Annotated in this window: 95 protein-coding genes, 2 tRNA genes and 2 pseudogenes (2 of these 99 only partly in view); 51 read left to right on the forward strand and 48 right to left on the reverse strand. The window is 62.6% G+C overall.

The genetic code is table 11. From position 1 onward, the window contains the following. The 5 genes from KW824_RS16155 to yqhD all read right to left on the reverse strand — a co-directional run. Positions 1 to 36, reverse strand: partial view of an L-cystine transporter gene (locus KW824_RS16155; RefSeq protein WP_218410315.1) — the 5' portion only. It extends 1,365 nt beyond the left edge of the window; only the first 36 of its 1,401 coding nucleotides appear in the window; the start codon lies at positions 34 to 36; its stop codon lies off the left edge, out of view. 156 nt (positions 37 to 192) lie between these two features. Continuing rightward, positions 193 to 1,485, reverse strand: a complete 1,293-nt coding sequence (locus tag KW824_RS16160) for a serine dehydratase subunit alpha family protein (RefSeq protein WP_218410316.1) — start codon at positions 1,483 to 1,485, stop codon at positions 193 to 195. Positions 1,486 to 1,795: 310 nt separating this feature from the next. After that, positions 1,796 to 3,280 carry a Re/Si-specific NAD(P)(+) transhydrogenase subunit beta gene (pntB, locus tag KW824_RS16165; RefSeq protein WP_139437938.1) on the reverse strand — a complete coding sequence of 495 codons (1,485 nt, stop codon included), beginning with the start codon at positions 3,278 to 3,280 and terminating at the stop codon, positions 1,796 to 1,798. An 11-nt stretch (positions 3,281 to 3,291) separates the two neighbouring features. Beyond that, positions 3,292 to 4,818 (reverse strand): Re/Si-specific NAD(P)(+) transhydrogenase subunit alpha, encoded by a 1,527-nt coding sequence (gene pntA, locus KW824_RS16170; protein WP_042650586.1) that lies wholly within the window; start codon positions 4,816 to 4,818, stop codon positions 3,292 to 3,294. Between the two features lie 506 nt (positions 4,819 to 5,324). Continuing rightward, entirely contained in the window at positions 5,325 to 6,488 is a 1,164-nt protein-coding gene (gene yqhD, locus KW824_RS16175; protein WP_182787260.1) for an alcohol dehydrogenase, read from the reverse strand. A 143-nt stretch (positions 6,489 to 6,631) separates the two neighbouring features. On the opposite strand from yqhD, the gene KW824_RS16180 reads away from it, so the two are divergent. Continuing rightward, positions 6,632 to 7,534, forward strand: a complete 903-nt coding sequence (locus tag KW824_RS16180; RefSeq protein ID WP_005324436.1) for an AraC family transcriptional regulator — start codon at positions 6,632 to 6,634, stop codon at positions 7,532 to 7,534. A gap of 16 nt (positions 7,535 to 7,550) precedes the next feature. Further along, positions 7,551 to 8,063, forward strand: a complete 513-nt coding sequence (locus tag KW824_RS16185) for a lipocalin family protein (RefSeq protein ID WP_171269341.1) — start codon at positions 7,551 to 7,553, stop codon at positions 8,061 to 8,063. A gap of 54 nt (positions 8,064 to 8,117) precedes the next feature. Here the strand turns inward: KW824_RS16185 and KW824_RS16190 are convergent, their stop codons facing one another. Continuing rightward, the gene (locus tag KW824_RS16190; RefSeq protein ID WP_218410317.1) at positions 8,118 to 10,007 is read right to left on the reverse strand and encodes a methyl-accepting chemotaxis protein; all 1,890 of its coding nucleotides are present in this window, start codon (positions 10,005 to 10,007) and stop codon (positions 8,118 to 8,120) included. Between the two features lie 232 nt (positions 10,008 to 10,239). Between KW824_RS16190 and KW824_RS16195 the strand changes: the two genes are divergently transcribed. Further along, on the forward strand, positions 10,240 to 10,758 hold the full coding sequence (locus tag KW824_RS16195; RefSeq protein WP_043133743.1) for a class IV adenylate cyclase: 519 nt from the start codon (positions 10,240 to 10,242) through the stop codon (positions 10,756 to 10,758). 56 nt (positions 10,759 to 10,814) lie between these two features. On the opposite strand, the gene KW824_RS16200 is transcribed toward KW824_RS16195, so the two are convergent. Together KW824_RS16200 and KW824_RS16205 are read right to left on the reverse strand one after the other, a co-directional pair. Then, positions 10,815 to 12,185: a phosphatidylserine decarboxylase family protein gene (locus KW824_RS16200; RefSeq protein ID WP_043128641.1), complete on the reverse strand. Its 1,371-nt coding sequence runs from the start codon at positions 12,183 to 12,185 to the stop codon at positions 10,815 to 10,817. A gap of 306 nt (positions 12,186 to 12,491) precedes the next feature. After that, a tRNA-Trp gene (locus KW824_RS16205) sits at positions 12,492 to 12,568 on the reverse strand. 202 nt (positions 12,569 to 12,770) lie between these two features. Here KW824_RS16205 and KW824_RS16210 point away from each other — a divergent pair. The 4 genes from KW824_RS16210 (at position 12,771) to KW824_RS16225 (ending at position 15,682) form a co-directional block, all read left to right on the forward strand. Then, the gene (locus tag KW824_RS16210) at positions 12,771 to 13,355 is read left to right on the forward strand and encodes a hypothetical protein (protein WP_043128643.1); all 585 of its coding nucleotides are present in this window, start codon (positions 12,771 to 12,773) and stop codon (positions 13,353 to 13,355) included. A gap of 232 nt (positions 13,356 to 13,587) precedes the next feature. Then, the gene (gene pyrB / locus KW824_RS16215; RefSeq protein ID WP_043128645.1) at positions 13,588 to 14,508 is read left to right on the forward strand and encodes an aspartate carbamoyltransferase; all 921 of its coding nucleotides are present in this window, start codon (positions 13,588 to 13,590) and stop codon (positions 14,506 to 14,508) included. Positions 14,509 to 14,525: 17 nt separating this feature from the next. Then, positions 14,526 to 14,990, forward strand: a complete 465-nt coding sequence (gene pyrI / locus KW824_RS16220; RefSeq protein ID WP_005324452.1) for an aspartate carbamoyltransferase regulatory subunit — start codon at positions 14,526 to 14,528, stop codon at positions 14,988 to 14,990. 200 nt (positions 14,991 to 15,190) lie between these two features. Then, the gene (locus KW824_RS16225) at positions 15,191 to 15,682 is read left to right on the forward strand and encodes an arginine repressor (protein ID WP_005324454.1); all 492 of its coding nucleotides are present in this window, start codon (positions 15,191 to 15,193) and stop codon (positions 15,680 to 15,682) included. A gap of 114 nt (positions 15,683 to 15,796) precedes the next feature. Here the strand turns inward: KW824_RS16225 and KW824_RS16230 are convergent, their stop codons facing one another. From KW824_RS16230 to arcA, 4 genes are all read right to left on the reverse strand, one after another. After that, positions 15,797 to 17,203 carry a YfcC family protein gene (locus tag KW824_RS16230; protein ID WP_161507687.1) on the reverse strand — a complete coding sequence of 469 codons (1,407 nt, stop codon included), beginning with the start codon at positions 17,201 to 17,203 and terminating at the stop codon, positions 15,797 to 15,799. Between the two features lie 121 nt (positions 17,204 to 17,324). Further along, entirely contained in the window at positions 17,325 to 18,329 is a 1,005-nt protein-coding gene (argF, locus tag KW824_RS16235) for an ornithine carbamoyltransferase (protein WP_042650576.1), read from the reverse strand. Between the two features lie 70 nt (positions 18,330 to 18,399). Next, positions 18,400 to 19,326, reverse strand: a complete 927-nt coding sequence (gene arcC, locus KW824_RS16240; RefSeq protein ID WP_043128648.1) for a carbamate kinase — start codon at positions 19,324 to 19,326, stop codon at positions 18,400 to 18,402. 62 nt (positions 19,327 to 19,388) lie between these two features. Beyond that, on the reverse strand, positions 19,389 to 20,609 hold the full coding sequence (arcA, locus tag KW824_RS16245) for an arginine deiminase (RefSeq protein WP_041206570.1): 1,221 nt from the start codon (positions 20,607 to 20,609) through the stop codon (positions 19,389 to 19,391). Between the two features lie 748 nt (positions 20,610 to 21,357). Here arcA and KW824_RS16250 point away from each other — a divergent pair. Beyond that, positions 21,358 to 21,534 (forward strand): hypothetical protein, encoded by a 177-nt coding sequence (locus KW824_RS16250; RefSeq protein WP_005333052.1) that lies wholly within the window; start codon positions 21,358 to 21,360, stop codon positions 21,532 to 21,534. An 806-nt stretch (positions 21,535 to 22,340) separates the two neighbouring features. Here KW824_RS16250 and KW824_RS16255 read toward each other — a convergent pair. From KW824_RS16255 to KW824_RS16280, 6 genes are all read right to left on the reverse strand, one after another. Next, the gene (locus KW824_RS16255) at positions 22,341 to 24,074 is read right to left on the reverse strand and encodes a methyl-accepting chemotaxis protein (RefSeq protein WP_218410318.1); all 1,734 of its coding nucleotides are present in this window, start codon (positions 24,072 to 24,074) and stop codon (positions 22,341 to 22,343) included. Between the two features lie 58 nt (positions 24,075 to 24,132). After that, positions 24,133 to 25,143, reverse strand: a complete 1,011-nt coding sequence (gene mglC, locus KW824_RS16260) for a galactose/methyl galactoside ABC transporter permease MglC (protein WP_041206572.1) — start codon at positions 25,141 to 25,143, stop codon at positions 24,133 to 24,135. A 16-nt stretch (positions 25,144 to 25,159) separates the two neighbouring features. After that, positions 25,160 to 26,680: a galactose/methyl galactoside ABC transporter ATP-binding protein MglA gene (gene mglA, locus KW824_RS16265; protein WP_043128650.1), complete on the reverse strand. Its 1,521-nt coding sequence runs from the start codon at positions 26,678 to 26,680 to the stop codon at positions 25,160 to 25,162. Positions 26,681 to 26,733: 53 nt separating this feature from the next. After that, complete coding sequence (gene mglB, locus KW824_RS16270; RefSeq protein ID WP_041206574.1) at positions 26,734 to 27,720, reverse strand: galactose/glucose ABC transporter substrate-binding protein MglB; 987 nt, start codon at positions 27,718 to 27,720, stop codon at positions 26,734 to 26,736. Positions 27,721 to 27,941: 221 nt separating this feature from the next. Next, positions 27,942 to 30,983 carry a beta-galactosidase gene (locus KW824_RS16275; RefSeq protein WP_218410319.1) on the reverse strand — a complete coding sequence of 1,014 codons (3,042 nt, stop codon included), beginning with the start codon at positions 30,981 to 30,983 and terminating at the stop codon, positions 27,942 to 27,944. A gap of 577 nt (positions 30,984 to 31,560) precedes the next feature. Continuing rightward, positions 31,561 to 32,565, reverse strand: coding sequence for a substrate-binding domain-containing protein (locus KW824_RS16280; protein ID WP_005328123.1), 1,005 nt, complete (start codon positions 32,563 to 32,565; stop codon positions 31,561 to 31,563). Between the two features lie 217 nt (positions 32,566 to 32,782). On the opposite strand from KW824_RS16280, the gene galE reads away from it, so the two are divergent. The 6 genes from galE (at position 32,783) to bacA (ending at position 39,293) form a co-directional block, all read left to right on the forward strand. Beyond that, positions 32,783 to 33,796 (forward strand): UDP-glucose 4-epimerase GalE, encoded by a 1,014-nt coding sequence (gene galE / locus KW824_RS16285; RefSeq protein ID WP_218410320.1) that lies wholly within the window; start codon positions 32,783 to 32,785, stop codon positions 33,794 to 33,796. A gap of 51 nt (positions 33,797 to 33,847) precedes the next feature. Beyond that, entirely contained in the window at positions 33,848 to 34,894 is a 1,047-nt protein-coding gene (locus tag KW824_RS16290; RefSeq protein WP_218410321.1) for a UDP-glucose--hexose-1-phosphate uridylyltransferase, read from the forward strand. Beyond that, complete coding sequence (gene galK / locus KW824_RS16295) at positions 34,891 to 36,039, forward strand: galactokinase (RefSeq protein WP_218410322.1); 1,149 nt, start codon at positions 34,891 to 34,893, stop codon at positions 36,037 to 36,039. Before KW824_RS16290 ends, galK begins: the two co-directional genes overlap by 4 nt. A 48-nt stretch (positions 36,040 to 36,087) precedes the next feature. Then, positions 36,088 to 37,080: a galactose-1-epimerase gene (galM, locus tag KW824_RS16300; protein WP_218410323.1), complete on the forward strand. Its 993-nt coding sequence runs from the start codon at positions 36,088 to 36,090 to the stop codon at positions 37,078 to 37,080. A 132-nt stretch (positions 37,081 to 37,212) separates the two neighbouring features. After that, entirely contained in the window at positions 37,213 to 38,208 is a 996-nt protein-coding gene (locus KW824_RS16305) for an aldo/keto reductase (protein ID WP_218410324.1), read from the forward strand. Between the two features lie 269 nt (positions 38,209 to 38,477). Beyond that, positions 38,478 to 39,293: an undecaprenyl-diphosphate phosphatase gene (gene bacA, locus KW824_RS16310; RefSeq protein WP_218410325.1), complete on the forward strand. Its 816-nt coding sequence runs from the start codon at positions 38,478 to 38,480 to the stop codon at positions 39,291 to 39,293. Positions 39,294 to 39,356: 63 nt separating this feature from the next. Here the strand turns inward: bacA and KW824_RS16315 are convergent, their stop codons facing one another. From KW824_RS16315 to KW824_RS16325, 3 genes are all read right to left on the reverse strand, one after another. Next, positions 39,357 to 40,034: a ChrR family anti-sigma-E factor gene (locus KW824_RS16315; RefSeq protein ID WP_139751719.1), complete on the reverse strand. Its 678-nt coding sequence runs from the start codon at positions 40,032 to 40,034 to the stop codon at positions 39,357 to 39,359. Further along, positions 40,027 to 40,596, reverse strand: a complete 570-nt coding sequence (locus tag KW824_RS16320; RefSeq protein WP_218410326.1) for a sigma-70 family RNA polymerase sigma factor — start codon at positions 40,594 to 40,596, stop codon at positions 40,027 to 40,029. Before KW824_RS16320 ends, KW824_RS16315 begins: the two co-directional genes overlap by 8 nt. 124 nt (positions 40,597 to 40,720) lie before the next feature. Then, entirely contained in the window at positions 40,721 to 41,287 is a 567-nt protein-coding gene (locus KW824_RS16325) for an LON peptidase substrate-binding domain-containing protein (protein ID WP_218410327.1), read from the reverse strand. A gap of 314 nt (positions 41,288 to 41,601) precedes the next feature. Between KW824_RS16325 and argS the strand changes: the two genes are divergently transcribed. The 4 genes from argS (at position 41,602) to hslU (ending at position 46,308) form a co-directional block, all read left to right on the forward strand. Continuing rightward, positions 41,602 to 43,347, forward strand: coding sequence for an arginine--tRNA ligase (gene argS / locus KW824_RS16330; RefSeq protein WP_218410328.1), 1,746 nt, complete (start codon positions 41,602 to 41,604; stop codon positions 43,345 to 43,347). Between the two features lie 3 nt (positions 43,348 to 43,350). Then, a complete protein-coding gene (locus tag KW824_RS16335) occupies positions 43,351 to 44,190 on the forward strand; it encodes an SPOR domain-containing protein (protein WP_171269354.1) in 840 nt (279 codons plus the stop codon). A gap of 187 nt (positions 44,191 to 44,377) precedes the next feature. After that, entirely contained in the window at positions 44,378 to 44,911 is a 534-nt protein-coding gene (gene hslV / locus KW824_RS16340) for an ATP-dependent protease subunit HslV (RefSeq protein WP_025328697.1), read from the forward strand. Between the two features lie 68 nt (positions 44,912 to 44,979). Continuing rightward, complete coding sequence (gene hslU, locus KW824_RS16345; RefSeq protein ID WP_005328414.1) at positions 44,980 to 46,308, forward strand: HslU--HslV peptidase ATPase subunit; 1,329 nt, start codon at positions 44,980 to 44,982, stop codon at positions 46,306 to 46,308. A gap of 59 nt (positions 46,309 to 46,367) precedes the next feature. Here the strand turns inward: hslU and KW824_RS16350 are convergent, their stop codons facing one another. Continuing rightward, entirely contained in the window at positions 46,368 to 47,756 is a 1,389-nt protein-coding gene (locus KW824_RS16350) for an MFS transporter (protein ID WP_218410329.1), read from the reverse strand. Between the two features lie 186 nt (positions 47,757 to 47,942). Here KW824_RS16350 and KW824_RS16355 point away from each other — a divergent pair, with 186 nt between their 5' ends. From KW824_RS16355 to rraA, 12 genes are all read left to right on the forward strand, one after another. Beyond that, positions 47,943 to 48,863, forward strand: coding sequence for a LysR family transcriptional regulator (locus tag KW824_RS16355; protein WP_218410330.1), 921 nt, complete (start codon positions 47,943 to 47,945; stop codon positions 48,861 to 48,863). A gap of 131 nt (positions 48,864 to 48,994) precedes the next feature. Then, the gene (locus KW824_RS16360; RefSeq protein ID WP_042649178.1) at positions 48,995 to 49,627 is read left to right on the forward strand and encodes a TetR/AcrR family transcriptional regulator; all 633 of its coding nucleotides are present in this window, start codon (positions 48,995 to 48,997) and stop codon (positions 49,625 to 49,627) included. An 85-nt stretch (positions 49,628 to 49,712) separates the two neighbouring features. After that, complete coding sequence (gene hlyD, locus KW824_RS16365) at positions 49,713 to 50,681, forward strand: secretion protein HlyD (RefSeq protein WP_218410331.1); 969 nt, start codon at positions 49,713 to 49,715, stop codon at positions 50,679 to 50,681. After that, on the forward strand, positions 50,678 to 52,417 hold the full coding sequence (locus tag KW824_RS16370; protein WP_218410332.1) for an ATP-binding cassette domain-containing protein: 1,740 nt from the start codon (positions 50,678 to 50,680) through the stop codon (positions 52,415 to 52,417). Before hlyD ends, KW824_RS16370 begins: the two co-directional genes overlap by 4 nt. Further along, positions 52,414 to 53,523, forward strand: coding sequence for an ABC transporter permease (locus KW824_RS16375; protein WP_218410333.1), 1,110 nt, complete (start codon positions 52,414 to 52,416; stop codon positions 53,521 to 53,523). The genes KW824_RS16370 and KW824_RS16375 overlap by 4 nt, the downstream gene beginning before the upstream one ends. A gap of 2 nt (positions 53,524 to 53,525) precedes the next feature. Further along, on the forward strand, positions 53,526 to 54,614 hold the full coding sequence (locus tag KW824_RS16380) for an ABC transporter permease (protein WP_218410334.1): 1,089 nt from the start codon (positions 53,526 to 53,528) through the stop codon (positions 54,612 to 54,614). Between the two features lie 199 nt (positions 54,615 to 54,813). Next, a complete protein-coding gene (nirB, locus tag KW824_RS16385) occupies positions 54,814 to 57,360 on the forward strand; it encodes a nitrite reductase large subunit NirB (protein WP_218410335.1) in 2,547 nt (848 codons plus the stop codon). Positions 57,361 to 57,460: 100 nt separating this feature from the next. Next, positions 57,461 to 57,778 (forward strand): nitrite reductase small subunit NirD, encoded by a 318-nt coding sequence (nirD, locus tag KW824_RS16390; RefSeq protein WP_005328438.1) that lies wholly within the window; start codon positions 57,461 to 57,463, stop codon positions 57,776 to 57,778. A gap of 51 nt (positions 57,779 to 57,829) precedes the next feature. Continuing rightward, entirely contained in the window at positions 57,830 to 58,642 is an 813-nt protein-coding gene (nirC, locus tag KW824_RS16395) for a nitrite transporter NirC (protein ID WP_218410336.1), read from the forward strand. A gap of 12 nt (positions 58,643 to 58,654) precedes the next feature. Next, positions 58,655 to 60,061, forward strand: a complete 1,407-nt coding sequence (cysG, locus tag KW824_RS16400; RefSeq protein ID WP_218410337.1) for a siroheme synthase CysG — start codon at positions 58,655 to 58,657, stop codon at positions 60,059 to 60,061. 133 nt (positions 60,062 to 60,194) lie between these two features. After that, complete coding sequence (gene mgtE / locus KW824_RS16405; protein WP_043128677.1) at positions 60,195 to 61,619, forward strand: magnesium transporter; 1,425 nt, start codon at positions 60,195 to 60,197, stop codon at positions 61,617 to 61,619. 208 nt (positions 61,620 to 61,827) lie between these two features. Then, positions 61,828 to 62,313 carry a ribonuclease E activity regulator RraA gene (gene rraA / locus KW824_RS16410; RefSeq protein ID WP_005328442.1) on the forward strand — a complete coding sequence of 162 codons (486 nt, stop codon included), beginning with the start codon at positions 61,828 to 61,830 and terminating at the stop codon, positions 62,311 to 62,313. Between the two features lie 271 nt (positions 62,314 to 62,584). Here rraA and KW824_RS16415 read toward each other — a convergent pair whose 3' ends face one another. The 3 genes from KW824_RS16415 to KW824_RS16425 form a co-directional block, all read right to left on the reverse strand. After that, positions 62,585 to 63,259 carry a 7-cyano-7-deazaguanine/7-aminomethyl-7-deazaguanine transporter gene (locus KW824_RS16415; protein ID WP_042649188.1) on the reverse strand — a complete coding sequence of 225 codons (675 nt, stop codon included), beginning with the start codon at positions 63,257 to 63,259 and terminating at the stop codon, positions 62,585 to 62,587. A gap of 93 nt (positions 63,260 to 63,352) precedes the next feature. After that, entirely contained in the window at positions 63,353 to 63,658 is a 306-nt protein-coding gene (locus KW824_RS16420) for a DUF3630 family protein (RefSeq protein WP_218410338.1), read from the reverse strand. A gap of 10 nt (positions 63,659 to 63,668) precedes the next feature. Continuing rightward, a complete protein-coding gene (locus KW824_RS16425; protein WP_182787228.1) occupies positions 63,669 to 65,096 on the reverse strand; it encodes a YdiU family protein in 1,428 nt (475 codons plus the stop codon). A gap of 104 nt (positions 65,097 to 65,200) precedes the next feature. Here KW824_RS16425 and KW824_RS16430 point away from each other — a divergent pair, with 104 nt between their 5' ends. After that, positions 65,201 to 65,503 carry a cytochrome c gene (locus tag KW824_RS16430; protein WP_182787226.1) on the forward strand — a complete coding sequence of 101 codons (303 nt, stop codon included), beginning with the start codon at positions 65,201 to 65,203 and terminating at the stop codon, positions 65,501 to 65,503. Positions 65,504 to 65,554: 51 nt separating this feature from the next. On the opposite strand, the pseudogene KW824_RS16435 reads toward KW824_RS16430, so the two are convergent. Beyond that, positions 65,555 to 65,689, reverse strand: a pseudogene (locus KW824_RS16435) (HRDC domain-containing protein); the annotation flags it as partial. Positions 65,690 to 65,694: 5 nt separating this feature from the next. Continuing rightward, positions 65,695 to 67,518: an ATP-dependent DNA helicase RecQ gene (gene recQ / locus KW824_RS16440; protein WP_218410340.1), complete on the reverse strand. Its 1,824-nt coding sequence runs from the start codon at positions 67,516 to 67,518 to the stop codon at positions 65,695 to 65,697. Between the two features lie 133 nt (positions 67,519 to 67,651). Between recQ and KW824_RS16445 the strand changes: the two genes are divergently transcribed. Both KW824_RS16445 and KW824_RS16450 read left to right on the forward strand, forming a co-directional pair. After that, positions 67,652 to 68,116, forward strand: coding sequence for a thioesterase family protein (locus KW824_RS16445; protein ID WP_182787219.1), 465 nt, complete (start codon positions 67,652 to 67,654; stop codon positions 68,114 to 68,116). 124 nt (positions 68,117 to 68,240) lie between these two features. Next, positions 68,241 to 68,768, forward strand: coding sequence for a hypothetical protein (locus tag KW824_RS16450; protein ID WP_043128692.1), 528 nt, complete (start codon positions 68,241 to 68,243; stop codon positions 68,766 to 68,768). 744 nt (positions 68,769 to 69,512) lie between these two features. Here KW824_RS16450 and KW824_RS16455 read toward each other — a convergent pair. The 10 genes from KW824_RS16455 to KW824_RS16500 form a co-directional block, all read right to left on the reverse strand. Then, entirely contained in the window at positions 69,513 to 72,491 is a 2,979-nt protein-coding gene (locus tag KW824_RS16455) for a hypothetical protein (protein ID WP_218410341.1), read from the reverse strand. Between the two features lie 669 nt (positions 72,492 to 73,160). Beyond that, positions 73,161 to 73,237, reverse strand: a tRNA-Pro gene (locus KW824_RS16460). A gap of 140 nt (positions 73,238 to 73,377) precedes the next feature. Further along, positions 73,378 to 74,103, reverse strand: a complete 726-nt coding sequence (locus KW824_RS16465; protein ID WP_218410342.1) for an MOSC domain-containing protein — start codon at positions 74,101 to 74,103, stop codon at positions 73,378 to 73,380. Between the two features lie 89 nt (positions 74,104 to 74,192). Then, positions 74,193 to 75,035, reverse strand: a complete 843-nt coding sequence (locus KW824_RS16470; protein WP_025328719.1) for an ABC transporter permease subunit — start codon at positions 75,033 to 75,035, stop codon at positions 74,193 to 74,195. Then, entirely contained in the window at positions 75,032 to 75,937 is a 906-nt protein-coding gene (locus KW824_RS16475; RefSeq protein ID WP_025328720.1) for an ABC transporter permease subunit, read from the reverse strand. Before KW824_RS16475 ends, KW824_RS16470 begins: the two co-directional genes overlap by 4 nt. Then, positions 75,934 to 77,088, reverse strand: a complete 1,155-nt coding sequence (gene potA, locus KW824_RS16480; RefSeq protein ID WP_005328474.1) for a polyamine ABC transporter ATP-binding protein — start codon at positions 77,086 to 77,088, stop codon at positions 75,934 to 75,936. The genes KW824_RS16475 and potA overlap by 4 nt, the downstream gene beginning before the upstream one ends. A gap of 76 nt (positions 77,089 to 77,164) precedes the next feature. Next, a complete protein-coding gene (locus KW824_RS16485; RefSeq protein ID WP_282101263.1) occupies positions 77,165 to 78,244 on the reverse strand; it encodes a polyamine ABC transporter substrate-binding protein in 1,080 nt (359 codons plus the stop codon). A 121-nt stretch (positions 78,245 to 78,365) separates the two neighbouring features. Further along, positions 78,366 to 79,463 carry an extracellular solute-binding protein gene (locus tag KW824_RS16490; protein WP_139438034.1) on the reverse strand — a complete coding sequence of 366 codons (1,098 nt, stop codon included), beginning with the start codon at positions 79,461 to 79,463 and terminating at the stop codon, positions 78,366 to 78,368. Positions 79,464 to 79,517: 54 nt separating this feature from the next. Continuing rightward, on the reverse strand, positions 79,518 to 80,879 hold the full coding sequence (locus tag KW824_RS16495) for an aspartate aminotransferase family protein (RefSeq protein ID WP_218410343.1): 1,362 nt from the start codon (positions 80,877 to 80,879) through the stop codon (positions 79,518 to 79,520). Between the two features lie 270 nt (positions 80,880 to 81,149). Then, positions 81,150 to 82,481 carry a glutamine synthetase family protein gene (locus KW824_RS16500; RefSeq protein ID WP_005328484.1) on the reverse strand — a complete coding sequence of 444 codons (1,332 nt, stop codon included), beginning with the start codon at positions 82,479 to 82,481 and terminating at the stop codon, positions 81,150 to 81,152. Positions 82,482 to 82,943: 462 nt separating this feature from the next. Between KW824_RS16500 and KW824_RS16505 the strand changes: the two genes are divergently transcribed. From KW824_RS16505 to malZ, 9 genes and pseudogenes are all read left to right on the forward strand, one after another. Further along, entirely contained in the window at positions 82,944 to 83,330 is a 387-nt protein-coding gene (locus tag KW824_RS16505; RefSeq protein ID WP_005328486.1) for a TraR/DksA C4-type zinc finger protein, read from the forward strand. Positions 83,331 to 83,517: 187 nt separating this feature from the next. After that, on the forward strand, positions 83,518 to 84,381 hold the full coding sequence (locus KW824_RS16510; RefSeq protein ID WP_218410344.1) for a hypothetical protein: 864 nt from the start codon (positions 83,518 to 83,520) through the stop codon (positions 84,379 to 84,381). A 287-nt stretch (positions 84,382 to 84,668) separates the two neighbouring features. Further along, a pseudogene (locus KW824_RS16515) lies at positions 84,669 to 85,115 on the forward strand (DUF962 domain-containing protein). Between the two features lie 20 nt (positions 85,116 to 85,135). Beyond that, positions 85,136 to 85,615 (forward strand): CreA family protein, encoded by a 480-nt coding sequence (locus KW824_RS16520; protein WP_218410345.1) that lies wholly within the window; start codon positions 85,136 to 85,138, stop codon positions 85,613 to 85,615. Positions 85,616 to 85,692: 77 nt separating this feature from the next. Next, positions 85,693 to 86,682 (forward strand): 2-hydroxyacid dehydrogenase, encoded by a 990-nt coding sequence (locus tag KW824_RS16525; protein WP_042649200.1) that lies wholly within the window; start codon positions 85,693 to 85,695, stop codon positions 86,680 to 86,682. A 281-nt stretch (positions 86,683 to 86,963) separates the two neighbouring features. After that, positions 86,964 to 88,325: a molecular chaperone gene (gene yegD, locus KW824_RS16530; protein ID WP_218410346.1), complete on the forward strand. Its 1,362-nt coding sequence runs from the start codon at positions 86,964 to 86,966 to the stop codon at positions 88,323 to 88,325. A 171-nt stretch (positions 88,326 to 88,496) separates the two neighbouring features. Next, positions 88,497 to 88,916 (forward strand): META domain-containing protein, encoded by a 420-nt coding sequence (locus KW824_RS16535; protein WP_218410347.1) that lies wholly within the window; start codon positions 88,497 to 88,499, stop codon positions 88,914 to 88,916. 69 nt (positions 88,917 to 88,985) lie between these two features. Beyond that, positions 88,986 to 89,834, forward strand: coding sequence for an HDOD domain-containing protein (locus KW824_RS16540; RefSeq protein ID WP_005325471.1), 849 nt, complete (start codon positions 88,986 to 88,988; stop codon positions 89,832 to 89,834). Positions 89,835 to 89,865: 31 nt separating this feature from the next. Continuing rightward, positions 89,866 to 91,695 (forward strand): maltodextrin glucosidase, encoded by a 1,830-nt coding sequence (gene malZ / locus KW824_RS16545; RefSeq protein ID WP_171269375.1) that lies wholly within the window; start codon positions 89,866 to 89,868, stop codon positions 91,693 to 91,695. A 64-nt stretch (positions 91,696 to 91,759) separates the two neighbouring features. On the opposite strand, the gene KW824_RS16550 is transcribed toward malZ, so the two are convergent. Continuing rightward, positions 91,760 to 92,293 carry an ATP--cob(I)alamin adenosyltransferase gene (locus tag KW824_RS16550; RefSeq protein ID WP_005325467.1) on the reverse strand — a complete coding sequence of 178 codons (534 nt, stop codon included), beginning with the start codon at positions 92,291 to 92,293 and terminating at the stop codon, positions 91,760 to 91,762. A gap of 85 nt (positions 92,294 to 92,378) precedes the next feature. After that, positions 92,379 to 93,515: a DUF5610 domain-containing protein gene (locus KW824_RS16555; protein ID WP_218410372.1), complete on the reverse strand. Its 1,137-nt coding sequence runs from the start codon at positions 93,513 to 93,515 to the stop codon at positions 92,379 to 92,381. 169 nt (positions 93,516 to 93,684) lie between these two features. Here KW824_RS16555 and trmA point away from each other — a divergent pair, with 169 nt between their 5' ends. The 4 genes from trmA (at position 93,685) to KW824_RS16575 (ending at position 97,321) form a co-directional block, all read left to right on the forward strand. Further along, positions 93,685 to 94,791: a tRNA (uridine(54)-C5)-methyltransferase TrmA gene (gene trmA, locus KW824_RS16560; RefSeq protein ID WP_218410348.1), complete on the forward strand. Its 1,107-nt coding sequence runs from the start codon at positions 93,685 to 93,687 to the stop codon at positions 94,789 to 94,791. 148 nt (positions 94,792 to 94,939) lie between these two features. After that, positions 94,940 to 95,650: a two-component system response regulator RstA gene (gene rstA, locus KW824_RS16565; RefSeq protein WP_218410373.1), complete on the forward strand. Its 711-nt coding sequence runs from the start codon at positions 94,940 to 94,942 to the stop codon at positions 95,648 to 95,650. A gap of 111 nt (positions 95,651 to 95,761) precedes the next feature. Beyond that, positions 95,762 to 97,087 (forward strand): two-component system sensor histidine kinase RstB, encoded by a 1,326-nt coding sequence (gene rstB / locus KW824_RS16570; RefSeq protein WP_218410349.1) that lies wholly within the window; start codon positions 95,762 to 95,764, stop codon positions 97,085 to 97,087. A 54-nt stretch (positions 97,088 to 97,141) separates the two neighbouring features. Further along, positions 97,142 to 97,321, forward strand: coding sequence for a hypothetical protein (locus KW824_RS16575; RefSeq protein ID WP_218410350.1), 180 nt, complete (start codon positions 97,142 to 97,144; stop codon positions 97,319 to 97,321). 66 nt (positions 97,322 to 97,387) lie between these two features. On the opposite strand, the gene KW824_RS16580 is transcribed toward KW824_RS16575, so the two are convergent. The 3 genes from KW824_RS16580 to rpmE all read right to left on the reverse strand — a co-directional run bounded on the left by KW824_RS16580 (position 97,388) and on the right by rpmE (position 100,599). Beyond that, on the reverse strand, positions 97,388 to 98,644 hold the full coding sequence (locus KW824_RS16580; RefSeq protein WP_043128735.1) for a malic enzyme-like NAD(P)-binding protein: 1,257 nt from the start codon (positions 98,642 to 98,644) through the stop codon (positions 97,388 to 97,390). A gap of 179 nt (positions 98,645 to 98,823) precedes the next feature. Further along, complete coding sequence (locus KW824_RS16585; RefSeq protein ID WP_005325436.1) at positions 98,824 to 100,257, reverse strand: DUF2867 domain-containing protein; 1,434 nt, start codon at positions 100,255 to 100,257, stop codon at positions 98,824 to 98,826. 126 nt (positions 100,258 to 100,383) lie between these two features. Then, positions 100,384 to 100,599 (reverse strand): 50S ribosomal protein L31, encoded by a 216-nt coding sequence (gene rpmE / locus KW824_RS16590; RefSeq protein WP_041206593.1) that lies wholly within the window; start codon positions 100,597 to 100,599, stop codon positions 100,384 to 100,386. A gap of 147 nt (positions 100,600 to 100,746) precedes the next feature. Here rpmE and priA point away from each other — a divergent pair, with 147 nt between their 5' ends. Further along, the gene (priA, locus tag KW824_RS16595) at positions 100,747 to 102,954 is read left to right on the forward strand and encodes a primosomal protein N' (RefSeq protein WP_218410351.1); all 2,208 of its coding nucleotides are present in this window, start codon (positions 100,747 to 100,749) and stop codon (positions 102,952 to 102,954) included. Between the two features lie 183 nt (positions 102,955 to 103,137). On the opposite strand, the gene ompA is transcribed toward priA, so the two are convergent. Then, positions 103,138 to 104,259 carry a porin OmpA gene (gene ompA / locus KW824_RS16600; RefSeq protein WP_041206594.1) on the reverse strand — a complete coding sequence of 374 codons (1,122 nt, stop codon included), beginning with the start codon at positions 104,257 to 104,259 and terminating at the stop codon, positions 103,138 to 103,140. Between the two features lie 491 nt (positions 104,260 to 104,750). On the opposite strand from ompA, the gene KW824_RS16605 reads away from it, so the two are divergent. Next, entirely contained in the window at positions 104,751 to 105,626 is an 876-nt protein-coding gene (locus KW824_RS16605; protein WP_218410352.1) for a DMT family transporter, read from the forward strand. Between the two features lie 38 nt (positions 105,627 to 105,664). On the opposite strand, the gene ilvA is transcribed toward KW824_RS16605, so the two are convergent. The 5 genes from ilvA to ilvG form a co-directional block, all read right to left on the reverse strand. Continuing rightward, a complete protein-coding gene (gene ilvA / locus KW824_RS16610; protein ID WP_218410353.1) occupies positions 105,665 to 107,203 on the reverse strand; it encodes a threonine ammonia-lyase, biosynthetic in 1,539 nt (512 codons plus the stop codon). Between the two features lie 104 nt (positions 107,204 to 107,307). Next, on the reverse strand, positions 107,308 to 109,149 hold the full coding sequence (ilvD, locus tag KW824_RS16615; RefSeq protein ID WP_042649842.1) for a dihydroxy-acid dehydratase: 1,842 nt from the start codon (positions 109,147 to 109,149) through the stop codon (positions 107,308 to 107,310). Positions 109,150 to 109,295: 146 nt separating this feature from the next. Next, positions 109,296 to 110,240 carry a branched-chain amino acid transaminase gene (locus KW824_RS16620; protein WP_218410354.1) on the reverse strand — a complete coding sequence of 315 codons (945 nt, stop codon included), beginning with the start codon at positions 110,238 to 110,240 and terminating at the stop codon, positions 109,296 to 109,298. A gap of 12 nt (positions 110,241 to 110,252) precedes the next feature. Further along, on the reverse strand, positions 110,253 to 110,531 hold the full coding sequence (gene ilvM, locus KW824_RS16625; RefSeq protein ID WP_043128746.1) for an acetolactate synthase 2 small subunit: 279 nt from the start codon (positions 110,529 to 110,531) through the stop codon (positions 110,253 to 110,255). Continuing rightward, positions 110,528 to 112,174, reverse strand: a complete 1,647-nt coding sequence (gene ilvG / locus KW824_RS16630; protein ID WP_218410355.1) for an acetolactate synthase 2 catalytic subunit — start codon at positions 112,172 to 112,174, stop codon at positions 110,528 to 110,530. Before ilvG ends, ilvM begins: the two co-directional genes overlap by 4 nt. A gap of 383 nt (positions 112,175 to 112,557) precedes the next feature. Here ilvG and KW824_RS16635 point away from each other — a divergent pair, with 383 nt between their 5' ends. From KW824_RS16635 to KW824_RS16645, 3 genes are all read left to right on the forward strand, one after another. Next, positions 112,558 to 114,075 (forward strand): YifB family Mg chelatase-like AAA ATPase, encoded by a 1,518-nt coding sequence (locus KW824_RS16635; protein WP_218410356.1) that lies wholly within the window; start codon positions 112,558 to 112,560, stop codon positions 114,073 to 114,075. Between the two features lie 132 nt (positions 114,076 to 114,207). Further along, positions 114,208 to 115,107 carry an acyltransferase gene (locus KW824_RS16640; protein WP_171269386.1) on the forward strand — a complete coding sequence of 300 codons (900 nt, stop codon included), beginning with the start codon at positions 114,208 to 114,210 and terminating at the stop codon, positions 115,105 to 115,107. 9 nt (positions 115,108 to 115,116) lie between these two features. Continuing rightward, on the forward strand, positions 115,117 to 115,343 hold the start of the coding sequence (locus tag KW824_RS16645; protein ID WP_171272889.1) for an acyltransferase. It continues 721 nt past the right edge of the window; the window shows 227 of its 948 coding nt (coding positions 1-227); its start codon is at positions 115,117 to 115,119; its stop codon lies off the right edge, out of view.

Consider the following 115,343-nt stretch of genomic DNA (forward strand, 5'->3'; position numbering starts at 1 on the left):
CAGGATGGCCAGATTACCGATAACGCTAAGAGTCATGATATTCCCCAAAAATAAACGGGCGAGGCCCGAGATGGATGGACGGGCGCACCCTGCGCCTCGCCCCGAAACCGGCCGCATCGTGGCGGCACGCCCCCCGTTCGGGGTGACGTCAATATCTGTAAAAACCGGGGGCGGCCAGTGCCGCCCCCCTCATCATCCGGCCTTGCCCTGTTGCTTGGCCCGCATGATGTTGATGATCTCTATGTCGGTATCCAGCATCCCCTGTTTCGAGAGACGGCCCAGGTTCGCTATGGTCTGGTCCACGTCATCGGAGACGATGCCCTCGCTCTGGGGCACGTGCAGGTTGTTGATGGCCATCAGCGACGACTTGACAGCCGCCGAGGTGGAAGTGGACACCTTCATGGAGCAGGCGCTGCCGGCACCGTCGCAGATGATGCCGGAGACGTCGCCAATCATGTTGTTGATGCAGTGGCTGATCTGCTCGAACTGGCCTCCCAGCAGCCAGGTGATGGCGGCCCCCGAGCCCATGGCGGCGGTGCTGGCAGCGCACAGGGCCGACAGCTTGTTCTGGTAGGCCTTGATGTAGATAGCCACCAGGTGGCTCATCACCAGTGCCCGGGCCAGCTGTTCGTCGTCGGCCTTGAGGAAGCGCGCGGCGGCCACCACCGGCATGGTGGCGGCTATGCCCTGGTTGCCCGAGCCCGAGTTGGACATGGCGGGCAGCATGGCACCGTCCATGCGCGCATCGGAGGCGGCGGAGGACAACCGCATGGCCAGGGTCATCAGATCGTCCGAGAGCAGCTTGCGCTCCACCTGTTCGGTGAGGATCTTGCCGATGCGCAGGCCATAGCCCTGCAGGCCCTCATCCGCCAGCGCCTGGTTCATGCTGGCCGCCTCGCGGATGAACGCGATCTCGGTCAGCGGCACCTCAAGGGCAAACGCCACGATCTCCCGCAGCGTCATGGCCGGCTTGTCGGATTTCGCGGGCTGGATCTGCACCCCGGGGGCACTGTCCTGCTCCATCAGCACCTCGCCATCCTTTTCCAGCAGTACGATGCGGGTGTGATCCGTGCAGATCACCACCCGGGCGCTGTGGCCGTCGGCCTCGGCCAGCACCTCGGCGTAGAGCACGTCCGGCACGTCTTTCACATCCACCTTGATGATGGGCAACAGCGCCTTGGCGGCATCCACCTGGGCCGGGGTGAGGGTCTTGAGCACCTCCAGACCCGCATCCGGGTTGCCCCCGGTGATGCCGACGGCGGCGGCGACCGGCAGGCCAATCATGCCGGTGCCGGGGACCCCGACCCCCATGCCGTTCTTGAACAGGTTGCCGCTGACCCAGACGCTGATACGGGTCGGATCCTGCCCCAGCAGCTTGCGGCAGTTGGCGGCAGCCAGCGCCACCGACATGGGTTCGGTGCAGCCCAGGGCCGGCACCACTTCACGCTTGAGCAGAGTAATAAAGTCGGTCCATTGTGCTTTCATCTGTGGTTTCTCTGGTTCACTGTGCCGCAGGCATCGTATAGGGGTATGGGTGCTATCTGGAGGGCCGCCCCGTCCATGTCACTTTATTTGATTCTAGTGGCACGAGCCTCAAATAAAATTGAGCCCCCTCGCCTTTTGCCGCCATTATGCCTTCCAGCGGGGGCAACGTCACCGGATTGCTGCCCTGCCGCTGGCAACGGGTCCCCCCATCCGGCCAAGGCCCTTTGTCATCAATGTCTTGCCCACCCCCGTGAAAAGCGGGCAATAAAAAAGGAGGCCGAAGCCTCCTCTTGTCTCATCCCATCGACGCTTAGAGCGCCTTGAGGATGGCCTCGACGCTGGCCTTGGCATCGCCAAACAGCATCTGGGTGTTCTCCTTGAAGAACAGCGGGTTCTGGACACCGGCGTAGCCAGTGTTCATGGAGCGCTTGAAGCCGATGACGTTCTGCGCCTTCCACACTTCCAGCACCGGCATGCCGGCGATGGGGCTGCCTGGATCTTCCATGGCGGCCGGGTTGACGGTGTCGTTCGCACCGATCACCAGCACCACGTCGGTGTCGCTGAAGTCCTCGTTGATCTCGTCCATTTCCAGCACGATGTCGTAGGGGACCTTGGCTTCCGCCAGCAGCACGTTCATGTGACCAGGCAGACGACCGGCCACCGGGTGGATACCGAAGCGCACCTTGACGCCGCGCTCGCGCAGCTTGTGGGTGATCTCGGCAACCGGGTACTGAGCCTGCGCCACCGCCATGCCGTAGCCCGGGGTGATGATGACGGAGCTGGCGTTCTTCAGCATGTCGGCCACGTCTTCGGCGTTGGTCTCGCGGTATTCGCCCATCTCCTGATCGGCCGTGGAGGCCACACCGTCGGAACCGAAGCCACCGGCGATGACGGAGATGAAGGAGCGGTTCATCGCTTTACACATGATGTAAGAGAGGATGGCACCGGAGGAACCCACCAAGGCACCCACCACGATCAGCAGGTCGTTGGAGAGCATGAAGCCCGCCGCCGCTGCCGCCCAACCGGAGTAGGAGTTCAGCATGGAGACCACCACCGGCATGTCGGCGCCACCGATGGAGGCGACCAGATGCCAACCGAAGGCGAAGGCGATCAGAGTCATCAGCAGCAGGGCGAAGGTGGAGCCACCGGCGTTGACGAAGTGGATCATCAGCGCGATGGAGACCACCACGGCCAGCAGGTTCAGCTTGTGGCGGTGCGGCAGCATCAGCGGCTTGGAAGAGATCAGGCCACGCAGCTTGCCGAACGCCACCACGGAACCGGTGAAGGTCACGGCACCGATGAAGACGCCCAGGAACACTTCCACCAGGTGGATGTTCAGCATGGCGCCGGACAGGTGCTCGACCTGGGCGACGCTGGCCGCCTGCTCAAACGCCGCCCGGGCCGCAGCCAGGGTCGCATCCAGGTTGGAGCCGACGGAGACGACGACCTCAGCCGGTGCGGAGGGGTGCAAGTCGATGAAGCTGTTGAAGCCCACCAGCACCGCCGCCATGCCCACGAAGCTGTGCAGCACGGCCACCAGCTCGGGCATCTCGGTCATCTCGACCTTGAGCGCCAGGCGCACGCCGATGGCGCCGCCGATGACCATGGCCAGGATGATCCAGTGCACACCACTGGTTTCCGGGTTGAACACGGTCGCGAGCAGGGCGATGGCCATCCCCGCGATACCGAACAGGTTGCCATGCTTGGCCGTTTCTTGCTTCGACAGTCCCGCGAGACTGAGGATGAAGAGCACGGCGGCAACGATATAGGATGCTGTTACCAGTCCTTGAGACACGTTAAACCCCCTTAATCCTTACGGAACATCTTCAGCATGCGCTGAGTGACGGTGAAGCCACCGAAGATGTTGATACTGGCAATCAGCACGGCGATAAAGGCCAATACGGTGACCAGGGTCGACCCTTGCCCAATCTGCAGCAGGGCACCGACCACGATAATGCCGGAGATGGCATTGGTGACCGACATCAGCGGCGTGTGCAGGGCGTGAGAGACGTTCCACACCACGTAGTAACCGACCACACAGGCCAGGATGAAGACGGTGAAGTGGGAGAGGAAGGCGGCAGGTGCCACCGCTGCTACCCAACCGAAGGCGGCGATGCCGAGGGCACCGAACACGAACTTCTTGTTGGAGGGCTTGGCTTCTTCCTTCTTCGCTGCCGGTTTGGCGGCGGCCGGCTTCTGCGGCGCGGCGGACACGGCGATGGCGGGGGGCGGGAAGGTGACTTCACCGGCCTGGATCACCGTCATGTTGCGCTGTACCACGTCTTCGAAGTCGATGGCAACGTTGCCGTCCTTCTCCTTGCACATCAGCTTCATCAGGTTGACCAGGTTGGTACCGTAGAGCTGGGAGGATTGGGCGGGCAGACGACCCGGCAGATCGGTGTAACCTATCACCTTGACACCGTTCGGAGTGACGAACAGCTCGGTCGGCTTGGTATATTCACAGTTTCCGCCGGTGGCGGCAGCCAGATCCACGATGACGGAACCCGGCTTCATGCTGTCGACCATCTCCTTGGTGATCAGCTTGGGCGCCGGACGACCGGGAATCAGGGCGGTGGTGATGATGATGTCCACTTCCTTGGCCTGCTGGGCAAACAGCTCCATCTCGGCCTTGATGAACTCATCGGACATGACCTTGGCATAACCGTCGCTGGAGGCGCCGTCTTCGCCGCCGAAGTCCAGCTTGAGGAATTCCCCACCCATGGACTCGATCTGCTCGGCAACTTCCAGACGGGTGTCGAATGCACGCACGATGGCACCGAGGGAACCGGCGGTCCCGATGGCAGCCAGACCGGCCACACCGGCACCGATCACCAAGACCTTGGCGGGCGGTACCTTGCCGGCGGCGGTGATCTGACCGGTGAAGAAGCGACCGAACTGGTGGGCGGCTTCGACCACGGCGCGATAACCACCGATGTTGGCCATGGAGGAGAGGGCGTCGAGGGACTGGGCACGGGAGATCCGCGGCACCATGTCCATCGCCATCACATTGATGTTGCGCTCGGACAGCTTCTTGACCAGCTCGGGGTTCTGGGCAGGCCAGATGAAGCTCACCAGAGTGGCACCATCCTTAATTTGTGCGATCTCGGCATCGGTAGGCGCGTTGACCTTGAAGATAAGGTCGGCTTGCCAGACGCTCGGCACCACGCTGGCACCGGCAGCCTCGAAGGCGGCATCATCGAAGCTGGCCAGCTGGCCGGCACCGGCCTCGATGGCGACCTCGAAGCCGAGCTTTTTCAGCTGCTCGACGGTGGCCGGGGTCGCTGCGACCCGGGTCTCACCGGCGAGACTCTCTCTCGGTATTCCAATCTGCATGACTATTCCCTGATGGTTAATAAACAATCATTGCCCAGTCTCTCATGTCTGAGCGGACAAGGCATGATCAAAGTGCAGGTCACGGGCCCTTTGTTATGAAAATCAGCAGGCTTTACCTCAACCTCCTGTCATGGTCAGGCCCCCGCTTTTCAGGCGCGAAGGTGATTAGTATCAAATTTTGGAGTTTTATTACAACCACGACCCCGAGCGGGCGGGTACAGAATTCAGCCCATCCCGGACCATGATTAAAAAAAACAAACCAAATTAGGGGCTTATACCAGCAAAATGCGCTGGAAAAAGTGATCCAACCAGTCAAAAAAAATGTTTTGCCGGGCCTCTACCTTAGCGTTTTTTGTTCTTATGAAATATGCCGTTGGCTCATCTGATGAGATGAAAGGGGAAAAAGTAACCGTTTTGTAACGACTCGGGGGCCGCGCCTCCGCCATCGGGCGAGGGCCGGCCCCCTGATTCAGCCCCGGACAAGGCCGGGACTGGCAGCTCGCCTCTTACCAGGCGGCTTCATAAATATGCCGGCTCTGCACCAGGTCGATGTCGCCGTGCTCTCCAAGCGCCGTCATGCCGTGCTCTTCGAGCTTGGCCAGCAGGGTGTCGATATTGGCGTCGGCCAGACCGTAGTCCCGCAGCCGGGTCTTGACCCCCATACGCTCGAAGAAGTCGCGGGTGGCGGCGATGGCGCCGTCGATGCGCTCCTCTTCGCTGCCGCTGCGCAGATCCCATACCCGCTCGGCGTATTGCAGCAGCTTGGCGTGTTTCTGCTCACGCTTGGCATCGAGCAGGGCGGGCAGCACCACTGCCAGGGTCTGGGCGTGGTCGAGGCCGTGCAGGGCGGTCAGCTCGTGGCCCAGCATGTGGGTGGCCCAGTCCTGGGGCACACCGGCCCCGATCAGGCCGTTCAGCGCCAGGGTGGCACTCCACATGATGTTGGCGCGCACGTCGTAATTTTCCGGCTCCACCAGCGCCTTGGGGCCCTCCTCGATCAGAGTCAGCAGCAGCCCTTCGGCGAAGCGATCCTGCACCTTGGCGTTGACCGGGTAGGTGAGGTACTGCTCCAGGGTGTGGATGAAGGCATCCACCACGCCGTTGGCGACCTGGCGGGCCGGCAGGGTGTAGGTGAGCACGGGATCCAGCACGGCGAAGCGCGGCATCACGAAGGGGGAGAAGAAGTGCTGCTTGTCCCCTGTGCTTCTGCGGGTGATGACGGCCCCCATGTTCATCTCGGAGCCGGTGGCCGGCAGGGTCAGCACGGCGCCCAGGGGAATGGCGGAGGCCACCTCGCCCCCCACGGTCTCGAGGATGTGCCAGGGCTCCCTGGCAAGGTCGTAGTGCGCGGCCGCCGCGATGAACTTGGTGCCATCGAGCACGGAGCCACCGCCGACGGCGAGCAGGAAGTCGACCCGCTCGGCACGGGCCAGCTCGACCGCCCCCATCAGGGTCTCGTAGGCCGGGTTCGGCTCGATGCCGCCGAATTCGAACAGGGTCATACCCGCCAGCTCATGGCGGATCTGCGCCAGCAGGCCGCTGCGCACCACGCTGCCGCCACCGTAGGTGATGAGGATGCGGGCGTCGGCCGGGATCTGGCCGCGCAGCTGGGCCACCTGGCCCTTGCCGAACAGCACCTTGGTCGGGGTATGTAGAGTGAAATTGTGCATCGATAGTACCTTCATGGATGAGAGGGCGGCGGCGCCGCAAAATGTTAATTGCATTTTTCTACAGACACCATCTACCATCAAGGCAACATTCTGCACATTACTTGCCTATTTCTACAAATAATCGGAATTCTCCCGGAGCATTCATGTCCAACCGTTACGCCGATCTCGCCGCCAGGCTGGCCCGTCACGTCACCACCCCAGGCATCACTCCCTCCCCGGTGGAGCAGGTGAACCTCATCTACACCACCGAGTACCACGGCCGCACCCCGGTACTCTATCAGCCGCGGATGATAGTGATATTGCAGGGCCACAAGGTGGGCTACCTGGCGGATCAGGTGTTTCGCTACGATCCCAGCCACTATCTGCTGATGACGCTGCCGCTGCCCTGCGAGTGCGAATGCTTCGCCTCCCCCGAGCAGCCCCTCATCGGTTTCTCCCTCGAGATCAACGTCGCCACCCTGCAGGAACTGTTGCTGGAGCTGGGAGATGCCCTGCCCGCTCCGGCCCCGCAGAAGAGCGGCGTCCACTCGGTACCCCTGTCGGAGGACATGTTCTGCGCCGCCGAGCGGTTGATCGCGCTGATGGACAATCCCTTGCACGCCAGGGTGCTGGGGCCGCAGACGGTGCGGGAGATGCTGTTCTACGCCCTGCATGAGGGCGGCGGACCGGCGCTGCAGGCGCTCGCCAATCGCCATAACCATGTGGGCCAGATAGCCCGGGTGCTGCGTATGATAGAGTCGCGCTACGCCGACAACCTCACCATGGAGGAGCTGGCCCGGGAGGTGAACATGAGCGTCTCCGCCTTCCACCACCACTTCAAGGCGGTCACCGCCACTTCGCCACTGCAATACATCAAGTCGTTTCGCCTGCACAAGGCGCGCATGATGATGCTGCACGACGGCGTCAAGGCGGGGGCGGCGGCGGCCAGAGTCGGTTACGAGAGCAACTCCCAGTTCAGTCGGGAGTACAAGCGCTTCTTCGGCAGCACGCCGACGGATCAGGCCTCCCGCTTCCGGGACGGTCAGCTGCGCATCATCGAAGGCTAAAAGAGAGGGATCACCCATGCGTTCACTGTTTTGTCTGCTCACTGCCCTGCTGCTGACGGCCTGTACCGGGATTGCCGATGGCATCCGCCCCGTCACCGGCTTCCAGCTCGATCGCTACCTCGGCACCTGGTACGAGATCGCGCGTCTCGACCACAGCTTCGAGCGGGGGCTGGAGCGGGTGAGCGCCACCTACAGCCGGCGTGACGATGGCGGCGTCAAGGTGCTCAACCGCGGCCTTCAGAGCGATGGCAGTTGGCGCGAAGCCGAGGGCAAGGCCTACTTCATCGACAAGCCGGACGAGGCACGGCTCAAGGTGAGCTTCTTCGGCCCCTTCTACGGCGGTTACAACGTCATCGACCTCGACCCCGATTACCAGCTCTCCCTGGTGACCAGCTACAACCATGACTATCTGTGGATCCTCTCCCGCTCCCCCAACCCGCCAAAGGAGAAGGTGGATGCGTTGATCGCCAAGGCCAAGGGGCTGGGTTTTGCCACCGACCGGCTGATCTGGGTCAAGCAGACCCCCTGACCCCACGAGAATGCAAAAGGGCAGCCCGCGGGCTGCCCTTTTTTGTCGGGAGGATCAGAGCCGGAAGCGGCCTATCTCCTGCTCCAGCCGCTCGGTCAGGGACTTGAGCTCGGCGGCCTGGGCAGCCTCCACCTTCGCCTGCTCTGCCAGCGTCTGGGAGACATGACGGATGTTCTCGGTGTTGCGGCTGATCTCGCCGGTGACCGAGGTCTGCTCCTCCGCCGCCGCCGCTATCTGGGTCGCCATGTCGCTGATGGCACCGATGGCCTCGTTGATCCGCGCCAGACTCTGGTTGGCAGCCTCCGCATCCTCCACGCTGGTACCCGCCAGCTGGCGACTGGTCTCCATGCCACCCACGGCGCGGCGGGTGGTCTGCTGCAGGGCCTCGATCATCTGCTGGATCTCGGCGGTAGAGTCGTGAGTACGACGCGACAGCACCCGCACCTCGTCCGCCACCACGGCAAAGCCGCGGCCCTGCTCACCGGCCCGGGCCGCCTCGATGGCGGCGTTCAGCGCCAGCAGATTGGTCTGCTCGGCGATGCCGCTGATGGTGGCCAGGATGCCGCTGATCTTATGGGCGTGTCCATCCAGCTCATGAATGGTCTGGCTTGCATCGGCCACCTCCCTTGCCAGGCCGCTGATGCTGCGCTGGCTCTGACCGACCTGGGACTGACCGGCGACGGCCAGCCTGACCGCATCGCCGGAGGTGGTGGCGGCAAACTCGGCGTTGCCGGCGATCTCCTGAGTGGCGGATGCCATCTCGGTCACCGCGGTCGCCACCATGACGATCTCGTCCTGCTGCTGGCGCACTCGCTGGCTGCGCTCCTCGGCCCCCGCCGCCTGGGTTCTGGACTGAGCCGCCAGTTCGACGGTGACGTCCCGCAACCGGCTGACGATACCGTGCAACCGGGCCACGAACAGGTTGAAGTTCTGGGCCAGCAGCCCCACCTCGTCCCTGCTTTGGGCCACGATCTGCACCGTGAGATCCCCCTCGCCGTGAGCGATGTCGGCCAGCGCCTTCGACACCCGGCCGAGATCGGCAAACAGGTAATTGAACATGGCGATGAGCAGGGCGCTGAACACCAGCAGCAGCACCAGAGTCAGCCCCACCAGCTGCCACAGCAGGCTGGCGAAGGGCGCCTCCAGCACATCCTTGTACATCACCATGGCGAGCAGCCAGTCGGTGCCTGGCACCCCCTGCACCGACAGCAGCACGTCGCGCCCCGCTATGGTGGCGCCGTGCAGCTCACCGTCCCGGCTCCAGCCCTCCAGGGTCGTCCCCGTGAGGCCGGGGGCCAGCTCGGCCACCTGCTTGAGGGCCAGCGCCTTCTGCGGGTGACCGACGATGAGGCCGGAGCGGTCGAGCAGCATGGCGTACCCCTCCCCTTGCACCTTCATGGCCAGCACCTCATCGATGAGGTCATCCAGGGAGAGATCCGCACCGGCCACCCCGATCACCTGACCCTGATGGCTCACCGGCTCGGCCAGGGTCACCACCATCTGCTGCATGGTCACGCTGACGTAGGGCGCGGTGACGATGAGCTTGCCCGCCTTGGTGGCATTCTGATACCAGGGACGCACCCGGGGATCGTAGTTGGCGGTGTTGAGGGAGGGATCGTGGCGAGTCATGGCCCCCTGCACCGAACCAAAATAGGTGAGGCCAAAGCCACCGGAGGTACGGGTCTGCAGCAGGTGTGGCACCAGGGTTGCCTCGGGATTGTCGGCAATCACTGCGGTCAGGGCATTGACCGCATGCCGACGATCTGCCAACCAGTTGCCGATGGCTACCGAGTGGGCGTGGCCGTAGTTGACCGCCTCGCTCTGGATGGCGCCAAGGGTGCGTGATTTGAGGGTGTGGAAGGCGACGATACCGAGCAGGGCTGCCATCAGCAGCACTACCCCCAGGCTGGCCGCGAGCAACTTGCCGCGCAACGAGAGAGTCATGACAACGAATCCTTGTGGTAGCAGGGGGTTGAAAATACCCCCATCTTGGTAGTAGGTATCGGCGGTATCCACGCTGGACTTTAGTGAATCTGATTAATTTCTCGTGCCTCGACAACGGGTTGTGCTGCAAGTCACGAAAATCACGAGATCCCCAACCGACATCGGCGGAGGCTATCCCAGGGTGACGCTTGTGATAGGTTGGGACTCTTTTTTGCCCCCAATGGAGACCCCCATGCCCCGAAATATCGAGATCAAGGCCAGGATCGAGCGGATCGATCTCCTTCATCCCAAGGCGACCGCCATCGCCGACCGTGGCCCCGTCGAGATAGCGCAGGATGACACCTTCTTTCGCTGCGACGCTGGCCGCCTCAAGCTGCGCACCCTCTCCCCCTGCAGCGGTGAGCTCATCTTCTACCGCCGTGCCGATCGGCAGGGGCCCAAGGAGAGTTTCTATCACCTGACCCCGACCAGCGAGCCGGACCGGCTGCGGGAGACCCTCAGTCTGGCCTGCGGTCAGATCGGCAGGGTGCGGAAGATGCGCACCCTTTTCCTGGTCGGCAGGACCCGGATCCACCTCGATCGGGTGAAGGGGCTGGGTCACTTCCTCGAGCTGGAGGTGGTGCTGGAGGAGGCCGAGCCGCTCGAGGCGGGAATGCGGGAGGCCCACGACATCATGGCACGCCTCGGGGTGGAGCCCTCCCAGCTGATCGAGGGCGCATACCTGGATCTGCTGCTCCGGCAGAGGGCCTGAATGCAAGGAGGCCGCCCAGAGGCGGCCTCTTCCTTTCTGCTACGGCACGGGGACTCCTATTTCACCCGCGCGATGGCGGTGTTGACCCTCAGGTTGGTGGCATCCAGCCCCGGCCGCTGGCCGTGGAAGTCAAATGCCAGCTCGACCCCGGGTCGAAACACCAGGCAGTGGGTGGAGCCGCCGAAGTGGAACATGCCGAGCGGATCCCCCTTCTTCACCCTGTCCCCCACCCTCACCGTGACGTCGCAACTCGACACCTCCGCCATCCCCACCGGCACCACGCACATCAGGCCGATTTTGGGGTTGTCGGCCTCGATGAAGATCAGCGCCCGGGTGGCTACCGAGGTGAGGAACGGCTGGGAATTGTTCGGTGCGCTGGGATCGGCGCCGTCACAGTCGAGGAAGCCCTCGAACTGGTTCTCCAGGTAGTAGGTGCCATTGACCACGCGCACCTTGCGAATGGTCCCGCTCACCGGGCTGTGCCAGCGGTGATAGCTCAAGGCGCTGAGAAAGGCCTGATACACAGTGCCGCCGTCGAACAGGGGGGCGCTCTCGTCAAAGTCGAGCATGTTGTTCAGCGAGTAGGGCTGGCCCTTGAGCCAGAAGCGATCGCTGAGACTCACATCCCCCGTCACCTGCAGCGGCGCCGACTCGCAGGCGCTGACGATGACGCCGTCGTCCTCCGGCGCCGACACCGGCCGCACGCCGGGGCGGAAGGTGCGGGTGAAGAAGTCATCCCAGCAGCCAAAACCCTGGTATTCGGCCGCCGGATCGCACTGGAAGATCTGCTCGAAACGAGCGGGCGTGGGGTCAGGCCCCTCCCCGAACGCCCCTCTGGCCACCTGCACCATCTCGGCCTTGGCCACCTCGCCGAGCCAGGGGACGATCAGGGTCTCCCTGTCCAGCCGACTGACCGGCTCGGTCAGCACATAGCGGGAGGACGGACTTTGCAGAAACTGCGCCCAGTAATCGAGGATCTTCTTGAACTGCTGGTTCACCAGGGCGTTGGCGAAGAAGTGATAGCCGGAGCGGGTCGCCATGGGCCAGTCGAGCAGGGCGTTGATGGGAAAGCCGATGAGGCCGGAGGGCTCGTGAGTGGGGATGTCCTGATAGGCCTCGGGGGCCGTGGTCATGATGCCGTTGAGCAAGGCCAGGAACTCGTCGAAGCTCTGTACCTCGATCTGGCCGAGCGGGGTCAGGTGCTCATGGCGCCAGGCCTCCCTGAACATGGCATTGGCCTGGGCGTGCAGCAGGGGATCGCCGTTGACCAGATCCCGCAACTCGGCGATGGGCGCGGCCAGCGGTCCCGATTGCTGCGTCACATAGTGTTTCAGTCGCGCTATCCAACGCCGGATGTGGGCCTGATCCTGTGGCACCCAGCCACCGGGGCGGGCTCTGTTCATGCGGGTTTCAACGGCCTTGTGCATCATGCCTCTCCTCACTCTCGCTTCGCGTTCCCCGTTGCCGGTCGGAACGCCCGGTTGCTTGCACGCGCGCCAGTGAGGCGCAGCTCATGTGGTGTAGCACAGGGCGCCAGACAGCACGATTGCCAGAAACAACAGGGCAAAAAGCGGCAATAGCGGCTAGCGAAGCGCAATCGGACCGAACCGTTGAGGCTCAAGGGATGTGCGGGAAGGCAGCTCAGCGAGGGCAGTCAGCCGCTGCCACCAGGATGGGTAAAGCGGATGACAGAAATGCGAAAGGCCAGCTCAATGAGCTGGCCTTTCTGAAAATGGCAGGGGCGGCAGGACTCGAACCCGCAACCATCGGTTTTGGAGACCGCTGTTCTACCAATTGGAACTACGCCCCTGCAACAAACGAGGCGAATTATACAAAGCCGGGATCAAAGGTAAAGGCTTTTTTTCTCACTTTCGATGCGATCGAACAATTCACGAGCAAATCACGGCGATTCCCGCAACCAGCCGGGGTAACTTGCTGTATTTGCAGTCCCGCCGGGGTAGGAATGGGGCATAAATGGGGGTAGGGTGAAACCAGCAACAGGGAGGTCGCTCATGCTCAATTACCGACTGCTTCAACAACTTGCGCCCCTCAACTTCCGGGATGAGCGCAAAACCGAGTCTCTGCCAGACTATCTCGAGCGGGTCTCCCCCCTGGTGCCCTTCATCCCCCAAAATGTGCTGACACAATGGATTTACCGCCATTGGCGCGGTTTTGAGTCCAACTGGAGCTTTATCGACCTCGCCCGCCACCAGTTCGAGTGCGAAGCCTGGGAGACGACCCAGGTCGTGAGCCAGATAGGCTCCCGCCACATGGAGGTGATCGAGCGTTGGGGCGAGATGCTGCGCAGCAACCGCTATGTGCGTCGTTCCTGGCTCGGTGAAGACATGCTGAGCCGGGGCACCTGGTCCGAGCCCATCATAGTGCTCGCCCCCGAGCCCGGTGCCTGCTACCCAGATGGCCAACCCCTGCCGCAGCCATATTGTCTACTGGAGGGGCACCACCGACTCGGTTATCTGCGCAGCATGGCCACGGATGAACTGCCGCTGCAGCCTGAGCACCAGGTCTGGATTTGTCGACCCGTTCGCGACACTCAAACGTTTTTACCGGCAAATCCTGCCTCTGAAATAAATTTTTGACAATTCAAAAACCAGCCCTATAATCTGTCCGGTTTTGAAAAAGGTCGGGACAGGACGATGCCGTTTTTGATGAAAAAAGCAGCCTTGCAGACGGGTGGAGCGCACCAGAGCGGCCCCGTTGTTTCCGGTTTCCGACCCACAGATCCCCAGTTGTTTTTAAAAAGAGCCCCTGTTTCAGGGGCTTTTTTTTGTGCCAGAAAAACCTTCATTGATGTCAAAGGGAATGCAGACGATGACCAATCCACTCTATAACAAACACGTCATCTCCATCTCGGACCTGACCCGGTCCGACATGGAACTGGTGGTCGCCACCGCTCAGCGGTTGAAGGCCGAACCCGACACCCGCCTGCTGAAAGACAAGCTGGTCGCCAGCTGCTTCTTCGAGGCCTCCACCCGCACCCGTCTCTCCTTCGAGACCGCGGTACAGCGCCTCGGCGGCAACATCATCGGCTTCGCCGACGGCGGCAACACCAGCGCCAAGAAGGGCGAGACCCTGGCCGACTCCATCAAGATCATCGGCTCCTATGCCGATGCCGTGGTGATGCGTCACCCGAAAGAGGGTGCCGCCCGTCTGGCCTCCGAGTTCTCCCGGGTGCCTGTCATCAACGGCGGTGACGGCTCCAACCAGCATCCGACCCAGACCCTGCTCGACTTGTTCTCCATCCACGAGACCCAAGGCAAGCTGGACGGTCTCAACGTGGCCTTCGTCGGTGACCTGAAATATGGCCGCACCGTCCACTCCCTGGCCCAGGCCCTGAGCCTGTTCAACTGCCGCTTCTTCTTCATCTCCCCGGAAGCCCTGGCGATGCCGGACTACATCTGCGAAGAGCTGGAGGAGAAGGGCATTCAGTTCAGCGTCCACGAGACCATGGAAGAGGTGATGCCGGAGCTGGACATCCTCTACATGACCCGGGTCCAGAAAGAGCGCTTCGACGAGACAGAGTACAAGCACATGGCCGCCAAGTTCGTGCTGGAGCTGGCGACTCTGGAAGGGGCCAAGCCCACCATGAAGATCCTGCATCCCCTGCCCCGGGTCGACGAGATCGAGGTCGCCGTCGACAAGACTCCCCACGCCTACTACTTCCAGCAGGCAGAAAACGGGGTCTATGCACGCCAGGCGCTGCTGGCACTGGTACTGAACGAAACCGTCTAAGGGAAAAGGGGAACATCATGTCCGAGAAGAACCAACTGCAAGTCGAAGCCATCCGTCACGGCTCCGTCATCGACCACGTCCCCGCCGGCCAGGGCATCAAGATCCTCAAGCTGTTCCAGCTGATCGAGACCCAGGAGCGGATCACCGTCGGCTTCAACCTGAAATCCGGCGCCCTGGGCAAGAAGGATCTCATCAAGATAGAGAACACCCGGCTGACCGAGCAGCAGGCCAACCAGCTGGCGCTGTTTGCCCCGACCGCGACCGTCAACATCATCGAAGACTTCGCCGTGGTGAAGAAGCACCAGCTGAAGCTGCCGGAGTTCATCGCCGGGGTCTTCCACTGCCCCAACTCCAACTGCATCTCCCACAACGAGCCGGTGGACAGCTACTTCCGGGTGCGCGAAGTGAAGGGCGCGGTGCGCATGAAGTGCAAATACTGCGAGAAATCCTTCACCCAGGACATCGTCAGCGAACGCTATTGATACTCTGTCGGGCCCTGCGGGGCCCATTTTTGACCCCTGTCACATCACTTATTCCCCCTTTGGTTATAATTTGCCATCTCGCAACGGCTAGACATCGCTCATCACCTACCGAAATGCTCGTCATCAGTGTTTTTCGCTATGAAAAACAAGCATGACAGACTGAGCGCCATAGCCATCTGTCATCGTCAAAGGAAGTCGCCATGGTCAAGACCCTCAGTCGCCCCCCGGAACAGGAGTCCGACCTGGCCCAGCTCGATGCCTGCCGCCAGATCATCGGCCAGCACTGCTACAGCACCCAGGAAGAGATCCGCCGCGAGCTGGCGGAGCGCGGCTTCGCCGACATCAGCCAGTCCACCATCTCCCGTCTGCTGCGCCGCCTCGGCGTCGCCAAGGCCCAGAATGCCAATGGCAAGAAGGTCTACACGCTAGTGGATGATCAGCTGGAACCCGCCGGCAGCACCCGCTCCGTGCACGACATGGTGCGCGCCGTGGTGCACAACCAGCAGATGGTGCTGGTGCACACCACCCCGGGAGCCGCCACCGTGGTAGCCCGCCTGCTGGATCGCCACGCCGATCCCGAGATCCTGGGGGCCGTGGCCGGCAACGATGTGGTGCTGATAGCCCCGCGCCACATCAGCCGCACCCGCCAGGCCCATGCCGCCGTGGTACGCACCCTGGAGCAGGCGCGCTAAGCCAGCCCCGCATGCAGCAAGGCGACCCCTGGGTCGCCTTTTTGTTGCCTGTCATCCTGTGGCCATAAAAAAACGGGAGCCTTCAGGCTCCCGTTGCGTCTTGCTTGTTATCCCTCAGGAGAGCATGGCCCCCAGGCTCAGGCAGGCCACGATCAGCACGGTCAGCAGACCGAGCAGAGGCGCCACCCACTTCAGCCAGCGCACATAGGGCACCTTGGCAATCGCCAGGCCACCCATGACCACGGCGGAGGTCGGGGTCACCAGGTTCACCAGACCGGAGGCGGACTGGTAAGCGGTCACCACCAGCTCGCGGCCCACGTTGGCGAAGTCGGCGAGCGGCGCCATGATCGGCATGGTCAGCACCGCCAGACCGGAGGAGGACGGCACCAGGAAGGAGAGCACCACCTCCAGCACGAACATCACGTTGATGAACACCACGGTGGAGAGGCCGGTCACTATGCCTTCCGCGCTGTTCAAGATGGTGTGGGTGATCATGCCGTTGTCCATCACCACCACGATACCGCGGGCGATACCTATGATGAGGGCCACGCCGAGCAGGTCACGGGCACCGTCGATGAAGTTGGAGGTCAGCTCCTCCTCGCTCATGCGGGAGATGAGGCCGACGATGATGGCGGCGGCCAGGAAGACGCCGGAGATCTGCGCCATCCACCAGCCGAGCACGGCCACCCCGTAGATCATCACGGCGAAGGCGGCGACGAAGATGCCCAGCACGATTTTGCGGGTCAGGGTGAACTCCAGCATCTGATCGCTCTTGTTGCCGAGGAAGTGGGCACGGTTCTCTTCCCACTTGTCGGCCACCAGGGACTTGCTCGGGTCGTTGCGCACCATTTTGGCGTAACGCATCACATAGGCCACGCACAGCAGCCAGCCGGCGACCAGCATGGCGACGCGCAGCCAGATGCCGTCGGTGAAGGAGATGCCGGCTGCGTTGGCGGCAATCACGGTGGCGAACGGGTTGATGGTAGAACCCAGAGTACCGATACCGGCACCCAGCAATACGGTCGCGGCGGCGACCACAGGGTCGAAGCGGGCGGCCATCATCACGGGCACCAGCAGGGTGTAGAAGGGCAGCGACTCTTCCGCCATGCCGTAGATGGTGCCCCCTGCGGCGAACAACGCCATCAGGATCGGGATCATCCACTCCTCGCGGCCACGCAGACGATCGGTGACGCGCTCGATACCGGCATCGATAGCACCTGTCTTGGTCACAATGCCAAGAAAACCACCGATGATCAGGATGAAGAGGGAGACGTCGATGGCACCTGCCTCATAGGTGTCGTGGTTGTAGAGGCCGTCGATGGGTGCCAGCAGCACGTCGACTATCCCCTGGGGATTGGCATCCACCAGCTTGTAGGTACCGGCCACCGGCACTTCCTTGCCGAGGGCTTCATTCATTACCATGTCGTATTTGCCGGCCGGCACTATCCAGCTCAGGGCGGCCACCAGGGCGATCAGCACAAACAATATGGTGTAGGCTGACGGGAACTTGAATTTGGTCATGGTCCAGCTTCCTTCTGTGGTGCGGTATCCATGTATCTGCGGGTCGTAGGGTTAGAGGTATTATGCCGCTGTCACATGGTCGAAAAGCCGGGGGTCACCCCCCGGCACCACTACTGCGACCTTAGTCGCCCAGCGTAGCAACCATCACTGCCTTGATGGTGTGCATCCGGTTTTCGGCCTCGTCGAATACTATGCTGTGCTCGGATTCGAACACGTCCTCGGTCACTTCCAGACCCTTCATGCCGTATTTGTCAGCCACTTCCTTGCCCATGGTGGTCTCGTCGTTGTGGAACGCCGGCAGGCAGTGCATGAACTTCACATCCGGGTTCTTGGTGGCGTTGATGACGTCCATGTTGATCTGATACGGGGTCATCAGTTTGACGCGCTGATCCCAGGCTTCTTTCGCTTCACCCATGGAAACCCAGACGTCGGTGTAGAGGAAGTCGGTACCCAACACCCCCTCCTTCACGTCTTCGGTCAGATGGATGCGCGCGCCGGTCTCTTCGGCGATTTGGCGGCACTTGGCGACCAGCTCCTCTTCCGGCCAGAAGGCTTTCGGCGCAACCAGGCGGATGTCCATGCCCATCTTGGCGGCACCGACCATCAGGGAGTTGCCCATGTTGTTGCGAGCATCACCCAGGTAGGCGAACTTGATTTGATCCAGGCGCTTGCCCTTGCCGTGCTCCAGCATGGTCATGAAGTCGGCCAGGATCTGGGTCGGGTGGAATTCGTTGGTCAGACCGTTCCAGACCGGTACACCGGCATGGGCGCCCAGCTCTTCGACGATCTCCTGACCGAAGCCACGGTACTCGATGCCGTCATACATGCGACCCAGCACACGAGCGGTGTCCTTCATGGACTCCTTGTGACCGATCTGGGAACCGCTTGGGCCGAGGTAGGAGACCTGGGCGCCCTGGTCGAAGGCCGCCACTTCAAAGGCGCAGCGGGTACGGGTGGAGGTCTTCTCGAAGATCAGGGCAATGTTCTTGCCGGTGAGGTGCTTGCGCTCATAGCCACCGTATTTGGCTTTTTTCAGGTCGATGGCCAGATCGATCATGTATTGGATTTCGCGCGGGGTGAAGTCCAGCAGTTTCAGGAAGTTACGGTTACGCAGATTAAAAGCCATGATGAGTTCTCTCTATATTTGTGTCAGACCAATTCGGGCAGTGTTGTTAACTACGCAGTGATTCAACGACTCAAGCATTCACGGTATGGGTGGCGACTATATTGGTGCCGGCTTCCCCCTTGAGGATGGCGAGGCCATCTTCCAGGGAACCTATGCCGACCATGCCGCCGGTTGCCTTGACGAATTCGCAGGACGCTTCGACCTTGGGCCCCATGGAGCCTGCGTCGAACTTGACCCCGGCCAGCTCGGCCGGGCTGGTGACCCGCAGCGGGTGCTGAGTCGGCTTGCCCCAATCCAGGTAGACGGCATCGGCATCGGTCAGGATCAGCAGGGCATCGGCCTTGATCTGCTTGGCCAGGTAGGCGGCAGACATGTCCTTGTCGATGACGGCTTCGATGCCGGTCAGGCAGTGGCCATCCCAGGTCACCGGAATGCCGCCACCACCGGTACAGATGATGAGGTGGCCCTGGGCGATCAGGGTTTCGATGGCGTCGCCTTCGACGATGCGCTGGGGCAGCGGGGACGGCACCACACGGCGGAAGAACTTGCCGTCTGCCTTGACGCTCCACTGCTTCTCGGCAGCCAGGGCGCGGGCTTCGGCTTCCTCATAGACGGGGCCGATGAACTTGGTCGGATTGGCAAACGCCGGATCCTTGGGGTCGACCTGCACCTGGGTCAGCAGCGCGGTGACGTTGCGGCTCGGCATCAGGTTCTTGAGCTCCTGGATCAGCATGTAGCCGATCATGCCCTGGGACTCGGCGCCCAGCACATCCAGGGGATAGGGGGAGACCTTGGTGTAGGCGCTGTTCTGCAGGGCCAGCAGGCCGACTTGCGGGCCGTTGCCGTGCACCAGCACCACGTTGTAATCCTCGGCGATCCGGGCGATGGTCTTGGCGGCGGTCGCTATGTTCTTGCGCTGGATGTCAGCTTCGAGGGGCTCGCCACGACGGAGCAGGGCATTGCCACCCAGGGCGACGACGACAGTTGGTTTTTTCATGAGTGTTACTCTCGAGTCTTGGTGTGTGTGGCGCCAGCCTCTGCCGGCGCCACGCCGTCTTGTCAGATGCCGTCACGTTCCATCGGGCAGCTCATGCAGCGGGCGCCGCCGCGGCCACGTCCCAGCTCTTCACCCGGGATGGGCAGCACTGTGATGCCGGCCTTGTCGTACTTCTCGTTGGTGTAGGTGTTGCGCTCGTAGCCCACCACCACGCCGGGGCGTACTGTCAGCACGTTGTTGGCGTCATTCCACTGCTCGCGCTCGGCCTCGAAGCTGTCACCACCTGTGGTGATGAGCTTGAGCTGATCCACACCCAGCGCCTTCTCGATGGCGGTGACGAAGTAGCCCTCTTCCTTGATGTTCATGCCGGTGGCGCCGCCCGGAGTCAGGCTCCAGCAGTTCACGTCCTTGCGGATGACTTCCGGATAGACGGAGAAGGTGTCTATGTCCATGTGGGTCATGACGGTGTCCAGGTGCATGCAGCTGCGGTGTTTCGGCAGTTGCATGGCGATGACCTGCTTGGCCTGACCGTGCTTGAACAGGCCGCGGGCCAGGTGCTCCACCCCTTGCGGCGTGGTGCGCTCGGACATGCCGATCAGCACAGCGCCACGGCCGATGACCAGGACGTCGCCCCCTTCGATGGTGGAGTTGTCGTAGTCGCGATCCTCGTCACCGAAGTACTTGATGAAGTCCTGGCCGGCAAACTGCGGGTGCCAGCGGTAGATGGCCTTCACATGGTTGGTCTCGCGGCGACGGGCGGCCTTGGCCATGGGGTTGATGGAGACGCCGCCATAGACCCAGCAGGAGGTGTCACGGGTGAAGAGGTGGTTGGGCAGCGGCTCTATGATGAAGTCGGTCGGGGCGTGCATGCCGACCACCATGTTGACACCGCTGTAGGGCATCTCTGAGTAGGTCAGGCCACCGGAGAGGATGCGGGCCAGCTCGCGGTGCGGCATGTCAGCCAGGAAGCAGCGCACATCATTGGCAAGGGAAGAACCGAGGCGATAATCGGACACCTGATGTTGCAGCAGCCAGGTTTTGGCTTCCGGTACATCCAGGGTCTCGGCCAGCAGGTTGGTCAGCAGGAAGACTTCGACATTCTGATCGCGCAGTACCTGAGCGAATTTGTCGTGCTCCTGACCGGCACGTTCAACGGACAGGACATCGTCGAACAGCAGATCCTGGCAGTTGGAAGGGGTCAGACGCTTCAGACTGAGGTTGGGGCGGTGCAGCATGACGCGGCGCAATTGGCCAACTTCAGAACCTACATAAAATTTGCTCATGATTATATTCCGTCTAGCAGTGGTCCCTGCGAGTGATTGAATAGATTCCTTCTATTCTGGCTCGTGGCTAAGGCGGGATATTCTTCATGTAGGGTAATCAGCTTGTGTTCTATCCTGCCCTTGCCTTTCGTGACAGAGGTTAGGACTAGCAATCAACGCAAACTTGGACATTGATCACATTCACTCGAGACTGAATAAAATCAGGAGTTAATTTATGATGGAGTTTACATAAATGACATTTACCCATTAATGCTGGCCGCATTATTTCGCAATAAAGACAGTATTTATTTCATCAAGATAGCGTTTTCATTCATGTGTGATATCTATAAATGGATATGAGAGATTAAAAATAACCAATAAAATCAAATGCATGCCTTTTTGTTATTTTTTGTTTGAATTTTATGCGTTCATCCATGCATTTATCCTCATAAATGTTCCCTTACCTAACCACATAAATAGTCATCTGCATCCCTTCGCCTGAATAATCCATCTCTTGTCCCAGATCATGGCATCGGCGCCAACCCGCACGGACAGCCCTCCGCATCAGGGTGCTCATCACATCTCCTTTATATGGATATGCATTCTGATCGCATCCTGACGATGCTTTTCTCACCAGGCCCATTGCATCCAGGTTTTAAAGTTTTTTCATTAGTTGAATTTATTGCGCCACCTTGCGCAGCTCCCCGGTTCGCCTTAACTCAGAAAGTGATCAGGATCACGCTGTTTTTCTATCACCAAGGAGATAACCATGAAGATCAAATCGCTGTTTCTGCTCGTCGCCCTGGTTCTACCCATGGTCCCGGCTCTGGTTCAGGCCCAGGGTGCTCCCGCCATGCCGCTGGTGGTGTGCCATGTTGACCAAGCCCCACAGATGCTGGTGCCCGCCTACCTGTGCCAATGGTATGGTGGTCAGCAACATCACTGATACTGCCCCCAGGGGGAGGATCCCTCCTCCTGGTTTGTCAGCGTCCCACGCCGGTATACCCCTCCCCCGATAGCCAGCTCCTGTTAGCCGCTTCCGGCCAGCAACCCCATGCAACCCTCCGTGTCCCCCCTCCCTCAACCCGACCCGGCACAGGCGCCTCCGACCTGGATGCTGCCGGCCCCGGCTCGCCTATCCGCGATCGACTCTGACCCTGGTGACTTTTCTGAACCTCAGTTAAACGAGCTGTGAGACATTCGCCATGACAGGTGTAAGCCAAGCGCCTCAAAAATTCTCGCCATAGTCGGAAGATAGGCGCAAAAAAACCGCACTTAAAAAGCACAAGATACTGATCCAGAACGAAATAATATCATTATCATTTCTCGAGAAACGAGTTTGGCAAAAACGTTTTTCAACATGCCGTTGTCGTCCCCCGGGAAATCCTTATAGTTACTCCTGCACGGACGCAATGAAGTCGGTCAGGAAGACTGGCTGCCAGGGTTGGGCAAATGGACTCACCACAGGATGTGGTAAAGGACACCTCCCAGGACGGAGAAAGTGCGACGGGAACGGATGACTCGTCAGGCCATGATGGCTAAAGGACACCCCAAAGGATTGGGAAGGGGAAACCTAAAGGAAGAGGTATAGTCAGGGATTGCAGGGAGCAACTTCGTTCAAGGATATGAGCGATAAGACTATCGGGGGCGACGCAAGTCGCCCCCATCTTTTTTGGGCGTTTTTCACGCTTTCCCGGTGCGCTGTCACCCTGACCACGGTGGCCAGGGTCCCCACCACCAGTCCAACCGACCTTATTCCAGCCGGAAGTGCCCCACTATCTCCCGCAGCCTGTCATAGGTGTGCTGCATCGAGGTCGAACTCTCCACCGTCCGCTCGCCATTGCCCTTGAGCTGGGTGATCACCTCGGCGATGGCGCTCATGTTGCGGTTGATCTCTTCGGCGACCGCACTCTGCTGCTCCGCCGCCGTGGCGATATGGCTGATGAGATCGTTGATCTCCACCACTTCCCCCGCCATCAGATCCAGCGACGCATTCACCTTGCTGGTGTTCTCTGCCGCATCCTGACAGCTCTGCCGGGTGTTGCCCATGGCCACCACCACTGTCTGGGTGCCCCGCTGCAACCGGGTCAGCATGGTCTGGATCTCTGCCGTGCTCTTCTGGGTACGGCCCGCCAGGGAGCGCACCTCGTCGGCCACCACCGCAAACCCGCGCCCCTGCTCACCGGCCCGGGCTGCCTCTATGGCGGCGTTGAGGGCCAGCAGGTTGGTCTGCTCGGCGATGCCGCCGATGACCCCCAGGATGGAACCTATCTGCTGCACATCCTGCTGCATGGCGGCGATGGAGTGGGCCGTGGTCTCCACCTCGGTCACCAGGGCGGTCACGCTGGCCATGGCCTGATCCACCACCCGGCGCGACTGGCTCGCAAGCTGCTGGCTCTGGCCGGTGAGCTGGGCCGTGCTGGCGGCACTCTCCGATACCGAGACCGCGGTGCGGCTCATCTCGTTGATGGCGGTGACCACCTGCTCGGTCTCCCGCACATGATCCGCCAACAGTCCCTGGGCGGAGCCCGTCTGACTGGCCAGCCCCTCGATGCCGCTGTTGAGCTGGCCGCTGGCTTCCCGTACTTCTCCCATCATCTCCTGCAGCCGCTCGATGAAGCGGTTGATGCCCGCCGAGATCTGGCCGAGATCGTCCGTGCTGGTCACCGTCAACCGGCGGGTCAGATCGCCGCTGCCGCGAGAGAGCTCCAGCACCAGATCCCGCAGGGAGAGGATGGGCCTATAGGCCACATTGAGCGCCAGCATCGCCAGCACCATCACCACTATCGCCACGCCGAACAGCGCCATGATGATCTGGCCGTTGAGGGACCGGGTCATGGACCGGATGTAATCGAGATCCACGTAACCGGTCAGGGTCCACTGACTGCCACGGATATCCAGCTTGTTGGGACGGCTCTCCGTCTCTCCCTGGGGCTTGCTGCTGTAGAGTACCTGGCCCTGACTGTCGCTCAGGGAGAAGTAACGCCCCTCCCCGCTCACCTTCGCCAGCAGCGCCTTGAACTCGCTCATGTCGAGGTAATAGAGATAGGCGGAATCGGCACCACGGGGCACCAGGATGGAGATCACCGGCTTGCCGTCCAGTTGCTCCAGCGGGCTGACGGTGATCTGGTTGTTGGCGGCGGGGATCAGCTTGCGCAGAGCCTCGACCCTGGCCTTGTCGTCGATGACCCCGTTCACGTCGAACGCCATGTCACCGATCAGCTTGACGATGTTGTGAAAACCGGTCTCCTGCAGCGCCTTCTTGACGCTGGTCACCCCGAGGTTGAGATTCGCCGCCAGCAGCACCTTCTGGTTGATGTCACCGGCCAGCTTCTCCTTGACCAGGGTGATCTGCTCGTTGATGTTCTGGGTCGCCTGGGTGCGGATGTAGCCACTGATGAAGTGATTGACGCTGAACCAGGCGGTGCCGATGGTGACCAGGATGGCGAGCAGGAGCAGAACGTTGATTTTGACTTTGAATGGCATGGGGTGGGTCCCTCCAAATAGAAAGGGCCGGAACATGACCGGCCCTTTCTGCCAATGCTTACTTCTTCTTGGCGTACTTCATTGAGTCCAGGGCAACCGCCAGAATGATGATGCCGCCCTTGATGATGAACTGCCAGTAGGGGCTGACCCCGATATAGGTCAAACCATAGTTGATCAGGGTAAAGATGAGTACCCCGGTGATGACACCGGCGACAGTCCCTACACCACCGGCAAAGGAGACACCGCCCACCACGCAGGCCGCGATGGCATCGAGTTCATACATGAAACCGAGGTTGTTGGTGGCGCTGCCGATCCGGCCTGCTTCCAGCATGCCGCCGAAGGCGTAGAAGACACCGGCCAGGGCGTAGATGATCACCAGATTGACCGCCACGTTGACGCCGGAGACCTTGGCAGCTTCCGGGTTGCCGCCGATGGCAAAGATGTTCTTGCCAAAGCGGGTCTTGTTCCACAGCACCCAGACGAAGACGCTGGCGATGGCCGCATAGAAGGTCAGGTACGAAAGCTTGAATCCTCCTATCCGGATAAAGCCCTGCGCGAAGCTGGAGAAGCGAGGGTCGAAGCCAGCCACCGGAGAGGCACCCACCGAATCAAAATAGAGGGAGTTGATGCCGTAGACGATGATCATGGTGCCCAGAGTGGTAATGAAGGGCGTCACGTTCAAGTAGGCCACGATCAGGCCGTTGACCAGACCGATCAGCGCACCCACCGCACACACCAGCAGGATCACCGCCGGAATGGGTACTTCACCCAGACTGGGGAACACCTTGTTGACGTTGGTCAGGGCCTGCAGCATGGTGGCCGCGATCAGCGCCGCCAGACCGACCTGACGACCGGCCGACAGATCCGTCCCCTGAGTGATGATGATCCCCGCCACCCCTAGGGCGATGATGACCCGCACCGAGGACTGAGTCAGGATGTTGCTGAGGTTGGTGAGGCTGAGGAAGGATGGCTCCTGGATCACGATAACCATGAGCAGCACCAGCAGCACCAGGTAGATGGCGTTTTCCTTGAGCGCCTGCATCAGATTGAAATTTTTAGCCGACTCCATAAATGTCTTCCTGTCTCTAGAGGTACAGAGATGCCAGGCGCAGTATCTCGCTCTGGTCAGTTTCTTTGGTATTGACGATCCCGGCGACCCGGCCATTGCTCATGACCATGATGCGGTCGGTGATCCCCAGCAGCTCGGGCATTTCGGACGAGATGATGATGATCCCTTTGTCCTTCTTCGCCAGCTCCAGGATGAGCTGGTAGATTTCGAACTTGGCGCCCACGTCTATGCCCCGGGTCGGCTCATCCAGCATCAGGATCTCCGGCTGGGTCAGCAGCCAGCGGCCTATGATCACCTTCTGCTGGTTGCCCCCGGAGAGGGAGCCAATCTGTGTCTGCTGGGTCGGTGTCTTGACGCGCATGGAGTCGATGACCCACTGGGTATCGCTCTTCATCTTGTTGTCGCTGAGCAGCCCCATGGATCCCTTGTAGTTGTCCATGTTGGCGATCAGGGAGTTGAAGGCGATGTCGAGACGGGAGTAGATCCCGGTGGAGCGGCGCTCTTCCGTCACCAGGGCGAAGCCGTTCTGGATCGCCTCATGGGCGTTGCGATTGGCGACTTCCTTGCCGTGCAGCTTGATGACACCGTCGCTGTGATCGCGGATACCGAACAGGGTCTCGACGATGTCGGTGCGCTTGGCCCCCACCAGACCGGCGATGCCGAGGATCTCCCCCTTGTGCAGGTTGAAGCTCACGTCCTTGATGGAAGGCTGATTCTTGGCCGTCAGGCGCTCGACTTCGAGGATCACCTCTTTCGGCTGGTTGGTTTTCTCCGGGAAGCGCTGGGTCAACTCACGACCGACCATCATGCCGATGATCTGATCCATGGTCATACCCTCGAGCGGCTGAGTCGCCACCCACTGGCCATCCCGCAATATGGTGATCTCGTCACAGAGCTGGAAGATCTCCTCCATCTTGTGGGAGATGTAGACGATGCCGCACCCCTTGTCCTTCAACTTGTTGATGATCTTGAAGAGGTGGTTGACCTCTTTCTCGGTCAGGGAGGAGGTGGGTTCGTCCATGATGACGATCTTGGCGTCATAGGAGAATGCCTTGGCGATCTCGATCATCTGCATCTGGGAGACGGAGAGGGTGCCGACCTTGACCCTTGGGTCTATGTCGATGTCCAGTTCGTCGAAGATGCGCTTGGTGTCGTCATACATTTTGCCGTGGTCGATGAACCAGCCCTTGGTGGGGTAGCGACCGAGCCACATGTTGTCCATCACGGTGCGTTGCAATACCAGGTTCAGCTCCTGGTGCACCATGGATACGCCATTTTCCAGCGCCTCTTTGGAAGAGGTGAAGTTGATCTCCTCGCCCTTGAAGAAGATCTTGCCCTGATCCTTCTCGTAGATGCCGAAGAGGCACTTGAGCAGCGTGGACTTCCCTGCGCCATTCTCGCCCATCAACGCATGCACAGAATGAGGACGGACCCGTAAATTGACATTATCGAGTGCCTTGACGCCAGGAAAGCTCTTACTGACGTCAATCATCTCCAACAGCCATTCTGATTGTTGCCGTGTTGTCATATCAGCCATCACATCTGGTTGAAAAAAGGGCAAGGGGATCTCCCTTGCCCTGAGGGGAGGAATTACTCGAATTGGGACAGGTTGTCTTTGTCTACGCCCACGTAGGCAACGCGCACGACCTTGTTGTCGATCTTCCAGTTGGTGCCTTCACCGGCCGGCTTGCCTTCAGCCAGATTCTTGGTCAGCTCGAAGGTCGCCTTGGCCTGGTTGGCCGCATCGTTCAGCACTGTACCCGCCATGGCACCGCTCTTGACCATGGCCAGGGCTTCCGGCAGGGCATCGACGCCGAACACCGGAATGGCAGTCTTGCCCTGGGCTTTCAGGGATTCAACAGCACCCATTGCCATACCATCGTTGTTGGCGATGACCACTTCGATCTTGTTGGCGTTGGGGCCGGAGATCCAGGCGTCCATCTTGTCTTTCGCCATGGCGGTATCCCACATACCGGTATCCATGTGCAGCTGTTCGGTCTTGACGCCGCCGTCATTCAGGGTCTTGACGACGTAGGTGGTACGGGCTTCCGCATCCGGGTGGCCCGGCTCGCCCTTGAGCAGCACGAACTGGATGACGCCATCCTTGTTCAGATCCCACTCCGGGTGTGCCTTCCAGTGCTTGGCGATCAGCTGGCCCTGGATGATCCCTGACTCCTTGGAGTCGGTACCCACGTAGTAGGCCTTGTCATAGCTGGCCAGATCGGCCGCGCTCGGTTCCTTGTTGTAGAACACCACGGGGATCTCGTCGGCACGGGCTTTCTCGATCACGACAGGGGCCGCAGCCGGGTCAACCAGGTTGATGGCCAGCGCCTTCACGCCCTTGGCCAGCAGCACGTCGATCTGGTCGTTCTGCTTGGACTGGTCATTCTGGGAGTCATTCATCAGCAGCTCCACACCGGGATTGGCTACCGCTTCCTTCTCGATGGCCTTGCGCACTACCGCCATGAAGTTGTCGTCATACTTGTAGACGGTGACACCGATACGGGTATCGGCCTGGGCTTGTGCTCCCGCCATCAGTCCCATCAGCAAGGTGGCAACTGTCGTGAGTTTTTTCATTGTTATGCTCCGATCTCTAATATCTGTATTTGTAGGGAATGCTGTACACCGTTTGAACTGGCGCCAGCCTAATGTAATCAGTTTGTTGTGTGACGGTCTGTGATCATGGCAACAAAATGAAAACGTTTACACTCTGTTACATAGAAGCAATATTGTTAAAAATTAAATAGTTATGTAAGTTAAGGCCTCCTTCGAAGCCTCACCATCCAAGACTAGTCCATCTAGCGAAAAATGCAGTTCCAGCTGTAACTTCCAGGCAACAACCAGAATTCAGGCCGCACGCTCTGGCTCCAGGAGTCATCGCCCCCTACACCCATGTGGAAACCATCCAGACAGAGGTGTACTCCCCCCTGGGCCACCAGATCGGTCTGATGACGGGCCTGGGCAAGCTGTTGCTGGCTGTAGTGGCTGACGCTGAAGTGGAACTTGCCCTCGATGCTCACCTCTGCGAGCCGCAGCTGACGGGTATCGCAACGCAATCCGTTGTCGGTCGGGAACACATAGGGGGTGTGCAGGGCCACAATCGGCAGCTGCCAGCGATGGAGGTCGGCGGCAAGCAGCCTGTCCGGGTAGTTCTCGTGGGGACCGCGCCCCAGCCAGCTCACTTCGTCGACCTCGCCGGCCAGCCAGAGCCTGGCGCCGATGCGGGGCAGCGACGGCATGTCGGCAGCGATCTCCACCTCGATGTGCAGCGTCATGACGCCATCGGCATCGAACCTGTGGTGCCAGCGGGTCAGTATCTTCAGCTCGTCGGCCACGAAGTAGCCATGAAGTACCGTGATGAGACCCTGAGCCGGGCTCGCCTCCAGGCCGAGGCAGCGGTGCTGCAGATCATTGAGCCCGGCCTCCTGCCAGCGGGCAATCCAGGCATTGGGATCCGCGTGATCCGCCTCGCTGGTGCCGATGTCGTTGTCAAGTGGCGCCCGGTAGAAGTGATCGGCGATGACGTCACGCAGCTGTTCACGGCCCTGCTTCTGCCAACTGCTGATACGGCCGCTGGCCTTGTCCAACCGCCACTCGCTGCCCGCAGCACGCACCAGCCAGTGGTCAGGCTGCTCGCTCAAGGGGGCGGGAGCCCGGGTAACGGGCATGGCCAGAGGAGTCGGCAGCATGCATTGCTGGCGCGCCACCTCGTGACCCGCCCCGACCCAGGCCGTGGCGGTGGGCTGCACTATGGCCAGATCCAGCCAGGCGAGGGCGCCCGCGGCAAAGCCGGGCAGCCGCTCCAGCAGGGTCAGCGTTGCCCGTCCCTGAGGCGCGAGCGCGAGCGGGCACTCGCCCTGGCTCAGCACCACTCCGTCCTCCAGCAGTTGCCAGCGCAGCACTTCGTTGTCCGTGGGGCGGAACAGATATTCGCTATGGACCTCCACCGTCAGCGGCTTCTGGCCTACCAAGGACAGCACGAAGGGTTGCTGGGCCCGCTTCGCCTCGAACAAGGCGGGATGCGGCGTGCGATCCGGGAACAGCAGGCCGTTGCAGCAGAACTGGCGATCGTTGGGAAGATCGCCGAAATCACCGCCATAGGCCCAGAAATGACGACCATTATCGGCCATCTTGTCTAGCCCCTGATCCACCCAATCCCACACGAAACCGCCTTGCAGACGGGGATGATCGCGAAACGCCTGCCAGTAGTGGGCGTAACCCCCCAGGCTGTTGCCCATGGCGTGGGCATATTCGCAGAGGATCAGCGGTCGGGTCTCTTCCGGCAGACCTATCCACTTGGCCAGCGCCCACTTGGGCACAGCCGGGAAAGGCTGATCCTGATGGGTGCGGGCATACATGGGGCAGATGATGTCGGTGGCCGGGGTATCGGCTCCACCCCCTTCGTACTGGACCGCGCGGCTCGGATCGGCCCGTTTGACCCACTGGTACATGGCGTCATGGGCCGGACCATAGCCGGATTCGTTGCCCAGCGACCAGATGATGATGCTGGGGTGATTGAAGTCACGCGCCACCATGCGGGTGACCCGCTCGAGGAAGGCGTTGCTCCAGGCGGGATCCTGTGCCAGCCGCCCCATGGGGGTCATGCCGTGGGTCTCCAGGTTCGCCTCGTCCACCACATAGAGGCCGAGCCGGTCACACAGTCGGTAGAACTCGGGATGATTGGGGTAGTGGGAGCAGCGCACCGCGTTGAAGTTGTGCTGCTTCATCAACCGCAGATCCTGCTCCATGGCGGCCGGGGTCACCACATGGCCCAAGGCGGGATCGTGTTCGTGGCGATTGGCGCCGCGAATGAGCAGCGGTTGGCCGTTGACCCTCAGCAAGCCGCCCTTGATCTCCACCGCCCGAAAACCCACGTCATGGGCCTCGCTCTCGATGGGCTCGTCCTGCTCGTCCAGCAGGGTCAGGGTCAGTCGATACAGATGCGGCGTCTCGGCGCTCCACTTGTGGGGAGCCGCGACCTCCAGCCACAGCTCGGCTCTGTCTGTGTAGGCACCCTTCTCGTCGATGGGGCCGGTACCGAGGGGCTGACGCAGGCGGGCAACCGGCTGCTCACCGAAATAGAGGTTCGCCTCCACCGCCAGCCCGGCGCCTTCATTGACCTGCAGCGCCACCTTGAGACGGGCATCCCGGTAGCAGGCGTCCAGCACCGGGGTCAGCCGCACGTCCAGCAGCCGGCGCTCGGGTTTGTGCAACAGACTGACGGAGCGGAAGATGCCGCTCATGCGCCACATGTCCTGATCCTCCAGATAGGAGCCATCGGACCAGCGCAGCACCAGCACGGCCAGCCGGTTGGTGCCTGCCTGCAGGAAGTCGCCGAGATCGAATTCGGCGGGCAGTCTGCTGTCCTGGGAGTAACCGACCCAGCGGCCGTTGCAGAACAGATGGAAGGCGCTGTCCACCCCGTCGAAGATGATGCGGGTCTGACCGCTGGCCAGCCAGTCGGCGGACAGTTCAAACTCGCGGGAATAACAGCCGGTGGGATTCTCTGCCGGCACCCGGGGCGGATCGCAGGGGAAGGGGTACTTGATGTTGGTATAGATGGGGCGATCAAACCCCTGCAGTTGCCAGTTGCCAGGTACCCTGATGAGGGTCGAGTCGGGCAGATCCTCGTTCAGCCACTTCTCGGGCACCAGCTCGGGGGCCCCGAAGAAGGATAAACGCCAGTCGCCGTCGAGCAGCATGCGGGACGGCGAAGGGAGCCCGGCACGGGCATCGGCCTCGCTGCGCCAGCTGAACAAGGGGGTATGGGCAGGCAGACGATTCACCGAGGTAATCGCCTGGGTCTGCCAGTCCTGACGGGCCACTATCTCCCTGAGCATTCTTCTCTCTCCCTGCATGAACGCCGATAACGCATGCAGTGTAGGGGAGTTTTGCCCGATGATCGGCGATCCCGCTCACACAGATGTAAACGATTACACCTGTTTTGTTAAGTAAAACAGAGTAAAAATTAGCTAAATGAGGGTAAAAGATCGCTCCGTAGGATAGTCAGGCTGAAACAGGATGATCCGGACGGGGGAACCGTGGAAAAAGAGAGAGATATCGAGTTTCGAGTGGCGACTTTTAGGGCGAGTCATCAGAGGCGGCTACTCAACTGCCTCCAATCCACCGTCAGAAGGCGGCAAGAAACATCACCTTCAGAGTCTGGGGAATGCCATCGGAAGGCGGTTGAGCAGAGACAGACGGGCGCCATCAAGCGGCAGTTGAACAGGGGCGTGGGCGTCTATCGGTGGCTCAGTCCCCACTCCACCGCCATGACAGAGGCAGAGGGCACACCCGATGGGTACGACCGAGTGGCGGTTGATTAGAGACTGGGGCGCTTCGCAGCAGCATGAGCCAGTAGACATGCCCCAACCGCCGTCACGCCACCGCCATGACGGCGGCAAGGAGACGCAACGATCAGAGCCTGACGGGCGCCACCGAGTGGCGGTTGATAAGGGTCGGGGTGTAGATCCGGCTCTGCACCGTCTCGCTCTCCCCTGCGGCGAGTTGCAACGCCAGCTTGGCGGCCTGGGCGGCCATCAGTTCGATGGGATAACGCATGGTGGAGAGCTTGGGCCTCAGGTATCTGGCATAGATGATGTCATCGAAGCCCACCACCGAGACCTCTTCAGGCACCTTGAGACCATTGTCTGCCAGTACCGAGATGGCGCCTGCCGCCATGGCATCGTTGTAGGCCACCACCGCCGTGATGGGCAACCCCTTGGCCAGCAGGTTGAGCATGGCGCGCTCACCGCCCTCTTCATTGGGCATGCCGCTCTCCACCAGCTCGGGATCGGCGCTCAGGCCCGCCTCGGCCAGGGCATCCTGATAACCCTGATGGCGCAGCATGGCATCCTCGATGGCATGATCCGAACTGAGGAAGGCGATGTGGCGATGCCCCAGTTCCAGCAGATGGCGGGTCGCGGTGGCGGCTCCCTGCCGGTTGTTGAGGGCGATGCAGCGGCCCCTCAGACCCGGAATGTCGCGGTTGATCAACACCATGCCAGGGGCCCGCAGGGCATAATCGATGAGCTCCTCGTCGCTGAGCGCCTTGCTGTGCACCACCAGCGCCTCGCAGCGCTTGCCGATCAGCAGATCGATGGCTTCCCGCTCCTGCTGGGCGCGGTGAAAACCATTTCCCATCAGCAGGTGCAGCCCCTGTTCCACCGCCACCCCGGCGACCCCCTTGACCAGAGCCCCGAAGAAGGGATCTGCCACGTCACCGACCACCACGCCCATGGTGTCGCAGGTCTGGCTGACCAGGGCCCGGGCGTTGGCGTTGGGGGTGTAGCCCAGTTCGGCCATGGCCTTCTGCACCACCTCGCGGGAGGCGGCACTGGCCTTGGGTGAGTTGTTCATCACCCGTGAAACCGTTGCCACCGATACGTTGGCCAAACGGGCGACATCCTTGATGGTGCTCATGCTGTTTTCACTTATTTCACGGTTCGATATGGCGCCATTATACCGAGCAATGTCACTGATAACAGGGGGGAAAGCCATGTCGATGCATTTATCGCCACGCAAGGACGTGTAAACGTTTCCATCTATTTGTTAACCGGTTCACAGTTTACCCGCCAGCCCCTCGGCTAGACTCCTGCTCAGGCTTTCCTTGCGTGAGGCACGAACGGTGGAGAAGAGGATGAGAGTACTGGTGACCGGCGGTTGCGGCTATATCGGCAGCCACACCTGTCTGGCCTTGCAGGCGGCAGGCATGGAACCCGTGGTGGTGGACAACCTCTGCAACAGCAAGGCCGCCGTGCTGACACGGGTCGCCGCCATCAGCGGGCAACTGCCCCACTTCTATCAGGGGGACATCCGTGACCCGGCACTGCTGGACAGCATCTTCGCCGAGCAGCAGATCGACGCCGTGATCCACTTCGCCGCCCTAAAAGCGGTCGGCGAATCGACCCGGATCCCCCTCGAATATTATGAGAACAACCTGAGTGGCACCCTGGTGCTGCTGCAGGCAATGAAGCGGGCCGGGGTTCACAACCTGGTGTTCAGCTCCTCGGCCACCGTCTACGGCGACCCGGCCAGCACCCCCATCCGGGAAGACTTCCCGCGCAGCGCCACCAACCCCTATGGCCGCTCCAAGCTGATCATCGAGGAGATCCTCGAGGATCTGCAGGCCGCCGAGCCCCACTGGAGCATGACCCTGCTGCGCTACTTCAACCCGGTCGGCGCCCACGAGTCCGGTACCCTGGGGGAAGATCCCCAGGGCATCCCCAACAATCTGATGCCCTATATCACCCAGGTGGCCATCGGCCGTCGCGACTGCCTCTCGGTCTTTGGAAACGATTACAACACTCCGGATGGCACCGGCGTGCGCGACTACATCCATGTGATGGATCTCGCCGAGGGGCACGTCAAGGCGCTGCACCACTGTGCGGGGCGAGGCGGCGTCCACCCCTACAACCTGGGCACCGGCCAGGGCCAGAGCGTGCTGCAGATGGTGGCCGCGTTCTCAGCCGCCTGCGGCAAGCCACTGCCTTATCGCATCGAGCCCAGGCGCCCGGGCGACATCGCCGAATGCTGGGCCGATCCCGCCAAGGCACAGCGCGAACTGGGCTGGCATGCCACCCGGGATCTCGCCGCCATGTGCGCCGACAGCTGGCGCTGGCAGTCCGCCAACCCGAACGGTTACGAGGAGTAGGCCTGCCGGCCTGCCCGTTACGATTTTCTCAACTCATTGACTGGAGTGATGATGTTCAACCCTGTTGATCACCCCCACCGCCGTTTCAACCCGCTGACCGGCCAGTATGTGCTGGTCTCCCCCCACAGGGCCAAGCGCCCCTGGCAGGGTCAGGTCGAAAAAATAAGCCAGGCGCCGAGCCAGTCCCACGATCCGGACTGCTTCCTCTGCGCCGGCAACAAGCGCGTCACCGGCGACCAGAACCCCGACTATCGGGACACCTTCGTCTTCACCAACGACTTCGCCGCCCTGATGCAGGACACCCCGGCCGCCGGCGATAAGCAGGATCCCCTGCTCAAGCTGGAGGCGGCCCGCGGCACCAGCCGGGTCATCTGCTTCTCGCCGGATCACGGCAAGACCCTGCCCGAGCTGCCCCTGCCCGCCATCGAGGCGGTGATCACCACCTGGATGAGCCAGGTCGCCGAGCTGTCAAGCCAGTGGGAATGGGTGCAAGTGTTCGAGAACAAGGGCGCCGTCATGGGCTGCTCCAACCCCCACCCCCACGGCCAGCTGTGGGGCAGCGACTTTTTGCCCAACGAGATAGCCCGCGAGGAGCAGCACCAGCGCGACTGGCTGGCCGAACACGGCCGCCCGCTGCTGCTGGACTACATGGAGCGGGAGCTGCAAGACCGCTCCCGCATCGTGGTGGAGACGGCACACTGGCTGGCAGTGGTGCCCTTCTGGGCGGCCTGGCCGTTCGAAACCTTGCTGCTGCCCAAGGCCCATGTGCCCTCAATGCTGGATCTCACCCGGGAGCAGCAAGAAGATCTGGCGGTGGCGCTCAAGGAGCTCACCAGCCGCTACGACAACCTGTTCGAGTGCAGCTTCCCCTACTCCATGGGCTGGCATTTCGCGCCGCCGAACTCGGACTGCCCCGAGGCTTGGCAGTTGCACGCCCACTTCTACCCGCCCCTGCTGCGCTCCGCCACGGTGCGCAAGTTCATGGTGGGCTTCGAGATGCTGGCCGAAACCCAGCGGGACCTGACGCCGGAACAAGCCGCGGAACGCCTGCGTTCCCTCTCCCCCGTTCATTACAAAGCCAATGAGGTGACCCCATGACCCCCAGCCAACGCGTCAGCGCCGTGTTTGCCGAGCAGTTTGAGCAACAACCCGACCTGCTGGTGCGCGCCCCCGGTCGCGTCAACCTCATCGGCGAGCATACCGACTACAACGACGGCTTCGTGCTGCCCTGTGCCATCGACTACGAGACCTGCGTCGCCATCGGCCGGCGCAGCGACAACCTGGTGCACGTGATCGCCGCCGACTACGGCAACCAGCGGGATCTGTTCAGCCTGGACAAGCCCATCACCCATCACCCGGACCAGCGCTGGAGCGACTACATCCGCGGTGTGATCAAGCATCTGCAGGCCCGTGGCCATGCCCTGCGCGGCCTCAACCTGGTGGTCTCCGGCAACGTGCCCCAGGGCACCGGCCTCTCCTCGTCCGCCTCCCTGGAGGTGGCCATCGGCCAGGCCTTCAAGGAAGCCCAGGGGCTTGCCATCAGCCAGGCCGAGATTGCCCTCAACGGCCAGCAGGCGGAGAACCAGTTCGTCGGCTGCAACTGCGGCATCATGGATCAGATGATCTCCGCCAGCGGCGAGCGGGATCACGCCCTGCTGCTGGACTGCCGCACTCTGGAGACCCGCCTCATCCCCATGCCCGCGGATCTGGCGGTGCTGATCGTCAACTCCAACGTGCGCCGCGGCCTGGTGGACAGCGAATACAACACCCGCCGCCAGCAGTGCGAGACCGCCGCCTGTCACTACGGGGTCAAGGCGCTGCGCGACCTGGATCTGGCCGCGCTGGAGGCGGGCAAGGCCGGACTGGACGAGGCCTGCTACCGCCGTGCCCGCCACGTGGTGGGGGAAAACGCCCGCACTCTGGCCGCCGCCGACGCCCTGGCGAGCGGCGATCTGGTACGCCTCGGCGAGCTGATGGGACAGTCTCATGCCGCCATGCGGGATGACTTCGAGATCACGGTGCCCCCTATCGACGGCCTGGTGGAGATCATCAAGGCCCAGATCGGCAGCGAAGGCGGCGTGCGGATGACCGGCGGCGGCTTCGGCGGCTGCGTGGTCGCCCTGCTGCGCCCGGAGCGGGTGGCCGAGGTGATCGCCGTGGTCGAGGCCCAGTACCCGGCCAGGTTTGGCCTCCAGGCGGACTGCTATGTCTGCCGCGCCAGCGCCGGGGCGGGTAGGCTCTAACGGGAAGCACATGAGTGACAGGTCACCGATCATCGAAACGGGCAAACCATGAAAACATTCGAACTGGAAAACGAGGAGGGGCTGCGCCTGCGCGGCCTCGAATTTGGCGCCACCCTCACCTCCCTCAGCCTGCCGGTAGCTGGCCAGCGCCGTGAAGTGCTGCTGGGCTGCGCCGACGAGGCTTATGCCGCCCAGCAGGTGTGGCTGGGGGCAGTAGCGGGTCGCTTTGCCAACCGCATCGGCGGCGCCGAGCTGGTGCGAGGGGACGAACGCTGGTCTCTCGAAGCCAATCAGCCCCCCCACTGCCTGCACGGCGGGCGCGACGGATTCCATCGCCAGCCCTGGCAGATCAAGGAGCAGGAGGCGGACAGGGTCAGACTGGCGCTGCTATCAAGAGCGGGAGATCAGGGCTTCCCCGGCAACTTGCGGGTGACCCTGGAGTACCGGCTGGAGCAGCACGATCTGGTGGTCGACTTCAAGGCCAGCACGGATGCACCGACCCCGGTCAGCCTCACCAGTCACGCCTACTTCAACCTCGATGGCCACCAGGCTGGCAGCGATGTACGCTCCGATATTCGTCACCATGTCATCAGCATCAATGCCGATCGCTTCCTGCCCACCGACCAGAGCGGTTTGCCGCTCGCCATCACGCCGGTGGAGGGCCCCTTCGATCTGCGCAATGAACGTCTTATCGGCAAGGATTGGCTGAGCCATCCCCAGCAACAACAGGCCAAGGGCTTTGACCACGCCTTTGTGCTGAACGGCCCCGAACAGGCGTGGGCGGCACGGGTGGTGTCCGGGGATGAACAACTGGTGATGGAGGTCCACACCAACCAGCCCTCCTTGCAGTTCTACACCGGCAACTGGCTGGCCAGCACGCCGGACCGCAGCGGCCGGCCATACCGGGATTACGACGGTTTCTGCCTGGAGGCGCAGCAACTGCCGGACAGCCCGAACCGGCCGGAGCTCGGCGACCCCTGGTTGCTGCCGGGCCAGCTATATCACCATCAGACCCGTTACCGTCTGATCCCCACAGACTAAGACCCCCTCCCGCCCCCCCTTCAAAAGGGGAGGTGCGATGATGCTCCTCCCCTTATGAAGGGGAGGAGTGGGGCTCTTCACCTCCGCTTGCTAACGACAGTCCACCGAGCCAACTCAGGAGCCTTGATAAACATGGATGATCACTACCTCGCCGCGCCGGATCGCTACCAGCGCCAAGCTTACAGAGCCGCCGGTCGCCACGGCCTGCGCCTGCCCGGCATCGGCCTCGGGCTCTGGCACAACTTTGGTGCAGGGAGCGATCCCGCCAGGGTGAAGGCCATGGTGCATCAGGCGTTCGATCTGGGGATCACCCACTTCGATCTCGCCAACAACTACGGGCCACCGCCAGGCTCCGCCGAAACCACCTTCGGCGGCGTGCTCAAGGGCAGTCTGGCCCCCTACAGAGATGAGCTAATCATCGCCAGCAAGGCGGGTTACGTGATGTGGGACGGCCCCTACGGCGACGGCGGCAGCGCCAAATACCTGTTTGCCAGCCTGCACCAGAGCCTGCGCCGGCTCGGGCTCGACTATGTGGACATCTTCTATCACCACAGACCGGATCCCCGCACCCCGCTGGAGGAGACCTGTCAGGCTCTGGCGCTCATGGTACGCCAGGGCAAGGCGCTCTATGTCGGCCTCTCCAACTACCCGGCCGAGCTTGCCGCCAGGGCGGCGACCCGGCTGGCCGAACTCGGCACCCCCTGCCTGGTCAATCAGCTCAAGTACTCCCTGTTTCAGCGCGACATCGAGGCCGAGACGCTGCCGGTCTGCCGCGAACAGGGGATGGGGGTGGTCGCCTTCTCGCCCCTGGCGGGGGGGTTGCTCAGCGATCGCTATCTGGAAGGGATCCCGGCGGATTCCCGCGCCGCCAGCACCAGCCCCTTCCTCCAGCCCGACCAGATCACCGCAGACAAGCTGGCCCGCATTCGCGCCCTGCACGCCCTGGCGCAGCAGAGGGGGCAGCCCCTGTCACAGCTGGCATTGCAGTGGGTGCTGCGCGATCCCGTGGTGAGCTGCGCCCTGATCGGCGCCAGCAGCCCGCAGCAGATAGTGAGCGCGGTCGAGGCACTGGCCCTGCCGCCACTGGACGAGGCGCTGCAGCAGCAGATCCTGGCGGTGCTGGCATGACGAATTGACCCGCCACGGGCGGCTGACTGGCCGTGGCGGTCATGTCAGAAGGTGACGGGGCGGCAACAACGTCCGAGGTAGTGCTACTAAAGCCGCTGCGCCCTGACCCTGCACCATGCGGAAAGTACCGGCCGCCAGACAAGGGCCGGAAACCGCACAGGAGCCCCCAATATTCTCTGGTTGCCCGCGTGATTTTCCGCCATCATTGGCCGCCCCGACCCTGATCGGGGCTGATTTTATCCGGACCCATCAACCAAGAGATCTGTACCATGACCGAATCCTACGCCCTGTTTGTGGCCTTCGTGCTGGGCATAGTGGAAGGCCTGACCGAGTTTCTGCCCGTTTCCTCCACCGGCCACATGATCATCGTCGGCCACCTGCTCGGTTTCGAAGGCCCCAAGGCCGCCACCTTCGAGGTGGTGATCCAGCTGGGATCCATCCTGGCGGTGGTGGTCATGTTCTGGCGCCGCCTGTTCGGCCTCATAGGCGTCCATTTTGGCCAGAAACCGGTACAGGGGCATGCCACCCTCTCCCTGATACACATCATCCTCGGCATGTTGCCCGCCGTGCTCATCGGCCTCGCCATTCACAGCTGGATCAAGGCCCATCTGTTTGGCCCGGAAACCGTGATGTATGCCCTGGTTGCCGGCGGTATCCTGCTGATCATCGCCGAGAAGTTCCGCCCCGCCGTCACCGCCGAGACCCTGGACGACATCAGCTACAAGCAGGCGTTCGGCGTCGGTCTGTTCCAGTGCCTGGCGCTCTGGCCCGGCTTCTCCCGCTCCGGCGCCACCATCAGCGGTGGCATGCTGATGGGCATCAGTCGCCATGCGGCGGCAGAGTTCTCCTTCATCATGGCGGTGCCCATGATGATCGCAGCCAGCGGGCTGGACCTCTACAAGAGCCGCGACTTCCTCTCCATGGCCGACTTCCCCATGTTTGCGGTGGGCTTCGTCACCGCCTTCGCGGTCGCCATGGTCGCCATCAAGACCTTCCTGGCGCTGATCCGTCGCCTCGACTTCATCCCGTTCGCCATCTACCGTTTCGTGGTGGCCTTCGCCGTCTACCTGGTATTTGTGGCCTGATCCCGAGGGATTGCCTCATGAAAAAAGGGACCTTTATGGTCCCTTTTTGCTGTCCGACATGGCTCAGTAGAGGCGATGGCTGATGCCGTTGAGCAGTCGCGACAGGCCCTTGGTGAACTGCACCGGCGCATCCTGCACCGTGTAGCAGAGGCAGCCGTCCGGGGTGTGCGGGCTGTGGGCATGGCTGGCATCGCGCCAGATGAAATCTCCCGCCTGATAGCGGGTGTCGCCGTCCTCTATGGTGCCTCCCAGCAACAGCGTCAGTTCATAACCCTTGTGGGTATGCTCAGGGATGTACCCGCCTGCCTCGATATGGAGCAGGCTGGCGCGGGCTCCCATCTCGTCCAGAGGCAAACTGTGCTGGCGAATGGCCCCGATATGGCGCCACTTGGGCGCATGGTGGCGGGCCAGCACCCGTGGCAGGTGGTAACTCTGGCCTGCCACCCGCAGCTCGGGCGCCGGCCGTACCGGTTGGCCGAGTTCGGCCGGGCTGGCCACGGGTTGTTGCAGTATGCCTGCCAGCATGGCGTCGAGTTCCAGCGGCATGGTCTCGCTTATCGCCGCAGGCTGATCTGCCGGCTCCAGATACTGGCGAGCCAGCTCCTCTTCACAGCCCTTGAGTCGGGCGGCACAATCGGGGCAGAGCTCGCAATGGGCAGAGACACCGACGGCCAGCGGCAGGGGCAACTCGTCGGCGGCAAAGGCCCGCAACATGAGTTCGGTCGGATGGGTCTTAATCATGGCCTTGCTCCACTTGCTCTTTCAGTTTCTGTAATGCCAGCCGGAGGCGTGACTTGATGGTCCCGAGCGGCACGCCGAGTCGGTCTGCCAGCTCCTGCTGGGAAAACTCCTGCAGATAGATACCGCGCACCACCTGCTGTTGCGGCTCCGGCAGGGTGGCGAGGTAATCTGCCATCTGGCGGGTCAGCACCGCATCTTCACCACCGCTCAGGTGCTCCTCTTCCGCCCTGAACTCCAGCAGGGGCCACAGCTCCTCGGCGCAGAGATCCTCCTTGCTGGCGCGACGGCGCCGCAGCATGTCGAAACTCTGGTTGCGCATGACGGTATAGATCCAGGTCGTCGGCGCCCCCTTCTCGGGGTGATAGAGCCGCGCCTTCTGCCATACCAGCAGCATGGTCTCCTGCACCAGCTCGAGGGCGTTGGCCTCGCTGCCGAGATGGCGAATCCCATAACTGCGGATGCGCGGTGCAAAGTGCTGGAACAGGGTGGCGAAGGCGACCTTGTCGCCGTGCTCGGCCACCCTGATGAGAAGAGACGTCAGATCGCCATCTGGGTTGTCCATGGGGGGCGATGTCCTGCGTAGAGCCGATTGTGGTTGGCCAGTATATGCCATTGCGCCATCCCTTGAATGTTGCTGTCATCACCATTACGACGGGCGGGGCAAAAGGATCACCGGGGACGGGAATTCAATGGCTCGCGACCAGCAGGCCGCTCAACAGGGAGAGGGCGGGCTGGTTGTCCTTGGCCGCGACCAGCCATTGCTTCTGCTCCACCGGGATGGGCAGCACCTCCAGCCAGCGTTGTGCCACCCAGCTGGCATCGTTCCAGTCGGGTTCCGGGTAGAGGGCCGCGTACTCCGGATAGTCGTTGAACACGTCCTGCAACGCCTTGGCCAGGGAGTGCTGGTCGGCCTTGAGCCGACCTCTCTGCCAGGGGGGCAGCGGCTCCACCTCGCCGACCCGCAGGCCGTCCGGCTCCTGCCACAGGTCGACTATTTTGACCCGCTCCACCCCGAGCACTGTGATGCCGAGCAGGCCGTCCGGCAGCAGATCGAAATCGATGATCCGCACCCGGGTGGCGATGGGATACATGTTGCGCAGCGCATCGGGCTGGCGGGGGTCCAGCATGCAGAGCGCAAACTCCCGCTCCTGCGCCTCGGCTATCATGCGCTGATACCAGGGCTCGAAGATGCGCAGCGGCATGATGCCGCCGGGCAGCAGGTGGGCGGAGAGTGGAAACAGCACCAGTGTCATGGGAATCGTCCTCTAGCGACTTCCTCTAAGGATACGACCGCCGGACGACGCGGGATCATTCAGACCAAATTGGAATAAATAACCCCTTAACAAACAGGGGGAAATAGCCTGGACAAGCCGCTTCGATATGCAGTAGAAATGGATAAGCACCACTTATTCAAATCAATATTCTGTAATGTGGTGAAAAACGCAGTGAAATATCCGCCACCCCAAGGGGGTCGGGCCATTCCTATAGTTTTCTCGGCCCGATGCGGGTAAAATTCACGCCCTTATCCAGTTAGTCATTTTTCGACGCGCAACCTCGGTGGTCAGTTATGAAAGAGCATATTCATCATCTACTTGAACAAACGGTAGCCAATCTCAAGTCCGCGGGCGTCCTGCCGGCCGACCTGGAAGCCCGGGTGCAAGTAGACCGATGCAAGGAGAAGGCTCACGGCGACCTGGCCACCAACCTGGCCATGCTGCTGGCCAAACCGGCCCGCAAGAACCCCCGTGAGCTGGCCGCTGCCATCATCGAGCACCTGCCCACCTCCGATCTGATCGCCAAGGTCGAGATCGCCGGCCCCGGCTTCATCAACTTCTTCTTCGACCCGAGCTGGCTGGCCGGTCAGGTGGAAGCCATGGTGACCTCTGCCAACGCCAACGTGAAGCTGCCCGCGCCACAGACCGTGGTGGTGGACTACTCGGCGCCGAACGTCGCCAAGGAGATGGCGGTGCACCACATCCGCTCCACAGTCCTCGGTGACGTGGCCGCCCGCGCCCTGGAGTTCCTCGGCCACAAGGTGGTGCGTGCCAACCACATCGGCGACTGGGGCACCCAGTTCGGCATGTTGATCGCCTATCTGGAGAAGATGGCCAACGAGCACGCCTCCGACATGGAGCTCAAGGACCTGGAAGCCTTCTACACCCAGGCCAAGCGTCACTACGACGAGGACGAAGCCTTCGCCGAGCGCGCACGCAACTACGTGGTCAAGCTGCAGGGGGGCGATGAGTACTGCCGCACCATGTGGAAGAAGCTGGTCGACATGACCATGGAGCAGAACCAGCGCAACTACGATCGCCTGAACATCTCCCTGTCCAACAAGGACATCATGGGCGAGTCCATGTACAACGACATGCTGCCCCAGATCGTGGCCGACCTGAAAGCCAAGGGGCTGGCGGTCGAGAGCGAAGGGGCGACCGTGGTCTTCCTCGACGAGTTCAAGAACAAGGATGGCGAGCCCATGGGCGTCATCATCCAGAAGAGTGACGGCGGCTTCCTCTACACCACCACCGACATCGCCTGTGCCAAATACCGTTACGAAACCCTGGGCGCCGACCGCGTCATGTACTTCATCGACTCCCGTCAGCACCAGCACCTGATGCAGGCCTGGACCATCACCCGCAAGGCGGGCTATGTGCCGGAGTCCGTGCCCCTCGAGCACCACGCCTTCGGCATGATGCTGGGCAAGGACGGTCGTCCCTACAAGACCCGCTCCGGCGGCACCGTCAAGCTGGTCGACCTGCTGAACGAAGCGGAAGAGCGCGCAGCCGCCCTGCTGGAGAGCCGCAACAGCGACCTCTCTGCCGAAGAGAAGGCCAAGGTGGTGCACGCCATCGCCATGGGTGCGGTCAAGTATGCTGATCTCTCCAAGAACCGCACCACCGACTACATCTTCGACTGGGACATGATGCTGTCGTTTGAAGGCAACACTGCCCCTTACCTGCAGTACGCCTACACCCGCATCCAATCCATCTTCCGCAAGGCGAACATCGATGCCGAGGCCCTGACCGGCCACGTGACCCTGAACGAAGAGGCCGAAGAGGTGCTGGCCCAGAAGCTGATCCAGTTCTCCGACGCAGTCAACGGCGTGGCGGACAAGGGCATGCCACACTTGCTGTGCACCTATCTGTACGAGCTGTCCGGAAACTTCATGACCTTCTACGAAGCCTGCCCGATCAACAAGGATGGCGTGGACGAAGCGACCCGCAACAGCCGCCTGCTGCTGTGCGCCGCCACCGCCAAGGTGCTCAAGCTGGGCCTGGGCGTGCTGGGCATATACACCCTGGAGCGCATGTAATAGATGGCGACCCGGGATTACGTCAGCAACAGCCCGAGACGACGGGCCGGTGGTCGTAACATCAAGAAAGCGGCACCTCGCCGCTTTCCTGTTATCCCGGCACTGCTGGCCGGGGCCCTGGTCGTCGGCTTTGGCGCCTTCCTTTACCTGATCAACGGCAAGGGGGCGGATGCCCCCACCATCGAAGAGCAGGTGAAGGCCAACAAACCCAAGGCTCAGGGCAATACCCTGCCTCAGGAGAAGTGGAGCTACATCGAACGGCTGGAGAACAAGCAGGTGGACATCATAGAGCCGCCGCCCCAGCCGGGCGTGCTGCCACCGCCGCCTGCCGAGACTCTGACCCTGCAACCTGAGAAGCTGCCGCAGCCGGTACCGACCGAGATCCCCCAACCGGGGACCCCCATCGGTCAGGTGAAGCCCTTCCAGCCGCAACCGGTACAACCGGCCAAGCCGGCCACCGGTGCCCCGGTCGCCAGCGCGCAAGAGCAGGTGATCAACCAGAAGGCCGAGCGTGAGCGGATGGAGCGGGAGATCCGTGCCGAACTGGAGCGGGAGCGGGCCGAGGCCGCCAGGGCCAAGGCGGCGACCCAGACAGCGGCAGCCGACGGCGGTCGTTACATGATGCAGTGCGCCGCGCTGCGCTCGCAGGATTCCGCAGAGTCGCTCAAGGCGCGCATCGCCTTCGGCGCCGGCCTCTCCTCCAGCCTGCAGGTGGTCAATGGTGCCAATGGCACCGTCTACAAGGTGATGGTGGGCCCCTTCAGCGGCAAGGCGGCGGTCGATGCGGCCAACCGCAAGCTGCAAGGCTCCGGCATCAGCGGCTGCATCCCCAAGAAAGGCTAGCCACAGAGCCAATCAGGAAGGGCCGGGGGACAACCCCGGCCCTTCTCCTTTCGACCCCCCTCTCCCTCGCCGACATGGCCTCCCCTTTTTTCCCGACAACAGGCAGGCTTGAAAAGCCGGTTTGCCATCCCCATCTTTCTTGCCATGCACAGTCCGGCCGTCATTCGGCTCAAGCGAGGTAAGTAAAGTGACTACCATAGTTTCCGTCCGCCGCAACGGCCAGGTCGTGATCGGCGGTGATGGCCAGGTCTCCCTCGGCAACACCGTCATGAAGGGCAACGCCCGCAAGGTTCATCGTCTCTACAACGGCAAGGTGCTGGCAGGTTTTGCCGGCGGCACCGCCGACGCCTTCACCCTGCTCGAGCGCTTCGAAGCCAAACTGCAGGCCCATCAGGGCAACCTGGAGCGCGCCGCCGTGGCGCTGGCCAAGGACTGGCGCACCGATCGTGCCCTGCGCCGCCTCGAAGCCCTGCTGGCCGTGGCCGATGAGCACAAATCCTTCATCATCACCGGCAACGGTGACGTGGTGCAGCCGGAGCATGATCTGATCGCCATCGGCAGCGGCGGCAACTTCGCCCAGTCCGCCGCCATCGCCCTGCTGGAAAACACCGATCTGGATGCCAGGACCATAGTCGAGAAGTCCCTCAAGATTGCGGGCGACATCTGCGTCTTCACCAACGGCAACCACACCATCGAAGTGCTGGACTACAGCGCCAAGTAAGGGCGCCCGTCAGCCAACTCATTCTCCAAGGGGTGGGCCCTGCCCGCCCCGGATACAGGAACTCCATCATGTCCGAGATGACCCCGAGAGAAATCGTCCACGAGCTGGACCGTCACATCATCGGTCAGGCCGATGCCAAGCGTGCGGTGGCCGTGGCCCTGCGCAACCGCTGGCGCCGGATGCAGCTCAGCGAAGAGATGCGCCATGAAGTGACCCCGAAAAACATCCTGATGATAGGCCCGACCGGGGTCGGCAAGACCGAGATCGCCCGTCGTCTGGCCAAGCTCGCCAACGCACCCTTCATCAAGGTGGAAGCGACCAAGTTCACCGAAGTGGGCTATGTGGGCAAGGAAGTGGACAGCATCATCCGCGATCTCACCGATGTCGCCATCAAGCTGGTGCGCGAGACCGAGATGGAGAAGATGAAATACCGCGCCGAGGAAGCCGCCGAGGAGCGCATCCTCGACGCCCTGCTGCCGAACCCGCGCAATAGCTGGGGCGAGGAGGAGAAGGCCGACAACTCCAACACCCGCCAGATCTTCCGCAAGAAACTGCGGGAAGGTCAGCTGGATGACAAGGAGATCGAGCTGGATCTGGCCGCCACCCCCATGGGCGTCGACATCATGACCCCGCCGGGCATGGAAGAGATGGCCAACCAGTTGCAGGGGCTGTTCCAGAACCTGGGCCAGCAGCAGAAGAAGAAGCGCAAGATCAAGGTCAAGGAGGCCATGAAGGCGCTGATCGAAGAGGAAGCGGCCCGCCTGGTCAACCCGGAAGAGCTGAAGCAGAAGGCCATTGCCGCGGTCGAGAACAACGGCATCGTCTTCCTCGACGAGATCGACAAGATCTGCAAGCGCGGCGAGAGCTCGGGCCCCGATGTCTCCCGCGAGGGGGTACAACGCGACCTGCTGCCGCTGGTCGAGGGTTGCACCGTCAACACCAAGCACGGCATGGTCAAGACAGACCACATCCTGTTCGTTGCCTCCGGCGCCTTCCAGGTGGCCCGTCCGTCAGACCTCATTCCCGAGCTGCAGGGTCGCCTGCCGATCCGGGTCGAGCTGACCGCCCTCACCACCCATGACTTCGAGCGGATCCTGACCGAGCCGAACGCCTCCCTGACCGATCAGTACCAGGCCCTGATGGCCACCGAAGGGGTCAAGATCGAGTTCACCCAGGACGGCATTCGCCGTCTGGCCGAGGCGGCCTGGCAGGTCAACGAGCGCACCGAGAACATAGGTGCCCGCCGTCTGCACACGGTGATGGAGCGGCTGATGGAAGACATCTCCTACGACGCCTCCGAGAAGTCCGGCGAGACCTTCGTCATCGACACCGACTACGTCAACGCTCACCTGGGTGCCCTGATCGAGGACGAGGATCTGAGCCGCTATATTCTGTAGGCTCGCCCTCCCGATAAAAAAACGCCTCCCTTCGCGGAGGCGTTTTTTATGCGTCCCGTTCAGGCACTGACCGGTACCCCCTCCCGGCGGCGCCCCACCAGCCAGAACGCCAGGCCAATCAGCAGCGCGCTCAGGGCAAAGAGAGCCCGGGTGCCGAACACCAGCTCGCTGGCCAGGGTCAGGCCCTGCTCGCCCACCAGGGCGGCGAACAGGCCACCGAGCCCGGCCACCCCGGTCAGCTGACCCAGATTGCGCGACAGGGTCAGCAGACCGGCCACGGCGCCCCGGGTCTGCTCACTCGCCTCCCCCACCACGGCACTGTTGTTGGCGGTCTGGAACAGGGCATAACCGGCGGTCAGCAGCAGTATGGGCAACAGATAGCCGAGCGGGCCGAACTGCCCAGCAGCCCCGGCCAGACCGAGGGCCGCAGCCCCCATGACTGCCAGCCCCAGTCGGACCACCTGTCGCGCCCCCAGCCTGTCCACCAGCCAGCCGGCGGGCATGCCCGTCAGGGCCGCCAGCAGGGGCCCGCCCGATATCATCAGGCCGACAGTCCCGAGACCGAGGCCGAAGACCCCCCTCAGGTAGAAGGGGCCTATGAGCAGGGTCAGCACCATGACGCTGGCCACCAGGGCGCTGGCGACAAGGCCGTGGCGCAGCCCCGGAGCCCCCAGCAACGCCAGCGGCAGCAGGGGCACAAGGGCGCGGTGCTCGCGGCGAATGAACGAGCCCGTGACAAGCAGGGCCCCCGCCCCCCACCAGAGGGCCAGGGCGCCCCCCAGGGTCAGCGCCAGGCCGTAGCAGAGCAGGGCCGCCACCAGCAGTGACAGGCTCGCGAGGTTCACCCCCTCTTCTTGTGGCGAGCAGTCGTCCCGGGGCAGACCGAGCCGGGCGCAGCCCAGTGCCAGCAGGCTGAGGGGCACCAGCAACAGGAAGGGGGCCTGCCAACCAAAGCTGGCCGTCAGCAGGCCGCCAAAGGAGGGGCCGAGCGCCGTGCCGCAGGCCGACAGGGTACCGAGCAGCCCCATGCCCCAGCCCCGCCGCGCCGGCGGCACCAGCTGGCCCACCATGGCCAGCGCCAGGGAGAGCATGCAGGCCGCAGCGATCCCCTGCAGGGCACGGGCCGCGATCAGCCAGCCTATGGTCGGCGCCAGGGCGCACAGCAATGAGGCCAGCGCAAAGAGCCCAAGCCCCAGGAGCAGCAGGCGACGCCGACCGAACCTGTCCCCCAGTCGACCGGCCACCACAGTCAGGCAGGTGATCCCCAGCAGATAGGCCACCAGCACCCACTGCAGACTGGCAAAAGGCACCGCAAAAGCCTGCCCCAGGGCAGGCAGTACCATGTTGGCCAGGCTCCCCCCCAGCATGGGCAGCAGGGTGGCGAGGCCGAGCGCCAGCAGGCCGAGGTGGCGGGTGGCAGGGGTCGGGAGAGAATTGAGTGATGACATGGCATGATCTTCGGCAGAGGATGATGTCCACAAGGCTAGCGGGAGGCATGATCAGGCGGAAGACGCACGACTTGCAGCTTATAGCTGCACAAGACGCCATATGAAGAGAGAGGTTCTCGCGTATGATGAAGCCTACCGGCCGTCATGGGTCATCACCCGGGATCCCGGCTCGACGAGGGCAATGCCATGAATACCCCCGACTTCAATCTGCTGCTGACCCTGGATGCCCTGCTGGACGAGGGCAGCGTGGCCGGTGCCGCCAGACGACTCTCCTTGAGCCCCTCCGCCATGAGCCGGGCCCTGGCCAGGCTGCGGGAGACCACGGGCGACCCCCTGCTGGTGCGGGCGGGCCGGGGTCTGGTGCCCACGCCGCGGGCCCTGGCCCTGCGCGCTCAGGTCAGCCAGCTGGTGCAGGATGCGCACGCCGTGCTGCGCCCCCAGCAGGAGATAGATCCGGCCCGGCTGGTGCGCACCTTTCGCCTGAGATCCAGTGACGGCTTCGTGGAGGCGGTCGGCCCTGCCCTGCTGGCCCGGCTCGCCGCCGAGGCCCCCGGGGTCAGGCTGCACTTCCTGGCCAAACCCGACAAGGGGAGCCGACCCCTGCGCAGCGGCGAGCTGGATTTCGAAACCGGCGTCATAGGCGCAGAGACGGCGCCCGAGCTGCGCACCCAGGCGCTGTTTCAGGACAGCTTCGTCGCCGTGGTACGTCCGGGCCACCCCCTGTGCGAGGGCCCCCTGACCGCCGCCCGCTATGCCGCCGCCCGCCACATACTGGTGTCGCGGCACGGGCTGGAGCAGGGCCCCATAGACGAGGCCCTGGCGCGCCTCGGGCTGACACGCGCGGCGGCGACCCTGGTCCCCGGCTTTGCCACTGCCCTGGCCCTGGTGCGGGGCAGCGACCTGGTGGCGACCGTGCCCGAGCGGCACTGCGCCGCCCTGCACGCCGATCTGGTAACCCTGCCCCTGCCCTTCCCGCTGGCAGGGATCAGGGTCGCCCTGATCTGGCACCCCAGCCAGGACGCCGATCCGGCTCACCGCTGGCTGCGCACCCTCATTCGCGAGACCTGCGCCCAGGCCCCCTATGGAGGGGAGACCCGGGCCACCTGATCCCGACTCCCCGGCGAGAGAACCCGGCTTCCTGCCGCCCCTTGTTCAAAAAAAGATCGGCCAGCCCCTTCCCCCGAATTTATACGATCGTATAATTCAGATCAAAATCTGTTCAGAAGGAGTCTTGCCAGATGCACCCCACTCGCCAAAAACTGCTCGATACCGGCCTTGCCATCGCGACCGACAAGGGGTTGCGCGGCCTCACGGTACGGGAGCTGGCAGCGGCGGCCGAGGTCAATCTCGGCACCTTCGTCTATCACTTCGGCAACCGTGACGCCTTTATCGACGAGCTGGTGGAGCTCTGGTACGCCCCCCTCTATGACGAGCTCAAGACGGTGGCGGCCAAAGGCACCTATCCCTGTGCCCTCGCGACCTTCGAGGCGACCATGGAGGCGTTGATCGGACTGGTGGCGCGCCAGCGCGGCTTCATCAACCACCTGTTTGGCGATGCGCTGGCGGGCGAAGGGGCAGCCCAGCGCTTTCTGCTCAGTCTGCCGCGCCGCCATCCCCTGCTGCTGATCGAACAGGTGCGCACAGCGCAGGCGGAAGGGTCGCTGGTGGCGGGCCACCCGCTCCAGCTGATGATCTTCATCATGGGTTCGGTCGGCCTGCCGCTGGTGATCGCCGGCAGCGGTCGCCAGCTCGGTTGGCTGCCCCCGGAGGCGGCCCCCTTTCTGTCCCAGATAGACAACCCCGAGGCTGCCCGGCAACGCCTGGCATGGGCCCTGCGCGGCCTGCGCCGCACCGAAGGAGATCCCGCATGAAACAACGCATCGCACTCCTGGCCGTGCTGCTGACCCTGTTCAGTGGCTACCTTTGGTGGCAGGGCCGCCCCGAAGGAGACCCGGTATGAAACAACGCATCGTCATCCTGGTCCTGCTGCTAACCGTTATCGGCGGTTATCTCTGGTGGCAGGGGCGCCCGGCCGACGGCTCCATCCTCTACGGCAACGTCGACATCCGCGATGTGAACCTGGCGTTCAGGGTCGGGGGCAGGATCAGCGAGGTGCTGGTGGATGAGGGGGACAGCGTGACAGCGGGTCAGCCTCTGGCCCGTCTCGATCCCGTGCCCCTCGCCCATGAGCGCGACAGTGCTCGCGCCAATCTGGCCGCCCTCACTGCAGCCAATGCCTTGATCCACAAGGGGTATCGCAGTGAAGAGCGCGATCGGGCACGGGCCGAACTGGCCGCCGCCGAGGCAGCTGCGCTCGAGGCAGAGCAGCAGTGGCGCCGCCAGAGCGCGCTGGCGGCGACCGGCGCCATCTCCCGCGGCCAGCTCGACAGCGCACGCTCCCAACGGGATCAGACCCAGGCCCAGGTGCGCTCAGCCCGCGAGCAGCTCGGCCAGCTCGAGACCGGCTACCGCCCGGAGGAGATAGCCCAGTCCGATGCCCAGCTACAGGGGGCCAAAGCGGCGCTGGCCAGTGCCGAACTGGCGCTCGCCGACGCGGCGCTGACAGCCCCGAGCGACGGCATCCTCCTCACCCGCGCCATCGAGATCGGCAGCATGGTCCAGCCGGGGGCCACCGCCTTCAACCTCTCCCTGACCGCGCCGGTCTGGGTGCGCGCCTATGTGGAGGAGCCCTGGCTCGGCCACTTCCCAAGCGGCGCCCGCGTGACCCTGACCACAGACTCGCGGCCGGACAAGCCCTATCAGGGGGTGGTGGGCTTCGTGTCGCCCAGCGCCGAATTCACGCCCAAATCGGTGGAGACGCCGGACCTTCGCACTCACCTGGTCTACCGGCTGCGCATAGTAGTGCAGGATCCTGACTCTGCCCTGCGCCAGGGGATGCCGGTCACCGTCAGGCTGCAGCCATGAATGCCGCCATCCAGCTCACCGGGCTCACCAAGCGCTTCGGCGAGCGGGTCGCCCTCAACGCCATCTCGGCCACCATTCCGACCGGCGGCATCACCGGCCTGGTGGGCCCCGACGGGGCAGGCAAGAGCACACTGCTGCGTCTGCTGGCCGGTCTGCTGGTGCCGGAGGCCGGGGAAATCCGGGTGCTCGGGCTGGATCCGGTGCGCGAGGGAGATGCCCTGCGTCAGCGCCTCGGCTACATGCCCCAGCAGTTCGGCCTCTACGAGGATCTCAGCGTGCAGGAGAACCTCAGCCTCTATGCTGACTTGCGCGGGGTGCTGGAGCCCGAACGCACCCCCACCTTTGCGCGCCTGCTCGCCTTCACCGATCTCGCCCGCTTCACCGCGCGGCCAGCGGGCAAGCTGTCGGGGGGGATGAAGCAGAAGCTGGGGCTGGCCTGCGCCCTGCTCGGCACCCCGGATGTGTTGCTGCTGGACGAGCCCGGGGTCGGGGTCGATCCCATCTCCCGCCGCGCCCTCTGGCAGATGGTGCGCGAGCTGGCCCAGGGAGGCATGACGGTGCTCTGGAGCACCGCCTATCTCGATGAGGCGGAGCTGTGCGACCACGTGCTGCTGATGGCGGATGGCGAGGTGCGCACCAGCGGTACGCCAGCCGACCTGATGGGGGCCATGGCCAGCCGCTGCTGGCTGCTGGAGGCGGGGCAACTGGATGGCCGCGAGCGGCGCGCCCTGCTGCGCCGCGCCCTGGCCCACCCGGCTGTGATGGATGGCGCCGTGGCGGGGGAGCGAGTGCGCCTGCTGCTGCACCCGGGCCAGATGCCGCCGCCCCTGGCGGAGCTGGGCCTCTTGGAAGGCGGCTTAGTGCCGACCCCTGCCCGGCTGGAAGATGCCTTTATCGATCTGCTCGGTGGCGGCCCGGGTGGGGAGTCCAGCCTGGCGCAGCTGATGCGCGAGGCCAGCCTGCCCGAGGGGGTCTCCCCGGAGGCGGTGATCGAGGCGCGCCGCCTCACCAAGCGGTTCGGCGACTTCACCGCCACCGACGACGTCAGCTTCGCGGTGCGCCGGGGGGAGATCTTCGGTCTGCTCGGCCCCAACGGCGCGGGCAAGTCCACCACCTTCAAGATGGAGTGCGGCCTGCTGCGCCCGAGCAGCGGGCAGGCGCTGGTGACCGGCATCGATCTCGCCCGCAGCCCCTCGGCGGCGCGTCAGCACCTCGGCTACATGGCCCAGAAGTTCTCCCTCTACAAGCAGCTCACCGTGGCCCAGAACCTGTCGTTCTTCGCCGGCATCTACGGCCTGTTCGGTCGCCAGCAGCAGACGCGCATCGACGCCATGGTGGAGGCGTTTGCCCTCGCCCCCTGGCTCGGCCAGCAGACGGAATCTCTGCCCCTTGGCCTGCGCCAGCGCTTATCGCTGGCCTGCGCCCTGCTCCACGAGCCGCCGCTGCTGTTTCTCGACGAGCCCACCTCAGGGGTCGATCCGGTGACCCGGCGGGAGTTCTGGTCCCACATCAATGCCCTGGCCGATCACGGGGTGACAGTGCTGGTCACCACCCACTTCATGGACGAGGCGGAGTATTGCGATCGCATCGCCCTCATCTACCGCGGTCGCCTGCTGGCCCTGGGCACCCCGGACGAGCTCAAGGGGTTGGCCGCCAAGGACACAAGCACCGCCTTGCCAACCATGGAAGAGGCCTTTATCACGCTAGTCGAGCAGGCCAGCGAGGAGGACGCATGAGCATCAACCGCCGCCGACTGCTGGCCCTGTGCCGCAAGGAGTCCCTGCAAATCGTGCGCGACCCCAGCAGCATCCTCATCGCCTTCATCATGCCCGTGGTGCTGCTGGTGGTGATGGGCTACGCCATCAACCTGGACGTGGACCACCTGCGGCTCGGTATCTGGCGCACCGATAGTGGCGCCCCGGCGGTGCGGCTAGAGCAGGCCCTTCGCGGCTCCACGGCGCTGGAAATCCACGGCGGCCCGAGCAAGGCGGCGCTGCTCGCCAGTCTGGAGCGCGGCGAGATCCGCGGCCTGCTGGTGATCGATGACGGCTTCTCCGCCGCCCTTGCCAGTCAGGGGGATGGCACGCCGAAAGCCCTGCTGCTCACCGACGGCTCCGAACCCAACACGGCGAACTTCGTCACCCACTACGTACAGGGGATCTGGCAGGGGTGGCTCGCCAAAGAGGGATTCTCCTTGCCGGTGGCGGTGGAGAGCCGCGCCTGGTTCAACCCGGCGCTGGTGAGCCGCAACTTCCTGGTGCCCGGCTCCATCGCCGTGGTGATGACCATCATAGGTGCCCTGCTCACCTCCCTGGTGGTAGCCCGGGAGTGGGAGCGCGGCACCATGGAGGCGCTGCTCGCCACCCCGGTGACCAAGGCAGAGCTACTGCTCTCCAAGCTGCTGCCCTACTACGGGCTCGGCATCGCCGCCATGCTCATCTGCCTGCTCTTCTCGGTGGCCGTGATGGGGGTGCCCTGGCGCGGCTCGCTGATCTCCCTGTTCGTGCTCACCACCCTGTTTCTCGGCAGCGCCCTCGGGCTCGGGCTCTTTCTCTCCACCGTGATGCGCAACCAGTTCAATGCCGCCCAGGCCGCGCTGACGGCGGCCTTTCTGCCGGCCATGATGCTCTCGGGCTTCGTGTTCGAGATCGCCAGCATGCCACCGCTGTTGCGGGCCATCACCCACCTGATCCCGGCCCGCTACTTCGCGAGCTCGTTGCAGACCCTCTACCAGGCGGGCAACGTGCTCTCCATCCTGCTGGTCAACGCTGTCTGCCTGCTGCTGCTGGCCGCCTTCTGGTTGGCCCTCACCGCCCGCAAGACGCGGCGCACCCTGGAGTAAACATGCTGATCCGACTCTGGTGGCTGATCCGGAAAGAGCTGCAGGCCCTGCTTGGCAATACCCAGGGGCGCTTCCTGCTCATCATGCCGGTGCTGCTGCAAACGGCCCTCTTCCCCTTCGCCGCCACCCTGGAGGTGACCGGCAACACGCTCGCCATCTATGACCAGGATGGAGGGGCGCAGAGCCGGGAGCTCATCGAGCGCCTCACCCACCTGCCCGCCTTCACCACAGTGATGACGGTGGCGGGCGAGACCGGGATGACAGATGCCATCACCGGGCAACAGGCGCTGATCGGCCTCATCATCCCGCAGGATTTCTCCCGCCGGCTGGCCAGGGGCGAACAGGCCAGGCTGCAACTCATCATCGACGGACGCCGCTCCAACGGGGGTCAGGTGGCGGCGGGCTACATCAATGAGGTCATCGCCCGCTGGCAGAGCGAGGGCAAGGCGCAGCCCGAACTGGCGGTGCGCCACCTCTACAACCCCAACATCGAGTTCAGCTGGCACATATTGCCCTCCCTGGTGGCCATCATCACCACGGTCGGCTGCCTCATCGTCACAGCCCTGTCGGTGGCACGGGAGCGAGAAGAGGGCACCTTCGATCAGTTGCTGGTCTCCCCCCTCACCGCGGGCTGGATCATGGCGGGCAAGGCGGTACCCGGCATCCTGGTGGCGGTGGGCCAGGGCACCATAGTCGCGCTGGCGGCCCGCTTCCTCTATCAGGTGCCGTTTGGCGGCAGCACCACCTTGCTGATGGCGGGCATGGTTTGCTACGGCCTGGCGCTGGCGGGGATAGGGCTCTTCGTCTCGTCGCTCTGTTCGACCCAGCAGCAGGCGTTTCTCGGGGTCTTCTCCTTCATGGTGCCGGCGGTGATCCTCTCCGGTTATGTCTCCCCCATCGAGAACATGCCGCAGCTGTTCCAGTGGCTGGCGGCCGTGGATCCCCTCAGCCACTTCATCCTGCTGCTCAAGGGGGTCTTCCTCAAGGATCTCGGCTGGTCGGCGGCCTGGCCCCTGCTCTGGCCCCTGCTCGCCATCGCCGGTGTCACCCTCTCCCTGGCGCTGGCCATGTTCCGCCGCCATATCGCCTGATGACCCGGCCCCTGCCAGGGCCGCACCGGACACGGAAACCGTCAACTGGTATACCCATTTATGCATAGGTTTGAATTTCCTCGAATTACCCCTGAGGAGATATATAAATAGACACTTGATTTACATCAATTGCCCACCGCCCCTAACTGGGTAGCCTAACGTCAGATTGATGTTTTATTACTCCAAAATTGAGGCAACCATGAGCAAAGTCAGACTGGTCGTTGTGGGCAACGGCATGGTGGGGCACCGCTTCATCGAAGAGCTGATCGAGCGGGCCGACCCGGGCCGCTACGAGATCACCGTCTTCGGTGCAGAACCCCGTCCCGCCTACGATCGCGTCCATCTCTCCTCCTACTTCTCCCATCACACCAGCGAAGATCTCTCCCTCGTCAAACCCGGTTTCTACGACAAGCACGGCATCCGCCTGCTGCTCGGCGAAGCGGTGAAAAAAATCGACAGAACGACCCGCGAAGTGCACTCCAACAAGGGCACTGTGGTCGGTTACGACAAGCTGGTGCTGGCCACCGGTTCCTACCCCTGGGTTCCCCCCATTCAGGGCAGCCAGCACCACGAGTGCTTCGTCTATCGCACCATCGAGGATCTGAAAGCCATCCGCAGCGCCGCCAAGAGCAGCAAGAGCGGGGTGGTGATCGGTGGCGGTCTGCTTGGCCTCGAAGCCGCCGGCGCCCTCAAGGCACTGGGTCTGGAGACCCACGTGGTGGAGTTTGCCCCGGTGCTGATGGCCGAACAGCTCGACGGTCAGGGCGGCCAGCTGCTGCGCCGCAAGATTGAATCCATGGGCGTGCAGGTGCACACCAGCAAGAGCACCAGCGAGATCCTGATGCACGGCGGCCGCGACGCCCAGCACCGCCTCGCCTTCGCCGACGGCAGCACGCTTGAAGTGGACGTGGTGGTCTTCTCCACCGGCATCCGCCCGCAGGATACCCTGGGCCGTTACTGTGAACTGGCCATTGCCGACCGTGGCGGCGTGCTGATCGACGATCACTGCCTCACCTCCGACCCCGACATCTATGCCATCGGCGAGTGCGCCGCCTGGCAGGGCCGCTTCTTCGGCCTGGTGGCCCCGGGCTACAAGATGGCCCAGATCACCGTCGACCACCTGCTGGGCGGCGACAGCTGCTTCGAAGGGGCGGACATGAGCGCCAAGCTCAAGCTGCTCGGCGTCTCCGTCGGTTCCATCGGCGATGCCCATGGCCGCACCCCGGGCAGCCACAGCTATGTGTTCCAGGATGACCAGGCTGGCGTCTACAAGAAAATAGTGGTGAGCGAAGACAACAGCCGATTGCTCGGCGCCGTGCTGGTGGGTGACGTGGATGACTACGGCAACCTGCTGCAGCTGATGCTCAACGCCCTGCCGCTGCCGAGCCACCCGGACACCCTGATCCTGCCCGCCTATGCCGGTGCCAAGCCGACCCTGGGGGTGGATGCCCTGCCTTCAACCGCCCAGATCTGCTCCTGCTTCGACGTCTCCAAGGGCGACATCGCCCAGGCGGTGGCCGAGGGTCACACCACCCTGGCCGCCATCAAGCAGCACACCAAGGCCGGTACCGGCTGTGGTGGCTGCGTGCCGCTCATCAGCCAGGTGCTCAACGCCGAGCTGGTGAAGCAGGGCATCGAGGTCAACAACCACCTCTGCGCCCACTTCCCCTACTCCCGTCAGGAGCTGTTCCACCTGGTCAAGGTGGAGGGGATCAAGAGCTTCGACGAGCTGCTGGCCAAGCACGGTCACGGCCATGGCTGCGAGGTGTGCAAACCGACCGTCGGCTCCATCCTCGCCTCCTGCTGGAACGACTATGTGCTGAGCCCGCTCAATACCCAGTTGCAGGACACCAACGACATCTTCCTCGGCAACATGCAAAAGGACGGCAGCTACTCCGTCATCCCGCGCATGGCCGGTGGTGAAGTGACCCCGGAAGGGCTGCTGGCGGTGGCCGAAGTGGCCCGCGACTACAAGCTCTACACCAAGATCACCGGCGCCCAGCGCATCGGCCTGTTCGGAGCCCAGAAGGATGACCTGCCCGCCATCTGGCGCAAACTGCTGGCGGCGGGCTTCGAGACCGGTCAGGCCTACGCCAAGGCGCTGCGCATGGCCAAGACCTGCGTCGGCAGCACCTGGTGCCGCTTCGGCGTGCAGGACAGCGTCGGCCTCGGGGTCTTCCTCGAGAACCGCTACAAGGGTATTCGCACCCCCCACAAGATGAAGTTAGGTGTCTCCGGCTGTACTCGTGAATGTGCGGAAGCCCAGGGCAAGGACGTTGGCATCATCGCCACCGATGCGGGCTGGAACCTCTATGTGGGCGGCAATGGCGGCATGAAGCCGCGCCACGCCGATCTGCTGGCGTCTGACCTCGACCGCGAGACCCTGATCAGGCTGATCGACCGCTTTATGATGTTCTACGTCACCAGCGCCGACAAACTGCAGCGCACCTCGGTCTGGCTCGGCAACCTGGAAGGGGGCGTCGACTACCTGCGCGAAGTGATCGTCGACGACAAGCTGGGGCTGGCCGACACCCTGGAGCGCGATATCCAGACCCTGATCGACAGCTACGAGTGCGAATGGTCGCGCACCCTCAACGAAGAGGAGGCACTCAAGCGATTCAGCCACTTCATCAACAGCGACAAGCGCGACCCGGACGTCCAGTTCGTCAGCGAGCGCGACCAGCACAGGCCCGCCACCCCGGCCGAGCGCATCCCCGTCTACCAGATCGAGGTGGAAACCAAATGATGAAACTTGCCTGCCAACGCAATGACATCCTGTCGGGCTGCATGGACGTTTGCGCCCTGCTCGATAGCCAGTTCATCCAACTCGACGTGGAGATTAAGCGATGAAACTTGCCTGCCAACTCAACGACATCATGCCGGGAACCGGTGTCTGCGCACTCATTGAGGGTCGCCAGATTGCCCTGTTCCGCCCGAGCGCGGCGGCCGAGGTGTTCGCCATCGACAACCGGGATCCCTTCTTCGCCGCCAACGTGCTGTCGCGCGGCATCATAGGTGAACACGAGGGTGAGCTCTGGGTCGCCAGCCCGCTCAAGAAGCAGCACTTCCGTCTGCGCGACGGCCACTGCCTCGAGAACGCCGCCATGTCGGTGCAAAGCTATCCCGTTGAAGTACGCGACCAGCAGGTCTGGGTTGCCGTCTAACACCATGCATATCAGGGCTGCCCGCGGGCGGCCCTCTTGAAGGAAATAAAGATGTATACCGACACCATCAACAAGTGCGCCGCCAACGCGGCCCGCATCAACCGCTTCGAGCGCAGCGACAAGCTCGGCTTCTGGCTGAGTTCTGCCATGGCGGGGGCCTATGTGGGCCTTGGCATCATCCTCATCTTCACCCTGGGCAACCTGGTGGACACGAGCATCCGTCCGCTGGTGATGGGGGCCACCTTCGGCATAGCCCTCACCTTAGTTGTCATCGCCGGCTCCGAGCTGTTCACCGGTCACACCATGTTCCTCACCTTCGGGGTGAAGACCGGCAAGATAGCCATGGCCGACCTGCTGCGCATCCTGCCGCAGACCTGGGCCGGCAACCTGCTCGGCTCCATCGCGGTGGCGCTGATCTACTCCTACGGCGGCAGCCTGCTGCCGGACGCAGGCAGCCTGGCGCACAAGGTGGCGCTGGCCAAGACCCAGGCACCGGCGCTGACCCTGTTCATGAAAGGGGTGCTGTGCAACTGGCTGGTCTGCCTCGCTATCTGGATGGCGCTGCGCACCGAGGGTGCCGCCAAGTTCATCGCCATCTGGTGGTGCCTGCTGGCATTCATCGCCTCCGGCTACGAGCACTCGGTCGCCAACATGACCCTGTTCGCCCTCTCCTGGTTCGGCGCCCATTCCGAGGCCTACACCCTGGGCGGCATCGGCCACAACCTGCTGTGGGTGACCCTGGGCAACACCGTCTCCGGCGCCCTCTTCATGGGCCTCGGCTACTGGTATGCCACCCCCAAGGCTGAGCGCCCGGTCGCGGTGAGCGACGCCACCACCACCATCAGCCAGACCCAAACCGCCTGATCAGGAGGCCCCATGGACTACTTGCCCATCTTTTGCCGACTCGACAACAAACCCGTGCTGCTGGTCGGCGGCGGCGAGGTAGCGGAGCGCAAGGCGCGCCTGCTGCTGGATGCCGGTGCCCACCTCACAGTCGTGGCGCCCGAGCTCGACCCCGAGCTGGCGGAACTGGCTGCCAACGGCAGCATCGAGTGGCTGGCCGGTGAATTCGCGCCGGCGCAACTGGCGGGCAAGTGGCTGGTGGTGGCCGCCACCGATCGGCGCGAGGTGAACGCCCTGGTCTACCAGAGCGCCAATCAGGCGCGGATCTTTGCCAACGTGGTGGACGACCCGAAACGCTCCAGCTTCATCATGCCGTCGATCATCGACCGCTCGCCGCTGATGGTGGCCATCTCCTCCGGCGGCAAAGCCCCGGTGCTGGCCCGGCTGCTGCGGGAAAAACTGGAAGCCCTGCTGCCCCAGCATCTGGGGGCAGTGGCGGCCTTCGCCGGCAGCCTGCGGGAGCGGGTCAAGGCGCGCTTCACCAGCATGGGGGAGCGGCGCCGCTTCTGGGAGCGGCTGCTCGGGGCAGACCGACTCGGGCAGGCGCTGGCGCGGGGGGATCACTCCTCTGCCAACCAGCTGGCCGACAACCTGTTTGCCGACGAAAGCCAGACCGGTGGCGAAGTGGTGCTGGTGGGAGCTGGCCCCGGCGATCCGGGCCTGCTCACCCTGCACGCCCTGCGCCAGATGCAGCAGGCGGACGTGGTGGTCTATGACCGGCTGGTCTCTGACGAAGTGATGGCGCTGGTGCGCCGCGACGCCAGGCGAATCTTCGTTGGCAAGCAGGCGGGCAACCACTGCGTGCCGCAGGAGGGGATCAACCAGCTCTTGCTGGACGAGGCGAAGAAGGGGCAACGGGTGGTGCGGCTGAAGGGGGGCGACCCCTTCATCTTCGGCCGTGGCGGCGAGGAGCTGGAGACGCTGGTCGGCAGCGGCATCGGTTTTCAAGTGGTGCCGGGGATCACGGCGGCCAGCGGTTGTGCGGCTTATGCCGGCATTCCGCTGACCCACCGCGATCACGCCCAGAGCGTGCGCTTCGTCACCGCCCACGGCAAAGGGGGCGCCCGGGATCTCGACTGGCCGCTACTGGCCAAAGACAAACAGACCCTGGTGTTCTACATGGGGCTTTCGTCTTGCGCCGTGATCCGCGAGCAACTGCTGACCCACGGCAAGGGGGGCGACACCCCGGTGGCGCTGATCGAGCGCGGCACCCAGCCAAGCCAGCGGGTCATTCGCGGCACCCTCGACCAGTTACCCGAGCTGGCGGCCGGGGTCGAGAGCCCAGCCCTGATTATGGTGGGATCCGTGGTGACGCTGGCCGACCAGCTCGCCTGGTTCGGGCAAGGATGTGCCGCAGACGCGGCCCTGGCTTCGGCCTGATATCACTTCATATGCCAACGCCACCTCAGGGTGGCGTTTCTTTTCCTGCATTTACTGTCATAACCTCTTGTTTTGAATTTGGTATCCTATGGAGCAAGGCCATCCGGCCAACCGAATTCAGGAATCTTGCTGCATGTCTCTCCCCCCCAAGAACAGCGCCAAACAGCGTGAACACGACAGAGCCCGCATCCTCACCCTGCTGCTGGCCGACGATGCCCTCACCGACAGCCTGCTCGATCCTCAAGGGGTGCAGGACGCCAAGCTGCGGGATCAGACCAGCGAGCTGACGCGCCTGGTCAACAGCCTGCCGGCCGCCGACGTCGCCGATGCCCTGGAGTCCCTGCCCCCGGACGAGCGCCACGTGCTCTGGCAACAGGTGGACCCGGAGCGCCATGGCCAGATCCTGGTCGAGGCGTCGGAGACGGTGTGGGACAGCCTGATCAGCGGCATGAGTGACAAGGCGCTGCTGCAGGCCCTGCGCAGCCTCGACATCGACGATCAGATCTATCTGGGCCAATACCTGCCTCGCAACCTGATGGGTCGGCTGCTCACCTCCATGGCCCCCGACCAGCGCGACCGGGTGCGGGAGGTGATCCGCTACGGCAAGCACACCGTCGGCGCCATGATGGATTTCGAGCTGATCACGGTGCGCGCCGAGGTAAGCCTGGCGACGGTGCAGCGCTACCTGCGCCAGCTTGGCAAGATCCCCGCCAACACCGACAAGCTGTTCGTCACCGACAGGCGCAACCGGCTGCAGGGGGAACTGCCGCTCACCACAGTGCTGCTGCACAAGCCGGAGACCAGGGTGGAAGACGTGATGGAGAAGGACCCCGTCACCTTCGATCCGGAAGACAACGATGAAGCCGCCGCTCGTACCTTCGAGCGGGACGATCTCGTCTCTGCCGCCGTGGTGGATGGCAAGGGCAAGCTGATGGGGCGGCTCACCGTCGCCGAAGTGGTGGACCTTGTCTATGAGGAGAGCGACACCGATCTGCGTCGCATGGGGGGGATCAGCGAGGAAGAAGACGTGTTCGCCCCTGTCGCCAAGGCGGTCAAGACCCGCTGGGCCTGGCTGGCGCTGAACCTCTGCACCGCTTTCGTGGCCTCCCGGGTCATAGGCCTGTTCGAGCACAGCATCTCGCAACTGGTGGCGCTGGCGGCCCTGATGCCCATCGTCGCAGGGATCGGTGGCAACACAGGCAACCAGACCATCACCATGATAGTGCGGGCCCTGGCGCTGCAGCACATCCAGCCGGGCAACGTCTCCTTCCTGCTGTGGCGGGAACTGGGAGTGGCGCTGATCAACGGTCTGGTGTGGGGCGGCACCATGGGGGTCGCGACCTACTTCCTCTATCAGGATGCGGCCCTGGGCGCCGTGATGACGCTCGCCATGGTGCTGAACCTGCTGGTGGCGGCCCTGATGGGGGTCATCATCCCCATGACCATGAGTCGGCTGGGGCGGGATCCGGCGGTGGGGGCCAGCGTGATGATCACCGCCATCACCGACACCGGCGGCTTCTTCATCTTCCTGGGTCTGGCGACCCTGTTCCTGCTCTAACCCCTGATGGCAGCCACCAGGGTGCCCGGCCCTGGTGGCCTCAGACCCCGGTAGCCCCGGATGGCAGGCCCTTATCCCGCACAGGAATTCGGGAGCCGCTGCCGCGATAAAAACGGGGATTCCCGCCTCTGGGCAAGGAATAGTCGTTGAAATGCCAACCCCACTCCTTATACTGGATCCACCTGTTTCCAGCGGTGGATCTGACACAATGGAATACAACACTTCAGAACTGTGCGACATCTATCAGGACATGGTGGATGTACTCGAACCCATGCTCTGCTCCTTCGGCGGCCGCGCCTCTTTCGGCGGCGTCATCACCACGGTCAAATGCTTCGAATCGAACGGTCTCATCCGTGAAGTCGTCAAAGAGAACGGCGTCGGCCGCGTGCTGCTGATCGACGGCGGCGGCTCCATGCGCCGGGCCCTGATCGACAGCGAGATCGCCACCACGGCGGCGGAAAACGAGTGGGAAGGCATCGTCTGCTACGGCTGCGTGCGCGAGGTCGACATCCTGGAAGATCTCGACATCGGCATCCAGGCCCTGGCCGCCATCCCGGTCGGTGCCGATCACAAGGATGTGGGAGAGACGGATCTGCCGGTCAACTTCGGCGGTGTCACCTTCCTGCCGGACGATCACCTCTACGCCGACACCACAGGGGTGATCCTCTCACCCGATGCGCTCGATATCGAATAAGCAGACACAGACTGAAGATGGGAGCCTAGGCTCCCATTTTTTATGGCTGCAACTTGCTGAAAAACAGACAAAAAAAGAGGGCCAGTAAACAACTGGCCCCTTAACTGGAAGCAATGTGAGCAATGTCGTGCCTTCACAAGAAGTCCATCACGTTGGAACGAATGAAGTCTTTCCCGGAAAACAAGGTAACAATAATCATTCTCATTTAACTGTGCAAGCCTTATTTGTAAAAAGTGCAAAAAAATGACCACCGCGCGGGTGGTCATTCTCGTCAGGCTTGTCGTGTGGCCGTTTTCAGACTGGCCAGGCCGGCCTCCCCCACCAGCTTGCGGCTGAGGTAGCGCAGCAGCACGCCGTAGAGTGGTACAAACAATCCCAGGCTTATCAGCAGCTTGAATACGTAATCCACGGTCGCGATCTCGACCCAGTGCTCGGCCATGAAGGGATCCGTGCTGCGCCAGAAGGCGATGCTGAAGAAGGCGATGGTATCCACCAGGTTGCCAAACAGGGTCGAGGCCGCCGGTGCCACCCACCAGGCCCTGAGCAGTCTCAGGCGGTTGAACACCACCACGTCCATGAACTGGCCCACCAGATAGGCCATGAAGCTGGCCAGGGCGATGCGCGCCACGAAGAGGTTGAACTCCGCCAGATTGCCCATGCCCTGATAACTGCCTTCGAAGAACAGCACGGAGAGCACATAGGAAACGGCCAGGGCCGGCAGCATCACGGTCTGGATGATCTTGCGGGCCAGTCCGGCACCGAAGATCCGCACCGTCAGATCGGTGGCCAGGAAGATGAACGGGAAGCTGAAGGCACCCCAGGTGGTGTGGAAGCCAAAGATGGTGATCGGCAGCTGCACCAGGTAGTTGCTGCTGGCGATGATCAGGATGTGGAACAACGAGAGGCGCACCAGCGCCGTCTGGTGCTGAGCAGGGGTCAGATTCATGTTGTGACCTTTTTGGTTAATGGGGTTAGGGAACCCATACCGCCACCATGGCGATAATTGAGGGGCGAGATTATACGCCCCGACGCGGATAGTTCAATCCTTATGCGATGAGGCGGCTGAGTGCTGACGGCCGAGCCAGAGCACCACCTCCCTGTCGTCCGGGTGCACCGCCTCCAGCCAGCAGCCGCTGTGCTGCTCATACTCCAGCCGCAACCGGCTGCCTTCGAACTCCAGCAGCCAGCTGTGGCGATCCGCGCCCCACTCCTGCTCGAGCGGTATAAGCTCCCACCCCTCGACCAGCTCTTTGGCAAGAGCCGGGAAGTTGTCCCAGTCAAGGCCCGGGCAGGCCAGCAACACCACCCCGGCCTCCCGATCCGTCTGCATGACACGCCAGTTCATCTGTTGTTCCTCAACTGCTGCAAGAGAGCTCGCCACCGCAATACCACTGGGGAACCGGGGTCGCCAGATCCTCGTATTCCGGCTGCTCGTCATAAGGGCGCTGCAGGGCGGCAAACAGCCGCTCGAACGGCGCCATGTTCCCCGTCTCGGCGGCGTCTATCGCCTGCTGGGCCAAGGCATTGCGCAGCACGTACTTGGGATTGACAGCATCCATCCGCACCTTGCGCGCCGCATCCTGGCTCCCTTCACGGACCAGCCGGGCCCGATAGGTTTCGAGCCACTCCTGCCAGGCGGCCGGGTCCGGCAACAGCGCCAGCAGGGAGGCGGGCCACTCCCCCTGGGTGGTCAGCTCACCCAAGCGACGCAGGAAGAGGTGATAGTCCACCCGATGTGCCGCCAGCAACTGGAACAGCTGACGGAACAGGGCCGGGTCTTCATCCTCCCAGGTCTCCAGGCCAAGCCGGGCGCGCATCAGTTCGGAGTAGTGCAACATCAGCTGATGTTCGTACTGGGCCAGGGCCGCCGCCAGGGCGTCGCCGTCCACCTGATCCGCCAGCGCCTGGGCCAGCTTCTGCAGGTTCCAGTAACCCACCGCCGGCTGCTGATCCAGGGCGTAGCGGCCACCCGGATCCGAGTGGTTGCAGACAAAATCCGGCACATAGGCATCGATGAAACCGTAGGGGCCGTAATCCAGGGTCAGCCCGAGCAGGGACATGTTGTCTGTGTTCATCACCCCGTGACAGAAGCCCGCCGCCTGCCACTTGGCGATGAGGCGCGCGGTGCGCCGCACCACCTCGGCGAACAGCTCGGCACCGCTTTCCAGTTCGGGGAAGTGGTGACGCAGCAGATAATCGATGAGAGCCGGGATCTTCTCCCCCTGGCCGCTCCAGGCGAAGTACTCGAAGTGGCCGAAGCGCAGGTGGCTGGGCGCTGTGCGCAGCACTGTCGCCCCGCTCTCGACCTGCTCCCGGTAGACGGGTTCGTCACTGCCCACCAGCACCAGGGCCCGGGTGGTCGGAATGCCGAGGGCATGGAGCGCTTCTGAGGCGAGGTATTCGCGGATGCTGGAGCGCAGCACGGCACGGCCGTCGCCGAAGCGGGAAAACGGCGTCTTGCCCGCCCCCTTCAGGTGCAGATCCCAGCGCTGACCATCCGGCGCCAACTGCTCCCCCAGCAGCAGGGCGCGGCCATCCCCCAGGCGCGGACTGTAGCCACCGAACTGGTGCCCCGCATAGACCTGGGCCACCGGCTGCATACCCGGCAACGGCTGCCCCAACCCACAGCAGGCGAGCCAGTCAGCCTCACCGATCCCGTCCAGCCCCAGTTCCCGCAACAGCCCCTGATTGAGGTGCAGCAGCCTGGGTGCACGCAGAGGCTGAGGAGCCACGGGCTCGCAGGCCCAGGGCAGTTCGGTGGCGAAAGTGTTGATCAGCTTCATGGTGGTGTGGTTCGTCCCTGCGTATGCTCGTGTCACTCTTTATACCGCCGTCTGCCCGCTCAGGCTAACAGGCGATCGCGCTATTTCATTTCACGGAGAAAACAATGCAAAAATGGATATATGCCCTGCCCCTGCTGGCACTGGCCTGGGGACATCAGGTCAAGGCCGCCGACATCGAAGCGGGCAAGGCCAAGGCGCCTGTCTGCGTCGCCTGTCATGGGGTGGATGGCAAGGCGAGTGTCCCCGTCTATCCCCATCTGGCCGGACAGAACGCTGCCTATCTGCTGAAACAGATGAAAGCCTTCAAGGAGGGTAGCCGCACCGAGCCATTGATGGCACCCTTCATGGCGATGCTGACCGAGGCGGATATGGAGAATCTGGCGGCCTATTATGCCAGCCTGAAGTAGCCCGGCGGCGCCCTATCCCCGATGCGGTCGATCACGCTTCGCTAATCGACCCTAGCGGCGGCAGTAGTCGATGATAAGGTCCATAAAAACCTCGCCGAAGCGCTCCAGCTTGCGGTGACCGACGCCGATGACCGTCAGCATCTCGTCCTCGGTCATCGGCATGAGCTGGGCCATCTCCACCAGGGTCGACCCTACCGGCGGCAGTAGTCGATGATAAGATCCATAAAGGCCTCTCCGAAGCGCTCCAGCTTGCGGTGACCGACACCGTTGATGGCCAGCATCTCGTCCTCGGTCATCGGCATCAGCTGGGCCATCTCCACCAGGGTAGCGTCGTTGAACACCACGTAGGGCGGCACCTCTTCATCCTCGGCGATCTGCTTGCGCAGACCGCGCAGCTCCTTGAACAGCCGCTTGTCATAGTTGGCGTTGTCGAGCAGGCCGCTGCGCTTCTCCTTGCGGCTGGAGATGGGCTGCAAGCGTGGCACCGCCAGGGCCAGCGTCGTCTCACCGCGCAGCACGGGGCGGGCCGCCTCGGTCAGCTGCAGCACCAGGTTGCGGGTGATGTTCTGGGTCAGCAGCCCCTTGTGGATCAGCTGGCGGATCACGCTCATCCAGTATTCGTGGCTCTGATCCTTGCCGATGCCGTAGGTCGACAGCTTGTCGTGACCGTGATCCTTGATGCGTTGGTTGAGCGAGCCCCTGAGCACCTCCACCACATAACCTACCCCGAAGGCCTGACCCACCCGCCAGACGCAGGAGAGCGCCTTCTGGGCATCCTCGGTGCCGTCATAACTTTTGGGGGGATCCAGGCAGATGTCGCAGTTGCCACACGGCTTGTCGTTGTACTCGCCGAAGTAGTTGAGCAACACCTGACGGCGGCAGGTCTGCGCCTCGGCGAAGGCCGCCATCACGTTGAGCTTGTATTGCTCCACCTGCAACTGCTGGGGATTTTCGATGTTGTCGAGCAGGCGTCGCACCCGGCCAATGTCGGCGGGATCATATAGCAGCAGCGCCTCGGCGGGGGTCCCATCGCGGCCGGCCCGGCCGGTCTCCTGATAGTAGGATTCGATATTCTTGGGGATGTCGTAGTGCACCACGAAGCGCACGTTGGGCTTGTCGATCCCCATGCCAAACGCCACCGTCGCCACCACTATCTCGACATCGTCCTTGAGGAAGGCATCCTGGGTGCGCAGCCGCTGATCCAGCGGCAGGCCCGCATGATAGGGCGATGCCTTGCAGCCATGGCGGGAGAGCCTCTCTGCCACTTCCTCCACCCGGTTGCGGCTGGAGCAATAGACGATGCCGCAGTTGCCCTTCTGGCTCTGCACGTAGCGCAGCAACTGCTCCGCCCCCTTGAACTTCTCCACCAGGCTGTAACGGATGTTGGGCCTGTCGAAGCTGGCGGTGTGGATGAAGGGATCGTGCAATTCGAGGCGATGCAGCATGTCGCTGCGGGTCGCCTCGTCGGCAGTGGCGGTGAGCGCCACCACAGGCACCTGGGGGAACCACTGCTTGAGCCGTCCCAGCGCCGCGTATTCGGGCCGAAAATCGTGGCCCCACTGAGAGACGCAGTGGGCCTCGTCGATGGCGAACAGCCCGAGGGGCAACTCTGCCAGCCGATCCAGAAACTCGTGCTGCAGCAGCCGTTCGGGGGAGACATAGACCAGCTTGATCTCGCCACGGCGCATGGCGGCAAAGTTCTGGACCATCTCCTCCCGGCTCAGGGCGGAGTTGATATAGACCGCCGCCACGCCGTTGGCCCGCAGGCTGTCCACCTGATCCTTCATCAGCGAAATGAGGGGCGAGACCACCACTCCGAGCCCGGGGCGCAGTAGCGCCGGGATCTGGTAACAGAGGGACTTGCCGCCACCGGTGGGCTTGAGCACCAGGGCATCACGCCCCGCCACTATCTGCTCGATGATCTCGAGCTGGCCCGGCCGAAATTGCTGGTAGCCGAAGACCGCCTGCAGCAGGGCAAGGGGGGTATCGGGCAAGGTGTCGGCAATGGCGGTCATGGGCTCTCCTTTGGGGTCGCCATTCTAAAGCAGCCGCCGCCCACAATAAACCTGCCATTGCGACTGTTAAGGAAGTGTTGCAGACTGGCTGGAGTTTTTACTCGGCTTTGATGACAGGGATCGGTATCAGAGAATGAAACAGATGTTGAAGAAGATGGCGCTCAGTGGCATTGCCAATCTGTTCGCCGAGAAGATGCCGTTCAACAAGCTCATCGGCATGCAGGTGACCCACTATGACTTCGAGAAAGTGGAGCTGCGCATCAAGATGAATGACAAGCTGATCGGCAACCCCTTTCACAACATACTGCACGGCGGCGTGACCGCCAGCCTGCTGGACGTGGCGGGCGGCATGATAGTCGCCGCTTCCTGCATCGACGAGCTGGAGGATTTCTCCCCCAGCTACCTCAAGGAGCGCTTCTCCCGCCTCGGCACCATAGACCTGCGAATCGACTATCTGCGACCCGGCCGCGGCAACGAGTTCATCGCCACCGCCCACATCATCCGCGCCGGTAGCAAGGTCGCCGTCGCCCGTATGGAACTGCACAACGAAGAAGGGACCCACATCGCCTTTGGCACCGGCACCTACCTGGTCGGCTAATGGCCTTTATTGCATAAAAAGTGCGCATCTAAGCTGATTTTAATCATTAGAATTGTTACCCCCCTCCACCGGCCAGGGTCCATACTGAAAGTCGGGATTGTGTGCAGAGGGAGGATTGCAGACGATGAGCGCGATGCTGGCTACCAAACCATCCAGAGCCTTGTTGACACAGCTCGAGTCTATGCGCGAAGAAGTGCAGACACCCGAGTGCCATCACTGGTTGGAACAGGAGCTGGAGGGGTATTCTCTCTGTTCACCCCTGCCTTGGTATCGCATCATTGCCTGTCGGCAACGCGGTCACTTCCTGAATCTGAAGACGGGGAAATATCTGACTTGCCACATCGGCAGCCAAACGCTAAGCCAACGCGACCTGGCCCAAGTTCAGTTCATCTATGCCCGTGAACCCGCCGCCCACTATCTACTGCGTCATGATCCCGGTATCGAACCCTGGCCAGAGCAACTGCTGGAAGCGTATCGAGAGCAGTTGATCCCCGGCCATCTCTGCCTGCAGGCCTGGCATGAGCCCGTGTCTTCGCTGCGTTCACAACTGATGGAGGGAATAGCACATTTCATTAGTGAGTACCCCAAGCATGCGGCTCTGCAAACTCAGCACGGCTTCAAGGCATTGCGGCATCAACACTGGCATATCTGATCATGCGCCCCGGGCGCAAGGAGGGCACCATCGACAAGACCCACAACGAGATTGCCACAATCTAGAGTGCCGGAGTCAGGATCAGACTCCACCTGTAGGGCCACCGAGCGGTGGCCCTTTTAATGGGCGGCATTCCGCACCGGGCAACCTCCTCTGCATACCACCATCCGTCTGCCTATCACGGCCAAGACAAATAGCCCAATGCGAAAGACAGCCCATTGAACCCCATGCAACTCACCAGCACAGAGCTGCATGGTGAGCTACGGCAAGGCGGATCTTTGAGGTCTTGGCCGCGCAGGGCCTCGATGATCTGAGGGCTGATGAGCTGGCGATCGGGAGATAATCTGGGCGCAAGGCACATCGCACCATAGGTGCACCCCGATGAGGTGAACATTGGATTTGCCTGCCAGCTCAGGCCAGGCCAGGCAGCCGATTGCAATGGCTGGCGCCTTGGTGCCATGCCGTATGTCGCGACGGCAGAGGAAGCAGTGGGAAGCACAGGTAGTCAGCCCCGCAACGTTTGACATGCCAACACCATGTTCCTGCTTCACTATGTCATCACTATGTCATCACTATGTCATCGCGTCGTACTGCATCGTGCTTTGCACCGCCTCTGGCGCGAGCAGTACGGTCACCACCTGTCGTGCTGCCAGCCGCAAGTCACCTTCACCGAGGATCGCAGACACAAAGAAGAGGGGCCCGCTTGTGTCGGGCCCCTCGGTTGAACGCAACGATGCTACACCGTTACGGTCCAGTGCACAGATAGTTGTTGTTGTACTGGTCCAGTGTCGTGGCGAGGTTGTTTGCCTCGGCCGCGAATTGGCCCTTCTTCGGATAATCCCCCATCCCGGTGAAGTTCACCGCGTAGCTGGGCGGCGGTCCATCAAGAATGGCTTGGCCTGCAACCATCGCTGTGACGGCATTAGGACACTGACCCGCCCCGGCTTGCACGTTCAGCTTCGCAGCCAGCAGTTGCGCTGCCATGTTGAACGCCGGATCACTCGACTTCTGCTTGCCGCTCCCGACATCCTGCTTGCTCAGGATACGCACGGCCTCCTGGCAGGTATCCACGAACAGGTTGCCGATATAGACCCCGCCACCGGCAAAGGAGGCCAGCGTCTGATCAAGCACGGGTTCCTGTTTGCCATTGGATTTGGCGCAGGACGCCCAGTTCCGCCAGAAACCGATGGTCAACGCGCGACCACCTGGTGGCTGGGTGTTGTCGATATTGAACACCTTCGTTTCGCCCGGGCCGACCGAGAAATTGCCACAGAGAATACTGTTGTCGACATTCGGGTTGATGACTACGCCATCCGGTGGCATGAACGCATTCGGAACAAAGGTTCCGAAGCTGCTGAGCCACCCCGGCAGCACGATCTCGCAGATCTGATAGGTCTGACCTGGGATGAGCTCCTGCGTAAACACCAGGGTGCCGCCGTTCCCGGCATTGGCCGACATCGACTCCAAGGTCTCGCCGACGGAGAAGGTGGTAGCCCCTTGCCGTAGCACGAAGGTAAACGAGTAGCTGCCCAAGTCGGGGAGGCCATTCATGGTCTTGAGGACTTGTGCCCTGCCGCGTTCACGGTTCAGGAACGAACAGGAGAAGACCTTGCCTGCATCCTCCGGGTAGTCGACCACGAAGTCGCAGACCTTGTCCTGAATCGGCGAATCCGGGTTGGCCGAAACCAGATCCCAACCCGCCTTGGCCGTCTCGACCACGGTATAGGTACCCTCGCTAGTGAGGAGCAGATCGAGGCCAGCGGTCTGGAACATCGAAGGGCCTGCACCCGCACCGACATCTTGCATACTCAACAGCCCGCCATCCGGACCATACAACTTGAAGGTCCAGTAGTAGTCGTCATCCGAGTTTTCGAGTACCGGCTCAGTGGTCTTCTGCACCTGCGCCTTGGCCGGTTCGGTTGTTGGCACATTCTGGAAGTCGACAGTTGCCGAACAATGGGTCGCGATGCCGTCTTCGAGCTGGAGATCCACCGTCCTGGGGTTCGGATACTCGGCTGGGTCGCGCGGGTCAGCCAGACCGACAGGGACGCCAGTGTCACTGCCTGCGGCGAAGAACACGCTGCTCACCTCTTCGACATAATAGGTGTCGGGAACCAGGCCCCACGCCGTGACGGATTGCGTCGTCGCACCTCCCCCCGTGAAGGTGATGACCTTGGTCTTGCTGAACGATCCATCATTGGCTCGGGTAATGTGGAATGTCACCTCGAGTTTTTCACCCGCATCCAGGAAGTTGGGGATGCTCTTCTCAATCATGAGCTTGGCCATGACCGATGAGGCGATCGGGATCTGCAGTTCGTTGGTGCTGGCAGCAAATCCGTCCGAGGCGGTCAGGTAGGCGGTGTCTCTCAACATGCCCGTCGTGACGCGCTTGGGATCGTCGAGATAAACCATCTTGTCAAAGGTGATGGAACCACTGTCTGTCTGACCAGTCGTCTGCCACCCTACCTCGCCGTCCGTCTGCGTGTCCGCAATGTAGCCATCCGGGAAGTCGCCGAATGACGGGACCCCGACCGCATACATCAGACCCATGCCGTCGATCTCCTCCACGTCCTTGATGGTCGTCGAAGCATTGGTGACCTCACCCTGCTGGATCTGAGCGTCCGCGACCGCCGTCGTGGTGCCCGGGACCGGGATGCCAGTTGCCTTGTCCGTATAGGTCCCTGATACCTCGTTGTGCAGCCAGTCGCCAACCTTGCCCGCCGTTGCTGCGTCGAATTCGACCGTGAATTCGGCGACCATGCCATTGAAACCGGCAGCGAGGTCGAATGGACCCTCGTTATAGGTATCGAGCAGGGTACCGGTGTTGTCCGACCCCTTGTACAGCTTGTCGGTCAACTCGACGGTGATCGTACGCGCGGCTGGATTCTTCGCATTCAACACTATGTTGACCGCAACCTTGCCACCGATGACTTCCGCCTTGGTCCAGGTGACCGTGATCTGGACGGGAAGGGACGTCGGCGCATCACTGCGGCAGACGTTGCCAAAGTCCAGCGAGTCTTCGGTCCCCTTGGAGATATTCCAGGTCTGCTCCGCGCCCTGGTGGGCCGTCATCGTCTTGGAAATCACCTGCGGCTCGATCTCCTTCACCGGGATGGAGACGTCGCGTGCACCAGCCCCTCCGGTGCCGAGATCTTCGGCCAGGAGATTGGCGTGCAGCGATGAACCCGGGAACAGGTGCGATCCCAGGGCCAACCGGCCGTAATAGTCATAGACACAGGTGGTATTTTTCGCCTGTGTGACCGTGATCAGCCGGTAAATGGAAATGTCTGTGCCGCCGATGCCGGGGTTCTTGGGGGTTTGCGGCGTCGACTGTGCTGCCGCACAGGACGCACTCGATTTGCCCACATTCAGTACCGGGGCCGAAATAATGTCATATCCGGGTTTGCCTGCATCCTCGTTGTCCAGTACCACACCAAGGGTGTACATCTGGCTGGCAGGGGCGGAATTACCGGCCTGCAGCGTGATGCGATAAGGAACGAGGTCGAGTTCGTTCCACGTCTTTCCCAGGTTGCCAGTGGTGTAGTCCGCGTCGGGGCAGATAAAGGGGCCGCCATCGGGGAAGGTGAAATTCGCATCTTTGCGACATCCCTCCAAGGTAGTCTGCACCCCAACGGGGTCGGCGGCCTGCGCCGGCGCCGTGCCGAGCAGCACGAACGCGAGCACGGCCCCCAGCGTCGTCTTCCATCGTTTGCTGACGAACATGTCGATGTCTCCTTGACGTTGTCCTTGTGTGGCCGGGAAGTGTCGTTCGACACGAGCACCTACGACCGCCGGTCGTCATGACGAGAGCGATAGAGCAAGTCGTATGCCAGTAGACATGGTGTTTAAAAACAAGGAGTTACGAATTCTTGCCATCAGGCATGTCACAGCAGTGAAACACACGGTACCGCGCTACCCGTCGAGATTGACCACAAGTCTTTGATAATTGAACCAAACGAGCATGGGAGATGCTGTATCGCGATTGATACTCGTGGTGGCGATGTCTGAAGTGCCATCACCCTGCTGCGATGCCTGCCTCCAAGCCAATCTGTGTCGTCGCGACGGTGTGAAGGCTCGACATCGTGTCCAGCAGACTGTCAGTGCGACGCGCCATGTGCACGTCGAGTCGAGGAGCCACCACAGGGGGATTGCCGTTTGAAGGGGATCCGTCGATGAACGTCTGGTGCTGGCAAAGGCGGTGGAGGAGCAGGGTGCCCGGCTCAAGGGGGGGTGAACCGGATGCGCGTGACCGTCCCGGGAAGCATGCCTTTGCATGAGGGATGATGGATCAGACAAGGAAGGACAATGACGAGGAGATGCAGGGGAGATGCCTCATGGCACCTGGGCATTCCAAAAGCGAAAAGGCCGCTAGATGAGCGGCCTTTTCCAATGTGGTCGGTGTGAGAGGATTCGAACCTCCGACCCCTTCGTCCCGAACGAAGTGCGCTACCAAGCTGCGCTACACACCGATGTCTGCGGGGCGAGAATTTACCGAAAGCCCCGACATGACACAAGCCTTTTTTTACATCTGCCGTAAAAAAAGGGCTTTACGCTCAATAATCCAGCGTTTCATGGCGATCAGGGGCACCGGGCTCATCCCAGTACTCGGTTACGCCTTTGGCGGCAGCTGAAACTCGGCTGGTCCCAGCAGACGCCGACTCCAATCGGCAACGACCCCGTGCTCCAGCCAGTGGGCCGCATGCTGCCGCCAATTGGGAGAGAGCGCCGGGTTCTCCAGCAGCAGTCGCAGGTCTCCTTCGTGGCGGGCCTGATTGAACAGGATGTCGGCGGTGCGCTTCACCGTCAGCTCTGGATAGGGCCTGTCCATCAGCAGCAGCTCATCCACCGGATCCACTCGCCCCTCCTCCAGCACTCGCAGCAACCAGCCGCAGCGACCGGTGAGTTGCATCACCTGAGAGAGGTGCGAGTAGCCAAAACGTTGATTGAGCTTGAAGCAGGGGGATCTCGGCTGGCTGATCTGGACCAGGGCGGCGCCGAGGCGATAGACATCGCCGATACAGGCCTGCGCCTCGGTCAATCCGAGGCCGGAGAGATTTTCGCCAAAGGCCGCCGGCTGCCAGGAGGCTCGGGGGGTAGGCAGGCCCAGCGCGGTTTGCCAAGTCTTCCACCAGGGGTAGTGATCCGCGGGATAATAGTGCAGGGCGCGGTCCGGGCCGCCGTGATGGCGTTTGTCGCTCTGCTCATCGCCTTCCAGGCCCGAGAAGCTGCACCACAGGGGATGGCCTGCCTCATGCTTGTCGATGGCACTGACGAGTCCGGGGGCGAGTTCGGCATTCATCTCGGCGCTCTGGCCGATAAAGAGGGAGATCCGCATTCCATGCTCCTGACGGATGAGAGAATGCGGATCTTAGGGGCTGTTGAGCCGTCAGCGCAAGCCGCGTGACCGCCTCAACAGCCCCGGGGTCAGGCGACGGCCTGCATCTGGGTGGTCATGGCAATCTCGGCGCGGCGGCGTTTCTCCGCCCTCGCCATCAGGTACCAACTGCCGAAGGTGAACAGCGACACCGACAGCAGGATCAGGCTCGCCACCGCGTTGATCTCGGGTTTCACCCCGAGCCGCACCGCCGAGAAGACCTCCATCGGCAGGGTAGTGGAACCTGGGCCGGAGACGAAGCTCGCCAGCACCAGATCATCCAGCGACAGGGCGAACGACATCATGCCCCCCGCCGCCAGTGACGGGGCTATCATCGGGATGGTGATGAGGAAGAACACCTTCCACGGCTTGGCGCCAAGATCCATGGCCGCCTCCTCGATGGAGAGATCCAGTTCCCGCAGCCTGGCCGACACCACGATCGCCACATAGGCGGTACAGAAGGTGGTGTGGGCAATCCAGATGGTCAGCATGCCCCGCTCGGCGGGCCAGCCCACCAGCTGGGCCATGGCCACGAACAGCAGCAGCAGCGACAGACCCGTGATCACCTCTGGCATCACCAGGGGTGCCGTCACCATGCCGCCAAACAGGGTACGGCCACGGAAGTGCGGGATCCGGGTCAGCACAAAGGCCGCCACTGTCCCCAGCGCCACCGCGGCGATGGCGGTGTAGAAGGCGATCTCCAGGGAGCGGAACACGGAGCCGATCAACTGTTTGTTGTCGAGCAGACCGAAGTACCACTTGAGCGACCAGCCCCCCCACACAGTCACCAGCTTGGAGGCGTTGAAGGAGTAGATGACCATGATGATCATGGGCAGGTAGATGAACAGCAGCCCCAGCCAGAGCATCAGCTTGGCAAAACCAAAGCGCCTCATACTTTCCCCTCCAGCTCTTTGGCCTGGTTGCGGTTGAACAGGATGATCGGAATGATCAGCACCGCCAGCATCACCACTGCCAGGGCGGACGCCACCGGCCAGTCGCGGTTGTTGAAGAACTCTTGCCACAGTACCTTGCCTATCATCAGGGTCTCCGGGCCGCCCAGCATCTCGGGGATGACGAACTCGCCCACCACGGGGATGAAGACCAGCATGCAACCGGCGATGATACCGTTCTTGGAGAGCGGCACCGTGATCTGCCAGAACCGGGTCAGGTTGCGGGCGCCGAGATCGGAGGCCGCCTCCAGCAGGCTCTGGTCATGTTTGACCAGGTTGGCATAGAGCGGCAGCACCATGAACGGCAGGTAGGAGTAAACGATGCCGATGTAGACCGCCAGGTTGGTGTTGAGGATCTGCAAGGGCTCGTCTATCACCCCAATCCCCAGCAAGAAGCTGTTGAGCAGGCCGTTGTTGCTGAGGATCCCCATCCAGGCGTAGACCCGGATCAGGATGGCGGTCCAGGTCGGCATCATGATCAGCAGCAGCAGAACGGTCTGGGTCTCCTTGTTGGCCCGCGCGATGGAGTAGGCCATGGGATAGCCGATCAGCAGGCAGAGCAGGGTGCTGATGAAGGCCATCTTGAGGGAGCCCAGATAGGCCGCGATATAGAGCTCATCCTCCTGCAGCAGCAGGTAGTTGCCCATGTTGAGCAGTATGGTGAGCTGATTGTCGGCCCAGCTCATCACGTCGGTGTAGGGCGGGATCGCCACATCCGCTTCGGCGAAGCTGATCTTCACCACTATGACGAAGGGCAGCAGGAAGAACAGGAAGAGCCAGAAGAAGGGGATGCCGATCACCAGCTGGCGTCCCCCCATCTGCTTGAGTCGTCTCAATGCCTTCATGATTGCAGCACCACGCCGCTGTCATCTTCCCAGTAGAGGAACACCTGGTCATCCCAGGTTGGCCGCTTGCCGTGGCGTTCGGCATTGGCGATGAAAGCCTGAACGATTTTGCCCGAAGGCAGCTGGATGTGATAAACCGAGTGGCCGCCCAGATAGGCGATGTCATAGACCTCACCCTTGGTCCAGTTGAAGTCCGGATGCTCGATCTCCTCCGGCTTGTGCAGGCTCATCAGCAATTTTTCCGGCCGCAGGGCATAGGTCACCTTCTTGTTCTCGGCACGGGAGCTGATGCCATGGCCCACGTAGATGGGCTGCTCCAGATCCGCGCAGGCGATGGTGGCGTGGTCCTGCTCATCTTCCACCAGCAGGCCGTCAAACAGGTTGACGTTGCCGATGAACTCGCACACCAGCCGGCTGGCCGGGGTTTCGTAGATGTCCATCGGGCTGCCGATCTGCTCGATGCAGCCGAGGTGCATGATGGCGATCCGTTCCGCCATGGTCATGGCCTCTTCCTGATCGTGGGTCACCATGACGCAGGTTACGCCGACTCGCTCGATGATCTCCACCAGCTCCAGTTGCATCTTGGAGCGCAGCTTCTTGTCCAGCGCCCCCATGGGCTCATCCAGCAACAGCAGCTTGGGGCGCTTGGCCAGCGACCGGGCCAGGGCGACCCGCTGGCGTTGACCACCGGAGAGCTGGTGCGGTTTGCGGCGGGCATACTGGGTCATCTGCACCAGCTTGAGCATCTCCTCCACACGGGCGTCGACCTCTGCCTTGGGCAGGCCATCCTGCTTGAGGCCGAAGGCGATGTTCTGCGCCACCGTCATGTGGGGAAACAGGGCGTAGGACTGGAACATCATGTTGATGGGACGTTCATAGGGCGGCATGTCGGTAATGTCGACCCCATCCAGGAACAGCCGCCCCTCGGTGGGGCGCTCGAACCCGGCCAGCATCCGCAGCAAGGTGGACTTGCCGGAACCTGAACCACCCAGCAGGGCGAAGATCTCGCCCTTGTGGATGTTGAGAGACACGTTATCGACCGCCAGCGTTTCGTCGAACTGCTTGCTTACCCTGTCTATTTTGACCAGCACTTCTTTACGCTGCTGGCTGCCCTCGAGGGCTTTCTTGTAGGCACTGGAGGCTATCGCCATTACCAAACTCCCAAAGGTGATACCGGCCGGGGCCGATCCATCAATACAATCTGGCGCCCCGGGATGGGCGCCAAGGTTAGGTTCCGGACTTGATCTTGGTCCAACTCCGGGTGATCAGGCGCTGCACCGAGCGGGGATGTGCTTCCTGCACATACAGACGCTCCAGCACCGCCTGGGGGGGATAGACTGACTCGTCATCGCGCACGGCCTTGTCCATGAACTCTCCCGCCTTGAGGTTCGGGTTCGCGTAGCCCACGTAGTCGCTCACCTTGGCGATGACTTCAGGTTCGAGAATGTAGTTGATCAGGGCGTGAGCCTCTTTGACGTTGGTGGCATCGGAGGGGATCGCCATCATGTCGAACCACAGATTGCCCCCCTCCTTGGGGATGCTGTAGGCAATCTTGATCCCCTTGCCCGCCTCGTCGGCCCGGGCCGCCGCCTGCAGTATGTCACCGGAGAACCCCGCCGCCACACAGATGTCGCCATTGGCGAGATCCCCTATGTACTTGGAGGAGTGGAAGTAGGTCACATAGGGACGCACCTTGAGCAACTGCTCCTCGGCACGCTTGAGATCCGCAGGATCGTGGCTGTTGGGATTGAGGCCGAGGTAGTTCAGGGCAGCCGGGATCATCTCGTCCGCCGAGTCGAGGAAGGCCACCCCGCAATGGGAGAGCTTCTTCATGTTTTCCGGCTCGAAGATGGTCGCCCAGGAGTCAATCTTGTCGACCCCCAGCACGGCCTTCACCTTCTCGACGTTGTAACCGATGCCGTTGGTGCCCCACAGATAGGGCACGGCGTACTGATGGCCCGGATCCACCTTGTCGAGCTGCTTGAGCAGCAGGGGATCCAGGTTGCTCAGGTTGGGCAGCAGGGCGGGATCCAGCTTCTGGAAGGCCCCCGCCTTGATCTGCTTGGCCAGGAAATTGTTGGAAGGCACGACCAGATCGTAACCGGTGCGTCCGGTCAGCAGCTTGCCCTCCAGCGTCTCGTTGGAGTCAAACACGTCGTAGACGGTCTTGATCCCGGTCTTCTGCTGAAAGTCACTGAGGGTGGTCTCGCCGATATAATCGGACCAGTTGTAAAAATGAACCACAGGGGCTGCCTGGGTCAGATTTGCAAACCCCAGGGTCAGGGCCAGCGTTGCCATCTTGGTCATGTGCACGTATCAGTCCTCGTTTGTGTGATTTTGCCAGTCGCGCATCCATACGCGCCGTCCAACCTGTCGGGTGGTCACCACCCTCCCGGCCGAACTGCGGACCGGGAGGGGTACTCGTCACTTACTTACCTGATTTGATCTTGGTCCAGCTGCGGGTCATCAGACGCTGCACCTTGGCCGGCAGATCCGGGAAGGTGTAGATCTTCTTGAGGGTGTCCGCCGTCGGGTAGATGCCCGGATCGTTTCGGATCGCCTCGTCCACCAGCGGAGTCGCTGCCTTGTTGCCGTTCGGGAACTGCACCACGTTGGTGATGTTCGCGATCACTTCCGGCTTCATCAGGTAGTTGATGAAGGTGTGGGCTGCCTCGACGTTCTTGGCGTCCGCCGGGATGGCGATCATGTCGAAGAAGCTGCCGGCCCCCTCTTTCGGAATGGTGTAAGTCAGGCTGACACCGTTCTTGGCTTCGGCGGCACGTGCCTTGGACTGCTGCAGGTCACCTGAGTAACCCACTGCCACGCACAGGTTGCCGTTGGCCAGATCCGAAATGTACTTGGAGGAGTGGAAGTAGGCGGTATAGGGGCGGATGGAGAGGAACAGCTCCTCTGCCTTCTTCAACTCGTCCGGCTTCTGGCTATCCGGCTTGAAGCCCAGGTATTGCAGGGCGGCCGGCAGCATTTCGGTCGGTGAGTCGAGGAAGGAGACACCGCACTCCTTCAACTTGGCCATGTTCTCCGGCTTGAACACCAGATCCCAGGAGTTGACCGGCGCATCGGCACCCAGCACGGCCTTCACCTTCTCGGCGTTATAGGCGTAGCCAATGGTGCCCCACAGGTAAGGGATGGAGTACTGGTTGCCCGGATCGCTCGGTTCGAGCGCCTTGAGCAGATCGACATCCATGTTCTGCCAGTTGGAGAGTTTGGACTTGTCCAGCTTCTGGAAGACGCCTGCCTTGATCTGCTTGGCCAGGAAGGGGTTGGACGGAACGACGATGTCATAACCCGAACTGCCCGCCAGCAACTTGGCTTCCAGCACCTCGTTGCTGTCGAACACGTCGTACACCACCTTGATGCCCGTCTCCTTCTGGAAGTTTTCCAGCGTATCCGGCGCTATGTAGTCGCTCCAGTTGTAGACGTGCAGCACCTTCTCGTCGGCCATCGCCCCGGTACTCATCATGACCAGCGCCACGGAAGCAGCCATCATTCCCTTTTTAAAAGACATAGTCCTTGTCTCCTAAGCAAATTGTATGCGTAAGCCAATCTGCCCGGTTTCAGCCTATTCCTGCAGCTTTGCAGCCGTCAGATCCAGACTGAGCCTGGCCAGTTTGACCAATTCATCCACCTGTTCCTCGGTGATCACCAAGGGGGGCGATATGATCATGGTATCGCCGACAGCCCTCATCACCAAGCCATTGTTAAAACAGAACTCCCGACACGCCATCCCGGCGTGCAGTTCGGCCGGGAAACGGCGTTTCGTCTGTTTGTCCTGCACTATTTCCAACGCGGCGACCAGGCCTTTACCCCGGGTTTCTCCCACCAGCGGGTGATCAGCAAGCTCGCTCCAGCGGCGCTGCAAATAGGGGCCGATACTATCATGGACGCGCTTAACTATGCTCTCACTTTGCATAAGCTGGATATTGGCGATGGCCACGGCGCAGGCCACCGGATGACCGGAGTAGGTGAAGCCGTGGTTGAACTCGCCCCCCTCTTCCACCAGCACCCTGGCGACCCTGTCGCCCACCATCACGGCCCCCATCGGCAGGTAGCCCGAGGTGATGCCCTTGGCCAGACACATGAGGTCAGGCTTGATACCGAACCCTTCGCTGGCAAACCAGTGACCGGTGCGTCCAAAACCGCAGATCACCTCGTCGGCGATGAGCAGGATGCCGTACTGGTCACAGATGCGCTGGATCTCGGGCCAGTAGCTGTCGGGCGGAATGATGACGCCGCCAGCCCCCTGGATAGGCTCGCCGATGAAGGCAGCCACCTTGTCCACCCCCAGCTCCAGGATCTTCTCTTCCAGCTGACGGGCACGGGCCAGGCCGAACTCGTGGGCGCTCATGCCCTCCCCCTCGCCGAAGTGATAGGGCTGATCGATGTGGACTATGCCAGGAATGGGCAGGCCACCCTGGGCGTGCATGCCCTTCATGCCGCCCAGACTGGCGCCCGCCACCGTGGAGCCGTGATAGGCATTGTGGCGGCTGATGATCACCTGCTTGTCAGGCTGCCCCTTGCTGGCCCAGTAGTGGCGCACCATGCGCAGCACGGTGTCGTTGCACTCGGAGCCCGAGCCGGTGAAGAAGACATGGTTGAGATGGGGCGGCGTGATCTCGGCCAGCAGGGTCGCCAGTTCGGCGGCAGGGGGATGGCTGGTCTGGAAGAAGAGGTTGTAATAGGGCAGTTGCTGCATCTGTTTGGTGGCGGCATCCACCAGCTCCTGGCGGCCATAACCCAGGTTGACGCACCACAGGCCCGCCATCCCGTCCAGGATGCGGCGCCCGTCGGAGTCTTCCAGATAGACCCCCTCGGCCTTGGTGATGATGCGGCTGCCCTTCTTGTTCAGGGCCTGAAAGTCGGTGAAGGGATGCAGGTGGTGGCTGGCATCCAGTTGCTGCCACTCGCGGGTGGTCTGCTTCATTGCTTGCTCCTCGGTTCCTTCGATGTAAGCGATGTTTATTCGTCAATGTCGAGGGTGGCTGGCACTCTCCCGGTCACTGCTACTCACGGGCGGAATGCTGCATTGCTTGCTCCTCGGCTCCTTCGATGTAAGCGATCTTCGTGCAGGCATCCATGGGCTGGCCCACGGGCACGGTGCGGCCGCGAGCGGGCGCCATCGGCCGCCCCTTACGAGCCAGTGCCATCTTGCTTTGAGAGTGACGGGAGGGACCTCTGCCCCTCCCGAGACGGGTCAGACGTTCAGCAGCAGGAATTCCCGTTCCCAGCGGCTGATCACCCCGAAGTAGGTCTCGTACTCCTTGCGCTTGACAGCGACGAAGGCGCGGATGAAGCGCTCCCCCAGCATGTCCTTGATGGGCTCGCACTGCTCCAGATGGCTGAGCGACTCCTCCAGGGAACGGGGCAGGCTGTAGGGCAGGTCATAGGCACTCGCCTTCATCTCCTGCATGGGCTCCAGCTTCTCCAGCATGCCGAGGTAACCGCAGGCCAGAGTGGCGGCCAGCGCCAGATAGGGGTTGGCGTCGGCCCCGGCGAAGCGGTTCTCGACCCGGCGCGCGCTCGGCTCCGAGAAGGGCACCCGCAGGCCGCAGGTGCGGTTTTCCACGCCCCACTGCACGTTGCGCGGCGCGCTCTCGCCGAAGGTGAGGCGGCGGTAGGAGTTGACGTTCGGCGCCAGCAGGGCAGTCACTGCCGGAGTGTACTTCTGCAGTCCGGCGATGAAGTGCATGAACAGGGCGGAGTTGCCCCCTTCGCTGGTGCCAAACAGGTTCCGCCCCTCGGCGTCTTCCAGGCTCTGGTGGATGTGCATGGCGGAGCCAGGTTCGTCGCTCATGGGCTTGGCCATGAAGGTGGCATAGATGCCGTGACGGTGGGCCGCTTCCCGCATGGTGCGCTTGAACAGGAACACCTGATCGGCGAGATCGATGGCGTCACCGTGCAGGAAGTTGATCTCCATCTGGGCGGCACCGGACTCGTGGATCAGGGTGTCCACCTCCAGCTCCTGGGCCTCGCAGTAGTCGTACATGTCCTCGAAGATGGGATCGAATTCGTTGACAGCATCGATGCTGAACGACTGGCGAGCCGTCTCGGGGCGGCCGTTGCGGCCCACCGGCGGCACCAGCGGATAGTCGGGGTCTTCGTTGCGCTTGACCAGATAGAATTCGAGCTCGGGGGCCACTACCGGCTTCCAGCCCTGCTTCTCGTAAAATGACAAGACCCGGCGCAGCACGGAGCGCGGCGCTATGTCGATCAGCTTGCCATTGATGTCGAAACAGTCGTGGATCACCTGAGCCGTGGGCTCCAGTGCCCAGGGCACGAAACGAATGGTGTTGGGATCGGGATAGAGCTGCATGTCCCGCTCCAGCGGGTCGATCATGCTGTCATCATCCGGGTACTCGCCGGTCACCGTCTGGGTGAAGATGACCTCGGGCAGCCGCATGCCCCCTTCGCGCAGAAACTTGTTGGCTGGAATGATCTTGCCTCGGGCATTGCCGGTGAAATCCGGGAACAGGCACTCCACTTCCGTGATGCGATTGCTCTCCATCCAGCCCTTGATACTGTCCATGTTAAACCCCGACTCTACGGTTGTCATTGGCAAGGGTGTCTAATATAAGGAACACCCTTGTTAAGAAAATGTAATCGACCTCACCATAAAAGCCCGTGATAAAGGCCTTTGTCAAGCAGTGGTGTTTAAAAAACTATAAACAACGGCCGGTATAATGACCAATGCGGCACCAAATACTAAACACCCTGTGTCACGATCAGCCTACTGCAAGCCCGATGCCAAGGCTGGACAGAACCTGCTCGATACTCAGTCAGCCCCTGTCGGAGCGGGCCCATTTCTTTGCAAGGGCGCACAATCCTTATCCAATTCTCTTTGCATACCTGCATTTTTTTGGTACAAGGCCCGCCCTGATTTGCACTCTCCTGCATGGATTTGGTGCAAATCGGACTACAGGGGCTTGGTCTGCGGGCCGACAGCCCCCATAAATGGGAAAAATTGGGAAACTGACTGGTAGCAAACCCTATGTGTGATTTCATGACTGAAGACCAACTGGCCTTTTACAAGGGTCAGATCGAGCGACAAATCCTCGAGCTCGAAGAGCGTCTCAACTCCCAAGCCAGCCAGGCCATCGCCACCGATACCAACGAGATGGCCGATGAAATTGATCGTGCCAGCATCGAGGAGGCCCGCCGTCTGGAGCTGAACCGCATCGAGCACGACAAGCTGCATCTGCGCAAGCTGAAAGGGGCGTTGAAACGTATCAATGAAGGAGACTTTGGTTACTGCGAATCCTGCGGTGACGAGATCTCTCTCAAGCGGCTGCAGGCTCGTCCTGAGTCCCGCTTCTGCGTCGAGTGCCAGAGCACCAAGGAATTCAACGACACCCACGTGTTCCGCCGTGTCGCCTGATACGCCAGTGAACCGTCACCACCTTGTTGCACCGGGCTGCAGGCAAGGCCGTGCACAGGCAGCGGCGTCCGTCTAGACAGACGAGCATGCCGGGCCGCACATGAGCCTTGTTCGCGGCTTCACAGCAAGAGCGTGACAACTTCTGTTAGACTCCGGGCAAGTCCCGGACTCTACAGGAGATCAGAGCGTGAAATGGCTCATCAAGCTGTGTTTGTGCCTGCCGCTGCTGGCACAGGCGCAGACTCTCACCGTCAAGGTCCCCAGCCGACCGATCAATGACCTCGACAGCGAATACCAGCTCAAGCTGCTGGAGCTGGCACTCGACCGTGCCGGGCAGCCCTACAAGCTGGAGCGGGTCGACCTCAATCTCAATCAGTTCACCCTGCAGCAGGAGCTGCGCAAGGGCAAAACCATCAATGTGTTCTGGATGGGTACCTCCAGCGCCCTCGAATCCGCCCTGATCCCCGTCCCCATTCCGCTGTTCCGCGGCCTGGAAGGGCTGCGGCTGTCGTTCATTCACGGCGATGCCCAGGAGAAGTTCAACCAGGTCAACACCCTGGCGGATCTCAAGCAGCTGAAGGCGGCCCAGGGGGTCGGCTGGGCCGACAACAAGATCCTGGAGCAGGCGGGCATAGCGACCTATGCGGGGCGCTACAGCAACCTGTTCCGTCTCATCAACGACGGCGACAAGCTCGACTTCTTTCCCCGCGGTCTGGTGGAGATCTTCGCGGAACGCCGTGAGCTGGCGGCCCTGTACCCCAATCTCGCCATAGAGCAGCACCTGCTGATCCGCTACCCCTTCGCCGAGTTCTTCTTCGTCAGCCCAGAGTCTCCCAAGCTGGCCAAGGCGATCCAGACAGGACTGGAGCGGGCCTATGCCGACGGCAGCTTCATGAAGTTCTTCCACGAGAATCCCAGGGTGCGCGAGGCCCTGGCCAGCGCAAATCTGGAACAGCGGGTCACCATCTCCCTGCCCAACCCGGACATGACCCCCTTGCTCAGGAGCATTCCAGCCCAATATTGGGACTATCCCCCCAGACAAGGACAATAACGCCGGGATTCCAGAGCCCTATCTGTTGGGACTGTCCCCCCAGGCAAGGGCAGTAACGCCGGGACTCCGGAGCCCTATCTGTTGGGACTGTCCCCCAGGCAAGGGCAGTAACGCCAGGATTCCGGAGCCCTATTTGCTGGGACTGCCCCACCAGGCAAGGGCAGTAACACCGGGATTCCGGCGCACTGGCGCTGGGACTTTCCACCGCGACAAAGGGCGTGAGTCCCTGACCACCGGCTCGCAGGGAATAAGCGGGCCGGTTTCAACCGCAGCACCAGGGAGGTGCCATGAAACGACTCGATAACTGGTTCAGCGACTACGGCCAGAGCCACCGGCACCCGGTCAATGTGGCCATCCACAAGGTGGCGGTGCCCGGTATCTACCTCTGCACCCTGGCCCTGCTCTGGTGCCTGCCGGCAGGCCCGTTGCCGCCGTCCCTCAACTGGGCGGCGCTGGTTGCCATTCCGGTGCTGGCCTTCTACCTGCAACTGTCGTTTGCCCTGTTCGTGGGGATGGCGGCGCTGACCGTGCTGGGGCTGGCCTTCTGCCACAGCTGACAAGGACCCTTGCTGTGGCCCGCCCTGTTCGGCTTCGTGCTGCTCTGGGTAGCCCAGTTCGTCGGCCACCGGATAGAGGGGAAGCGCCCCTCCTTCCTCGCCGACCTGCAATTTCTGCTGGTAGGCCCCGCCTGGGTGCTGGCCAGCCTCTATCGTCGCTTGGGCATCCCCTACTGAGGGAGTCCAAAGGAGAAACCATGACACACTATTCCCCCCTCACCCGCGCCCTGCCTCTGCTGCTGGGCATGCTGTTTGCCGGCCCGGCGCTGGCCGACAAGGCCGATCCCGTCGGCGAGGTGAGCACCGCCTTCAAGCTGGTCGGCCCCAATCACAAGATCCTGGTGGAGGCGTTCGACGACCCCAAGATAGCCGGCGTCGCCTGCTATCTGGCCCGCCCCAAGACAGGGGGCGTCAAGGGCGGTCTCGGGCTGGCGGAAGATCCCTCCCACGCCTCACTGTCGTGCCACCAGATAGGTCCCATCACCCTGCCCGCCAAGCTCAAAGCCGGGGAAGAGGTGTTCGACGTCAGCACCTCCCTGGTGTTCAAGGAGCAGAAGGTGGTGCGTTTTTACGACGAGAAGCGCAATGCGCTGGTCTATCTGACTTACAGCACCAAGTTGGTGGATGGTTCGTACAAGAGCGCAGTGAGCGCCGTCCCCATCATGCCGTGGGGCTGAATCCCCACCATTTATCCCGTGATGACGGTCACTATTTGTTGTAATTTAACCACATCATTATCTGCGGAGAGCGCACCATGAGAGTCGCCGTTTTCAGTACCAAGAGCTACGACAAGGAACACTTCAATCAGGCCAACAGCCAGTACGGCTTCGAGCTGGAGTTCTTCGACGTGCGGCTGGAGGCCAAGACAGCCCGCCTCGCCCATCACTTCCCCGTGGTCTGCCTGTTCGTCAACGATGACGCCGACCGGGAGGTGCTGACCGAGCTGGCCGCCAACGGCACCAAGGTCATCGCCCTGCGCTGCGCCGGTTACAACAACGTGGATCTGGTGGCCGCCAAGGAGCTGGGTCTGAAAGTGGTGCGGGTACCCGCCTACTCCCCCGAGGCGGTCGCCGAGCACGCGGTGGGCCTGATGATGACCCTCAACCGCCGCATCCATAAGGCCTACCAGCGCACCCGCGACGCCAACTTCTCCCTGGAGGGGCTGGTCGGCTTCAACATGCACGGCCGCACCGCCGGCATCATAGGCACCGGCAAGATCGGCATCGCCACCCTGCGCATCCTCAAGGGCTTCGGCATGCGCCTGCTGGTGAGCGACCCCTACCCGAACCAGGCGGCCATCGATCTGGGGGCCGAGTACGTGGACATCGACACCCTGCTGCGCAAGTCCGACGTCATCAGCCTGCACTGCCCCCTGTTCAAGGAGAACTACCACCTGCTGAACAAGGAGGCCTTCGCCAAGATGAAGGACGGGGTGATGATCATCAACACCAGCCGGGGCGGCCTGCTCGACTCCAACGCCGCCATCGAGGCCCTCAAGACCTCCCGCATCGGCGCCCTGGGGCTGGACGTCTACGAGGAGGAGGAAGATCTCTTCTTCGAGGACAAGTCCAACGAGGTGATCACCGATGACGTCTTCCGCCGCCTCTCCGCCTGCCACAACGTGCTGTTCACCGGTCACCAGGCCTTCCTGACCCGGGAGGCGCTGCACGCCATCGCCGACACCACCCTCGGCAACATCCAGGCCATAGAGAGCCAGGGCCGCAGCGACAACGAGGTGGAGTAACCCCTCCCCCGCAGCGATGAAGGACAGAGGGCGCCACTCCCTCTGTCTCCTGCGCAGACAGGCACCCCGCTCGCCCTGTTGTCCCCTGCGAGCGCAATAACCATGGCGCCGGGTTGTGAGACTCGGCGCCTTCGGGTAGGCTACCAGCCCTTTTTTGTACAGGAGTCTGGCAAGCATGTTCATCGGATTTGCTCACTGTACCTCCGACTGTGCGCCGGGTTGTAAGATCCGGCACCTTCGGGTAGGCCAGTCCTCCTTTTTTACTCTGGAGTCTGGCACCCATGTTTATCGGATTTGATTACGGTACCTCCAACTGTGCCGTCGCCGTGATGGAACAGGGCAGCCCCAGGCTGCTGACCCTCTCCGGTTCCCACTACCTCCCCTCCACCCTGCACGCCCCGCACCGGGACGCCATCGCCGGCCTGCTGGCCGAACGGCTGGCAAGTACGCAGCAGGCGGAGTACCTCAAGCTGCGGGGCCCCGTGGTGACCCGGGCCCAGGCGGTGCGCCGCCAGATGCGCGAAGAGGGGCTCATCGACGAGCTCAGCTTCGGCGGGGCGGCGCTGGAGCGCTACCTGGAGGAGCCGGATGACGGTTACTACATCAAGTCGCCGAAATCCTTCCTCGGGGCCTACGGCCTCAAGGCGCCCCAGATAGCCCTGTTCGAGGACATCGTCTGCGCCATGATGCTGCACGTCCGCCACGAGGCGGAGCAGCAGACAGGTGCCCCGGTGCGCCAGGCGGTGATCGGTCGCCCGGTCAACTTCCAGGGGCTGGCCGGGGAGGAGAGCAACCGCCAGGCCATCGCCATCCTGGGTGAGGCGGCCCGACTCGCCGGCTTCGAGCGGGTGGAGTTTCTCTACGAGCCGGTGGCCGCCGGCTTCGAGTTCGAGGCGCGACTCAGCGAGGATGCCGTGGTGCTGGTGGTGGACATAGGCGGCGGTACCACGGACTGCTCCATGCTGCGCATGGGCCCCAGCCACCGCGACCGGCTGGATCGCAGCGGCGATCTGCTCGGCCACAGCGGCCAGCGCATCGGCGGCAACGACTTCGACATCCGGCTGACGGTGGAGGGCATGATGCCACTGCTCGGCATGCACGAGACCCTCAAGACCGGCAAGCCACTGCCCCACCCGCTGTTCTGGGACGCGGCCGCCATCAACGACGTCAGCGCCCAGAGCCGCTTCTACAGCCTGGATACCGTCCGCCAGCTGCAGGATCTGCAGCTCGACAGCCAGCCTGGCAGCAAGCTCTCACGGCTCGCCAGCCTGCGAGCCCACAAGCTGAGCCACCAGCTGGTGTGGCGCGCCGAGCAGGGCAAGATCGCCCTCTCCGACCACGAGCTCAATCACCAGACCCTGAACGAGCTGGAGAAGGGGTTGGAGGCAGAACTCACCCGCCCTCAGCTGGCCAGTGCCTCGGCCCCCCTGCTGGAGAAGATCGGCGAGCTGATGGACGAGGCGATCGCCGCCGCCGGCGTGGCGCCGGACCGGATCTTCGTCACCGGTGGCAGCGCCCGCTCCCCCCTCATCAAGGCCTTCATTCGCCAGAAGCTGCCCGCAGTGCCCCTGGAGGGAGGCGATGACTTCGGCTCAGTGGCCTCGGGGCTCGCCCGTTACGCCGAGCGGTTGTTCGCCGGCTGAGACGGTCAGGGGAGCCATGGATAAGCAGGCTCAGCCGGGGCAGGTGTTGCCATTTACCGACACCCCCCTCTCCCTGAGGGCGACAGAAGCGGTCGGGCCGGCCCCCCCGTGCCCTGCCTCCCGGGCCATGGCACGGGTATGCTTGTCACTCCCCCCACCGGAGCCCCTTTCATGCCCAGATTTCTGCTACTGCTGCTCGCCCTGCTCCTGCTCAGCGCCTGCAGCAGTACTCCCCGCTTCGCCTCGCAAGATCTGCAGCACCACCACTGGGTGCTCGATAAGCTGGATGGCCAGGCCATCCCCAGCAGCCGCATCAATCCCCCCGACATAGAGATAGGGGAACACCTCACCGTCAATGGCATCGCCGGCTGCAACCGCTACTTCGGCCAGGGCCACCTCGAGGATGACAGACTCTGGGTCACCAGCCTGGGCAACACCGAGATGGCCTGTCTGGCGCCGCTCGATGCCGTGGAGCAGGCGGTGCTGACCACCCTGACCGAGGGTGCCACCCTGAGCGGCACGCCACAGACCCTGATCCTGACCGGAAAACAGCACCGTTTGGAATACAAACTGCAAGACTGGGTGTACTAGGGCTCACAAAACCACTCGCCGACAGGAACAACTGACCCAGCTGTGGCACAATATGAGGCAATGTTCGCAATGGAGGCTGCCTCAGCCATGTCGATGGATCGCCTGTTTGGCAAGATCAAACAACTGCCCACAATCCCGCAGCTGCTGCACGAGCTGATGCAGAGTTTCAACGATGAGAATGCCCGCATCGACGAGATCGCGGCCAAGATCGCCATGGACCAGGTGATCAGCGTCAAGGTGCTGCGGATGGCCAACTCCGCCGCCCTGCGCCGGGGCAACGAGGTGACCTCCATCGAGCAGGCGGTGATCCGTCTCGGCTTCAACCGCTTGCGCTCCGTGGTGGTCGCCTCCGGCATCATCAGCAGCTTCAAGGCCCCCCCTGGCTTTGACAAGCACCGCTTCTGGACCCAGACCTTCCAGGTCGCCACCATAGCCCGCACCCTGGCCCAGCAGACCAAGGCGGTGGATCCGGAGAGCGCCTTCACCTGCGCCCTCATTCACAACATCGGCGAGCTACTGATCCAGAGCACCTTGCCGGAGGAGGCCGGGCTCATCAACCTGGCCATCGAGAAGGGGAGCAGCCGGGTCGAGGCCCAGCGGGAGATGCTGGGGTACGACTATGCCCAGCTCGGCGCCGAGCTGGCGAAACGCTGGAACCTGTCGGCCTCCTTCGTCGATGCCATCGCCCAGCAGCTGGATCCGCTCTCCCACGATCCCGTCAGCAAGGAGGCGGTGCTGATCCGGCTCTCCGTCTTCGTCTCCTTCGCCTGGCACGCCGGGGTACCGGCCCAGACCATCATAGCGCGCTTCCCCAAGCCGCTGGCCGACCAGCTCGGGCTGGATCCCGCCACCCTGGCGGATCAGCTGGAGCAACTTCACGAACAGGGCAATGCCCTCGCCGACCTCCTGACCCAGTAGCCTCTGGCCACCCTCTGATGCTGTAGATACCATGACCCATCCCTTCCTATTTCATCCCCAGGTGGCACCCTGGTTCAAAGAGAGTGCCGATACCCTGTTGCTCACCCTGTTCAGCGAGCTGGACGCCCCCATCCGCGAGGTGTGGCTGCGTCACGAGCCGGACAACGAGGAGTACCTGGTGGCCATGCGCCCGGTCTCGACCCGGGACAGGCTGCAGGTCTGGCAGGTCGAGCTGCCGCTGGCCAGGGGGCAGGAGATCCACCTCTACTGCTTCAAATGTCTGACCGACGAGGAGCAGTGGTGGCTGCACGGGGCGGGCGTCAGCGCCGCCATGCCGCCGCGGGAGCAGCATTTCCGCTTCAACAGCCATCACCAGCCGCCGACCTGGGTACAGGATCAGGTCTTCTACCAGATCTTCCCCGACCGCTTCTGCAACGGCGACCCCTCGCTGAGCGTCAAGCATCACGAGTACCAGTACCGCGGCAAGGCGGTCATCAGCAAGGCCTGGGGGGAACCGGTCAGCCGCCACGAGGAAGGCCACGGCGCCTGCGAGTTCTACGGCGGGGATCTGGCGGGGATAGACGCCAAGCTGCACTACCTGCAATCCCTGGGGGTGACGGCGCTCTACCTCAACCCCATCTTCGATTCGCCGAGCAACCACAAGTACGACACCCAGGACTACTACAGCGTCGACCCGCACCTCGGCACCAATGCCCAGTTTGCCGAGCTGACCCGCAACCTGCATCAGCGCGGCATGAAGATCATCCTGGACGCCGTGGTCAACCACACCTCCACCGATCACCCCTGGTTCTGCCCGCCGCTGGGGGCCCAGAGCAATCCGGACTCCCCCTGGCGCAGCTTCTACACCTTCGATCAGGAAGGGGATTATGTCAGTTGGAAGGGCATTCGCAGCCTGCCCAAGCTGGATTTCTCAAGCGAGCAGGTGCAAGACGCCGTGTATCGGGCAGACAACGCCATTCTGCGCTATTGGATGCGTGCCCCCTACCAGATCGATGGTTGGCGCTTCGACGTCATCCACATGCTGGGGGAACGGGGCTCAGCCATGGGCAACAGCGGCCATGTGCGCGCCATTCGCGGCGCAGTGAAGCAGGAGAATCCGGACGCCTACGTGCTCGGCGAACACTTCTTCGAGGCAAGCCAGTGGCTGCAGGGGGATCAGGAGGACGGCGCCATGAACTACTACGGCTTCGCCCACCCCATCCGCGCCTTCCTGGCGGGGCAGGACATCGCCTATCACCCCATCCGGATCAGCGCCGAAGAGCTGGACCGCTGGCTCAAGCTGGCCCGGGCTCATATCCCTTTCAAGAACCAGCTGGCCCAGTTCAACCTGCTGGACAGCCACGACACCGCCCGCTTCCTGCACCTGCTGGGGGAGGACAAGCAGCGGATGCGGCTCGCCGCCACCCTGCTCATCACCTATATCGGTGTGCCCTCCATCTACTACGGCGACGAGGTGGGGCTCTCCGGCGGCAACGATCCGGACTGCCGTCGCTGCTTCCCCTGGGACACCACAGACTGGGATCACGTGCTGCACGATCACTACCGCCGCCTGATCCAGATCCGCAAGCAGCGTCCGGCCCTGCGCCGGGGGGACATCCAGACCCTCTACGCCGGCCCTCACAGCTATGTGTTTGCCCGGACCCTGCAAAGCGATCAGGTGGTGGTGGCCTGCAACCGCCACCCCACGGAGCCGCGCACCATCAGCCTGCCCCTGTGGCAGACCGCCAGCCCCGCCAGCCGCTTCACCGACGCCTTCAACGGCGACAAGTTCGAGGTGGTGCAAGGGGAGGTGCAGCTCACCATACCGGCCAACTCGGCCAGGGTGCTGCTGTCGAGCTGACAACAAAAACCGGAGCCCAAGGCTCCGGTTTTTCTTCATGTTGCTTCGGCAAACCCCGGCAACCTCAGTAGTTGATGCTGACGTAGGGGACTTCCGGCACATTCCACGCCTGCTTGAGGTAGACGGTCAGCACGAAGAAGAAGTTGGCCAGCAGGTTGGCGAAACGATAGAGGATGGAGTCGAAGCGCACGCCGCTCTCTTCGAGGCGCACCAGCAGGCGCACCACCTTCTTGCTGCCGCAGCGGCACAGGTGCAGGGTGGGGATGGGCTGGGGCCCCTGGGGCAGCACGAAGCCGGTCACCCGGCCGCGGCTCGCCTCGTTGTAGTGATCGTAACGCCCCTTCAGCCAGTCCAGATCTTCCTCGAAGATCCCGAGCCTGCCACGCACCGAGCCGTTGAGGTTGTAGATGAGTCGTTGCAGGGTCGCCAGATCCGCCAGCACGGGCCGGGTATCCTCATCCGGCACCAGATGGGAGAGCACGGCCCCCACCTGACAGCAGAGCTCGTCAGTGGCGATCTCGTAGTCACACTGGAACTGGGTCTCGAAGATGAAGGGGTAGCAGAGCTCGCGCTTGTCTCTTGGCTTCTTGGGGTTCATGGCATCGTCTGGCTGGAGAAAAGGGCAGTTTGCCAGCCCGGGCCCGGGCTGGCAAACGCCGCATCAGAGAGGTGACGAACCGGGATCAGGTGGTCGCCATCTGCTGGCCGAGCAGCCTCATGGCCTCCAGCATCCGCTGGTTGAAGCCCATGAAACCGGCGCCCTCTGCCCCCTCACTCTGGCCTCGCGCCGCCAGTACCGCAGGGGTCAACGCCTGCTGCTGGGCAGGCGGCAACAGGGCATCGGCCTGCTGCTGCAACTGGCTCAGCTTCGGCAGATAGTCCGCCAGCGGCTTGAGGCCCTCCTGCAGCGAATGGGCCCCCTGATAGGTCTGGCTCAAGCGGGCCGACTGCTTGAGCTTGAGGGAGTAGGAGGCCAGCTGACTGTCGTCCAGTTGCAACCCGTCCAGCCTGTCGGCCAGGGTCTTGCCCTCCCCGCCTCCGAAGAACTGGCCAGCCAGCTCGTCCAGCCCCTTGACCAGTTTGCCGATGGCCTCCATCTCGCCACTGTCGAGATCCCCCTCCAGGGAGAAGTCGAAGCTCTGGCTCGACTTGAGGCTGAACTGGCTGCCGCTCCCGTCGTTACGGGACTTGAACTGCCAGCTGTCGCTGAACCTCAGCATCACCTTGTCCCCGTCCCGGGTCTCGATCTCGAGGAAGGCCTGCTGCCGACTGGCCATCTTGGCCGCCCCGAGATCCGTGGTCGAGACCTCGCCGAAGAACTCTTGCTCGAAGGACTCCAGCCCCTCCTGGATCAGCTTGTAACTCTGATCCATACCGGTCTTGATGTCCTCGTTGTCCGCCCAGTCCCCGAGCTGCTTTCTGGCGTCGCCGAAGCCCATGTCCACGCCTTTGCGGGCCTGCTCCATCATCTTGGCCAGATCCTCATCCGACTTGCCGTCGGCACGGGCCGCGCCCAGCCGTCCGGTGACAAATTGCAGCACGTTGTCCGCCACCGTCTCGTAATCGAACAAGGTCTCCGGGGTGATCGCCTCTGGCGGATCCAGCTTGAACTCCTGACTCTTGGGGGCCTGATAATGCTGGCCATTGATCTCCAGCGCGAATTGCAGCGCCTGCTGGATCAGCACCTGGGCCCACTTCGGGGGCTTGTTCAGGGAGACCTCATCCCCCTTGTCCGTCGTTTTCGACTCTGCCTGTTGAGGCGATTTGGGAGCAATGCCCACTCCCTTGGGTTGGGCTGCGCCCATGCCATCGATCTGCATCATCACTCTCCCGCCATACTGGTGGATCGGTTATCGGCCCGACTGGCCACTTCTTGACCACAAAAAACTTGGACAATCCGCGACGGCCTTTTAAAATCCCCACCCTTTGGTTGGCTGCGGCCTTCCCCCGGTTTCTGCCCGGCCCTGCCGGTGTGCATCTGAGGTATCTATGACCCAATCCCAGCGGACCCCCGCCGACTACCAGGCCCAGCTCGACGAGAAGCGCGATCGCCTCACCCAGCTGTTCGCCGACTTCAATCCGCCCGCGCTTGAGGTCCATGCCTCCCCCGCCGAGCACTACCGGATGCGCGCCGAGTTCCGCATCTGGCACGAGGGGGATGACCTCTTCCACTGCATGTATGCCCAGGCCACCAAGGAGATCATCCGGGTCGACAGCTTCCCCACCGCCAGCCTGCTCATCAACCGGCTGATGCCAGTGCTGCTGGCAGGGCTGCGCCCGCACCCTGTGCTGCGCCGCAAGCTGTTCCAGATAGACTACCTCTCCACCCAGTCCGGCCAGCTGTGCGTCAGCCTGCTCTACCATCGCAAGCTGGAGGCGGAGTGGCAGCAGGCTGCCGAGGCCCTGCAGGCCAACCTGCGGGCCCAGGGGTTCGATCTGCAACTGATTGGTCGCGCCCACAAGCAGAAGATTTGCCTGGGAGAGGAGTTCGTCATCGAGCGGCTCAACGTGCAGGGGCGCGAGCTGGTCTACAAGCAGGTGGAGAACAGCTTCACCCAACCCAATGCCGCCATCAACGAGCAGATGCTGGGCTGGGCGCTGGACGTGACCAAAGGCAGCGAGGGTGACCTGCTGGAGCTTTACTGCGGCAACGGCAACTTCTCCATCGCCCTGGCCCAGAACTTCCGCAAGGTGCTGGCCACCGAGATCGCCAAGCCGAGCGTGGATTCAGCCCAGTACAACATCGCCGCCAACGGCGTAGACAACCTGATCATCCTGCGCATGTCGGCGGAGGAGTTCACCATGGCGATGCGCGGCGAGCGGGAGTTCAACCGCCTCAAGGGGGTCGATCTCGACGCTTACCAGTGCAACACCATCTTCGTCGACCCGCCCCGTGCCGGCCTCGACGACGCCACGGTCAAGCTGGTGCAGGAGTACGACAATATCCTCTACATCTCCTGCAACCCCGAGACCCTGCAGGCCAACATGGCGGTCCTCGGCGAGACCCACGAGATCGCCCGCTTCGCCCTGTTCGACCAGTTCCCCTGGACCCACCATATGGAGGCCGGGGTCTACTTGAAGCGCAAGGCGGGCTGATACCGCAGGGGACGCCGATCCCCTTCGACAGGCAGAATGAGAACAGGGCCTCGGGCCCTGTTTGATTAGTTATCCCGGTGCAGAGCGCTGGCGCAGCCGTTATGCTGGCGACACGCGCATTCGCGCCATCGCCGGGGGCCACGCCACCATGCCACGCGTTCTGTTTGTTGAAGATGATCCCGACATAGGCCAGCTCATCAGCAGCTGGCTCGGCCGCCACGATATCGAAGTGCTGCTGGAGACCCGGGGGGATCTGGCGCTCGCCAGGGTGGAGGCCGAACAGCCCGATCTGGTGCTGCTCGACATCATGCTGCCGGGACAGGACGGCCTCTCCCTGTGCCGGGATCTGCGCCCGCGTTTTGCCGGTCCCATCGTCATGCTCACTTCGCTGGACAGCGACATGAACCAGATCCTCAGTCTGGAGCTGGGCGCCAACGACTACATCCTCAAGACCACGCCGCCCCCCGTGCTGCTGGCCCGGCTGCGGGTCCAGTTCCGCCAGCAGGGGCTGCAGGCATCCCAACCGCTCGCTCCCAGCCCCCCGCCCCAGCGCCTGCAATTCGGCCGCCTGCGGATCGACGGGCCGGGTCGGGACGTGCGCCTCGATGGCGACAGCGTGCCCCTCTCTACCGCCGACTTCGATCTCTTGTGGGAGCTGGCCTGCCACGCCGGCCAGATCCTGGGACGGGAGGCGCTGTTTCGCAGCCTGCGGGGCCGCGACTACGACGGCCAGGACCGCAGCATGGACGTGGCCATCTCCCGCCTGCGCCGCCGGCTTGGGGATGACAGCAACAACCCGACCCGGATCAAGACGGTGCGCCAGAAGGGTTATCTGCTGGTGCCCCAGGCCTGGGAATAAACAGTTACCGAATGACCTTGATGCTCTCTGCTCCCTTTGCGGGAGAAGGGTTGGCGATGAGGGGATAACAAAACAACGCCAAGACGCAACCCAGGCAAGAGGAGAACCTCCATGCGACGCCTGTTTATCCAGTTCTACCTGCTGCTTATCGGCTGCTTCTGCCTCGCCATCCTGCTCATCGGTCTGGTCTATCAGGTCAGTGCCGAGCGGGCGGGGGATCGCTATCTGGAGCGGATGATGCAAGGCTCCCTCGGCCTGCTCACCGGTGAACTGGCCCGGCTGCCGCCGGCGCACTGGCCCGCCCGCATGGCGGAGCAGAGCCGCCAGCTCACCCTGCCGCTGCAGCTCGGGGCCCTCGCCAACCAGCCGCTGGCCAGGGAGGATCAGGTCTTTCTCGAGGCGGGCAACATCGTCATCGTCGAGGAAGATGACACCTTCCTGCAGCGCATCCCGGGCACCGATCAGGTGCTGATCGTCGGCCCCGTGCCCTACCTATCCTACCTGCACGAGCTGCACTGGGTGGATGTGGGCCTGCTGCTGCTCATCGGCCTCTCCCTCGGTCTACCCATCCTGCTCTGGCTGCGTCCCCACTGGCGTGGCCTGCAGCAACTCGAACAGACAGCCCGCCGGGTCGGCGATGGGGATCTCTCCAGCCGCACCGGCCTGCCCCCCGGCAGCAGCCTGGGCCGGGTGGGCCGCACCTTCGATCAGATGACGGAGCAGTTGCAGGCCATGCTGGCCAGCCGCAAGCAGCTGACCGACGCCATCGCACACGAGCTGCGCACCCCTCTGGTGCGGCTGCGCTACCGGCTCGCCATGCTGGCCGAGCCTCCCACCACCGAGGAGCAGCAGGGGCTGGAGCGGGATCTCGGCGCCCTGGACGCCCTCATCGAGGAGATGCTCACCTACGCCAGGCTGGATCGCCCTGAGCTGCCGCTGCAGTTCAGCGAGCTGGAACTGGCCAGTTGGGCCGGTAGCCGCCTCCCGGACTGGCAGGCGCTGCGGCCACAGACCCGGCTCGATTTCGTACGCCCGGCCATGGCCTTGCCCTGGCACGGCGACATCCGCCTGCTGGATCGGGCGCTGGAAAACCTCATCGGCAACGCCCTGCGCCACGCCACCAGCCGGGTGAGCCTCGCCATGAGTCGGCAGCAGGATCACTACCTGCTGGAGGTGGCCGACGACGGCCCCGGTATCGATCCCGCGCTGGCGCCCCAGATCTTCGAGCCCTTCGTGCGGCTGGATCAGAGCCGGGACAGGCGCACCGGCGGCACCGGGCTCGGTCTCGCCATAGTGCGCAGCATCGCCCGCCACCACGGCGGCGAGGTACAGCTGCTCCCGAGCAGCAGCGGTGCCCGCTTATGCCTCAGACTGCCCGTACATTTGGATACAAACCGTCACCAGTCGCTCACTGAACCACAGGTCGAACAGCCCTAGGATGACGTCATGGAGAGCCGCTCCATGTCATCAAACCGAACGAGGAACTGGAATATGAAAAAGCTGATCCCCCTGAGCCTGGCCGCTGTCTTCGCCCTGACCTCCGGCTTCACCATGGCTGCCACCCCGACCAAGGCTGCCGCCCCCCACGCGACCCAGACCAAGGTGGTGAAAAAGCATCACAAGGCGACCCATGCCGCACCGGCCGTGAAAGTGACCCCCAAGACCAAGTAACAGGCGCACAAGCTCCCAATGAAAAGGGGCCCCATCATGGGGCCCCTTTTGTCGTGCTCAGGCGGCTCAATCTTGCATGTAATCTGCCGGCAGTGCGATGCGTGCCACGCCGGAGGCCACCGCTGCCAGCGCCACGGCGCGGGCCACGCGGGGCAGCAGACGGGCATCCATCGGCTTGGGAATGACGTACTCCTTGCCGAAGGTGAGCTCGCTCACCCCGGCGGCGGTCAGCACCTCGGCCGGGACCGGCTCCTTGACCAGGCCGCGAATGGCCTCCACCGCCGCTATCTTCATGGCGTCGTTGATGCGGCTGGCGCGCGCATCCAGGGCGCCGCGGAAGATGAAGGGGAAGCAGATGACGTTGTTGATCTGGTTCGGATAGTCCGAGCGACCCGTGCCCATGATGAGATCGCTACGTACCGAGTGCGCCAGGGCAGGCTTGATCTCGGGATCCGGGTTGGAGCAGGCGAAGATCACCGGGTTGGGGGCCATCAGCGCCACCGCTTCGGCAGGCAGCACGTCCGGGCCCGAGACGCCGACAAACACGTCCGCCCCGTCGATGACATCCATCAGGGTACGCAGCGGAGTCTCATTGGCGAAGCGCTGCTTGTACTGGTTGAGATCGGTGCGACCGGTGTGGATCACCCCCTGACGGTCCAGCATGAAGATGTTGTGTGGCGCAGCGCCGCACTTGATCAGCAGGTCCATGCAGGCGGTGGCGGCGGCCCCGGCGCCCATGCAGACGATGCGGCTCTGTTCGATGCGTTTGCCCTGCACTTCCAGCGCGTTGAGCAGACCGGCGGCGGTGACGATGGCGGTGCCGTGCTGATCATCGTGGAACACCGGGATGTCGCAGCGCTCGATCAGCGCCTGTTCGATCTCGAAGCACTCGGGGGCCTTGATGTCTTCCAGATTGATGCCACCGAAGGTGTCGGCGATGGCCGCGACAGTGTCGATGAATTGCGCACTGGTCTCGTGTTTCACCTCGATGTCGATGGCGTCGATGCCGGCGAAGCGCTTGAACAGCAGGGCCTTGCCCTCCATCACCGGCTTGGAGGCCAGCGGCCCCAGATTGCCAAGACCGAGTATGGCGGTACCGTTGGAGATGACGGCCACCAGGTTGCCCTTGCCGGTGTAGCGGTAGGCATCATCGGGATTGGCGGCGATCTCGCGCACCGGCTCGGCGACGCCCGGGCTGTAGGCCAGCGCCAGATCGCGGGCGGTCTCGGCGGGTTTGGTAAGGGCGATGGCTATCTTGCCGGGAATGGGTTGGGCGTGGTAATCGAGCGCTTGTTGACGAAGATCGTGACGCAGATCGGACATGGGGGACCCCGATACGGAAGTGAATGTGGTGGTGCATTGGCTCGCCACAGGCGAGGGCTCGGGATCATAAAGAAAACCTTCGGGCTTTCACAGTAGAAAGTATTGCCGTTATCCGCTGATGAGCCAATCATCAGCACGTATCACCGACAATGAATACCCATTTAGTTATAGATATGGTTTCAATCCATCACGGGTATACCGGCCCTCTGCTCCGCCTGACGGGCGATGGCCTCCGTCATCCCCTGGAAGATGAAGAGGTGGAAGGGCAGCATGGCGAGCCAGTAGGCCAGCCCCCAGGCACCCTGAGGGTGCCAGTGGGCGGTCACCCGCAGCCGGGTCAGGCCGGACTCCTGGGGCTGGATGTTGAACTCCAGCCGCCCGACACCGGGGGCCTTCATGTTGAACAGCAGATCCAGCCTGCGCCCCTCGTCCACCCCGAGGATCTGCCAGGAGTCCAGCATGTCCCCCTTCACGAAGCGATCCGGATTGGTGCGGCCCCGAGTGAGCGCCGGGCCCCCTATCAGGTGATCCATCCATTCGCGCACCACCCACAGCTCGTTCATGTAGAAGTAGCGCTGCTCGCCCCCCAGCTGCTGCAGCACCTGCCACACCACTTCGGGAGAGGCGAGGCACTCGGCCTCACCGCTGGCGGTACGGTCGTAGAAACCGTACTCGGGGTGACGCCAGCGCAGGCCGAGCGGCGTCTCCTGGCCCTGCTGCTCGGCGCCGAGCTTCTGTTCCAGCGCCAGGCTCTCCGTCAGCGCCTCGTCAAAGCTGAGCAGGTGCTGGGGCAGCAGGGCCCGCAGCGGACCGTCATCGGCCGGGATGTCATGCTTGAGGCCACCCACCAGCGCCTTGGCAATGGGTTGGGGCACCGAGGTGGCAAACTGCAGCCACCAGGCGGAGAGTCGGGGGCTCAGGAAGGGGATGGGGATGATGGGGCAGCGTTTGCCGATGTGGGCGGCAAACTTCTGCAACTGCTGCTGGTAGCTGAGCAGCTCGGGGCCCGCCGCGTTGAAGATGCGGCCATCCACCCCGTCGGCCTCCACCAGTCCGCCCAGATAGTGCAACAGGTTGGAGAGGGCGATGGGGGGCGTGCGGGAGCGCACCCACTTCGGCGTCACCATCATCGGCAGGTTGAACACCAGATCCCGCATCACCTCGAACGCCGCCGAGCCCGGGCCTATGATGATGCCGGCCCGCAGCTCCACCGTGGGTACACCCGCCTCTCGAAACAGCTCCCCGCAATGGCGACGGGAGTTGAGGTGGCGGCTGTTGCAGGGGATCGGCTGTATGGCCCCCAGATAGATGATGCGGCGCACCCCGGCGGCGCGGGCGGCGGCGGCGAAGTTCTTCACCCCCTGCTGCTCCAACCGGTGAAAACCGGCGCCTGCCCCCATGGCGTGCACCAGATAGAAGACGGTGTCCACCCCGGCAAGGGCCGGCAGCAGGGTGATGGGCTTGAGGCTGTCGGCGAGACGGAACTCCACCCCCTCCGGCAGGCGGCAGGGGCGGCGCGCACCGGCGATCACCCTGTAGCCCAACCCTTGCAGGTGGGGTACCAGATAGGAACCTATGTAACCCGCCGCACCCATCACCAGACAGTTCCGCATTCCGACACTCCTTGCCATCCCCCATGGACTCGCACCCACCATAGGGCAAAGCGAGGCAATACAGAACGCCAACAAGCAAAAAAGGCGCCCGATGGGCGCCTTTTTCAGAATTCTTCAGAAGTAAGATTACTTCTTGGCAGTCAGACCACCGAAACGCTTGTTGAACTTGTCTACGCGGCCGCCGCTAGAAACTTCTTTCTGCTTGCCGGTATAGAACGGGTGGCACTCGGAGCACACGTCCAGGTTCAGATCTTTACCCAGGGTAGAGAAGGTGTTGATCACGTTACCGCAAGAGCACTTGGCGGTGATGGCTACGTAGTCAGGATGGATACCAGCTTTCATGGACAACCTCGATTATAGGCCGTGTCGCCATCCGATCTCTTGTCGGACACCACACGATTGTTGAACACAGTTTCAAAGGCTGCGAATAATATAGGAAATGCCTGAGTTCAGGCAAGTGGCTTCGCAGAAAAAATAGGCAACCTTTTGGTGGATTCATCGCAAACGCTTGATCTGGTTCGTGTCGCTGTCCCGGTGCCGTTGCGCCGGCACTTCGACTATCTCTCCCCTTTGCCCTTGCCTGCCCCCGGTTGCCGGGTAGAGATCCCGTTCGGTCCCCAGACCCTGGTCGGCCTGGTGGTGGATCACCCGACCGAGAGTCAGGTGCCCCGCAACAAGCTCAAGCCCATCAAGCGAGTGCTTGATAGCTCCCCCGTGCTGGGGCCGGATATCCTGGCGCTGATGGCCTGGAGTGCCAGCTACTACCAGCATCCGCTGGGTGAAGTGCTGCCCCACGCCCTGCCGGTGCTGGTGCGCAAGGGAGAGCCCGCCGCCTACCGTGAGCTGGAGTTCTGGTTTGTAACAGAAGCCGGGATGGCTATCGATCTCAACGAGCTCAAGCGGGCGGCCAAGCAGCAGCAGGCACTCGCCCTGCTGCGCAAGGGGCCCCAGACGCCGTCTGCGCTCAAACAGGAGGAGATCCAGAGCGCCGCACTCACCGCCCTGGAGAAGAAGGGACTGCTGGAGAAGCGCAGCCTGGAGCCGAGCCATGACGGCGACTGGGCAACCCATTTTGACGCTGGCGAGGGGTTGCGCCTCAACGGCGAGCAGGCGCTGGCGGTGGCCGCCGTCACCAGCCAGAGCGACAAGTTCGGTGCCTTCCTGCTGGACGGCATCACAGGCTCCGGCAAGACCGAGGTTTACCTGAGCATCCTCGAGCCATTGCTCAAGGCGGGCAGGCAGGCCCTGGTGATGGTGCCGGAGATCGGCCTCACCCCGCAGACCATCAACCGCTTCCGGCGCCGCTTCAAGGTGCCCGTGGTGGCGATGAACTCCGCCATGAACGACAGGGAGCGGCTCGATGCCTGGCTCGCCTGCCGCGACGGCGGAGCCGCCATCCTGATCGGCACCCGCTCCGCGGTGTTCACCCCATTCAAGAACCTCGGCATCATCATCATCGATGAGGAACACGACGGCTCCTTCAAGCAACAGGACGGTTTTCGCTACCACGCCCGGGATCTCGCGGTGATGCGGGCCCATCGCGCCGGCATTCCCATACTGCTTGGCTCGGCCACCCCCTCGCTGGAGACGCTGCACAATGCCAGAACTGGCAAGTATCACCACCTCAGCCTGACGCGGCGCGCCGGCAACGCCCAGACCGCCCGTCAGGTAATCCTCGACATCAAGAGCGCGCGGCTGCAGGCCGGGCTCTCCCCCCAGCTGGAGCAGCTGATGGCAGAGCACCTGGCAGCCGGCAATCAGGTGATGCTGTTTCTCAACCGCCGTGGCTATGCACCCGCCCTCATCTGCCACCAATGCGGCTGGAGCGCTGCCTGCGAGCGCTGCGATGCCTGGTACACCTGGCATCAGGCCGGGCGACGGCTGCACTGCCACCACTGCGACAGCGTGCGCCCGCTGCCCCATCACTGCCCCGAGTGTGGCAGCAACGAGCTGATCGGCTCCGGTGTGGGTACCGAGCAGCTGGAGCAGCTGCTCACCACGGTATTCCCCCAATACCCTGTGGTGCGCATCGATCGGGATAACACCCGCCGCAAGGGGGAGCTGGAGACCCATCTCGGCGACATCAAGGCGGGCAAGTACAAGATCCTGATCGGCACCCAGATGCTGGCCAAGGGGCACCACTTCCCGGATGTCACCCTGGTAGGCCTGCTGGATGTGGATGGCGCCCTGTTTTCCGCCGATTTTCGCGCCGCCGAGAAGCTGGCCCAGCTCTACACCCAGGTGGCGGGGCGCGCCGGGCGCGCCAGCAAGCCCGGGCTGGTGGTGCTGCAGAGCCATCACCCCGAGCACGCCCTGCTGCAGGATCTGACCCAGAACGGTTACGGCCACTTCGCCGACACCGCGCTCAAGGAGCGCCGCCTGCTGGGGCTGCCGCCATTCAGCTACCAGGGGCTGTTCCGGGCCGAGGCCAACGGCCGGGACGAGGTGCAGCTGTTCCTCACCCGCCTCGCCGAGACACTGCGCAGCGCCCGTTATCCCCAGGTCCAGGTGCTGGGGCCCATCAGCGGTTTCATGGAGCGCAAGGCGGGGAAGTTTCGCATGCAGCTGCTGGTGCAGGGCCCGAACCGGGCCCCCCTGGCACAACTGCTGGATTGGGCGGTGAAGGAGCTGGACGGCTGGTCGGAGAGCAAAAAGGTGCGCTGGAGCCTGGACATCGACCCCACGGAGTTGAATTAAACCGTCTCCCTCACCAGCCGCGTTTTTCTTATCGCGCGTCTGATTACGCCACCTTGTGGCGAATCAAGCCTAGGGTTTTTCCCCCTTCACCCTCGCGGGAGAAGGGTTGGGGATCAGGGGGAGCCAGAACACAACGAGGGGGCCAAGGCCCCCTCGTTGTGTTTATCCCATGACTGTTCCGGCTTATTCGGCGGCCTGGGAGACCCCGGTCAGCCGCACCTCGACCCGGCGATCCGGCGCCAGACAGGCGATCATCTGCGCCTTGGCACCATCCGGGCAACTGCCCCCCGTCACCGGGGAAGATTCACCACGCCCCTCGGCGCGCACCTTGTCGGCAAACAGTCCCTTGGCGATGAGATAGTCCGCCACGCTGCGGGCACGCTGCTCGGACAGGGACTGGTTGTACGCATCGGAGCCGATGCGGTCGGTGTGGCCGATCACGGTCGCCACCCCATCCTTCGGATTGGCGGCCAGAATCTGGGCAAACAGGTTATCCAGTGCCTGGCTGGCCTCGGGCTTCAGCGTCGCCTTGTTGAATTCGAACAGCACATCCGAATCCAGACTGAACTGTTTCTCCACCAGCACAGGGGCCGGGGCGGGCTCGGGGGCCGGTGTGGGCACCACAGGTTCGTCGCCGATCTGGCCGAAGCGGTAGAGCATGCCGACAGACAGCAGGCCGTTGTCCAGCTCTATGCCGGATTCATCCAGCGAGTCCTTGCCGAGCGGCGTGGTGTACTGGTATTCGAGGCGGGCAGCCCAATCCTTGTCGATGGCATATTCGATGCCCAATGCCCCCACAAAGGCGGCACCGTGATACTTGCCCCCGCCCGATGCCGAGAGGTTGCTGGTGCCATCGTTGGCCCAGGCACTGATGGAGCTGTCGGTCCAGGCATAGGCGCCCCCCAGCCGACCGTAGATATCCAGGGCCTCGGTCGCCGGGAAGCCGATCTTCATGGTGGCCTGGATCATCTGGGCCTTGGCCTCCCCATCCAGTCCTGCCTCGACCCCGTTACTGCTGAAGCGCTGATCGACCTGATACTTGCCGAGCCAGTCATAGCCGAGCTCGACGGCCACGTTGCGGTTTACCTGATAGCCGGCGAATGCCCCCAGACCGAGATCGCTGTGGTCCTGGCCAGGATCAAAGGCATCGAGCAGCTCCTTGACCTGATCGTCGTAATCCACCCCGTAAAAATTGGACCAGCCAGCCTTGCCACCGACATACCAGGTATTGTCCTGGGCGGCGGCCTGCACCGTCCCCGTTGCCATCAACGCGCCGATCAGGACGGCGAGCATAGATCTGTTCATGGATGAGCCCCTGCAATGAATTGTTATGACGCGGATGCGCCTCTCTTCCCTGACGGGGCCCCGAACCCAAGCCCCATACTCAGATTATCCCATCTGTCACTAGCCTCAAATGACAAAACTCTCGGGAGTGTGAGCTCGCTTGCATTCTGAGACCCGGGCAGTCTTTTTCCTGATATTCAAGGGAATAGAACCCATTCGCCGAGTGCAGTCTCGTCCTTCGCTCATGGTTGTATTGCCTCTGTCCAGTCACAATCAAATCCGTTTGACCCCCAAAGATCAATTGGATAACATCGAAATATTAACAATGCTGTCAGCAGCAGCACATTTCGATGAAGGACTTTTGATGGAATTCGCCTATAAAAAATATTTACCCATAAATTTATAATGGCTTCGCTGTGCTTCGTGCGCACCAAAAACAGCAGAGTAAATATGACTAATCCAGTGATGAAGCCGTATTTCAACATGAATCGATGACAGGTCTATGGTACAGCATGAACTATCTTGAACGGTTGGCTCCTATCTTATTTTTATTGATGTGGAGCAGTGGTGCCATCTTCGTCAAGATGGGATTGGAAAACGCATCGGTGTGGTCCTTTTTAACCCTTAGGGCAACAGGTGCATTTCTACTGATGGGAGTGATCTACCTCTGTTTTAAAATAAACAGCAAAACAAAATTAACCCCAAGCATACTTGCCAGAGTGGTGGTGACAGGTCTCCTCTTGCAAGTCTTCTATCAGGCCTTCTATTTCTTGTCTATTCGTTATGAACTCTCGCCGGGCCTGGTCTCCATTGTCCTGGGCTTGCAACCCATTATGACTATCTTGTTCGGTGGTGATAAAACATCACCCTATAAACTACTGATTCTTCTTATCGGCTTCTCAGGCTTGGGACTTGCAATCTTTGGTGCCAAGGATGTCAGTCAGGTTACTCCCTTGGGGGTTAGCTTCGCGATCCTCTCGGTAATGGCGATCAGCATAGGCTCTCTCTTCCAGAAGACGATCCCCATGACGCCATTGGAGTCAGGCATGCTTCAGAATGGTTGTGCCTCCATCGTCTTCGTGGCCACTTCTCTCATCATTGGATGGCATGTGAATTGGAGCCCAAACTTCGTCTTTTCCTTGTCATGGATGATAGTGGTCGTTTCTACCGGGGCTGTATTATTGTTGTTCTATATGATCCAGAGAAACTCGGCGAGCAAGGTCAGCGTCCTCTTCTATCTGGTGCCAATATTAACTATGTTTTTTGACTTCATTATTTTCGATACTGAAATTACGACGACAACTATTATGGGGGCACTAATAGTCATCGCCTCTATAAAATTATTCAGCCTACCAAGTCGACGCACATCTGAAAAAATGCTCTCGTGAAAATATCAAAGAGGGAAGTTGACACTTCCCTCTTTGAATCATTTCATCCGTTCATCACCACTCGCCAGGAACAGGCGATAGGCGGGATCGTCGCTCACCTCTTTCCAGCCGTAGCCAATCTCGTGCAGATAGTCGTGGAAGGCGGCCACGTCTTCGTCCGGCAGTTCGAAGGCGCACAGCACCCGCCCATAGTCGGCGCCGTGGTTGCGGTAGTGGAACAGGCTGATGTTCCAGCGACAGCCCAGGGTCTCGAGGAAGCGCATCAGGGCACCCGGCTGCTCCGGGAACTTGAAGCTGTAAAGCCGCTCACCCAGCGGCCGCGCCGGACGGCCGCCAATCATGTAACGCACGTGATTCTTGGCCAGCTCGCTCTCGGTCATGTTGACCACGGGGTAACCGTTGCCACCGAGTTGGTCGATGATCTGGCCCAGCTCCTCGTCGCCGCCGGTGAGGCGTACCGAGACGAACAGGGAGGCCTGCACCGCATCCGCGTAGCGGTAGTTGAACTCGGTCACCATGCGCGGCCCAAGCTGGCGACAGAAGTCGAGGAAGGCCCCCTTGCGCTCGGGTATGGTCACCGCCAGCATGCCCTCACGCTTCTCGCCGATCTCGCAGCGCTCCGACACGTAGCGAAGGCTGTGGAAGTTGACGTTGGCGCCGGACAGGATGGCAGCCATCCGCCCCCCCTTCACCTGCTCCCGTTCGCTATAGGCCTTGAGGCCAGCCAGGGACAGGGCACCGGAGGGCTCGGCGATGGCGCGGCAGTCGTCGAAGATGTCTTTCAGCGCCGCACAGATCTGGTCGTTGGAGACGGTCACCACCTCGTCCAAATACTGGTTGCACAGGCGGAAGGTCTCCTCGCCGATGCGCTTGACCGCCACCCCGTCGGCAAACAGGGAGACCCGCTCCAGGTTGACCGGCTCACCAGCCTCCATGGCGGCCTTGAGGCAGGCGGACCCCTCGGCCTCCACCCCGATCACCTTCACATCCGGCAGCAGTTGCTTGATGTAGACCGCCACCCCGGCGGCCAGACCGCCGCCACCCACAGGTACGAAGACGTGGGTGAGGTGGGTATCCTGCTCCAGCAGCTCCTTGCCGATGGTGCCCTGACCCGCGATCACCTCGACATCGTCGAACGGCGGGATCAGGGTGTAGCCCTCCAGTTCGGCGAGGCGGCGGCTCTCGCCGTAGGCCTCGTCGAAGCTGTTGCCAAACAGCATGACGTTGCCGCCCAGCCGTCGCACCGCGTCGATCTTGATGTCCGGCGTGGTCTTGGGCATCACTATGATCGCCTTGATGCCGAGCTTGGCCGCCGACAGCGCAACACCCTGGGCATGGTTGCCGGCCGAGGCCGCCACCACGCCATGGGACTTCTGCTCGGCGCTCAGGGTGGCGATCTTGTGATAGGCACCCCGCAGCTTGAAGGAGTGCACCGGTTGCAGATCTTCCCGCTTGAGCGCCACGTGGTTGCCGAGTCGCTCGGATAATTTTTTAAGGGTCTGCAAGGGCGTCACCCGCGCCGCCTCGTAGACGGGTGAGAGCAGCACCTTGCGTAGATAATCCGCCGCAGAGACCATGGCTTACTCCTCCAGCTTGCTGAGGTCGCGCCACATCAACCCCTTGTCGGCATAGACAGAGGCAAGGGGCACTTTGCATAAATGATTTGTCGTCGCGTTCATCATCACTCCTCCAGCTTGCTTAAATCGCGCACCGCGCCCTTGTCGGCACTGGTGGCGAGCATGGCGTAGGCACGCAGGGCGTAGGAGACCTGACGCTGGCGATTGAGCGGCTTCCAGCCACGGGCCTCGACGGCGGCGCGGCGAGCGGCCAGCACGCTGTCAGCCACTTCCAGCACCATGCTGCGGGCCGGAATGTCGATGTTGATGATGTCCCCATCCTCCACCAGCCCTATGGTGCCGCCGGACGCCGCCTCGGGGGAAACGTGGCCGATGGAGAGACCGGAGGTACCGCCGGAGAAGCGACCGTCTGTGATCAGGGCGCACGCCTTGCCGAGGCCCATGGACTTGAGATAGGTGGTGGGGTAGAGCATCTCCTGCATGCCGGGGCCGCCCTTGGGGCCTTCGTAGCGGATCACCACAACTTCACCCGCTTTCACTGTGCCGTCCAGGATGCCGGCGACAGCAGTGTCCTGGCTCTCGAACACCCGGGCCGGGCCGCGGAAGCAGAGGTTCTCATCATCCACCCCGGCGGTCTTGACGATGGCACCGTTGAGGGCCAGGTTGCCGGAGAGTACCGCCAGCCCCCCTTCCAGGCTGTAGGCGTTGTCCAGGGAGCGGATGCAGCCTTCTGCTCTGTCCAGATCCAGCTCTGGCCAGCGGCAGTTCTGGCTGAATGCCTTGGTGGTGCGAATACCGGCCGGGCCGGCGCGGTAGAAGTCGTGCACCGCCTTGTCGTCACAGCGGCTGACGTCATAGGCCTCCAGCAACTCGCTCAGGGAGGTGCCGAGCACGTTGCGGGTATCGCCGTGCACCAGGCCGGCTCTTTCTAGCTGACCCAGGATGGCGACCACACCACCAGCGCGGTGCACGTCTTCCATGTGGTACTTCTGGGTGGATGGTGCCACCTTGCACAGCTGAGGCACCTTGCGGGACATGCGGTCGATGTCGGCCATGGTGAAGTCCACCCCGGCCTCCTGGGCCGCCGCCAGCAGGTGCAGCACCGTATTGGTGGAGCCACCCATGGCGATGTCCAGGGCCATGGCGTTCTCGAACGCCGCCTTGGTGGCGATGTTGCGCGGCAGGGCGCTCTCGTCATCCTGCTGGTAGTAGCGATTGGCCAAAGCGACGATGCGCTGACCTGCCAGCTTGAACAGCTGCTCCCGATCGGCGTGGGTCGCCAGCATGGAGCCGTTGCCCGGCTGGGAGAGGCCGAGCGCCTCGGTCAGACAGTTCATGGAGTTGGCGGTGAACATGCCGGAGCAGGAGCCGCAGGTGGGGCAGGCGCTGCGCTCTATCTGATCGCTCTGGGCATCGGAAACCTTGGGGTCGGCGCCCTGGATCATGGCGTCCACCAGATCCAGCTTGATGATCTGATCGGAGAGCTTGGTCTTGCCCGCCTCCATGGGGCCGCCGGAGACGAAGATCACAGGTATGTTGATGCGCAGGGCGGCCATCAGCATCCCCGGGGTGATCTTGTCGCAGTTGGAGATGCAGACCATGGCGTCGGCGCAGTGGGCGTTGACCATGTACTCCACCGAGTCGGCGATCAGCTCCCGGGACGGCAGGGAATAGAGCATGCCGCCGTGGCCCATGGCGATGCCGTCATCGACCGCTATGGTGTTGAACTCCTTGGCGACGCCGCCAGCGGCCTCGATCTCCCGAGCCACCAGCTGACCCAGATCCTTGAGGTGCACGTGACCGGGCACGAACTGGGTGAAGGAGTTGACCACGGCAATGATGGGCTTGCCGAAATCCTGATCTGTCATGCCGGTGGCACGCCAGAGGGCGCGGGCCCCGGCCATGTTACGTCCGTGGGTGGTGGTGGCGGATCTCAACTTCGGCATTGTCTCTACTCCCTGAATGCCCCTGGGGCGCATTGTCTTTCAACATGAATGTGTGATTCGCGGATCGGGAATCGATCCTGGTGAAGGCGCCACAGGGAGCCTTCACCGGAAGCGACTCGGGGAGGCGTGACGCCTCCCCTCTCTTATCAGTCGTTGACTGGGGTCAGCCAGCCCCACTTGTCCTCGGTCTTGCCGTTGAACAGGCCGAAGAAGGCGTTCTGCAACTGCTCGGTCACGGGGCCACGGCTGCCAGCGCCCACCTGCATCCGATCGACGGAGCGCACCGGGGTCACCTCGGCGGCAGTGCCCGTCATGAAGATCTCGTCCGCCACGTAGAGCGCTTCGCGGGGCAGTGCCTGCTCGCGCACTTCATACCCCAAGTCACGAGCCAGCGTCATTATGGTGTCGCGGGTGATGCCGGGCAGGATGGCGGCGGTGGCGGGCGGGGTGAACAGCACACCGTTCTTCACCAGGAAGAGGTTCTCACCGGCCCCTTCGCTCAGGTAGCCGTTCACGTCCAGCGCCAGCCCCTCGGCGAAGCCGTTACGCTTGGCCTCGCGACTGATCAGCTGGGACGACAAATAGTTGCCCCCGGCCTTGGCGCCTGTGGGTATGGTGTTGGGCGCGAGCCGGCTCCAGGAGGTGACGCACACATCCACCCCGTTCTTCAGCCCTTCCTCCCCCAGATAGGCACCCCAGGGCAGGGCCGCGACCATGAGGTCGGCCTTGGCATCCAGCGGCGGGTGCAGCCCCAGCCCCACGTTGCCGACAAAGGCCAGCGGACGCAGGTAGCCGCTTTTCAGGCCGTTCTCGCGCACCACGGTGCGGCAGGCATCATTCACCTCGGCCTCGCTGTAGGGGACGTCCATCCAGTAGATCTTGGCGGAGTCGAACAGGCGGCGGGTGTGCTCCTGCAGGCGGAAGATGCAGGTCCCCCTGGGGGTGTCGTAGGCGCGTACTCCCTCGAACACCGAGGAGCCGTAGTGCAGGGCGTGGCTCATGACGTGCACCTGAGCATCCTGCCAGGGCACCAGTTTGCCGTTGAACCAGATGTATTGGGGGTGAGTGGCGGATTGGGAAGACTGTGACATTGGCTTGGCTCCTTAAGCGCTGATCCGGGGTTGCTGTTCCAGTGCATCGACCCGGGAGACATCCACCAGCTTGACCAGCTGGCTCCACAACTGCTGGATGGGACGCTCCGACTCGACAGTAACCGTGATCCGCAGCTGTTGGCAATCCTGCTCCATATTCAGAGCGCAGAGGGCGAAGCCACGGTGACGCACCACCCGCAGCACCCGCTCCATCACTTCGGGTCTCGGCTGGGCGTGGATATGCAGTGTGTGCTGCGCAAATCCGGGTTGGTGAAAGCTGTGCTGCTTCATGGGCGTTGCTCCATCATCTTGTGGTTGGCGACTCCCGGCGGAACCAGGGGCCAGACGTTTTCTTCCTCTGAAATGGCCACATGCAGCAGGTAGGCGCTCTCGCTCGCCAGCAGGCGATCGAGTGCACCGGCTATCTGCTCCTTGCATGTGATGGTCTCGCCCGGGATGCCGAACGCGGCGGCCAGGGCGATGAAATCCGGGTTGTCGGAGAGTATGGTCTCGCTGTAGCGGCCGTCGAAGAACAGCTCCTGCCACTGGCGCACCATGCCGAGACGTTGATTGTCGATCAGCACCATCTTCACCTTGAGCTGGGCGCGGCGTATGGTGCCGAGCTCCTGCACGTTCATCATGAAGGAGCCGTCACCGCTCACCAGCACCACCTCGTCATCCGGGCGCGACATCTTGGCGCCGATGGCGGCGGGCAGGCCGAAGCCCATGGTGCCAAGGCCGGCGCTGGAGAGGTGATTGCGCGGGCTGGTGAAGCGCATGTGCTGGGCCACCCACATCTGGTGCTGACCCACGTCGCAGGCCACCACGCTGGTGTCCGGCAGCCGTGCCGAGAGCTGCTTGAGCAGGGCCGGGGCATAGATGGGCTGGCCGGGGTGGTCGTAGCGGAAGGCATACTCGCGAGCCATGGCGGCGCAGTGCTCACGCCAGGGATCGATCGCCAGCGCCATGACCAGGGCGGGCAACACCCGCTTGAGATCCGTGGTGATGCCCACGTCGGCGGCGCGGCGCTTGCCGAACTCGGCGGCATCTACGTCCAGATGGATCACCCTGGCCTCGGGAGCGAACTCCTCCAGCTTGCCGGTCACCCGATCATCGAAACGGGCACCCACCACCACCAGCAGATCGCACTGCTGCACCGCATAGTTGGCGGCCTTGGTGCCGTGCATGCCAAGCATGCCGAGGTAGACGGGGCTGTCGGGATTGAGCGCACCTATCCCCTTGAGGGTGGTGACCGCCGGCATGCCGGTGGCGGCGGCAAAGTCCCGCAGCTGCTGCTCCGCATTGGCCATGCCCACACCGCCGCCGACGTAGAGCACGGGGCGCTCGGCGGCGGCCAGCAGGGTGCGGGCCAGGGTCAGCTCGGCCGGATTGAGGGGCTCGGGCTCCTCCACCGCAAACAGCGGGCTCTGGGTTGGCACGGCGGCGAGCTGCACATCCTTGGGAAAGTCGATAAGCACAGGCCCCGGACGCCCTTCGGTAGCGATGGCGAAGGCTTCCGCCAGCACCCGGCCCAGATCGGCGGCATCCGTCACCATGAAGGAGTGCTTGGTGCAGGAGAGAGACATACCGAGTACATCGACCTCCTGAAACGCATCGGTACCGACGGCGGCACAGGCGACCTGACCGCTGATGGCGACCAGGGGCACGGAATCGAGCAGCGCCTCCGCCAGGCCGGTCACCAGGTTGGTGGCCCCCGGGCCCGAGGTGGCGATGCAGACCCCCACCTGGCCGGAAGCGCGGGCATAACCCACGGCGGCCATGGCAGCCCCCTGCTCGTGACGGCAGAGCTGATGGGCCAGTCCACCGTCATACAGGGCGTCATAGACCGGCATGATGGCCCCGCCCGGGTAACCAAACACCTGGGTCACACCCTGTTTCTTGAGAGCCTGTACCAAAAACTGCGCGCCGTTCATGTGGAAATCCTGTCCTTTGGTCGAAAAAAAACCCCCGGGCCGTGAGGCTCGGGGGTCGCTTGTTTCGTTCTGTCCGGTGGTGGGTCTATCCCTTGTTCCGTGCAGCTAAACGAGCCCCGAGCGGTGAGATAATAATCACCACTAGGACCACAATAATGCTGACGAAACGGGAGGCCATGTTCATAGTTACAACCGGAAATCCTGTGAAATGGGGGCGGTTTGCACCGCGAATGGCTATTAGAACTAGCACGGTGATTTTTATTGGGCAAGCATTTTTTACCTGACAAGACTCTGATTTTGACTGATCTGCAAGCTGCTCTCTGGAACAAAAAGCTAATAAAAAACGGTTAACCAGCACATACATCAAACCAAGGACGGGATTTATGTCATTAGCTGTGGTTTATAGCCGTGCCAGCCTGGGGATCGCGGCGCCGCAAGTCACGGTGGAAGTCCATTTATCCAACGGACTGCCCGCCTTCAACATGGTGGGCCTGCCGGAAACCTCGGTGAAAGAGTCCCGGGACAGGGTGCGCAGCGCCCTGCTCAACGGCAACTTCGAGTTCCCCTCCAAGCACATCACAGTCAACCTGGCCCCCGCCGATCTGCCCAAGGAGGGGGGCCGTTTCGATCTGGCCATCGCCATCGGCATTCTCGCCGCTTCCAAGCAGATACCTGCAAAATACCTGCTCGATCACGAATTTTTAGGGGAGCTGGCCCTGACCGGCGAGATCCGCCCCGTGCTCGGCGTGCTGCCCGCCGTGCTCGCCTGCCGCGACGCCGGGCGTACCCTGCTGGTACCTCGGGAGAACGGCCCCGAGGCTTCCCTCATTCAGGACGCCGAAGTGCGTACCGCCCACCAGCTGCTGGCCGTCACCGCCTGGCTGGCGGGCCAGTACGAGCTGCCCCTGCCGGAGCCCCAGACCACGGACACCCTGCCCGACGTGCCGGATCTGCAGGATGTGATCGGCCAGTCCCAGGCCAAGCGGGCGCTGGAGATCGCCGCCGCCGGCAGCCACAACCTGCTGTTCATCGGCCCGCCCGGCACCGGCAAGAGCATGCTGGCGAGCCGCTTGCCCGGCATTCTGCCGCCGCTGAGCGAACAGGAGGCGCAGCAGACCGCCGCCATCCACTCCATCGGCGGCCTCACCCCCCGCGCCGGTCACTGGCATCACAGGCCCTATCGCACGCCCCACCACAGCGCCTCAGCTGTGGCCCTGGTGGGGGGCGGCAGCCACCCGAGGCCAGGGGAAATCTCCCTGGCCCACAACGGGGTGCTGTTTCTCGACGAGCTCCCCGAATTTGAGCGCAAGGTGCTCGACTCCCTGCGAGAACCGCTGGAGACCGGCCACATCACCATCAGTCGGGCCGCCCGCCAGGTGGACTTCCCCGCCCGCTTCCAGCTGGTGGGCGCCATGAACCCCAGCCCCTGCGGCCACTACGGGGACGGCCAGACCCGCTCCAGCCCGGATCAGATACTGCGCTACCTCGGCAAGCTCTCGGGCCCCTTTCTCGATCGCTTCGATCTGACGGTGGAGGTGCCGCTGCTGCCCAAGGGGAGCTTGACCGGCAAGGCGGAGCGAGGGGAGTCGAGCCGGCAGATCCGTGAGCGGGTGCTGGGCGCGCGGGAGCGCATGCTGAGCCGCAACGGCAAGCTCAACAATCTGCTGGATAGTCGCGAAATCGAAGATATTTGCCGATTATCGCCGCAAAATGCCGAGTTTCTGGAGAACGCCATCCAGAGGCTGGGGCTCAGCATCCGGGCCTGGCACCGCATCCTGCGGGTGTCGCGCACCATAGCGGATCTGGCGGGGCGCCCCGCCATCGAGAAGGAGCATCTCATCGAGGCGCTCGGCTACAGGGCCATGGACAGGCTGCTGTCACGGCTGCGCAGCGGCCAGTGAACACGACATGATGGCAAGGACAGCCCGGCGTCAGTACGGTGCATCCATGGTCTAGCGCCGGAACGGCTGATATTATGGCCACAGATCTGACCACTTGGTTACCACCCACAGACACGAAAACGGATCCGATTCATGCACAACAAGCTGATAGAGCGGCTGCGCGGCTGCCTCTCGACCCTGCTCTATTTTTTCAACACCCTGTTCTGGTTTGTCCCCATCCTGCTGCTCGGTCTCATCAAGCTGTTGCTGCCCCTCAAGGGCTGGCGAACCCTCTGCAACGCCCTGCTGGACGGCTGCGCCAGCTGCTGGATAGGTTTCAACAACCTGATCCAGAAAACCATCATCAGAACCCCTTTCGAGGTGGTCGGAGTGGACAAAGGGCGCCGGAATGAGTGGTATATGGTGATTGCCAACCATCAATCCTGGGTCGACATACTGGTACTGCAGCGGATTTTTAATCAGAAAATCCCCTTCCTGAAGTTTTTCCTCAAGAAAGAACTGATTTGGGTACCTTTTCTCGGTCTGGCATGGTGGGCGCTGGACTTCCCCTTCATGCGGCGCTATTCCCGTAAACTTCTGGAAAAACGACCCTATCTGAAGGGAAAAGACATAGAAACGACACGGAAGGCCTGTGCCAAGTTCCGCCACATTCCAGTGAGTGTGATGAACTTTGTGGAGGGCACCCGCTTCACCGCCCACAAGCACGACAAACAGGGCGCGCCCTATCGCCACCTCCTGCACCCGAGGGCTGGCGGCATCGCCTTCACCCTGGCGGCCATGGGTGATCAACTGCACAAGCTGGTGGATGTGACCATCGCCTATCCGGGTGGCATCCCCAGCTATTGGGACTTCATGTGCGGTCGGGTCAAGGAGATCAAGGTTCGGGTCCGCTTTCTGCCGATCGAACGCAATCTGGTGGGGGATTACTTCAATGACCCCGAGTTCCAACAAGAGTTTCAACAGTGGCTGAACGGGATCTGGCGTGAGAAGGACCAGACCCTGGGTCAGCTGCTGGCGGACAAGACGCAGTAAACGATACCCATGCCAAGCCTGCTCCCGGGTCCCCTGGTGCTGTTCATCAGCACCAGCCTGACCATTTTGTTCACCGCCCTGTGTGCCAGCCTGATCCTGCTGGTGTCGCTGGTCAAACTGCTGCTGCCGATCCCGGCCTTTGGCCGCGCCTGCAGCCGGCTCAACAATGGCTTCATGCGCCTGTGGCTGGCCTGCAACGCCCTGGTGATAAGCCTCACCACCCGCATCGACTGGCA

It is taken from the genome of Aeromonas sp. sif0611, from assembly GCF_019218845.1.
GTDB lineage: Bacteria > Pseudomonadota > Gammaproteobacteria > Enterobacterales > Aeromonadaceae > Aeromonas > Aeromonas media.

Excerpts from the sequence above, each read along its gene's own strand:
- KW824_RS16160 (WP_218410316.1), bottom strand. The coding sequence starts at position 1,485 with ATGAAAGCACAATGGACCGACTTTATTACTCTGCTCAAGCGTGAAGTG.
- pntA (WP_042650586.1), bottom strand. The coding sequence starts at position 4,818 with ATGCAGATTGGAATACCGAGAGAGAGTCTCGCCGGTGAGACCCGGGTC.
- yqhD (WP_182787260.1), bottom strand. The coding sequence starts at position 6,488 with ATGCACAATTTCACTCTACATACCCCGACCAAGGTGCTGTTCGGCAAG.
- KW824_RS16180 (WP_005324436.1), top strand. The coding sequence starts at position 6,632 with ATGTCCAACCGTTACGCCGATCTCGCCGCCAGGCTGGCCCGTCACGTC.
- KW824_RS16185 (WP_171269341.1), top strand. The coding sequence starts at position 7,551 with ATGCGTTCACTGTTTTGTCTGCTCACTGCCCTGCTGCTGACGGCCTGT.
- KW824_RS16190 (WP_218410317.1), bottom strand. The coding sequence starts at position 10,007 with ATGACTCTCTCGTTGCGCGGCAAGTTGCTCGCGGCCAGCCTGGGGGTA.
- KW824_RS16195 (WP_043133743.1), top strand. The coding sequence starts at position 10,240 with ATGCCCCGAAATATCGAGATCAAGGCCAGGATCGAGCGGATCGATCTC.
- KW824_RS16200 (WP_043128641.1), bottom strand. The coding sequence starts at position 12,185 with ATGCACAAGGCCGTTGAAACCCGCATGAACAGAGCCCGCCCCGGTGGC.
- KW824_RS16210 (WP_043128643.1), top strand. The coding sequence starts at position 12,771 with ATGCTCAATTACCGACTGCTTCAACAACTTGCGCCCCTCAACTTCCGG.
- pyrB (WP_043128645.1), top strand. The coding sequence starts at position 13,588 with ATGACCAATCCACTCTATAACAAACACGTCATCTCCATCTCGGACCTG.
- pyrI (WP_005324452.1), top strand. The coding sequence starts at position 14,526 with ATGTCCGAGAAGAACCAACTGCAAGTCGAAGCCATCCGTCACGGCTCC.
- KW824_RS16225 (WP_005324454.1), top strand. The coding sequence starts at position 15,191 with ATGGTCAAGACCCTCAGTCGCCCCCCGGAACAGGAGTCCGACCTGGCC.
- KW824_RS16230 (WP_161507687.1), bottom strand. The coding sequence starts at position 17,203 with ATGACCAAATTCAAGTTCCCGTCAGCCTACACCATATTGTTTGTGCTG.
- argF (WP_042650576.1), bottom strand. The coding sequence starts at position 18,329 with ATGGCTTTTAATCTGCGTAACCGTAACTTCCTGAAACTGCTGGACTTC.
- arcC (WP_043128648.1), bottom strand. The coding sequence starts at position 19,326 with ATGAAAAAACCAACTGTCGTCGTCGCCCTGGGTGGCAATGCCCTGCTC.
- arcA (WP_041206570.1), bottom strand. The coding sequence starts at position 20,609 with ATGAGCAAATTTTATGTAGGTTCTGAAGTTGGCCAATTGCGCCGCGTC.
- KW824_RS16250 (WP_005333052.1), top strand. The coding sequence starts at position 21,358 with ATGAAGATCAAATCGCTGTTTCTGCTCGTCGCCCTGGTTCTACCCATG.
- KW824_RS16255 (WP_218410318.1), bottom strand. The coding sequence starts at position 24,074 with ATGCCATTCAAAGTCAAAATCAACGTTCTGCTCCTGCTCGCCATCCTG.
- mglC (WP_041206572.1), bottom strand. The coding sequence starts at position 25,143 with ATGGAGTCGGCTAAAAATTTCAATCTGATGCAGGCGCTCAAGGAAAAC.
- mglA (WP_043128650.1), bottom strand. The coding sequence starts at position 26,680 with ATGGCTGATATGACAACACGGCAACAATCAGAATGGCTGTTGGAGATG.
- mglB (WP_041206574.1), bottom strand. The coding sequence starts at position 27,720 with ATGAAAAAACTCACGACAGTTGCCACCTTGCTGATGGGACTGATGGCG.
- KW824_RS16275 (WP_218410319.1), bottom strand. The coding sequence starts at position 30,983 with ATGCTCAGGGAGATAGTGGCCCGTCAGGACTGGCAGACCCAGGCGATT.
- KW824_RS16280 (WP_005328123.1), bottom strand. The coding sequence starts at position 32,565 with ATGAGCACCATCAAGGATGTCGCCCGTTTGGCCAACGTATCGGTGGCA.
- galE (WP_218410320.1), top strand. The coding sequence starts at position 32,783 with ATGAGAGTACTGGTGACCGGCGGTTGCGGCTATATCGGCAGCCACACC.
- KW824_RS16290 (WP_218410321.1), top strand. The coding sequence starts at position 33,848 with ATGTTCAACCCTGTTGATCACCCCCACCGCCGTTTCAACCCGCTGACC.
- galK (WP_218410322.1), top strand. The coding sequence starts at position 34,891 with ATGACCCCCAGCCAACGCGTCAGCGCCGTGTTTGCCGAGCAGTTTGAG.
- galM (WP_218410323.1), top strand. The coding sequence starts at position 36,088 with ATGAAAACATTCGAACTGGAAAACGAGGAGGGGCTGCGCCTGCGCGGC.
- KW824_RS16305 (WP_218410324.1), top strand. The coding sequence starts at position 37,213 with ATGGATGATCACTACCTCGCCGCGCCGGATCGCTACCAGCGCCAAGCT.
- bacA (WP_218410325.1), top strand. The coding sequence starts at position 38,478 with ATGACCGAATCCTACGCCCTGTTTGTGGCCTTCGTGCTGGGCATAGTG.
- KW824_RS16315 (WP_139751719.1), bottom strand. The coding sequence starts at position 40,034 with ATGATTAAGACCCATCCGACCGAACTCATGTTGCGGGCCTTTGCCGCC.
- KW824_RS16320 (WP_218410326.1), bottom strand. The coding sequence starts at position 40,596 with ATGGACAACCCAGATGGCGATCTGACGTCTCTTCTCATCAGGGTGGCC.
- KW824_RS16325 (WP_218410327.1), bottom strand. The coding sequence starts at position 41,287 with ATGACACTGGTGCTGTTTCCACTCTCCGCCCACCTGCTGCCCGGCGGC.
- argS (WP_218410328.1), top strand. The coding sequence starts at position 41,602 with ATGAAAGAGCATATTCATCATCTACTTGAACAAACGGTAGCCAATCTC.
- KW824_RS16335 (WP_171269354.1), top strand. The coding sequence starts at position 43,351 with ATGGCGACCCGGGATTACGTCAGCAACAGCCCGAGACGACGGGCCGGT.
- hslU (WP_005328414.1), top strand. The coding sequence starts at position 44,980 with ATGTCCGAGATGACCCCGAGAGAAATCGTCCACGAGCTGGACCGTCAC.
- KW824_RS16350 (WP_218410329.1), bottom strand. The coding sequence starts at position 47,756 with ATGTCATCACTCAATTCTCTCCCGACCCCTGCCACCCGCCACCTCGGC.
- KW824_RS16355 (WP_218410330.1), top strand. The coding sequence starts at position 47,943 with ATGAATACCCCCGACTTCAATCTGCTGCTGACCCTGGATGCCCTGCTG.
- KW824_RS16360 (WP_042649178.1), top strand. The coding sequence starts at position 48,995 with ATGCACCCCACTCGCCAAAAACTGCTCGATACCGGCCTTGCCATCGCG.
- hlyD (WP_218410331.1), top strand. The coding sequence starts at position 49,713 with ATGAAACAACGCATCGTCATCCTGGTCCTGCTGCTAACCGTTATCGGC.
- KW824_RS16370 (WP_218410332.1), top strand. The coding sequence starts at position 50,678 with ATGAATGCCGCCATCCAGCTCACCGGGCTCACCAAGCGCTTCGGCGAG.
- KW824_RS16375 (WP_218410333.1), top strand. The coding sequence starts at position 52,414 with ATGAGCATCAACCGCCGCCGACTGCTGGCCCTGTGCCGCAAGGAGTCC.
- KW824_RS16380 (WP_218410334.1), top strand. The coding sequence starts at position 53,526 with ATGCTGATCCGACTCTGGTGGCTGATCCGGAAAGAGCTGCAGGCCCTG.
- nirB (WP_218410335.1), top strand. The coding sequence starts at position 54,814 with ATGAGCAAAGTCAGACTGGTCGTTGTGGGCAACGGCATGGTGGGGCAC.
- nirD (WP_005328438.1), top strand. The coding sequence starts at position 57,461 with ATGAAACTTGCCTGCCAACTCAACGACATCATGCCGGGAACCGGTGTC.
- nirC (WP_218410336.1), top strand. The coding sequence starts at position 57,830 with ATGTATACCGACACCATCAACAAGTGCGCCGCCAACGCGGCCCGCATC.
- cysG (WP_218410337.1), top strand. The coding sequence starts at position 58,655 with ATGGACTACTTGCCCATCTTTTGCCGACTCGACAACAAACCCGTGCTG.
- mgtE (WP_043128677.1), top strand. The coding sequence starts at position 60,195 with ATGTCTCTCCCCCCCAAGAACAGCGCCAAACAGCGTGAACACGACAGA.
- rraA (WP_005328442.1), top strand. The coding sequence starts at position 61,828 with ATGGAATACAACACTTCAGAACTGTGCGACATCTATCAGGACATGGTG.
- KW824_RS16415 (WP_042649188.1), bottom strand. The coding sequence starts at position 63,259 with ATGAATCTGACCCCTGCTCAGCACCAGACGGCGCTGGTGCGCCTCTCG.
- KW824_RS16420 (WP_218410338.1), bottom strand. The coding sequence starts at position 63,658 with ATGAACTGGCGTGTCATGCAGACGGATCGGGAGGCCGGGGTGGTGTTG.
- KW824_RS16425 (WP_182787228.1), bottom strand. The coding sequence starts at position 65,096 with ATGAAGCTGATCAACACTTTCGCCACCGAACTGCCCTGGGCCTGCGAG.
- KW824_RS16430 (WP_182787226.1), top strand. The coding sequence starts at position 65,201 with ATGCAAAAATGGATATATGCCCTGCCCCTGCTGGCACTGGCCTGGGGA.
- recQ (WP_218410340.1), bottom strand. The coding sequence starts at position 67,518 with ATGACCGCCATTGCCGACACCTTGCCCGATACCCCCCTTGCCCTGCTG.
- KW824_RS16445 (WP_182787219.1), top strand. The coding sequence starts at position 67,652 with ATGAAACAGATGTTGAAGAAGATGGCGCTCAGTGGCATTGCCAATCTG.
- KW824_RS16450 (WP_043128692.1), top strand. The coding sequence starts at position 68,241 with ATGAGCGCGATGCTGGCTACCAAACCATCCAGAGCCTTGTTGACACAG.
- KW824_RS16455 (WP_218410341.1), bottom strand. The coding sequence starts at position 72,491 with ATGTTCGTCAGCAAACGATGGAAGACGACGCTGGGGGCCGTGCTCGCG.
- KW824_RS16465 (WP_218410342.1), bottom strand. The coding sequence starts at position 74,103 with ATGCGGATCTCCCTCTTTATCGGCCAGAGCGCCGAGATGAATGCCGAA.
- KW824_RS16470 (WP_025328719.1), bottom strand. The coding sequence starts at position 75,035 with ATGAGGCGCTTTGGTTTTGCCAAGCTGATGCTCTGGCTGGGGCTGCTG.
- KW824_RS16475 (WP_025328720.1), bottom strand. The coding sequence starts at position 75,937 with ATGAAGGCATTGAGACGACTCAAGCAGATGGGGGGACGCCAGCTGGTG.
- potA (WP_005328474.1), bottom strand. The coding sequence starts at position 77,088 with ATGGCGATAGCCTCCAGTGCCTACAAGAAAGCCCTCGAGGGCAGCCAG.
- KW824_RS16485 (WP_282101263.1), bottom strand. The coding sequence starts at position 78,244 with ATGACCAAGATGGCAACGCTGGCCCTGACCCTGGGGTTTGCAAATCTG.
- KW824_RS16490 (WP_139438034.1), bottom strand. The coding sequence starts at position 79,463 with ATGTCTTTTAAAAAGGGAATGATGGCTGCTTCCGTGGCGCTGGTCATG.
- KW824_RS16495 (WP_218410343.1), bottom strand. The coding sequence starts at position 80,879 with ATGAAGCAGACCACCCGCGAGTGGCAGCAACTGGATGCCAGCCACCAC.
- KW824_RS16500 (WP_005328484.1), bottom strand. The coding sequence starts at position 82,481 with ATGGACAGTATCAAGGGCTGGATGGAGAGCAATCGCATCACGGAAGTG.
- KW824_RS16505 (WP_005328486.1), top strand. The coding sequence starts at position 82,944 with ATGTGTGATTTCATGACTGAAGACCAACTGGCCTTTTACAAGGGTCAG.
- KW824_RS16520 (WP_218410345.1), top strand. The coding sequence starts at position 85,136 with ATGACACACTATTCCCCCCTCACCCGCGCCCTGCCTCTGCTGCTGGGC.
- KW824_RS16525 (WP_042649200.1), top strand. The coding sequence starts at position 85,693 with ATGAGAGTCGCCGTTTTCAGTACCAAGAGCTACGACAAGGAACACTTC.
- yegD (WP_218410346.1), top strand. The coding sequence starts at position 86,964 with ATGTTTATCGGATTTGATTACGGTACCTCCAACTGTGCCGTCGCCGTG.
- KW824_RS16535 (WP_218410347.1), top strand. The coding sequence starts at position 88,497 with ATGCCCAGATTTCTGCTACTGCTGCTCGCCCTGCTCCTGCTCAGCGCC.
- KW824_RS16540 (WP_005325471.1), top strand. The coding sequence starts at position 88,986 with ATGGAGGCTGCCTCAGCCATGTCGATGGATCGCCTGTTTGGCAAGATC.
- malZ (WP_171269375.1), top strand. The coding sequence starts at position 89,866 with ATGACCCATCCCTTCCTATTTCATCCCCAGGTGGCACCCTGGTTCAAA.
- KW824_RS16550 (WP_005325467.1), bottom strand. The coding sequence starts at position 92,293 with ATGAACCCCAAGAAGCCAAGAGACAAGCGCGAGCTCTGCTACCCCTTC.
- KW824_RS16555 (WP_218410372.1), bottom strand. The coding sequence starts at position 93,515 with ATGCAGATCGATGGCATGGGCGCAGCCCAACCCAAGGGAGTGGGCATT.
- trmA (WP_218410348.1), top strand. The coding sequence starts at position 93,685 with ATGACCCAATCCCAGCGGACCCCCGCCGACTACCAGGCCCAGCTCGAC.
- rstA (WP_218410373.1), top strand. The coding sequence starts at position 94,940 with ATGCCACGCGTTCTGTTTGTTGAAGATGATCCCGACATAGGCCAGCTC.
- rstB (WP_218410349.1), top strand. The coding sequence starts at position 95,762 with ATGCGACGCCTGTTTATCCAGTTCTACCTGCTGCTTATCGGCTGCTTC.
- KW824_RS16575 (WP_218410350.1), top strand. The coding sequence starts at position 97,142 with ATGAAAAAGCTGATCCCCCTGAGCCTGGCCGCTGTCTTCGCCCTGACC.
- KW824_RS16580 (WP_043128735.1), bottom strand. The coding sequence starts at position 98,644 with ATGTCCGATCTGCGTCACGATCTTCGTCAACAAGCGCTCGATTACCAC.
- KW824_RS16585 (WP_005325436.1), bottom strand. The coding sequence starts at position 100,257 with ATGCGGAACTGTCTGGTGATGGGTGCGGCGGGTTACATAGGTTCCTAT.
- rpmE (WP_041206593.1), bottom strand. The coding sequence starts at position 100,599 with ATGAAAGCTGGTATCCATCCTGACTACGTAGCCATCACCGCCAAGTGC.
- ompA (WP_041206594.1), bottom strand. The coding sequence starts at position 104,259 with ATGAACAGATCTATGCTCGCCGTCCTGATCGGCGCGTTGATGGCAACG.
- KW824_RS16605 (WP_218410352.1), top strand. The coding sequence starts at position 104,751 with ATGAACTATCTTGAACGGTTGGCTCCTATCTTATTTTTATTGATGTGG.
- ilvA (WP_218410353.1), bottom strand. The coding sequence starts at position 107,203 with ATGGTCTCTGCGGCGGATTATCTACGCAAGGTGCTGCTCTCACCCGTC.
- ilvD (WP_042649842.1), bottom strand. The coding sequence starts at position 109,149 with ATGCCGAAGTTGAGATCCGCCACCACCACCCACGGACGTAACATGGCC.
- KW824_RS16620 (WP_218410354.1), bottom strand. The coding sequence starts at position 110,240 with ATGTCACAGTCTTCCCAATCCGCCACTCACCCCCAATACATCTGGTTC.
- ilvM (WP_043128746.1), bottom strand. The coding sequence starts at position 110,531 with ATGAAGCAGCACAGCTTTCACCAACCCGGATTTGCGCAGCACACACTG.
- ilvG (WP_218410355.1), bottom strand. The coding sequence starts at position 112,174 with ATGAACGGCGCGCAGTTTTTGGTACAGGCTCTCAAGAAACAGGGTGTG.
- KW824_RS16635 (WP_218410356.1), top strand. The coding sequence starts at position 112,558 with ATGTCATTAGCTGTGGTTTATAGCCGTGCCAGCCTGGGGATCGCGGCG.
- KW824_RS16640 (WP_171269386.1), top strand. The coding sequence starts at position 114,208 with ATGCACAACAAGCTGATAGAGCGGCTGCGCGGCTGCCTCTCGACCCTG.